The organism is Janibacter sp. CoH_79_TC_3 (genome assembly GCF_058197955.1).
This window is the reverse complement of sequence record NZ_JBXWIV010000002.1, coordinates 230,686-346,028: the sequence shown is the minus strand read 5'-3', so window position 1 is coordinate 346,028 and position 115,343 is coordinate 230,686. Positions and strand designations below refer to the sequence as shown.

At 42.6% G+C, this 115,343-nt stretch carries 98 protein-coding genes, 1 other RNA gene and 1 pseudogene (2 of these 100 only partly in view); 53 read left to right on the top strand and 47 right to left on the bottom strand.

Features of this window, described 5'->3' with window-relative positions; translation table 11 throughout:
• Positions 1–331, bottom strand: the beginning of a protein-coding gene (locus tag AC2FA3_RS03575; protein WP_490508346.1) for a 4'-phosphopantetheinyl transferase family protein. It extends 386 nt beyond the left edge of the window; the window shows 331 of its 717 coding nt (coding positions 1–331); its start codon is at positions 329–331; its stop codon lies beyond the left edge, outside the window.
• 212 nt (positions 332–543) lie between these two features.
• Complete coding sequence (gene pal / locus AC2FA3_RS03570; RefSeq protein WP_490508345.1) at positions 544–1,062, bottom strand: peptidoglycan-associated lipoprotein Pal; 519 nt, start codon at positions 1,060–1,062, stop codon at positions 544–546.
• A gap of 430 nt (positions 1,063–1,492) precedes the next feature.
• Between pal and pepN the strand changes: the two genes are divergently transcribed.
• Positions 1,493–4,135, top strand: a complete 2,643-nt coding sequence (gene pepN, locus AC2FA3_RS03565; RefSeq protein WP_490508343.1) for an aminopeptidase N — start codon at positions 1,493–1,495, stop codon at positions 4,133–4,135.
• Positions 4,136–4,285: 150 nt separating this feature from the next.
• On the opposite strand, the gene AC2FA3_RS03560 is transcribed toward pepN, so the two are convergent.
• Positions 4,286–5,368: a 3-deoxy-7-phosphoheptulonate synthase gene (locus AC2FA3_RS03560; protein ID WP_490508342.1), complete on the bottom strand. Its 1,083-nt coding sequence runs from the start codon at positions 5,366–5,368 to the stop codon at positions 4,286–4,288.
• Positions 5,369–5,813: 445 nt separating this feature from the next.
• Here AC2FA3_RS03560 and lpxB point away from each other — a divergent pair, with 445 nt between their 5' ends.
• Both lpxB and rnhB read left to right on the top strand, forming a co-directional pair.
• Complete coding sequence (gene lpxB, locus AC2FA3_RS03555) at positions 5,814–7,139, top strand: lipid-A-disaccharide synthase (RefSeq protein ID WP_490508341.1); 1,326 nt, start codon at positions 5,814–5,816, stop codon at positions 7,137–7,139.
• 117 nt (positions 7,140–7,256) lie between these two features.
• Entirely contained in the window at positions 7,257–8,129 is an 873-nt protein-coding gene (rnhB, locus tag AC2FA3_RS03550; protein WP_490508340.1) for a ribonuclease HII, read from the top strand.
• A gap of 136 nt (positions 8,130–8,265) precedes the next feature.
• Here rnhB and AC2FA3_RS03545 read toward each other — a convergent pair whose 3' ends face one another.
• On the bottom strand, positions 8,266–8,931 hold the full coding sequence (locus AC2FA3_RS03545; RefSeq protein WP_490508339.1) for a DUF924 family protein: 666 nt from the start codon (positions 8,929–8,931) through the stop codon (positions 8,266–8,268).
• 90 nt (positions 8,932–9,021) lie between these two features.
• Between AC2FA3_RS03545 and AC2FA3_RS03540 the strand changes: the two genes are divergently transcribed.
• The 3 genes from AC2FA3_RS03540 (at position 9,022) to AC2FA3_RS03530 (ending at position 13,015) form a co-directional block, all read left to right on the top strand.
• The gene (locus tag AC2FA3_RS03540) at positions 9,022–10,260 is read left to right on the top strand and encodes a carboxynorspermidine decarboxylase (protein ID WP_490508338.1); all 1,239 of its coding nucleotides are present in this window, start codon (positions 9,022–9,024) and stop codon (positions 10,258–10,260) included.
• 271 nt (positions 10,261–10,531) lie between these two features.
• Positions 10,532–11,806: a saccharopine dehydrogenase family protein gene (locus AC2FA3_RS03535; RefSeq protein WP_490508337.1), complete on the top strand. Its 1,275-nt coding sequence runs from the start codon at positions 10,532–10,534 to the stop codon at positions 11,804–11,806.
• 429 nt (positions 11,807–12,235) lie between these two features.
• Positions 12,236–13,015 carry a hypothetical protein gene (locus AC2FA3_RS03530; RefSeq protein WP_490508336.1) on the top strand — a complete coding sequence of 260 codons (780 nt, stop codon included), beginning with the start codon at positions 12,236–12,238 and terminating at the stop codon, positions 13,013–13,015.
• A 280-nt stretch (positions 13,016–13,295) separates the two neighbouring features.
• On the opposite strand, the gene htpX is transcribed toward AC2FA3_RS03530, so the two are convergent.
• Positions 13,296–14,210 (bottom strand): protease HtpX, encoded by a 915-nt coding sequence (htpX, locus tag AC2FA3_RS03525; protein ID WP_490508335.1) that lies wholly within the window; start codon positions 14,208–14,210, stop codon positions 13,296–13,298.
• A gap of 280 nt (positions 14,211–14,490) precedes the next feature.
• On the opposite strand from htpX, the gene AC2FA3_RS03520 reads away from it, so the two are divergent.
• Genes AC2FA3_RS03520 through AC2FA3_RS03510 form a run of 3 tightly spaced genes read left to right on the top strand, consistent with a single transcriptional unit; the run spans position 14,491 to position 16,157 of the window.
• Positions 14,491–14,952: a methyltransferase family protein gene (locus AC2FA3_RS03520; protein ID WP_201610563.1), complete on the top strand. Its 462-nt coding sequence runs from the start codon at positions 14,491–14,493 to the stop codon at positions 14,950–14,952.
• A 54-nt stretch (positions 14,953–15,006) separates the two neighbouring features.
• Positions 15,007–15,813 carry a PhzF family phenazine biosynthesis protein gene (locus AC2FA3_RS03515; RefSeq protein WP_490508334.1) on the top strand — a complete coding sequence of 269 codons (807 nt, stop codon included), beginning with the start codon at positions 15,007–15,009 and terminating at the stop codon, positions 15,811–15,813.
• A gap of 11 nt (positions 15,814–15,824) precedes the next feature.
• The gene (locus tag AC2FA3_RS03510; protein WP_490508333.1) at positions 15,825–16,157 is read left to right on the top strand and encodes a YnfA family protein; all 333 of its coding nucleotides are present in this window, start codon (positions 15,825–15,827) and stop codon (positions 16,155–16,157) included.
• A 173-nt stretch (positions 16,158–16,330) separates the two neighbouring features.
• Here AC2FA3_RS03510 and AC2FA3_RS03505 read toward each other — a convergent pair whose 3' ends face one another.
• Complete coding sequence (locus tag AC2FA3_RS03505) at positions 16,331–16,453, bottom strand: hypothetical protein (RefSeq protein WP_020443648.1); 123 nt, start codon at positions 16,451–16,453, stop codon at positions 16,331–16,333.
• 378 nt (positions 16,454–16,831) lie between these two features.
• On the opposite strand from AC2FA3_RS03505, the gene AC2FA3_RS03500 reads away from it, so the two are divergent.
• The 11 genes from AC2FA3_RS03500 (at position 16,832) to radA (ending at position 28,121) form a co-directional block, all read left to right on the top strand.
• Complete coding sequence (locus tag AC2FA3_RS03500; RefSeq protein ID WP_490508332.1) at positions 16,832–17,467, top strand: 6-pyruvoyl trahydropterin synthase family protein; 636 nt, start codon at positions 16,832–16,834, stop codon at positions 17,465–17,467.
• Positions 17,460–17,984 carry a tRNA (adenosine(37)-N6)-threonylcarbamoyltransferase complex ATPase subunit type 1 TsaE gene (gene tsaE, locus AC2FA3_RS03495; RefSeq protein WP_490508331.1) on the top strand — a complete coding sequence of 175 codons (525 nt, stop codon included), beginning with the start codon at positions 17,460–17,462 and terminating at the stop codon, positions 17,982–17,984. Before AC2FA3_RS03500 ends, tsaE begins: the two co-directional genes overlap by 8 nt.
• Before the next feature lie 51 nt (positions 17,985–18,035).
• A complete protein-coding gene (mutL, locus tag AC2FA3_RS03490) occupies positions 18,036–19,817 on the top strand; it encodes a DNA mismatch repair endonuclease MutL (protein ID WP_490508330.1) in 1,782 nt (593 codons plus the stop codon).
• A 113-nt stretch (positions 19,818–19,930) separates the two neighbouring features.
• Positions 19,931–21,121, top strand: coding sequence for a tRNA (adenosine(37)-N6)-dimethylallyltransferase MiaA (gene miaA, locus AC2FA3_RS03485; RefSeq protein ID WP_490508329.1), 1,191 nt, complete (start codon positions 19,931–19,933; stop codon positions 21,119–21,121).
• A gap of 468 nt (positions 21,122–21,589) precedes the next feature.
• Complete coding sequence (hfq, locus tag AC2FA3_RS03480; protein WP_490508328.1) at positions 21,590–22,129, top strand: RNA chaperone Hfq; 540 nt, start codon at positions 21,590–21,592, stop codon at positions 22,127–22,129.
• 330 nt (positions 22,130–22,459) lie between these two features.
• Positions 22,460–23,452 (top strand): KpsF/GutQ family sugar-phosphate isomerase, encoded by a 993-nt coding sequence (locus AC2FA3_RS03475; RefSeq protein ID WP_490508327.1) that lies wholly within the window; start codon positions 22,460–22,462, stop codon positions 23,450–23,452.
• A 97-nt stretch (positions 23,453–23,549) separates the two neighbouring features.
• Complete coding sequence (locus AC2FA3_RS03470; RefSeq protein WP_490508326.1) at positions 23,550–24,116, top strand: KdsC family phosphatase; 567 nt, start codon at positions 23,550–23,552, stop codon at positions 24,114–24,116.
• The gene (gene lptC, locus AC2FA3_RS03465) at positions 24,113–24,697 is read left to right on the top strand and encodes an LPS export ABC transporter periplasmic protein LptC (RefSeq protein WP_201544184.1); all 585 of its coding nucleotides are present in this window, start codon (positions 24,113–24,115) and stop codon (positions 24,695–24,697) included. The genes AC2FA3_RS03470 and lptC overlap by 4 nt, the downstream gene beginning before the upstream one ends.
• 167 nt (positions 24,698–24,864) lie before the next feature.
• A complete protein-coding gene (lptA, locus tag AC2FA3_RS03460; protein WP_490508325.1) occupies positions 24,865–25,434 on the top strand; it encodes a lipopolysaccharide transport periplasmic protein LptA in 570 nt (189 codons plus the stop codon).
• A gap of 162 nt (positions 25,435–25,596) precedes the next feature.
• Positions 25,597–26,403, top strand: a complete 807-nt coding sequence (lptB, locus tag AC2FA3_RS03455; protein WP_490508324.1) for an LPS export ABC transporter ATP-binding protein — start codon at positions 25,597–25,599, stop codon at positions 26,401–26,403.
• Between the two features lie 281 nt (positions 26,404–26,684).
• Entirely contained in the window at positions 26,685–28,121 is a 1,437-nt protein-coding gene (gene radA, locus AC2FA3_RS03450) for a DNA repair protein RadA (RefSeq protein ID WP_201544186.1), read from the top strand.
• Between the two features lie 138 nt (positions 28,122–28,259).
• Here the strand turns inward: radA and AC2FA3_RS03445 are convergent, their stop codons facing one another.
• Positions 28,260–28,424 carry a hypothetical protein gene (locus AC2FA3_RS03445; protein WP_490508323.1) on the bottom strand — a complete coding sequence of 55 codons (165 nt, stop codon included), beginning with the start codon at positions 28,422–28,424 and terminating at the stop codon, positions 28,260–28,262.
• Between the two features lie 107 nt (positions 28,425–28,531).
• Between AC2FA3_RS03445 and AC2FA3_RS03440 the strand changes: the two genes are divergently transcribed.
• The 3 genes and pseudogenes from AC2FA3_RS03440 (at position 28,532) to AC2FA3_RS03430 (ending at position 29,927) form a co-directional block, all read left to right on the top strand.
• The gene (locus AC2FA3_RS03440) at positions 28,532–28,885 is read left to right on the top strand and encodes an IS630 transposase-related protein (protein ID WP_490508322.1); all 354 of its coding nucleotides are present in this window, start codon (positions 28,532–28,534) and stop codon (positions 28,883–28,885) included.
• Positions 28,886–28,898: 13 nt separating this feature from the next.
• A pseudogene (locus tag AC2FA3_RS03435) lies at positions 28,899–29,378 on the top strand (IS630 family transposase).
• Between the two features lie 297 nt (positions 29,379–29,675).
• Entirely contained in the window at positions 29,676–29,927 is a 252-nt protein-coding gene (locus tag AC2FA3_RS03430; protein WP_490508321.1) for a hypothetical protein, read from the top strand.
• Between the two features lie 368 nt (positions 29,928–30,295).
• On the opposite strand, the gene AC2FA3_RS03425 is transcribed toward AC2FA3_RS03430, so the two are convergent.
• Both AC2FA3_RS03425 and rodA read right to left on the bottom strand, forming a co-directional pair.
• The gene (locus AC2FA3_RS03425) at positions 30,296–30,916 is read right to left on the bottom strand and encodes a septal ring lytic transglycosylase RlpA family protein (RefSeq protein ID WP_201544192.1); all 621 of its coding nucleotides are present in this window, start codon (positions 30,914–30,916) and stop codon (positions 30,296–30,298) included.
• Positions 30,917–31,882: 966 nt separating this feature from the next.
• Positions 31,883–33,025, bottom strand: a complete 1,143-nt coding sequence (gene rodA, locus AC2FA3_RS03420; protein WP_490508320.1) for a rod shape-determining protein RodA — start codon at positions 33,023–33,025, stop codon at positions 31,883–31,885.
• 296 nt (positions 33,026–33,321) lie between these two features.
• Here rodA and AC2FA3_RS03415 point away from each other — a divergent pair, with 296 nt between their 5' ends.
• Complete coding sequence (locus AC2FA3_RS03415; RefSeq protein ID WP_490508319.1) at positions 33,322–34,278, top strand: D-Ala-D-Ala carboxypeptidase family metallohydrolase; 957 nt, start codon at positions 33,322–33,324, stop codon at positions 34,276–34,278.
• 119 nt (positions 34,279–34,397) lie between these two features.
• Here AC2FA3_RS03415 and AC2FA3_RS03410 read toward each other — a convergent pair whose 3' ends face one another.
• The 3 genes from AC2FA3_RS03410 to AC2FA3_RS03400 all read right to left on the bottom strand — a co-directional run bounded on the left by AC2FA3_RS03410 (position 34,398) and on the right by AC2FA3_RS03400 (position 37,869).
• Positions 34,398–35,990 (bottom strand): M16 family metallopeptidase, encoded by a 1,593-nt coding sequence (locus tag AC2FA3_RS03410; protein WP_490508318.1) that lies wholly within the window; start codon positions 35,988–35,990, stop codon positions 34,398–34,400.
• Positions 35,991–36,002: 12 nt separating this feature from the next.
• Positions 36,003–37,604: a M16 family metallopeptidase gene (locus tag AC2FA3_RS03405; protein WP_490508317.1), complete on the bottom strand. Its 1,602-nt coding sequence runs from the start codon at positions 37,602–37,604 to the stop codon at positions 36,003–36,005.
• 112 nt (positions 37,605–37,716) lie between these two features.
• Positions 37,717–37,869, bottom strand: a complete 153-nt coding sequence (locus AC2FA3_RS03400; protein WP_490508316.1) for a hypothetical protein — start codon at positions 37,867–37,869, stop codon at positions 37,717–37,719.
• 456 nt (positions 37,870–38,325) lie between these two features.
• Between AC2FA3_RS03400 and ftsY the strand changes: the two genes are divergently transcribed.
• From ftsY to bilR, 3 genes are all read left to right on the top strand, one after another.
• Positions 38,326–39,717 (top strand): signal recognition particle-docking protein FtsY, encoded by a 1,392-nt coding sequence (gene ftsY / locus AC2FA3_RS03395; protein ID WP_490508315.1) that lies wholly within the window; start codon positions 38,326–38,328, stop codon positions 39,715–39,717.
• A gap of 67 nt (positions 39,718–39,784) precedes the next feature.
• A complete protein-coding gene (locus tag AC2FA3_RS03390; protein ID WP_490508314.1) occupies positions 39,785–40,351 on the top strand; it encodes a methylated-DNA--[protein]-cysteine S-methyltransferase in 567 nt (188 codons plus the stop codon).
• A 90-nt stretch (positions 40,352–40,441) separates the two neighbouring features.
• A complete protein-coding gene (gene bilR, locus AC2FA3_RS03385; protein ID WP_490508313.1) occupies positions 40,442–42,391 on the top strand; it encodes a bilirubin reductase, long form in 1,950 nt (649 codons plus the stop codon).
• A 264-nt stretch (positions 42,392–42,655) separates the two neighbouring features.
• Here the strand turns inward: bilR and feoB are convergent, their stop codons facing one another.
• The 3 genes from feoB to AC2FA3_RS03370 form a co-directional block, all read right to left on the bottom strand.
• Entirely contained in the window at positions 42,656–44,584 is a 1,929-nt protein-coding gene (feoB, locus tag AC2FA3_RS03380; protein ID WP_490508312.1) for a ferrous iron transport protein B, read from the bottom strand.
• Between the two features lie 140 nt (positions 44,585–44,724).
• Positions 44,725–45,090 (bottom strand): FeoA family protein, encoded by a 366-nt coding sequence (locus AC2FA3_RS03375; protein ID WP_490508311.1) that lies wholly within the window; start codon positions 45,088–45,090, stop codon positions 44,725–44,727.
• Positions 45,091–45,327: 237 nt separating this feature from the next.
• Positions 45,328–46,077, bottom strand: coding sequence for a YebC/PmpR family DNA-binding transcriptional regulator (locus AC2FA3_RS03370; RefSeq protein ID WP_490508310.1), 750 nt, complete (start codon positions 46,075–46,077; stop codon positions 45,328–45,330).
• A 358-nt stretch (positions 46,078–46,435) separates the two neighbouring features.
• Between AC2FA3_RS03370 and AC2FA3_RS03365 the strand changes: the two genes are divergently transcribed.
• A complete protein-coding gene (locus AC2FA3_RS03365; protein ID WP_149489343.1) occupies positions 46,436–47,266 on the top strand; it encodes an ion transporter in 831 nt (276 codons plus the stop codon).
• Positions 47,267–47,507: 241 nt separating this feature from the next.
• Here AC2FA3_RS03365 and AC2FA3_RS03360 read toward each other — a convergent pair whose 3' ends face one another.
• Together AC2FA3_RS03360 and aroQ are read right to left on the bottom strand one after the other, a co-directional pair.
• Positions 47,508–48,809, bottom strand: coding sequence for an ABC1 kinase family protein (locus tag AC2FA3_RS03360; protein ID WP_490508309.1), 1,302 nt, complete (start codon positions 48,807–48,809; stop codon positions 47,508–47,510).
• A gap of 165 nt (positions 48,810–48,974) precedes the next feature.
• The gene (gene aroQ / locus AC2FA3_RS03355) at positions 48,975–49,520 is read right to left on the bottom strand and encodes a type II 3-dehydroquinate dehydratase (protein WP_490508308.1); all 546 of its coding nucleotides are present in this window, start codon (positions 49,518–49,520) and stop codon (positions 48,975–48,977) included.
• Between the two features lie 499 nt (positions 49,521–50,019).
• Here aroQ and AC2FA3_RS03350 point away from each other — a divergent pair, with 499 nt between their 5' ends.
• Together AC2FA3_RS03350 and AC2FA3_RS03345 are read left to right on the top strand one after the other, a co-directional pair.
• A complete protein-coding gene (locus AC2FA3_RS03350) occupies positions 50,020–50,235 on the top strand; it encodes a cold-shock protein (protein WP_011513806.1) in 216 nt (71 codons plus the stop codon).
• Between the two features lie 292 nt (positions 50,236–50,527).
• Positions 50,528–51,682: a DEAD/DEAH box helicase gene (locus AC2FA3_RS03345; protein ID WP_490508307.1), complete on the top strand. Its 1,155-nt coding sequence runs from the start codon at positions 50,528–50,530 to the stop codon at positions 51,680–51,682.
• A 125-nt stretch (positions 51,683–51,807) separates the two neighbouring features.
• Here AC2FA3_RS03345 and AC2FA3_RS03340 read toward each other — a convergent pair whose 3' ends face one another.
• The 9 genes from AC2FA3_RS03340 to ilvA all read right to left on the bottom strand — a co-directional run bounded on the left by AC2FA3_RS03340 (position 51,808) and on the right by ilvA (position 58,884).
• On the bottom strand, positions 51,808–52,638 hold the full coding sequence (locus tag AC2FA3_RS03340; protein WP_490508305.1) for a sulfite exporter TauE/SafE family protein: 831 nt from the start codon (positions 52,636–52,638) through the stop codon (positions 51,808–51,810).
• Positions 52,639–52,802: 164 nt separating this feature from the next.
• Positions 52,803–53,033, bottom strand: a complete 231-nt coding sequence (gene ccoS, locus AC2FA3_RS03335) for a cbb3-type cytochrome oxidase assembly protein CcoS (RefSeq protein WP_490508304.1) — start codon at positions 53,031–53,033, stop codon at positions 52,803–52,805.
• Between the two features lie 158 nt (positions 53,034–53,191).
• Positions 53,192–53,965, bottom strand: coding sequence for a YdcF family protein (locus tag AC2FA3_RS03330; protein ID WP_490508303.1), 774 nt, complete (start codon positions 53,963–53,965; stop codon positions 53,192–53,194).
• The gene (gene murB, locus AC2FA3_RS03325) at positions 53,955–55,103 is read right to left on the bottom strand and encodes a UDP-N-acetylmuramate dehydrogenase (RefSeq protein WP_490508302.1); all 1,149 of its coding nucleotides are present in this window, start codon (positions 55,101–55,103) and stop codon (positions 53,955–53,957) included. The genes AC2FA3_RS03330 and murB overlap by 11 nt, the downstream gene beginning before the upstream one ends.
• Positions 55,104–55,251: 148 nt before the next feature.
• Positions 55,252–55,749 (bottom strand): low molecular weight protein-tyrosine-phosphatase, encoded by a 498-nt coding sequence (locus AC2FA3_RS03320; RefSeq protein WP_490508301.1) that lies wholly within the window; start codon positions 55,747–55,749, stop codon positions 55,252–55,254.
• Positions 55,750–56,011: 262 nt separating this feature from the next.
• Positions 56,012–56,452, bottom strand: a complete 441-nt coding sequence (locus AC2FA3_RS03315) for an RNA-binding S4 domain-containing protein (RefSeq protein ID WP_490508300.1) — start codon at positions 56,450–56,452, stop codon at positions 56,012–56,014.
• A gap of 119 nt (positions 56,453–56,571) precedes the next feature.
• Positions 56,572–56,748: a hypothetical protein gene (locus AC2FA3_RS03310; protein ID WP_490508299.1), complete on the bottom strand. Its 177-nt coding sequence runs from the start codon at positions 56,746–56,748 to the stop codon at positions 56,572–56,574.
• Positions 56,749–56,777: 29 nt separating this feature from the next.
• Complete coding sequence (locus tag AC2FA3_RS03305) at positions 56,778–57,122, bottom strand: excalibur calcium-binding domain-containing protein (protein ID WP_201544227.1); 345 nt, start codon at positions 57,120–57,122, stop codon at positions 56,778–56,780.
• Between the two features lie 208 nt (positions 57,123–57,330).
• Positions 57,331–58,884, bottom strand: coding sequence for a threonine ammonia-lyase, biosynthetic (gene ilvA / locus AC2FA3_RS03300; protein ID WP_490508298.1), 1,554 nt, complete (start codon positions 58,882–58,884; stop codon positions 57,331–57,333).
• 363 nt (positions 58,885–59,247) lie between these two features.
• Here ilvA and rpiA point away from each other — a divergent pair, with 363 nt between their 5' ends.
• A complete protein-coding gene (gene rpiA, locus AC2FA3_RS03295) occupies positions 59,248–59,907 on the top strand; it encodes a ribose-5-phosphate isomerase RpiA (RefSeq protein WP_490508297.1) in 660 nt (219 codons plus the stop codon).
• Between the two features lie 158 nt (positions 59,908–60,065).
• On the opposite strand, the gene argF is transcribed toward rpiA, so the two are convergent.
• The 3 genes from argF to dnaB all read right to left on the bottom strand — a co-directional run bounded on the left by argF (position 60,066) and on the right by dnaB (position 63,902).
• On the bottom strand, positions 60,066–60,989 hold the full coding sequence (argF, locus tag AC2FA3_RS03290; protein ID WP_201610428.1) for an ornithine carbamoyltransferase: 924 nt from the start codon (positions 60,987–60,989) through the stop codon (positions 60,066–60,068).
• Between the two features lie 204 nt (positions 60,990–61,193).
• On the bottom strand, positions 61,194–62,318 hold the full coding sequence (alr, locus tag AC2FA3_RS03285; protein WP_490508296.1) for an alanine racemase: 1,125 nt from the start codon (positions 62,316–62,318) through the stop codon (positions 61,194–61,196).
• Between the two features lie 180 nt (positions 62,319–62,498).
• Positions 62,499–63,902, bottom strand: coding sequence for a replicative DNA helicase (dnaB, locus tag AC2FA3_RS03280; protein ID WP_201544235.1), 1,404 nt, complete (start codon positions 63,900–63,902; stop codon positions 62,499–62,501).
• Between the two features lie 324 nt (positions 63,903–64,226).
• Between dnaB and pdxA the strand changes: the two genes are divergently transcribed.
• Entirely contained in the window at positions 64,227–65,324 is a 1,098-nt protein-coding gene (pdxA, locus tag AC2FA3_RS03275) for a 4-hydroxythreonine-4-phosphate dehydrogenase PdxA (RefSeq protein WP_490508295.1), read from the top strand.
• A 183-nt stretch (positions 65,325–65,507) separates the two neighbouring features.
• Here the strand turns inward: pdxA and AC2FA3_RS03270 are convergent, their stop codons facing one another.
• A complete protein-coding gene (locus AC2FA3_RS03270; protein WP_490508294.1) occupies positions 65,508–66,209 on the bottom strand; it encodes a hypothetical protein in 702 nt (233 codons plus the stop codon).
• A gap of 270 nt (positions 66,210–66,479) precedes the next feature.
• On the opposite strand from AC2FA3_RS03270, the gene AC2FA3_RS03265 reads away from it, so the two are divergent.
• The 3 genes from AC2FA3_RS03265 (at position 66,480) to AC2FA3_RS03255 (ending at position 68,937) form a co-directional block, all read left to right on the top strand.
• On the top strand, positions 66,480–66,857 hold the full coding sequence (locus AC2FA3_RS03265) for a hypothetical protein (RefSeq protein ID WP_020443285.1): 378 nt from the start codon (positions 66,480–66,482) through the stop codon (positions 66,855–66,857).
• Between the two features lie 323 nt (positions 66,858–67,180).
• Entirely contained in the window at positions 67,181–68,044 is an 864-nt protein-coding gene (gene rsmA, locus AC2FA3_RS03260) for a 16S rRNA (adenine(1518)-N(6)/adenine(1519)-N(6))-dimethyltransferase RsmA (RefSeq protein ID WP_490508293.1), read from the top strand.
• Positions 68,045–68,091: 47 nt separating this feature from the next.
• The gene (locus AC2FA3_RS03255; protein WP_490508292.1) at positions 68,092–68,937 is read left to right on the top strand and encodes a symmetrical bis(5'-nucleosyl)-tetraphosphatase; all 846 of its coding nucleotides are present in this window, start codon (positions 68,092–68,094) and stop codon (positions 68,935–68,937) included.
• A 109-nt stretch (positions 68,938–69,046) separates the two neighbouring features.
• Here the strand turns inward: AC2FA3_RS03255 and AC2FA3_RS03250 are convergent, their stop codons facing one another.
• From AC2FA3_RS03250 to AC2FA3_RS03215, 8 genes are all read right to left on the bottom strand, one after another.
• Positions 69,047–71,527, bottom strand: coding sequence for a site-specific recombinase (locus AC2FA3_RS03250; RefSeq protein WP_490508291.1), 2,481 nt, complete (start codon positions 71,525–71,527; stop codon positions 69,047–69,049).
• A gap of 435 nt (positions 71,528–71,962) precedes the next feature.
• Positions 71,963–73,747 (bottom strand): acyl-CoA dehydrogenase C-terminal domain-containing protein, encoded by a 1,785-nt coding sequence (locus tag AC2FA3_RS03245; protein ID WP_490508290.1) that lies wholly within the window; start codon positions 73,745–73,747, stop codon positions 71,963–71,965.
• A 297-nt stretch (positions 73,748–74,044) separates the two neighbouring features.
• Positions 74,045–75,838: an acyl-CoA dehydrogenase C-terminal domain-containing protein gene (locus AC2FA3_RS03240; RefSeq protein ID WP_490508289.1), complete on the bottom strand. Its 1,794-nt coding sequence runs from the start codon at positions 75,836–75,838 to the stop codon at positions 74,045–74,047.
• Positions 75,839–76,187: 349 nt separating this feature from the next.
• Positions 76,188–77,912, bottom strand: a complete 1,725-nt coding sequence (locus AC2FA3_RS03235) for a putative bifunctional diguanylate cyclase/phosphodiesterase (RefSeq protein WP_490508288.1) — start codon at positions 77,910–77,912, stop codon at positions 76,188–76,190.
• 61 nt (positions 77,913–77,973) lie between these two features.
• Positions 77,974–78,849, bottom strand: a complete 876-nt coding sequence (locus AC2FA3_RS03230) for a 16S rRNA (uracil(1498)-N(3))-methyltransferase (protein WP_490508287.1) — start codon at positions 78,847–78,849, stop codon at positions 77,974–77,976.
• A 171-nt stretch (positions 78,850–79,020) separates the two neighbouring features.
• Positions 79,021–79,869, bottom strand: a complete 849-nt coding sequence (locus AC2FA3_RS03225; RefSeq protein WP_490508286.1) for a methylenetetrahydrofolate reductase — start codon at positions 79,867–79,869, stop codon at positions 79,021–79,023.
• Positions 79,870–79,882: 13 nt separating this feature from the next.
• Complete coding sequence (gene ahcY / locus AC2FA3_RS03220; protein ID WP_490508285.1) at positions 79,883–81,307, bottom strand: adenosylhomocysteinase; 1,425 nt, start codon at positions 81,305–81,307, stop codon at positions 79,883–79,885.
• A gap of 328 nt (positions 81,308–81,635) precedes the next feature.
• Complete coding sequence (locus tag AC2FA3_RS03215; protein WP_490508283.1) at positions 81,636–83,570, bottom strand: TonB-dependent receptor; 1,935 nt, start codon at positions 83,568–83,570, stop codon at positions 81,636–81,638.
• A 388-nt stretch (positions 83,571–83,958) separates the two neighbouring features.
• Between AC2FA3_RS03215 and AC2FA3_RS03210 the strand changes: the two genes are divergently transcribed.
• Entirely contained in the window at positions 83,959–85,968 is a 2,010-nt protein-coding gene (locus tag AC2FA3_RS03210) for a mechanosensitive ion channel family protein (protein WP_490508282.1), read from the top strand.
• A 100-nt stretch (positions 85,969–86,068) separates the two neighbouring features.
• Here AC2FA3_RS03210 and AC2FA3_RS03205 read toward each other — a convergent pair whose 3' ends face one another.
• The 6 genes from AC2FA3_RS03205 to AC2FA3_RS03180 form a co-directional block, all read right to left on the bottom strand.
• Complete coding sequence (locus tag AC2FA3_RS03205) at positions 86,069–86,557, bottom strand: DNA-3-methyladenine glycosylase family protein (RefSeq protein WP_490508281.1); 489 nt, start codon at positions 86,555–86,557, stop codon at positions 86,069–86,071.
• Positions 86,557–86,700, bottom strand: coding sequence for a hypothetical protein (locus AC2FA3_RS03200; RefSeq protein ID WP_490508280.1), 144 nt, complete (start codon positions 86,698–86,700; stop codon positions 86,557–86,559). The genes AC2FA3_RS03205 and AC2FA3_RS03200 overlap by 1 nt, the downstream gene beginning before the upstream one ends.
• Before the next feature lie 231 nt (positions 86,701–86,931).
• A complete protein-coding gene (locus AC2FA3_RS03195) occupies positions 86,932–87,663 on the bottom strand; it encodes a Smr/MutS family protein (protein ID WP_490508279.1) in 732 nt (243 codons plus the stop codon).
• 100 nt (positions 87,664–87,763) lie between these two features.
• Positions 87,764–88,645, bottom strand: a complete 882-nt coding sequence (gene trpC / locus AC2FA3_RS03190) for an indole-3-glycerol phosphate synthase TrpC (RefSeq protein ID WP_490508278.1) — start codon at positions 88,643–88,645, stop codon at positions 87,764–87,766.
• Positions 88,646–88,765: 120 nt separating this feature from the next.
• On the bottom strand, positions 88,766–89,938 hold the full coding sequence (gene trpD, locus AC2FA3_RS03185) for an anthranilate phosphoribosyltransferase (RefSeq protein ID WP_490508277.1): 1,173 nt from the start codon (positions 89,936–89,938) through the stop codon (positions 88,766–88,768).
• A gap of 78 nt (positions 89,939–90,016) precedes the next feature.
• Positions 90,017–90,631, bottom strand: a complete 615-nt coding sequence (locus tag AC2FA3_RS03180) for an anthranilate synthase component II (protein WP_490508276.1) — start codon at positions 90,629–90,631, stop codon at positions 90,017–90,019.
• Between the two features lie 773 nt (positions 90,632–91,404).
• Here AC2FA3_RS03180 and glnA point away from each other — a divergent pair.
• Both glnA and AC2FA3_RS03170 read left to right on the top strand, forming a co-directional pair.
• Entirely contained in the window at positions 91,405–92,814 is a 1,410-nt protein-coding gene (gene glnA / locus AC2FA3_RS03175; protein ID WP_490508275.1) for a type I glutamate--ammonia ligase, read from the top strand.
• A gap of 194 nt (positions 92,815–93,008) precedes the next feature.
• Positions 93,009–93,818 carry a hypothetical protein gene (locus AC2FA3_RS03170; protein WP_490508274.1) on the top strand — a complete coding sequence of 270 codons (810 nt, stop codon included), beginning with the start codon at positions 93,009–93,011 and terminating at the stop codon, positions 93,816–93,818.
• A 159-nt stretch (positions 93,819–93,977) separates the two neighbouring features.
• Here the strand turns inward: AC2FA3_RS03170 and AC2FA3_RS03165 are convergent, their stop codons facing one another.
• Positions 93,978–94,694 carry an SIMPL domain-containing protein gene (locus AC2FA3_RS03165; protein ID WP_490508273.1) on the bottom strand — a complete coding sequence of 239 codons (717 nt, stop codon included), beginning with the start codon at positions 94,692–94,694 and terminating at the stop codon, positions 93,978–93,980.
• Between the two features lie 289 nt (positions 94,695–94,983).
• Between AC2FA3_RS03165 and ffs the strand changes: the two genes are divergently transcribed.
• From ffs to AC2FA3_RS03105, 12 genes are all read left to right on the top strand, one after another.
• Positions 94,984–95,080: signal recognition particle sRNA small type (gene ffs / locus AC2FA3_RS03160), an RNA gene on the top strand.
• 214 nt (positions 95,081–95,294) lie between these two features.
• Positions 95,295–95,891: a LemA family protein gene (locus AC2FA3_RS03155; RefSeq protein WP_490508272.1), complete on the top strand. Its 597-nt coding sequence runs from the start codon at positions 95,295–95,297 to the stop codon at positions 95,889–95,891.
• A gap of 39 nt (positions 95,892–95,930) precedes the next feature.
• Positions 95,931–98,963 (top strand): M48 family metalloprotease, encoded by a 3,033-nt coding sequence (locus AC2FA3_RS03150; RefSeq protein WP_490508271.1) that lies wholly within the window; start codon positions 95,931–95,933, stop codon positions 98,961–98,963.
• Positions 98,964–99,110: 147 nt separating this feature from the next.
• Positions 99,111–99,986 (top strand): hypothetical protein, encoded by an 876-nt coding sequence (locus tag AC2FA3_RS03145; protein ID WP_490508270.1) that lies wholly within the window; start codon positions 99,111–99,113, stop codon positions 99,984–99,986.
• A 107-nt stretch (positions 99,987–100,093) separates the two neighbouring features.
• Positions 100,094–101,203 (top strand): 3-phosphoserine/phosphohydroxythreonine transaminase, encoded by a 1,110-nt coding sequence (gene serC, locus AC2FA3_RS03140; RefSeq protein ID WP_490508269.1) that lies wholly within the window; start codon positions 100,094–100,096, stop codon positions 101,201–101,203.
• 229 nt (positions 101,204–101,432) lie between these two features.
• Positions 101,433–103,268, top strand: coding sequence for an extracellular solute-binding protein (locus AC2FA3_RS03135; protein WP_490508268.1), 1,836 nt, complete (start codon positions 101,433–101,435; stop codon positions 103,266–103,268).
• Positions 103,269–103,447: 179 nt separating this feature from the next.
• Positions 103,448–104,227 carry a hydroxyacylglutathione hydrolase gene (gloB, locus tag AC2FA3_RS03130; RefSeq protein ID WP_490508267.1) on the top strand — a complete coding sequence of 260 codons (780 nt, stop codon included), beginning with the start codon at positions 103,448–103,450 and terminating at the stop codon, positions 104,225–104,227.
• Between the two features lie 42 nt (positions 104,228–104,269).
• Positions 104,270–105,340: a microcin C ABC transporter permease YejB gene (yejB, locus tag AC2FA3_RS03125; RefSeq protein ID WP_490508266.1), complete on the top strand. Its 1,071-nt coding sequence runs from the start codon at positions 104,270–104,272 to the stop codon at positions 105,338–105,340.
• Positions 105,340–106,422: an ABC transporter permease gene (locus AC2FA3_RS03120; protein WP_490508265.1), complete on the top strand. Its 1,083-nt coding sequence runs from the start codon at positions 105,340–105,342 to the stop codon at positions 106,420–106,422. The genes yejB and AC2FA3_RS03120 overlap by 1 nt, the downstream gene beginning before the upstream one ends.
• Position 106,423: 1 nt before the next feature.
• A complete protein-coding gene (locus tag AC2FA3_RS03115) occupies positions 106,424–108,136 on the top strand; it encodes an ABC transporter ATP-binding protein (protein WP_490508264.1) in 1,713 nt (570 codons plus the stop codon).
• A gap of 56 nt (positions 108,137–108,192) precedes the next feature.
• A complete protein-coding gene (locus AC2FA3_RS03110; protein WP_490508263.1) occupies positions 108,193–109,395 on the top strand; it encodes a low temperature requirement protein A in 1,203 nt (400 codons plus the stop codon).
• A gap of 321 nt (positions 109,396–109,716) precedes the next feature.
• Positions 109,717–111,027: an iron-containing alcohol dehydrogenase gene (locus AC2FA3_RS03105; protein WP_490508262.1), complete on the top strand. Its 1,311-nt coding sequence runs from the start codon at positions 109,717–109,719 to the stop codon at positions 111,025–111,027.
• A 125-nt stretch (positions 111,028–111,152) separates the two neighbouring features.
• Here the strand turns inward: AC2FA3_RS03105 and folE are convergent, their stop codons facing one another.
• Positions 111,153–111,749, bottom strand: a complete 597-nt coding sequence (folE, locus tag AC2FA3_RS03100) for a GTP cyclohydrolase I FolE (RefSeq protein WP_227686311.1) — start codon at positions 111,747–111,749, stop codon at positions 111,153–111,155.
• A 364-nt stretch (positions 111,750–112,113) separates the two neighbouring features.
• On the opposite strand from folE, the gene AC2FA3_RS03095 reads away from it, so the two are divergent.
• On the top strand, positions 112,114–112,920 hold the full coding sequence (locus tag AC2FA3_RS03095) for an enoyl-ACP reductase FabI (protein WP_490508260.1): 807 nt from the start codon (positions 112,114–112,116) through the stop codon (positions 112,918–112,920).
• Between the two features lie 110 nt (positions 112,921–113,030).
• Positions 113,031–113,729 (top strand): YoaK family protein, encoded by a 699-nt coding sequence (locus AC2FA3_RS03090; RefSeq protein ID WP_490508259.1) that lies wholly within the window; start codon positions 113,031–113,033, stop codon positions 113,727–113,729.
• A 55-nt stretch (positions 113,730–113,784) separates the two neighbouring features.
• Here the strand turns inward: AC2FA3_RS03090 and AC2FA3_RS03085 are convergent, their stop codons facing one another.
• A complete protein-coding gene (locus AC2FA3_RS03085) occupies positions 113,785–113,946 on the bottom strand; it encodes a hypothetical protein (protein WP_490508258.1) in 162 nt (53 codons plus the stop codon).
• Between the two features lie 486 nt (positions 113,947–114,432).
• Here AC2FA3_RS03085 and AC2FA3_RS03080 point away from each other — a divergent pair, with 486 nt between their 5' ends.
• Positions 114,433–115,343: the 5' portion of an SLC13 family permease gene (locus tag AC2FA3_RS03080; protein ID WP_490508257.1), read on the top strand. 514 nt of this gene lie beyond the right edge of the window; only the first 911 of its 1,425 coding nucleotides appear in the window; it begins with the start codon at positions 114,433–114,435; its stop codon lies off the right edge, out of view.

Below are 115,343 nucleotides of genomic sequence, written 5' to 3'. Positions count from 1 at the left end.
TATGTTTATGAGTAGCGGCTTTATTACTTGCCCCAGTATGACTAAAACACACGTAATATTGACTGTCAACAAGTCGATAAGGGAAGCTTGTATCATCCAAACGGTCAATAATATTTAGCTTATTAAGTAGTGATTGTAATAAAAGGCGCACGCCAGCGCGTTGTTGCAGGCGCTGATGATAGGCGGTTTCGCGTGCAGATGGAACTGGCGAATTACTCAATAAATCCACGCGATTTTGAGAGAAAGGTGCAGTTACTTCAGCTGTCGCGCACCATGTGATGGGGTTAAGCTGAGTATATTGAATATTATGTAAGTTTAAGGTTTGCATCATTTATTTATAGTAAAGGCTAATAGCTTATGGTGGTTAAGAGATTTGGTTTTTGAGGGTTTTATGATTTGTTATGATTAAAAACTCTTAGAATCTCAAGTCTTTTGTAAACTCATCTTAGCGTAATAGAATAAAAAAACCCCAACAATATGATTGCTGGGCTTCTTAGTGCTAAAGAATGAATACTAATAAATTCTTATTGAATGACTATTATATTAGTAAGACAACTCAGCACGGCGGTTTTGTGCATAGGCATCTTCATTCGTACCGGCAGCAGCAGGACGCTCTTCACCGTAGCTAATAACACGGATATTGTTTGCCGCAACGCCTTGGGTAGCAAGATAATCACGTGCGGCTTGGGCACGGCGCTCACCTAGAGCGATATTATATTCACGGCTACCGCGCTCATCAGTGTGACCAGCGATAACAACACTGGCGTTTGGATTTGAGCTTAGTAGGCTTGCATGTTGATTTAATACGCCAGCGGCTTGTGAGGTGATTTCACTGCTATCAAAAGCAAAGTAAACCACTGCCTGTAGATTTTCGGCACCAGTAATAACAGCATTTGAGTTACCAACGATAACTGCGCCATTATAGCCCGCTTGACCACCTGGGATACCTAGTGGAGCAACCACAACTTCTGAAGTCGCGCGTTTGTTAGCACAACCTGATGCTAGTACTACAGCGCTTGATAATACTGCTAGGGCAGCGATTTTTGAAAAACTTGTTGACATAATGAGCTCCTAAAATTTTAATGATATTTGTTGTTGTAAACTGCTTTTAGTAAAACTTAGGCAATTGCTATCTATCATATACTAAATGTTACTTTATGTAAGTACTATTACTGTAAATAATTCGAGAACTTACATAGAGATATGTAGATTTTAATTAAAGTTTTGTCCTTAATCTTAGTGTTGATGTAATAATCAACATTACGATGAGCGAAGAGTAGAGCGTGAGTATTTAAATCGATTTTATTGATCATCGTACTTGAAATTTGGTGCTTTAGGTCAATGTAGCTAGGTGTCACTAAAAGTTTAACTATAATGTAATTTGCACTGATGACTCGCTTGAACGTAACTGACCATACATTTTTGTCGTATATTTTTTATCACAATCTTTTTTATCAAAAGCTTTTTACCATAAATAATAATAGGAATATCTATGTCCGCCACTGAAACCGCTGCTCAAATTATTAACCCTGACATGCCAGATGTGCCGCCACATGCCCCAAGTAAAATTCATTTAAAAGATTATAGAGCGCCAAGCTTTGATGTAGAAACCGTTGATTTGGATATTAAGCTATTTGATGACCATGCCATTGTAGATAGCACTTTGATGATGCAGCGTCAGGCCGATGGCGACTTGGTACTGTATGGAGAAGCGCTTGAGCTGATATCTATTAAGCTTAATGATGAGCCGCTTGCTAGTGATCGTTATACACAAGCGGATGGCACATTAACCATTACCGATGCACCAGAAAACACCAGATTACAGTTGCAAGTACGCATCCATCCGCATACCAATATGGCGCTTGAAGGCTTATATATTGCCGGCAGTGGTAACGATACGATGTTTGTCAGCCAGTGCGAGCCAGAGGGCTTTCGCAAGATTACCTTTTATCCAGACCGCCCTGATGTGCTAGCGATATTTACCACACGCTTGGAAGCTGATAAGCGTTTTCCAACGCTATTGAGTAATGGTAATTTGCTCGAAGCAGGTGAAGTTGTGGATGCGCCTGATCGTCATTATGCTATTTGGCAAGACCCAACCAATAAGCCAAGCTATTTGTTTGCTTGCGTCATCGCTGATTTAGATGTATTGACTGATAGCTATACGACGAGCGAAGGGCGTGAGGTGATGCTTGAGCTCTATGCGAAGTCTGAAGATATCGATAAATGTGCTGTCGGTATGCAGGCTTTGAAAGACTCGATGCAATGGGATGAGGTCAATTATGGTTGTGCTTATGATTTAGACCGTTATATGATTGTTGCAGTTAGTCAGTTTAATATGGGCGCGATGGAAAATAAGGGTTTAAATATCTTTAATACTGCTTGTGTACTGTCTAGTCCTGAGACAACCACAGATTCGCGCAGCTTTAGTGTTAAATCTATCATTGCTCATGAATACTTTCATAACTGGACTGGCAATCGAATCACTTGCCGTGATTGGTTTCAATTGTGTTTAAAAGAAGGCTTTACCGTTTATCGGGATCAATCGTTTTCAGCCGATCAGCAGTCAAGTGCCGTTCAGCGTATCGATGATGTGGCGACATTGCGCGCGCATCAATTTGCTGAAGACGCAGGACCACTGGCGCACCCTGTACGCCCTGAGAGCTTCGTGGAGATTAATAACTTTTATACTACCACTGTCTATGAAAAAGGCGCTGAAATCGTCCGTATGATTGCTAATACGCTAGGTCCAGATAATTTCCGTAAAGGTACGGATGAGTACTTCCGTCGTTACGATGGGCAAGCGGTCACGGTTGAAGATTTTTTATCGGCGCTCAGTATTACCGATAGCAAAATTGAAGACTTTATCGACTGGTATCGTCAGCCCGGTACGCCTGTGGTGTCTGGGCACCAAGATTATGACAGCGCTACGCAAACGTTAACGATTACTTTAAGTCAGCAAACCCGCCATGTCAGTGGCTTTGATGCGCCAAAATCACTACCGATTCCAGTAGCGACGGCGCTATTTGATAAAGATTCTGGTGCTATCGTCGCTGAGCGTATGTTGTTACTCGATCAATCAAGCCAAACCTTTACCTTCGAGAATGTAGTAAGCGAGCCAGTAGTATCCTTGCTACGTGATTTTAGTGCGCCAGTACAGCTCAATTATGATTATCAAGATGAAGATTTGGCGTTTTTGCTTAAATATGAGGACAATGGTTTTAATCGCTGGCAAGTGACGCAAATGCTGGTCAATCGTATTTTACTCCAAGGGCACGGCGCGAAAAGCTGTCCGGACGTGTATTTGCAAGCAGTAGCGCAAACCTTACCAGAATTGGCTGCTACTGATGCGATGTTGGCAGCACGTTTGCTTGATATTCCATCAGCGCCAGAGTTGGCATCTGCCATTCACAAAGACTATGATCCAGAGCTAGTAAAAGCACAGCGTGAAGGTTTATATCAACAGCTTGCCTTAGCGTTAAAAGACCAGTGGGCAGAGCTTTATACGCAGCTACCCATGCAGGCTTATGAAGACAGTGCTGAAGCTTGTGGTACGCGTGCCTTACGTAATGTGGTGCTTGATATGGCATTGACCGCTAACGTTGCCGATGCAGCTGAATGGGCGCAGCAGCAATATGATAATGCCAGCTGTATGACAGAGCGCTTTGGCGCGTTAAAGGTAATGGTCAATCATCAACTGGCAAACGCTGATGAGTATTTGACGGACTTTTATAATCGCTTCCAAAATGATGATTTGGTCATAGATTTATGGTTCAGTGTGCAAGCATCTGCTGATATGGTCACGCCTGATACTATTAAATACTTGCTTGCTCATAATGATTTTGATTGGAATACGCCCAACCGCGTACGCTCGGTCATCAGTGCCTTTACCTCGCAGCCAACGGTCTTATGGACAGCGGAAGGCTTAGATATTTATATTGCTGTGATTAAAAAGCTGGATGATGCCAATCCGGTGTTAGCATCGCGCTTATTACAAGTGCTGGCACGTTGGGATACCTTGGCTGAACCACGTCGTCAAATGGCGCATGAGCAGTTGATTGAACTGCAAAAGCAAGTGACCTCTAAGCACGTAATTGAAAGCTTAAACAGTGTTTTAGGATCAGCGAGTAAGTAGGGTAAATTAAATGACTCTATAACAATAAACTAAATTATTTTATAAGAAAAAGCCCGTTCGATAATAATATCGGACGGGCTTTTTGATGAAACGCTTAATAATGCTTTAAAAACTTAATGGCATTTGCTTATGGGCAATCGTTATCAAAGATTAACGATTCGGCAATACGTCTTTTACCATGTCACGTAGGTTGCGCATAGCAACGACTGTACTATCCCAATCTAAGCAACCATCGGTGATAGACTTGCCATACTCAAGCTGGCTCAAATCAGCGGTCAGCTTTTGATTGCCGCCTTTTAGATGGCTCTCTATCATCAGACCGATAATAGATTTATTACCGTTTTTAATCTGCTCGGCAACGTTTTGGATGACCATTGGTTGCAGATACGGATCTTTACCTGAGTTGGCATGGCTTGAGTCAATCATAATCTTACTATTGGTCTTGCCTTTAGCCAGCTCGTTTTCTACTTGCGCAACAGCTGTTTCATCATAGTTAGGCTTGCCATCACCACCGCGTAGTACCACGTGTGCATAAGGGTTGCCTTTTGATTTGATGATAGAAACTTTCCCATCTGCTGATAAGCCAAGGAAGCTATGACCTTCTTTCACTGCTTGCATAGCATTGACTGCGACTGTCATACCGCCATCTGTACCGTTTTTAAAGCCAACTGGGCACGATAGACCTGAGCTCATTTCACGATGCGTTTGGCTTTCAGTCGTACGAGCGCCAATCGCTGACCAGCTAATCAAATCCTGCATGTATTGCGGCGTATTCGGGTCTAACGCTTCAGTGGCGCACGGCAGACCTTTTTCATTTAAATCAAGTAGTAGCTTACGGGCAGTGCGCAGACCTTTTTCGATATCAAAGCTGTCGTTCATATCAGGGTCGTTGATCATGCCTTTCCAGCCAACCGTGGTACGCGGCTTTTCAAAATAGACACGCATCACAACGAAAATGCTGTCTTCAATCTCTTTGGCCAATACGGCTAAGCGATCGGCATATTCGTGGGCGGCTTTAATGTCATGAATAGAGCAAGGGCCGATAACTACAAATAAACGCTTGTCTTTACCATCTAGAATATCTTGGATGGTATTGCGACCGTTTAGAACCGTGTTATAGGCGTCATTTGACAAAGGTAGCTCAGACTTTAGCTCAGCGGGAGTGATTAAAGGAATGAATTTTTCAATATTCACGTCGTCAATATCTGCATTATGGGTAACTGGTGTTGTCATGGTTATATATCGTCTAGCTGATTTATAGGGAGTTTCATTATGCGGACAAAAGCGCCGGTTGACAAGGGCAGTCGCGCAGTTTATTGACTGCTAACTGGAATGCTGAGGCTAAAACTTCGTTATCATTGCCAAGTCTGAGCGATGTGCTAAGCCTAATATGCGTTAAAGTGAACGCTAATTTTGTCTGTGCTTATATTAGCTAATTCGGCTATTTTTAGCTATTTTTAGCGCTGTCACGTATGATGAACTTGTAAACAGCCAAATGTAAGACTTATATTTAAAGCTTATAAATTGAGCTTAAGCCTGATAAAGGCTACTAAGATAGCTTTTGATGGGCATCTTATAAGCGATTTCATATACTATATTTTATAATAATCATATTGTATTCTTTGTCCTATTTTAACTGTGCTACTTTAGCGGCACTAATTTATATTGAGAGCTTGTCATGACAGATTCTGCTACGCCTCACCAACCTTCTGCCATAACGTCAGCGCCTGACGCTTATGATATTGATGATAAATTGCCTGAGGTAATGGCTACTCCACTGGTCATCGGTATTGTCGCTGGTGAAGTGTCAGGGGATAGTTTGGGTGCAGACTTCATGCAGCAGATGAATAACTTACGCGATGATATCATTTGGGTCGGTGTTGGCGGCGCAAAGATGCAAGCGCAAGGGTTGCAAAGTATCTTCCCGTTATCACGTTTGGCAGTGATGGGTTTGGTAGAAGTGGTTGCGCAGTTACCGGACTTACTCAAAGCGCGTCGAGAACTGTTGGCAGCATTTAAAACCGCAAATATTGATTGGTTTATCGGTATCGATGCCCCAGATTTTAACCTCAGAGTGGCGAAGAAATTAAAGCCGCAAGGGGTATTTTGCGTGCAGTATGTCAGCCCCTCTATCTGGGCTTGGCGCGAGTCGCGTATTCATAATATCAAAGCGGCGACCAACTTAGTGCTTTGCCTATTCCCATTTGAGCTAGCCGTTTATGAACGTCATAATCATCCGGCGATATGTGTTGGTCATCCGCTACTACGAACCATTGATCAGACACTGCTTGAGACACCAGTCAATCAGCGCCGTAGCGAATTGGTCTGGCATAATGACGGTTTACAGCAGTTTTTTATCGATCGCTTTGATGAGGTCAGTCAGCTTATTTGTGTCATGCCAGGCTCTAGAAGGGGTGAAATTACCGCTATTTTGCCGCTGATGCTCGATGGTATCCAAAAGCTGATTTTATTAGACCCCAAGCTGTGCTTTATCATTCCAACCGTCGATCAAAACCATCAATATATCGTGCAAGATATCATCGATAAACGCTCAGAGCAGCTGCGCGCGGCGATTGTGGTGGTCTATGATGAAAGCCAGCCTGCGTTTAGTCAGCAGGCGATGGCGGCGTCAGATATGGTGATGCTGGCATCGGGTACTGCAACCTTGGAAGCCATGTTACTTGAGCGTCCAATGGTGGTGATTTATCAATTAAACCAACTGACCTATCAGATTGCTAAACGTTTGGTCAAAGTCCCTTATGTTGGTTTGCCCAATATTTTGGCAGATAGCGCGATTGTGCCCGAGCTTATCCAAGAGCAGGCAAGTGGTGATAATATCTGTCGTACCGTTATGCGTCTGCTGCAGCCTCGCGCCTATGCCGAGCAATTAAAGGCGCTGATTGATACCAAGCATTTATTACAACAGCAGAGTAACCATGACCCTGCCAATAGCGTGATTGAACAGTGGTTTTTACATGATAATCATCAATCCCAAACTAACTAAGACTAAGCTCAATAAATATAAACCTACTAAACCTAAGTTCTCTAAGTATAAGTAAACTAGCTTCAATATTATCTACATCACACTTAAATCTTTTAATAAATAAGACAGTATAATTTTATGAGTAACACACCTTGCAGCGCAAATCCTTTCACGCCAATTAGCATCTGTATTGAGCAAGTAGATATTAACGGTCAGTATATTCAACTGGCAGCACCGATACAGCTATCAGGTCAGTTAAATATTGTTGAGCTGTTGGCGCAATATCCGATAAATGAAGAGAGCGAACAAGCACCCATACAAATTGGTATCGATGAGGCAGGGCGCGGACCTCTGTTAGGCAGCGTCAATGTTGCTGCTGCGATATTACCTGCTACTTGGTCAGGACTAATCGAGGACGCGCCACTCAAAGGTACGCCGTTATCTATATTAACGGATTCTAAGCAGCTGAGTGAAAAAAAACGCGACATTCTTTATCCGTTGGTTCAGCGATATGCCGTCGGGCACATCGTCGCTGATATACCGGCTGCTGTCATCGACCAAATCAATATTTTGCAAGCAACAATGATTGGTATGCGCTTATGTACTGAGGTTTTGTTAGAAATAGTTGCCAAGCACCTTAATACCAGTGCGGAAAGGCAGTTTGAGGTGTTGATTGATGGCAATCGTTTTCCAGATTTGGATTATGCAAGCCTTGATAAACTTGGTATAAAAGAGTCAGTAATTGACTGTCAAGCCTGGGTAAAAGGCGATGCGCGTCATACCAGTATTGCAGCGGCAAGTATCTTAGCAAAAGTAAGCCGTGACAAAACCATGTATGCACTTGATGCTGAGCATCGTGAATTTGGCATTGCCAAGCATAAAGGCTATCCGACGCGCGCTCACATGGAGGCTATCGTAAAATATGGCGTATTAACCGCGCATAGACGTAGTTTTGCACCGGTAAGAAAGGCGCTCGAAAACGTAGCACATACCGAAAATGACAAGAAGTAGGTTTTTAAAATATTTAGTAAAATAGCCTAAGTAGAAATTTGCTATTATTTAAATATAAAAACCACCTATTTATTTTAAATAGGTGGTTTTTATTTCATCGTTCAATAGTAAGAATGTCTTAAAGCTGAAAAAATACTTAAAAAGACGAGTTCGGCTGCTCCAAGAAAGCTTCTTCTTCGTCAGTGGATTCACGATCTAAAATGTCATTACGATGTGGGTAACGGCCAAATTTTTCAATAATGTCCTTATGGCGCTGCTCGAATTCTAACGTGTTGGCATCATCTAACTGCTCAAACAGAGGTAGGTAGCGTTTATGAATCATCGCTGATTCAGAATGCATAAAAGGCATGATAATAAATTTACGCCACTGCGTTGGTAGTTTATCAAAATGCGGCTGCCCAATAGCTTCTTGTGCCAATGCTACGGCCATGCTGTCTTGCGCAAAAGCATCCGCTTGATCACGACATAAATTACGCGAAAACTGATCCAAAACGATAATTTCTGCCAAACGTCCCGCCAAAGCGGTGATTGAGCTATTGCTATCCGTCGGCGCTTCTGCGATACGCCACGTCACACATTCGCCTCGTTTAGCCGCTTGCCAAATATCAGCAAACTTGTCTTTTATTTGCTTATCAAAACCATCATTTTGCGCAAACCAATACTGCTTATTGTCTTTATCGAACCAAAAGTCCAACACCGCACGCGCGCCAGCAGGAAGATGCTCTAAACTGATGTTTTGCGGATCGAGATGCGATAGGTTGGTTGGGTTTTTAGCAGTGGAATAATCGGTCGAGAGAGCCATAAGATATTCTAATTATGATAAATTTAGTCTACTATAGCGCAATTATTTAGGTCTGTCATGATACCGACCTCAGCTATTAGGTAACCTCTTATGAATACAAAAACCCCGTTACAAACCAGTCACTCATCTTTGCCAGCAACGCCATATTATCTGCTTGATGAAGCGGCAATCGTTGCTAATATGAAAATTATCGCGCGTCTGTGCGAGCTATCAGGTGCTAAAGCCTTACTAGCGTTGAAATGCTTTGCCACTTGGGGTGTGTTTGATGTTATGCAGCCTTATCTGCATGGTACGACGTCATCTTCGCTCAATGAAGTCAGACTTGGCTACGAGACTTTTGGTAAAGGTAAAGACAGTGATAATAAAAAAGAAACCCACGCCTACAGCGTTGCTTATAGCGCGGATGAAATCGACGAAGTATTAAGCTATGCGGATAAGATTATTTTTAACTCTATCTCACAGTTGCATGCGTTTAAAGATAAGGCTGCTGCTCAGAATATTCCAGTTGGGCTGCGCTTAAATCCAAAGACCAGCAACTCGTCCTTTATTATCGCTGATCCTGCGCGTCCTTTTAGCCGTTTGGGGGAGCATGATAAAGATAAGATTACTGCCGTACTTGCTGATATCACTGGGGTTATGATTCATAACAACTGTGAAAATGATAGCTTTGAGGCGTTTAGCGCAAGCTTAGCGGATATCGAGAACAGATTCGGTGATATTTTAGCGCAACTTGAGTGGGTAAGTTTGGGCGGTGGCATTCACTTTATTGCGCCTGATTATCCGCTAGAGAAACTTGCTGAGAGATTAAAAGGCTTTAGCGAAAAATATGGCGTACAAGTCTATCTTGAGCCGGGTGAGGCGAGCATTCATGGCGCTGGGTCATTGGTGACGACGGTATTAGATACCATGCACAATGAAAAAAACCTGGCTGTAGTAGATTCATCAATTGAAGCACATATGCTTGATTTACTAATTTACCGTGAGTCAGCGCCTATAGTAGCTGTTAATAGTGATTTAATTAATATTGCCTCTCTTGATATCGACCCTACCAATATCGCACCCATCAGCGAGAACGCTAAATCAGCTGATAATACGATTATCTATGGTCGTTCTTGTTTGGCAGGCGATATCTTTGGTGAGTATGTCTTGCCAAATAACCTAAAAATAGGTGACACCGTGACCTTTGGCAATGCTGCAGGCTATACCATGGTAAAGAAAAACTGGTTTAACGGCGTTAATATGCCAGCGATTGTTATCCGTCGTTTAGATGGCAGTATCGATATCCAGCGCGAGTTCGATTATCAAGATTACAAAGCAAGCTTGTCATAACAATATTATGCTTGGGATTATTAAATGACACTGCCAAACAACTATCTAGAAATGATGATTGTTCTCGAATTTTCTAAGTTATGTTGTAATTTTTGCCGAAAAGTAAGTAAAAATTGTTATAATTGCCATTGGCAAACGCAGTAGGATTTGTCTAACGGGTGCGTGGGTTTTCCTCGGTCTTCCTTTTTAATTCACGCATATCATTCACTCGTTTCTGTTTTGCATAGCCAATATCAATGGTATCGACAGGGACACAAAGGAGGATTGTTCTTTGAACACAAACCAACAAGCTAAACCAAGTAAAAAAGATGTACTTATCATTGGTGCAGGCGGTGTCGCCCAAGTGGTCGCGCATAAATGTGCGATGCATAACGACGTACTTGGCGAGATTCATATTGCCTCCCGTACTCAAGATAAATGCGATGCCATTGCCCAAAGCGTCATAGAAAAAAATAGCTTTAAGCAGCCTGCGGTATTACATACGCATCAAGTTGATGCGTTGGATACCCAAGCGCTGATACAGCTGATCCAAGACACGGGTATTCAAATCGTGATTAATGTCGGTTCGGCATTTGTGAATATGACCGTGTTAGAAGCCTGTATTGAGACAGGCGTTGCCTACATTGATACCGCCATTCATGAAGATCCTCGCAAGATTTGTGAAACGCCGCCATGGTATGACAATTATGAATGGAAGCGTAAACAGCGCTGTGCGGACAATAATGTCACGGCAATTTTGGGTGCAGGATTTGATCCTGGTATGGTCAACGCCTATGCGCGTCTTGGCTATGACATGATGGATGCAGGCTCGGTGACTGATATCGATATTATTGATATCAATGCTGGCAGCCATGGTAAATATTTCGCCACCAACTTCGATCCTGAGATTAACTTCCGTGAATTCACCGGTACGGTCTACTCTTGGCAGGACAGCAAGTGGCAATCGAACAAGATGTTTGAAGTGAAGCGTACTGACGATCTACCTGTTGTTGGCGTGCAAAATAGCTATTTAAGTGGTCATGACGAGATTCATTCCTTATCAGCCAATTTAGATGTGCCAAACATTCGTTTTTGGATGGGCTTTGGTGAGCATTATATTAATGTCTTCACTGTGCTACAAAACCTAGGTCTATTGTCCGAGCAGCCAGTGATGACTGCTGAAGGACAAGAAGTGATTCCGCTAAAAGTGGTGAAAGCAGTTCTACCAGATCCAAGCTCGCTTGCGGCAAATTATACGGGTAAGACCTGTATCGGTGACAAAGTTAAAGGCAAAATTAACGGCGTTGATACCGAGGTATTTATCTACAATATCTCAGATCATAAAGATGCTTATAACGAAGTTGGTAGCCAAGGTATCTCTTATACCGCAGGCGTACCACCCGTCGCTGCTGCCATGCTGGTCGCAACTGGTGAGTGGGATGCTGGCAAGATGGTTAACGTTGAAGAGCTTGATGCCAAACCATTTATCAACTTGCTAAATGAGATTGGTTTGCCAACACGTATCAAAGATAGCAACGGCGATAGAGCGCTTGAGTTTGATATTTAAATTCTTGCGTTAGCTTTTATTGTCTGTTAAATAAAAAGCATCCTATTGAGCCATGGCTTGATAGGATGCTTTTTTGTGTGGCTACTTCTATCATAAAAATAATGGCTATGAATGGTATAAGGAAAATTGTCGCGCTAGACAGTAATTTTCTTAAAAATCATAATTTTAAAGAGTTTTTAGCTGATTAACCTGATAACTTTAGCAAGCGCCATCTAATATCATTATCGTATCTTGCGACGATACGGCGATTGGGTTTGTGAACGCTTTTAAAAAATTTATCAAAAGTCTTCGATGGTTTTAGCGGGTTGGCTGCATCTCACTGAGCAAGATTGGGCTGAGAAAATAACGGTCATTTATTTGCCCAAACACATCGCGCCCAAGCTATTACCTTAGCTCTGATTGTACTCTATGTAAAGGAAGACCGTATCCATGAATATTGATGAGCAAAAACCTGTAGAAACGCCAAAGATTACTGTCGATGCTGTTAGAGAGTGGCTGATTCAAACCACACAGCTTTTTGCTAAGTTTGCCATCATACTTGTTATTCTTAGTAGTGCCTTAGTATTAAGTTTTGCGCTACATTTGCCGTTTTATGTGTCTTATGGTCTTACCCTGTCAATCGCTGCTGTTTTATTTATCATGCTCATTATGATATCGATTAAAAATATCGTTTATCTCTACCTAAAGTCTAGCATCTGGGGTCAGGTTGTCCTTTATTTACTGGTCGCCTTAATCAGTGCGCGTGCTTATCTTTGGGCAATTGGGGAAGTGAATCGCATATTTTTAGTTGACCCCAGTAACTTAGCGCTTACTACTAGTGTATTGACGGCTATTATTTTCTTTAAATACGCCATCATGGCATTACTCAGCAGTTACCTGATAGCTATTGGCTTATATTTTTATTTCAAAAAAACAGATAAACCAGCAACAACTAACCGTCAGCCTTTGGGTAAAAAACTGCTTACAGGCATCGCTTTTGTATTTATCATGGGTATGAGTCTCGTCGCTGTTGGCAATATCTCAAAATATAGCGATGTACTGATTCAAGCCTTTGCGTTGAAAATAGATTTCTATAGCCATTACACTTGTACAGGCGATGATTTTGAAGATATTAAAGGTGTTTTGTTTTTATCAGGTAGTGATATTTTAGTTGCCAAAAAGGTCGGCTCAATGGAGTGGGAGTTTAAAAAAGTACAGTGTGAAAGTTAGGGCCTGTCCTCAATTCAATCGATGGACATCTAAATGGGCTAAAAATGGCTAAATTTTGCCAAACTTCGTCAAACAGCTGGGTAATATCGTGATATTAACGACGCTACTTTCCTAGTTTGGCTGCAATTTATCTCATTTTTATCACTATTTTTAAAATTAGGACACACCTTAGGTTCAAAAGAGCCAATATCCCAGCACCCACTACTCTTTATATAAAATATTTACCATTAAGTTTTAACACTGAAATCGATAACAAGTAGCAGACTCGACGTTAAACCAATCACGCTTCACTAGGATTATACTTCCTCAACGCCGCAATACGATCATCAAGCGTTGGATGTGAGCGGAAGATGTTTGCAATACTAAAGCCAGTAGATTGTCCTGACGAGATAGCAAACGCTTTCATGCTCTCAGGCATCTGGTCTGGACGCTGCTCAGAAGGACGCAAGGCATCAAGCGCACTTATCATTTTGTCACGGCTGGCAAGCTTTGCACCCATCTCATCAGCACGGAATTCACGTAGCCGTGAGAACCACATGACGATGGCAGACGCCAAAAACCCAAGCAAAATATCCATCACGACACTGGTGACAAAGTAACCAATACCAGGGCCATCGCTGGTATTTTTAAACACAGTGCGGTCGACGAAGCTACCGATAATACGCGCAAAGAACATCACAAAGGCATTCACCACCCCTTGAATGAGCGCCAGTGTGACCATATCGCCATTGGCCACATGACCAATCTCATGCGCGAGCACCGCTTCTATTTCATCAGGCGTCATACTTTGTAGTAGTCCAGATGAGACCGCAACCAATGCTTTATTTTTGTTCCAGCCCGTTGCAAACGCGTTCGGCTGTGAGTTATTAAAAATCCCCACTTCTGGCATTCCAATATTCACCGCTCGCGCCTGTTTGGCGACGGTATCAACCAACCATTTTTCCGTAGCGGTGCTTGGCGTTTCGATGACCACCGTTCCCGTTGATCTTTTCGCCATCCATTTTGAGATAAATAGTGAGACCATCGAACCAACCATACCGTATATACCGCACATAATGGCAAGACTGGTGTAATTTAGCCCGCCCGCGCCATGTACGCCACCAATCCCAAAAAATCTGGATAAAATACCAAATACGATGCTAAAGACCACAATCACCGCTAAGTTGGTTAATAAAAACAATCCGATACGAATCATGACGCTAATTTCCTCATTCAAATTAAACTACAGTCTTAGAAATAACACCTTTACTAGAGCAAAGGGTGAAAATTAAACAAATGATAATTATAACCCTCTAGGGACAATAAAAGCGCTCATTCTAATATGAATAGTCACTTAAAACTTGTAAAGTAAGGACAATAGCGGCGTAAAGTGTTTAACGGATAAAAATTAAAAGACAGAAAGTTAAAAAAATAATCAGTACTATGATAAGTAATTAACCGTTCATATATCATTTAATCCTATATAAGGTTTCATTATGAATTCTCTAGAGCTGAAAGTACCGCCAGTAGCACAAGTTATCGTTACGGCAGCTGCTATGGTTGGCATCTCTAAAATTGCTCCCGCTTTGAAGTTCTCGCTTGGTGGCTCAACTGCATTGGCAGTGGGTTTGGGTGTCATAGGACTAGGTAGCGGTATTCTAGGAGTCACTCAATTTAGAAAAGCGCAGACCACGCCCAACCCTCAAGCGCTTGAAGAGGTTTCAAGTTTGGTGACCAGCGGCGTGTATCAATATAGCCGCAATCCCATGTATGTGGGCTTGGTGCTTATATTATTCAGCTGGGCATTATATCTGTCACACTTTCTTGCCTTTGTGTTGTTGCCCCTTTTTATACTTTATATGACCCGTTTTCAAATCCAACCAGAAGAGCGGATGTTGGCACAGAAATTTGGCAAGGCTTATCAGACTTATAAGGCAAAGGTCAGACGTTGGGTGTAAACGTTGGACATAAAGAGTAGCCAAAACTGATTTTAATAAAAATAAGAGAATGCTATGCAACTAGAGATGAATGTCATTGACGCTTTTACGGACACCGTTTTTAAAGGCAATTCAGCGGCGGTTATCATTACAGATGATTGGTTAAATGATGATTTAATGCAGTCTATTGCTTTTGAGAATAATTTATCGGAGACAGGTTTTATTGTTCTTGAAGATGACAGCATTTATCATATCCGCTGGTTTTCTCCCTTTACTGAGATTGCATTTTGCGGTCATGCAACCTTGGCGTCAGCCTTTGTGTTATTTAACAAAAATCCTGGTATGGAAACCATTAAATTTTCAGCCAAAGCCGTTGGCGTTTTAACCATCGTGCAAACAGACGATGACAAAATACAAATGGATTTCCCTAATACTAAGCCTGAAAAGGTCAAAGATATTCCCGAGAGTTTGCTGGCAGGATTGTCTATTGCACCAGTCGAAGTTTATAAAAACACCCAAGCATATTTTGTGATTTATAATGCTGAAGCAGATGTCCTAAACGTAGAGCGCGATAACGAGCGACTAAAACAGCTTGCGCCATTAGATGTAGTGGTCACCTGTCAGGCTAAGTCTGCTGACTACAAAGATTACGATTTTATCTCACGTTATTTTTGGCCTGCTAATGGTGGCGATGAAGACCCAGTGACAGGTTCAGCTCATACTGCTTTAGCACCATTATGGGCGGAGCGCTTGGGGAAAAATAACTTGGTCGCTTATCAAGCATCACGTCGCAGCGGGGTTTTAGACTGCGTCGTTGCAGGTGATAGGGTGCTGATTTCTGGTAATGCCGTGCAGTATATGACAGGATTTATCACTGTTTAGGAGTGGTTGGTTTGACTGAATTAAAAACCGTTGGACTGTTTGCGCTGACCGCATTAGCAGAAATTGCAGGTTGTTATTTGCCTTATTTATGGTTGCGAGAGGGTAAGTCGATTTGGCTGCTTGTTCCTGGTGCACTAAGCTTGGTCGCTTTCGTCTGGCTATTGTCTTTACATCCAACCGCAGCTGGTCGAGTTTATGCTGCTTACGGCGGTGTTTATATTTCGATGGCGATTTTATGGCTATGGACGGTGAATGGTATTAGACCAACCACGTGGGATATATTTGGTTCTATCGTCGCGCTATTAGGCATGGCAATTATTATGTTTGCACCGCGTAGTACTTAGCATCATATCAGTAGCTAGGATGAAAGCAGTTCCTAGCATAAAAGCAGTCGCTACTATAAAAAAAGTGCTTTGCATAAAAAATGCCTATCAAACCATTAGGTTCGATAGGCATAGCTTTGTATAGTATATTTTAGACTGATATAGCTTCAATTAGCCTAGTGATGTACTAAATATTAATGTTTACCTAAGATACTGCCGTTGTCATCTTTTTTAGATTGTTTAGCGGCTTTTTTCTCTTTTGCCGTTAATAGCGGTTTCTTCTTCACATTCTTCTTACTATCTTGACCTTTACTCATGGTGTTTTCCTCTTGAGATAAGCCGTAATACCTTTAAAGCCAAAATAAACAAGCTTAAAGGTTAGGGTAATACCGATGACGCAAATTGTGCGTACTACAATCAGTATAGACTTAAGGCGTCGTAATAGATAGCGTGAGCACAATTCACCTACGATTGTATTTAACGGAACCTTTTTTTGATACTGCTTTTTAAAATGGTTTTTAATAAATGCATGATAGACGTAATAGATTCATTTAGTCAATATGGCTATTAGTAAGTGCTTACTTACGGAGTCATGATGATTTGCTATAATGAGCCGCAAGCCGATGCGTCGTCGCGGCAAACCTTTATAATATTCATGTTTAGTACAATGAAGCTTACTGTTCTGGTTAATTACTATGCGTATTCGTAAACTGTTCAAATTTGAAAATGCGCATATCGTGCGTAATTGTAGCTCTGAGCGCTGCAAACATTCTATCCACGGTCATAGCTATCAGATTGAATTGATTCTTGAGGCTAAGCGCTTAGACCATGGGCAAATGGTTTATGATTTCGGTCTATTAAAATCGTCTATTAAGGACATTATCGACAGCTTTGATCATGCGATTTGTTTTTGGAATAAAGACGATTCAGAGTATATCGCTGCCTGTAAAAAATTCAGTGCGCGCTGGATAAGTTTGCCGGTATCGCCGTCAGCAGAGCAGTTCTCACGCGTTATCTTCTTTTGGGCGCAAGAAATTCTAAAACAAACCCAAATGCAAAATGGTGAATCTGATGTCAGCGTTTATTCGGTGATTGCTCATGAGACTGCAACCGGTTACGCACAGTGCTTTGCGGAAGATGTAGCCAATGAACAAATGGGTAAGCTTCATCTAGAAGAGTTTGAGTTTAGCGAGCAAGTGAAGGCAGAATGGCATGACCCTGAGCTATATGCCAAACTGATTGCTGGTGAAAGCTTTATCAATCCATCCGTGACTATGCAAGTACAAACGCAAGTACAGATGCAAGTAAAGGAGGGTAAGCCTGATGCCTAATAGTATAAAAGAAGACAAAAATGTGAAAACCTTGACGCTGCATTCTGAAGAAGATACTCAGCGCTTGGCGGTGCAATTGGCGGCGTTACCCTTGTCGGGTAGCGTTTGGTTAGCAGGTGATTTAGGCGCTGGTAAAACGACACTGACGCGCTATTGGTTGCAGGCGCTCGGACATACAGGTGCGGTCAAAAGCCCGACTTATACCTTGGTCGAGCCTTATAGCATTCAGCAAGTCAACGGGTCAATTAAGCCAGTTTATCATGCTGATTTATATCGTCTGCAAGACCCAGAAGAGCTGTCTTTTATCGGTTTCGATGAATATTTTGATGAGCCAAATGCCTTGGTTATTATTGAATGGGCCAGTCGTGCGGACAGCTATTTACCACCGCCGACTTTGTTTATTGATATGACGCAAGCTGATCGCGATGATAATGATAAAGAAGCGCGTCAGGTTGAGCTGCGACTATCGAAGGCTGGTCAAGCGCAGGGCTTAGATTTATCTTCTCTTGAAGTTTAGGTTAAACCGCACTACTGCCTCTGAGGTTTTATAAAAGTATGTCACTCATTAATGCCAGATAATCCCTCCAATAGCCGCATCAAAAAACTATCGCCGCTGCTCATCAATCAATTGGCAGCAGGCGAGGTGGTGACACGCCCAGCCGCTGTGGTTAAAGAGCTGCTTGAAAACGCGATAGACGCTGGTGCGACCAATATTGAGATACGTATTACCCAAGGTGGCATGGGTATGATTGAAGTAGTGGATAACGGCACGGGTATTCATCCTGATGATATGGTCATGGCAATTACTCGCCATGCGACCAGTAAAGTCGCTGATGTGGCTAACCTACATGGTATTACGACATTGGGCTTTCGCGGTGAAGCGTTGGCAGCGACGGCGGCGGTTTCTCGTTTGACCTTAAGCAGTAGTCATGATGACAGTGGTGTTGGTCGTCAATTGCAAGTCGCCGGTGTATTGGACGATGTGCCAAAACTGCTGCCAGTCGTGCATCACCGTGGCACGACCATTATCGTCAAGGATTTATACTTTAATGTGCCAGCACGCCGCGGCAACTTAAAATCTATTGCGACCGAGTTCGGTCATATCGAAACGATTGTCCGCGAAGTGGCTTTGGCGCGCGCAGATGTAGCACTGACGCTGTTTCATGATAATAAGAAGCGATTGTCACTGTCTTCGAGTGCAAGCTCTTCAACAGCAATGTCTGCAAATGATAACGGTAACACCAATAACAGCAACAATAATGCTCATCGTCTGCCTTTATCACGTCTTGAGCAAGCGACTGGGTTACCATTAACGGACAACGCCTTAGAAATATCCATCGACCTTACCAGTTTGATGCAATTGCATAAAGACTATGTGAATAATAACTTTGGTGGTCAGGCGAGCATTAACGGTTGGTTATGGCTTAGCAATGATTCTCAAAGTGCTTTTCCAAAGTTGATTTATGTGAATGGACGACTGGTAAAAGAAGCATTGATTGGCAATCAGCTACGCCAACTTGCCCAAAATGCTCAACTAACTGGTATTGGCTACGCGCTTTATTTTGATCTGCCAACTGAGTGGCTCAATATCAATGTCCATCCGTCTAAACAACGCATTAAAATCAGTCCGCTAAATAACATCATGGCGCATCTCAGTCATGCGATTCAATTAAAGCTTAAAGCGGTCGCTACTAAATATAAACAGACCATTAATTCCGCTCATGATGATACTAGATTATTAGATAATAGCCTATCTATCAATAACGCCTTCGCTGTTGGAAGGCAACAGACGTCATCGGCTATTTATTCAACGAAAAGCCAGCAAGTGCAAGCGCCCAAACAGCCATATCAGTTTTCAGAAAATACCCATACTTCTCAAACCGTAAATACATCGGTTAGTTCTGAAAATATCAGTCAAAATACTAATAACATCTCTAACGATGTAGCAATAAATTCGACATCTCTGCCTTACTGTCTATATGTGATTAACAATTTAAATAAGGTGTTAATCGAATCTGCTAGCACGACATATATCGAAGATAAAGCGCTGCCGTGGTTATTATTTTATTACCATAGCCAATATGTGCTGATTAGTACTGAAGTTTGGCAGTCAAAGATGGGTTTATTGTTTGAGTCACGTGTATTTGGCGATGTAGTATTTAAAAAAGATAAGATATTGCACAGTGCGGCTGCTATTAATCAGCAACTTGCTAGCGTCAGCATGCAAATGTCACCGCAAGACTTAATGATTTTTATAGCAGATATCGAAGCCTTACTTGTTAAACACGCGATCAAGTCTATCGATAGTCATCGATTGGTTACATTAATGCTGTCATCTGCTCCTGAGTGAATCTCTTGATGACTATATTAAGAGAGTATTTAAGAAATATAATAAGCAAGCTTTATCAGTGACATGGCGCAAATTTACTTAGTGCTAATCATATAATACATAAAGGCAATCCTATGCAACTTTCGTCTGATAGCTCATCTTATCGCCTAAATTCCAAGCTAACGGATAATAGCGTGGTGTGTTTGATGGCACCGACTGCGAGTGGCAAGACGGCACTAGCGTATGAGCTATACGATACTGGAAGTTATGAGCTAATTTCGGTCGATTCAGCATTGATATATCGTGATATGAATATCGGTACGGCGAAACCAACAGCTGCAGAGTTGGCGCGCTATCCGCACCATTTGGTTGATATCATTGACCCGATGCAAAGCTATAGCGTCGCTGAATTTGTGCAAGATGTTGCTCGTTTAATTGATAGCTGTCATGAGAAAGGCAAAATACCCTTGCTTGTTGGCGGCACTATGATGTATTACATGGCGCTACTTGATGGGCTATCTCCCGTACCGGATAGTGATGATAGCGTTCGCGCGCGCGTGGAGCGGTGGCGGCAAGAGGAAGGTATTGGTGCGCTCTATGACTATCTCGGTAAGATAGATTCGATTAGCCATGAGCGACTGAACGGCACTGATACTCAGCGTATCACTCGGGCAGTTGAAGTGTATCTGCAAACCAATATACCCATCAGTGACTGGCAGAAAAAGCCCAAGCAAGCCTTGGCTCATAATCCCAATCAGCAATGGCATGCGCTGGCGGTAATGCCTGATCGCCCGTGGTTGCATAAGCGTATCGAGCAACGTTTGGATATTATGTGGCATGACGGGTTGGTGGCGGAAGTGATTGAATTGCTTGAGCAGTACCCACTGACGCCCAATTTACCATCCATGCGCTGCGTCGGTTATCGACAAGTATTAGAATACCTGGTCCATATCAAACATCCGATATTTGAACAAGCGCATCTGGATAAAGCGCAATTTTATGATGCTTTTGGTGAAATAGATGCTTCGATAAGTGGGCAGATAAACCCCGAGCGTGCTGCTCAGCTAACCATTCAATTAACTGAGCACACTAACCAAACGGAGGCGCTTGCTTGTCAGCAAATGCAAAATAAGGCATTATATGCGACAAGGCAGTTAGCAAAGCGTCAATACACGTGGCTGCGCAAAGTGGTGCAGCTCTCAGATTCTGTCACAGTTGCATCAAGCATAACGTCCTCATCTATTTATATGAATCATTCTGCCCCTGATAATATGGTATTACGCTCATTTAGCACGATGGAGCAGGCACGAGATTATTTATATTAACCTTCTCTAAATAGCTCGTGATATAAAAGACTTATAAGTTGTTGCTATAAACGGCTGAAAATTCTTATTTTACAAAATATTAGCAATATAACTTGATTATAAAGCTGTATAGTGGATAAGAAAATATTCACAATTAATTTCAATATACGTAACAGATAACTGTTATAATTTAAACCATAGTAAATTAGTGTGAATTATATTTATACAACTGTTTTTTTTAATGCTTAATAATTAACTTTTGTTGATGAATTAGCTTGCAAAATAAATTGAAAAACAAGTAGTTACTTAATTATTTACAATAATAACGTATTCACGATAAAGTGGAATTACTTAACAAGAATTAGTGCTTATTCAGATACGTTTTATAAATAAAACTTATTATTGTATCTGCCCATAGCCATTATAATTAAAGCGACACCAAGAATAAATGGCACTAAAAATAATTATATAATATTTAGGAGAGATTTCATGTCAAAAGGACAAACTTTACAAGATCCGTTCTTGAATTCGCTGCGCAAAGATCGCATCCCTGTTTCTATTTTTCTAGTCAATGGTATTAAGCTACAAGGTCAAATCGAGTCATTTGACCAGTATGTGGTGTTGCTAAAAAATACCGTTAGCCAAATGGTTTATAAACATGCCATCTCAACAGTAGTGCCAGCGCGCAATCCTAGAAGTAGCACAGCAACTGGTACCAGTACAGCGACGCCAAGTGCTGCACCCGTTGGTTATCAAGGTGGTGGTATGAGTAGTGGCTTTGAGCGCGGTAGTAATCTTGCGAGTACCGGTGGTTTTGAAGAGCGCGGTTTTGCCAATCGTAGTGGTTTTAATCGTGGCGGTTTTAGTCAAGGTCAAGAGCGTGGTTTCGAGCGCGGCAGCTTTACTCAAGGTCAGGAGCGCAGTTTTGAGCGTGGTGGTTTTGGTCAGGATCGTGGTTTTGAGAATCAGTCAGATAATTCGGGTTTTGAGAATAAGCCAAACGATGACTCTGATGATAGCAATCAATAAATAGCTATATATGATCGATTAGAAGTATGTTATTAAAATGTTTTATATCTGATTAAGACCTACTATATTATAGTGGGTTTTTTTTGTATAAATAGACGTATAATTGCCTCTAGCAATGATAAAGTGAGTGCTAAAATTTTGCCACTTCATGATGGTTTATAATTATACTATTAACATAAAGCATCACTGATATAGAGCGTTATCAATATCGTAAATAGTATAGTAAAATATTCCATTGATTCATTGCCCGTTTAGGCTGATGGATTTAGAGTTTCAAGTTGATAAATTTAAAGTTGTTGAATGTAAAGTCACTGAATATCGAGCTGCTGTATGAATAACCCACAACGCAATGTCACTCATGAAAAATTTATTAGTACTGCTATCGAAGCGATTCATACTGAGATGGCGGCACTAGAATTGTTAACTGAGCAAATCGATGATAGGTTTGCTCAAGCCTGCGATATTATCTTAGCCTGTAAAGGACGTGTCGTGGTGACGGGAATGGGGAAGTCAGGACTCATTGGGCGCAAAATAGCGGCAACCTTTGCTTCTACGGGAACGCCAGCATTTTTTATGCATCCCGGTGAAGCAGGGCATGGTGACTTAGGAATGTTGGTACAGGGCGACGTGTTACTTGCCATTTCAAACTCCGGTGAGTCAGATGAGATTAGAATGCTGCTGCCCGTAGTCAAACGCTTGAATATTCCGCTGATTAGTATCAGCCGAGACAAACGCGGTATGCTACCACGAGCGGCGGACATCGTTTTGACGCTTGGTAAATCACAAGAGGCTTGCCCACTTAATCTTGCTCCGACTTCTAGTACCACGGCGACTTTAGCATTAGGCGATGCGTTGGCAGTAGCCTTGGTTCATGCTCGCAACTTCACATCAGAAGACTTTGCGTTATCACATCCTGCTGGCGCGCTAGGAAGACAATTGCTGACGCGTGTTGAAGATTTGATGCATACCAATTCAGAAAACCTACCCCTTATTAATCAACAAGCGCCGCTACAAGACGCGTTATTTACTATGTCAGCTGGGCGTCTAGGTATGACAGTGGTTACTGATGACCAGCAAAAAGTGGTCGGTGTATTTACCGACGGTGATTTGCGCCGCGGCTTAGAAAAAGGCATTGATTTGCAAACACCTATGCGCGAGCTGATGGTGAGCAATCCACGTCGCGTCAGTAAAAGTATGCGCGCTTCCGATGCCCTGAGTGTGATGAATGAAAATGGGATTAGCCAGCTGCTAATCATCGATGAGTCGGAGCGCTTGGAAGCCGTCATCACGGTGCATGATTTATTACAAGCCGGTGTAAAGTAAGTAGTGCATTAACAATTATTGAATGAATAATTATTGTATTAATAAGTACTATATTAATAACTACCATATTAAAAAAGCCTTTAATAAGAGAGCACTGATGCAAGACTTAATTAAAAAAGCCGGACAGGTAAAGTTATTGGTCATGGATGTTGATGGTATTTTATCAAATGGTCAGATTATTTATGATGCCAATGGTATTGAGACCAAGGCCTTTTCAGTACAAGATGGCGTGGGCGTTAAATCGTTGGCACGTTATGGTATTTTGACCGCTATTATTACCGGTCGTAGCAGCCCTATGGTAGACAAGCGTGCTGCTGAGATGGGTGTCAATCATATTGTCCAAGGTCGTGATGACAAGCTAATTGCTCTAAATGAGCTATTAGCTACGCTTGATCCTAATCTCAATATTACCGCTGCCGATTGTGCGTATATGGGCGATGATTTACCCGATATCAAAGCCATGCAAACCGTTGGTTTTGCCGCAACTGTTCCAAACGCACATGCAGAAGTTATAAAGCGCAGCCATATGGTGACCACGCGCGCAGGTGGTACGGGCGCTGTACGTGAAGTATGTGATCTTATTTTAAAGGGTCATGGACACTATCAAGATTTTATTGCCTCTTATACGCTTGATGAAGCCAGAACTCAGGATGATTTGTCGTGAATACTCGTGTTTTAATCGTTCTTGCGTTGATCCTCGCTGTGATTGCTGGCTGGTTTTTTAAGCAGCAAGGAGAGATTACGCCACCGGTCAGTATTGGAGCGAGTGATGTTGATTATGAAGCAACCGACATTAAAGCGGTGCAGACCAACGATGAGGGAAAAACAGAGTACGAACTTAGTGCTGAATCCTTGACTCATAATCCTGTGACCAATAAGGATGAGATGAAAGGCATTACGATGAATTGGGAGCCTTCAGATGAGCAGCGCTATCGCATTGAAGCGGGTAGTGCCGCGATCAGTCAGCAGACGGGCGACATGAGCTTATCAGGTGGTTTTTCCTTAGTCAGTGAAGGTAAGGCAGGTACGTCTGATGTTGAACCTATCAAAGTGACCGGTGCCACACTAAAAGGTAATACCAAGTCAGGTCAAGTTTATAGTGATGAGCCAGTAAAAGTTGAGCAAGGGATGAATCGCTTTGAGGCATCAAGCATGAAAGCCAATCTTGAAACTGGTGACTATGAATTTGGCAAGGTTGCCGTTGCTTTTACGCCTGCGAAACGCCAAGACAAAGCCCTATTTTAAAATCTTTAGTAATAACTTAAGTTTCAAATTAATGTCAGATGTAGCTTTAATATTGTCCACATTGCCCAATTATTTTAGACCTTACATTGATATTACATGCTTATTAACAGCAGCACCTAGCAGGAAGTTTGCAAACTCTACTACCTATAATGATACGAGTAACTTTTATGAAATCCACTTTTTTGCCTACTTTACGCTTGCTATCGACGCGCTCTATCCAAGTATCAAAGGGATTGCGCACGCTGCCGATGGTGATGCTGTTAGCCTTGCCGTTATACAGCCATGCTTTGCCATCAGATGCCAATCAAGAAATCAAATTATTAGCCGATAAAGCCACTTATAGCGAACGCACAGGAGTTACCAGTTATTCGGGTACGGTAGTGATTACCCAAGGAACGTTCAAGATGACCGCTGATAATATTACGGTCAATCTATCACAGGGTCGCAGTATCAATTCGGCCGTCGCAACGGGTCGTCCAGCCACCATGCAGCAAGTCGTTACGCAAGAAAAAGGCTTGGCAAAAGGTCAGGCGAATAAAATCGACTATAATGCGGTCACAGGTATTGTTACGCTTACAGGCAATGCAAAACTGGTACAAAATGGCGCCAGTTTTGCCGGTAATGTCATTCGTTATAGCTTAAAAGCAGGCGATGTAGAAGCAACCGCAGGTGGCAATCAACGTGTTGAGTTGGTTTTCCCGCCTAATAACAGTACCAATCAAAGCAGTATACGTTAAACGATTGTACTGATTAATGTATTAAATGATAATTGATTGGATGGTTAATAAAGCTGAATGCATTAAAATCGTTAAACCTTTAAACCCCTAAGCCGTCCGTATTTACGCTATCCATATTAGCGCTTGAGTGTTGCAACTTTACAAGTAAGTGATGAGTAAGTTATGAGTGATATTAAAAATAATGTTGTTAGTAGCAATGAGCTTAATAATGACTCTATAGCGTCAGCGAATAGCTCTGAACCTGTCGCCTGTTTAACGATGCAAAACTTAGGCAAGCGTTATGGTAAACGCTGGGTAGTAAAAGATGTGTCATTCTCTGTTGAACAAGGACAAGTCGTCGGACTACTAGGTCCAAACGGTGCGGGCAAAACCACCAGTTTTTATATGGTGGTAGGATTGGTCAACATGGATAAAGGCCGTGTCACCTTAGGAAAAATGGACTTATCAAAATATGCCATGCATGAGCGTGCGCGCGCCGGCATTGGCTATTTGCCGCAAGAAGCGTCTATTTTTCGTAAATTATCCATTGAAGACAATATCTTAGCTATTCTGCAAACTCGTAAAGAATTGAGCGCCTCTGAGCAGAGGCAAGAGCTTGAAAAATTGATCGGTGAGTTCCATTTAGAACATGTACGCAAATCACTGGGCATGAGTGTCTCAGGCGGTGAACGTCGCCGCTGTGAGATTGCTCGCGCTTTGGCTGCTGACCCTAAATTTATCTTATTGGATGAGCCTTTTGCTGGTGTTGATCCTATCTCTGTAAGTGATATTAAAGACGTTATTTTAACGTTAAAAAATCGTGGTATTGGAGTGTTAATCACTGACCATAACGTGCGAGATACTTTAGCGATTTGTGAAAAAGCCTATATCGTTTCAGAAGGCGCTATCATCGCTGAAGGGACATCGTGCGAAGTATTAGAAAATGAATTGGTAAAATCTGTTTACCTTGGTAAAGATTTTCAGGTATAAAAAATCCCATGTCTTAACTAATATAATTTTCTAAAACCTTATATATATTTTTAGTCAAATATTTCGTTAGCAGGGAGGTTGTAACTTAATATTTGGCGATGGCTTTTTTATAATAGCAGTCTTTGCAAGCACAGTCCTCTATAAATTACCGCCTGATTCTACAGGCTGTTATATCATCTCTATCACTCTTGTATTGAAGCTCTTACAGAGCTTCATAAAATTCTATTTATTCCTCTCTATTTATTACTTTCGATTGACCAGCTGAATAAGGTTCATACGTTATGGCAAAAAATAAAAGCAGTTATGTTTGTCAGCATTGCGGTGCGCATTTCGGTAAGTGGGCAGGACAGTGTACAGATTGCGGCGAATGGAATAGCTTGGTTGAAGCACCAAACGTCAGTATGCCGCATCATAACAAAAACATGGCCAAACCCAATCCTAGCCGCGCCGTTTCTCGTAGCGACGGTGCGCCCGTTGGAAACTACTCTGGCACACATAGTGCGGTCATGCCACTCAATGCCGTAAGCGTCGGTTTAGATACGCGCTTACCGACCGGTATCAGTGAGTTTGATCGGGTGTTGGGTGGCGGATTGGTTGCCGGTTCCGTCGTTTTGATAGGCGGTGACCCAGGCATCGGTAAGTCGACGATTTTGCTGCAAACCGCGACCAATATGGCAAAGGCTGATTCATTGGCAGGTAGCGCTCTGTATGTGACAGGTGAGGAATCATTGGCACAGGTGGCTATGCGTGCCAAACGCTTAGATTTGCCGGCTGATAGGTTGCGTGTACTTGCTGAAACCAATGTTGAAACGATCTGTGCGGCGTTGACGCAAGAACAACCAGCGATTGCCATTATTGATTCTATTCAGACGATTTATACCGATGCAATAAATTCAGCGCCGGGCGGCGTCAGTCAGATTCGCGAGTCGGCGGCCATTTTAACCCGCTATGCTAAGCAAACTGGTACGGCATTATTCTTAGTGGGACATGTGACCAAAGAAGGTACGCTTGCTGGTCCGCGTGTGCTTGAGCATATGGTTGATACGGTTTTATATTTTGAAGGTCAATCTGATTCACGTTTTCGTATGATACGCGCGGTCAAAAACCGTTTTGGCGCGGTCAATGAGTTAGGGATTTTTGGCATGACTGATATGGGGCTGAAAGAAGTTGCCAATCCGTCAGCGATATTTCTAAGCCGTTATGACAAGCCGGTGGCTGGCTCTGTGGTGATGGTGAGCCGTGAAGGTACCAGACCGCTATTGGTCGAAGTACAAGCATTGGTTGATGATTCGCAAGGCTCACCGAGACGCATGGCGTTGGGATTGGACTTTCAGCGACTATCGATGTTGCTGGCTGTCATGCATCGTCATGGCGGTATCCATACTAGCGGACAAGATGTTTATGTCAACGTTGTTGGTGGCGTGAAAGTGATCGAAACTGGGTCTGATTTGGCGGTGCTGTTGGCATGTGCCTCTAGTATCAAAGAGAAACCGTTGCCGTCATCACTGGCGGTATTTGGTGAAGTCGGTTTGTCTGGTGAGATTCGCCCAGTACCCAATGGTCAAGAACGCTTAAAAGAAGCGATGAAACATGGTTTTAAACACGCGATTATCCCTAAAGCCAATGCGCCTGCCAAAGATGCGCCGCAGTTTAAAGGCATCAATGTGATTGCAGTAGAACGCTTAGACGATGCTATTGAAAGGGCATTTGAGCTATAAGTGTCATTGAGTAATTATCTATCATATTATTGTGTGATACTAAATCCTTTGCTATCTTATATTAAAGAGATGGCGATCGGCTGATTGTGTCTTGCTTAATAAGACTTATAAATATATTAAATAGCCACTATTTCCTATTCAATCCTTATGCCACTTTTCCATATAATTAATAGCCATCGTATTTATAGCCTGCCAGTCAGCTAAATGTTTTTTTGAAAACTGAACTCTTACATAGTTATTATATTCAGGATTCATATACTCCATTTGGCATATTCTATCTTGATCCTCATTAACTGTAGGCATACAGCGAATCATAATAGGTGATTTTAGATCGATATTTCCTATGTATAGTCAGTCTTTTATAAATAAGATACAATCGTTTTAAAACAAGCGAAATGGTATAAGAATATATGACCTATTCAGCAGACTTCCGAGCGCAAGTGATCAAAAGTGTTAAAAATAAAGACATGAGTATTCGTGAAGCGTGTACTTTCTATAATATTAGTAAAACCGCATTACAGCGCTGGCTGAAAAACTCAAGTATCAAACAAACTCGGAATAAGCCACCCAGTAAAATACCAAACGACACGCTATTAAAAGATGTTGAGCAGCATCCAGACGATTATATGTACGAGCGAGCACAGCGTTTAAGTTGTAGCAAGTCAGGTATAGAAGCTGCCTTAAAACGCCTTGGTATCAGCCAAAAAAAAGACCTTAGAGCATCCAAAAGCGTGTCCGATAAAAAGAGCGATATATCAGAGTAAGCTTAATCGTTTTATGCAGCAAGGCTATCCCATTGTTTTTATGGATGAAAGTGGCTTTGAAGCTGAAACCATTCGTCCTTATGGCTATGCGCCCATCGGAACGCCTTGTATTGATAGCTACAACTGGCAGGCAAAAAAGCGTACTAATGTCATCGGTGCTTTGTATGAAAAAATGCTGTTTGCGCTTGATTACTTTGAGCAGAATATTAATGGTGACATATTCTAACACTGGTGCAAGTTCACGCTGATCCCAAGCCTTAAAACCAAATGTGTGATTGTGATGGATAATGCTCGATTTCACAAAAACAAACGCATTCAAAAATTACTGAACAGACATGGCCATCGTATTCTATGGCTACCACCCCACAGTCCTGATCTTAATCCCATCGAGAAAAAATGGGCACAGGCTAAGTTTCTACGCCAAGGATGGATGGAGAATAATCTGCCTAAACTGTTTCGTAATATGGGATGTATCTCTTTTATTATGGACTGACTATATCAAATAAACATTCATTAATATTGTGGCAGCTGTTGCTAAGAAAGACTATAAGGTTTGGCGGCAGCAAGATATTAATAAAGTAGATTATGAGTGGCTTAAGATTACCGTCCGTATTCTTAATACAAGCTATCGCTATTTAGGTATCCTAAAATGCTCGAGCTACATGATAGGCTTAATGTGTAAAACCCTAAAAGACTTAGCTAATTCAGTAGACAGTTTCCAAGAATATAGTTACTCAACCGTTAGTATAATCATCTCTCATATAATTAAGTCATTTCAAGGGAAATAGGAATGAAACAGAAACATATTAAAGAGAATGAAAGTAATTTAGACTTTTCAGAAAATGTGAAAGTGAGCCAGGAAGAGATCGCCAAGCGGCGCATTCTTCACAAGCACGTTCTCGGTAGTATTGGAGTTGGCGATAGCCCGATTAATCCAAAAACTCGTCATATATTTAATGACTTTGTTGAAGGAAGGACTGCCACTATTGCAGAAGCAAAAGAAAAACTAATCAAGTATTACTCACAAATTGTAAATGAGTAAATGAGTGAGAATTGAGCTATGCTGAAGAAAGCCTAGAAAAGTATTTGGTAAATCAAATACTTATATCACCTAAAATAAAAGCCATCAATAATATTTGAACATCAATATGATAGCTAATTACTAAACATTGGGCTCAATAGGTTAGATTAACTAAACCAGTATGATAGGTAATTACTCAGTAATAATAAGATTTTGAGCACAAAGCTTCTAATACTAATAGTTAAGCGTTAAACAATAAAAAGCGCCTAACTGATTAAAAGTTAGGCGCTTTTTTATTTACCTATAAAATACGGCTTTAAAGACTTGTTGTCTTTATAAGACGAAACCGTTAAAGGCTTAAAACGCTATTGTTCTAAGACGTTAATGGTTTATGAAGATGGGCCTGAAACACGCTCAATAGCGACGTTACCCACACCTTTAGCCGTAATACCAAGTTGCTTGGCAGCACCATATGATAAATCCATGACACGGTTACCATGGAATGGACCACGATCATTAACTTTAACCACAACACTTTTGCCATTGGTTTTATTGGTGACTTTAACGTAGCAGTTCAGTGGCAGTGAACGGTGAGCGGCAGTTAGGCCGTTCATATCGAAGGTTTCACCACTAGCGGTTTTGCGACCATGAAACTGACGACCATACCAAGAGGCTAGGCCCGTTTGCTTGAATTTGCTCACAGAGTTAGATGCAACCGCTGTTAGGCGTTCTAGAACATCTTCATCATTAGATACTTGTGCTGTGTCACTGGCTAACAGTGAGCTGCTCAGCGCCAATGAAGTAGGTTGGCGGGCAGACTTAACTAAGCTTGATGCGCCGTTATGTTGGCGACTAAGTTCACCGAGTACACGGTCGATATGGGAGGCGTTATCTTGCGAGACCATTGCAAGGGAGGTTTTTGATTCTACAGCATTTGCATTAGAAGCGATTGCAGAGCCAGCAAATAAAACTGCCGACATTGTAAGTAAACCAGATAAACGCTTATTCATAAATACCTCTATAGCTTATACCTTAAAACTTAACTCTAAAATCTCTTAGAGGGAGCGAGACAGCGTTAGACCAATCTAACCGTGTCGCAAACTCGAAAGCCTCTATATTATCTGACGTTCTCATAATGATGATAATAAATGCGGGCTTTTATAAGCTTTAACGTATGGTAATTTTCATTTCATCATCATAAGTGATGAGGCGTTTATCGTTTATATACGACTGACCAAACATACTTATGACACGCTCAAATGATAGTTAACAATCGTTATTAAAAACGAATCAACCACTAAAATGGGTACTGCTATCCGATAAACGAACCTTCTTACATTGCTAAGTCATATTGCTAAATTAATAAAGGGTTTAAAGAGTATTGCGTATTTCTTTGTTATTAAACCGTTAATTAAGTAGTGACTTTGAAAGTCCGAAATCTACAAGCTGCTAACTATACGGATGAGCTACAACTGCAATATAATTGAATGATAACTTTCTTAGTAGCTATGTACGGGTTATGTATCATAGTGACAGTAAAACGAGGTTAACGCAATTAATTGTAAAAAACAAGGAATAAAACCTGTCGGTATTAGTTGATTACTGACAGGTTTTTTTAGTAAAAAATGAAGGGTTTATTGATGTTATTGCATTTAAAAACAAAGACTTATCTATTTGGATAAATAGTATAAGTTAGGATTTTTATGATAATTTATGTAGAATTGTTTACAAATAAAACCTGATTAAAACAGCATGAATTGACTTAACTTCAACTATTTCGTTATTACATTGGATTACTTAGCACTGCGAATTTTGCTTAGATTCGCTTACCAATTTGTTAATGTATCATTTTGTCGGTGTCTATATTAGAAGTTTATTTAGTGGTTTTAAACTGAGTTTAAGGCTGACTACTAAGCTTGAAAACTGAGCTTTAAAATTGTGCTAAATAACCTTGTTTAAGAATGATGCAAAAAAAATTAGCTAGATTTATGGGTATGAATCGACATCAATAATCCAAATCCCGCCATTAGGGTAACAATAGCAGTACCACCGTAACTGATAAAAGGTAATGGCACGCCAACAACAGGTAAGATGCCGCCGACCATACCGACATTGACGAAAACATAAACGAAAAACGACATGGCAATCGCACCTGCTAGTAGTCGGCTATAAGTATCAGGGTGACTAAAAGCGATATACAAAGCACGCGTGAGCACGCAGGCATAAATAAACATCAGCAGTATCATACCGAGTAAGCCAAACTCTTCAGAGAATGCCGCAACAATAAAGTCAGTATGACCTTCTGGTAAAAAGTGCAGATGAGATTGCGTGCCTTCTAGATAGCCTTTACCGGTCAGACCGCCAGCACCGATAGCGGTCTTAGACTGAATGATATTCCAACCAGCCCCTTGGACGTCAGCTTCAGGATTAAATAGAGTTAAGACGCGTGTACGTTGGTAATCGTGTAATAAAAAGTTCCAAGCGAAAGCGATAAGTGGTACTGCCAAAGCCGCTGCACTAGCAATTAAACGCCATGATAATCCAGCCAAAAACAACACAAAGATACCACTGGCAGCAACCAGTAATGAAGTACCAAGGTCAGGCTCTTTAGCAATTAACAATACTGGCACCACGATTAAGGCTAAAGTGATGGCGATACTGGATAATGAGGGTGGTAAATCACGTTTGGATAAAAACCATGCACACATCATTGGCATGCCAAGTTTCATAAACTCTGAAGGCTGGACACTACCAAATCCCGGTAAGTTAATCCAGCGCTGTGCACCCATACGTACCTCGCCAATGATGTCGACCAAGACCAATAATATCAGCCCTAATACGTAAAATATGGGCGTAAAGGTACGATAAATAGTAGGCGGTATCTGTGCCATGATAAACATCACTGTAAACGCTACGCCATAACTGACCATTTGGCGTATGACCATATCGCTATCTTGGCTTGCCGCACTGTATAAAATAGTCAAACCGATACAGCAAACCGTTAATAACAATAAGGTTAACCATGGGTCGATATGAATGCGTTGCCACAAAGTCGGCGCATGAGCTTGACCAAAATGATGGCTCTGACGGGAAAAACGGTATTGCGGGTTAGAAGACATAGGCAAAATGTGACTGGCAATTGGCGTGAAAGAAAAGTCTGGTTTGACAGCTGTCAAGTCAGCAAGCGACGATTATAAGGCGTTCATTCAACGAGATAATAGCGAATAAAGTAACTTACGAGTAATAAAGTAACGTCAATATAAAAATTATGAGGATAAGTGTTAATAACGAATAGGTGACCGCTGATTCGCTGCGATAGTTTAGCCTGCTTGCTTAAAATTTGATAGTATCGATAAAACGTTTTTAGCGGTAGTTTCTTGTAATGATAAAGACAAAAAAATCTGTTTATAGGCAAATGCATAAATCTGTTATCGCTCTGTGCATTTGTGCCAGTAGCATCTCTGCTTCTGCCGCTATCATAAGTGATAATAGTGAGCGCCGTATCCAAATCCGTCACGGCAGTAGTGCTACTGATAGCACCTCTAATGCTTATATCACGCCTGCTAGAAATTATGGTAGCCAAAGCAATAGTTATAGTGGCGGCGCCACTATACTCAGCGATGGCAGAAGTGGGTCAAATGGCCTAGGCGGCGATAGTATGCAAGGCCTCATTCAACAAAAACAGCGTGAATTTAATTTTGATAGTGGCTTATCGATAGAAGAGAGCAAGCGCGTCATTACCAATAAAGTGACGCCACGTTATAACACCACTTATAACACTGGTAATAATAACTTCGGAAACAGTAATTATAACGATTTTACCAGTATGGACTTTAATACTTGGCTAAATAGTAATAGCTACCGCGCCGGACAAGTGGCCAATTATCAACGCTATTTAAGCTCACGAGTCGGAGCACAAAACGTACCGCCTTTATCACAGCTGCTAACCACCGCCCGTAGTTGGGATAAATGTGGCTATGAGCCTTATCAGCTACCGCCGCAGGAGCTATGGGCGAATATTGTGCCGACCTTGCAGCTTTATAGTCAGCTCAAAAATCAAGGTATCTTGCCTCCTAATACTGAGATACGTTCAGTATATCGCAGCCCAGGACTAAATGACTGCGCAGGCGGCGCAAACGCCAGTAAGCACATGACCGCAGGCGCTATGGATATCTGGGTGCCTGAATATGAAGGCAATCAATGGCAGCTTAGTAGCATGCAAGACCGTTTATGCGAGTTTTGGCAATATCAGGGTCAATCGAATAGCTTTGGGTTAGGGCTATATTCTACCGGTGCTATTCATCTTGATACCGATGGTTATCGCAAATGGGGCTTTAATCATGCCAGTAGTAGCTCCGCTTGCCGTTATTAAATAATATGTCGCTAAAGACTGTGTCTTCAATTAAAAAAAGCTCAACCAATAAATATTACTGGTTGAGCTTTTTTATCGACCTATTTTTTTTAACATCTGTAAAAAATATGCCATCAAGTTTATTTCTTCTTCTTAGATTTCTTTTCATCCCAAGGATCAACCTCACCGACGGTAACGATTAAAAAATCATCAGGCTTTAGGGTGTCGCGCAGAGTTTGGTTGACCTCTGATAGTTTGACCTGTTCGATACGCTTGACATAATTGGTCAGGTAGCTATTAGGCAGCTGATAAAAATTCATCATGCCAAGTAAACTGTTGATTCCCGCGTTACTGGCAAAACCCATCGGAAAGCTGTTTTTTAAACTGTCTGTGGTCAATCTCATCTCATCGCTGGTGATACCTTTGTCTAAGGTCTCGTTAATCACATCTAGGCTGGCATCAATCGCCGCGCGCGCTTTATCATTACGGGTTGAAAAACCAATCTGATAAGGTCCGCGCGCCAGCATCGGGTTCATCGAGCCTGAGATACCATAAGTATAACCAAGGTTTTGCCTGACTTCCGTCATCAAGCGCGCATTAAAATCGCCCCCTGCTAGCACTTCATTGCCGACAGCAAAGTTGGTTTGCTTTTGCTGCGCTTGGGGATCAGTGGCGCGCTTGTCGCCCAATTGACCCATTAATACCGTGGTTTGAGTACTAGGAAACGGTATATGGATATGCTGAGATTGGGTTAATGGCTTTGGCTCGGGTAGGGTAGCCGCTGCTTGACCAGCTGGCAGGTCTGCCGTTATTTCTTCCGCCAAATTTTTCGCTTGTGCTAACGTCAAATTACCAGTCATGGCAAGCGACGCATTGGCAGCGACTAAATAGCGGTTTTTGAAATCTATTAGCTGTTGTCTTTTAATATTAGGAACCGTTTCAAGCGTGCCAACCGATGGATGGGCATAAGGATGGTCGCCATAAAGTGCTTTGCTAAAGGCAATGCTAGCAAGACTACCCGGGTCTTGTTTTTGCTGTTGTAACCCGACCAGTAAGCGTGCTTTATTACGGGCTAAGATTTGTTCATCAAAGCTCGGTTCAGTAAGCATTTGCGTCATTAAGTGAACGGCAGGCAGTAGATGTTTATCATCAGATAAGCTGCGCAACGAGACAGTAAACATGTCTTTATAAGCACTGCTACTTAGATTAATGCCCAAGGTTTCGACCGCCCGCGTGAACGCGTTTTCATCTAAGCGTTTGGACCCTTGTTCAAGCATCGTTGCGGTCATATTGGCAATACCAAAACCTGATTTACTGATACTGCCATCACGTGCGCTACCGGCATTAAAGCGCAAGTCAATATCAACGATGGGCAAGGTGGTGGTCGGCAAAAAAAGCACAGGAATACCGGCTTTGGTGTTAAATGTCTGAATCTTTGGGACAGTGACTGTTAAAGGTTTGGCATTATCAAGGCTACTAAGCTTAGCTAGAGCGGCAATAGGCGCGCTAGTATCGACTGCGGCAGCCGGCGTGCGAGCATCTTCGCCACCCGCCATATCGGCCTGCGCTATGGTGGTCAATGTCATCATCCCAAAGAATATACCGGCACTCAGATAAGGGAGCTGCTTAACATTAGATGATAATTTGGTTTTTTTGAGAAAAGGTATTTGAGTCATGTCTTTCTTCTTATTAATAAGGTCATAAGTATTGGTTTTTTGCCAAGATAATTGCATAGCCTATTGATGTTATTTAGCTTTGCTTACCGTTTCTTTAGTAGCGATATTAGTAGCGGTATTTTTACTAACGGTCTCTTTGCTCATCTTATCTTGGCTAACTTTATCTTTATTGGCCGTCTCTTTAGGCGGGATGATATGCATCACCGTTAAATTATCTTTGACCAAATACTTTTTACTTGCCGCTTGTATATCTGCAATCGTCACACTATCGAGCTTGGTTGGCAATTTAGCCATTAATCTATCATCTAGACCGATAGATTGTAGTGAACCAATCATACGCGCCTGACCTTCCATACTGTCCTGTGCGTACACCAAACCGGTGACAGTATTGGTTTTGGCACGCTCGATTTCATCGGCGGCAATCGGATCAGTTTTAAGTTTTTCTATTTCAGAGAGGATAGCTTGCTGTGCTTGGGCTAAGCTGACGCCTTCACGGGGAGTCGCTTGTATCAGAAATAATCCATCGCCGCGATCAAGCAAATCATAAGATGTACCTACTGTGGTAAGTAGTCCTTGCTCGCGTACCAGTCTGCTCTCGAGACGTGCTGATAGACCACCATCTAGCACATCTTGCGCAAGCGAGAGGGCATAAGCTTGCTTCTCATTATTAGCACCAGCGCTTACCAGACTGGGCACGTTATAACCCATTAATAAAACAGGTACTTGTACCGCTTGCTCGGATTCTACTTGCTGATAACCGCGGAAACCCTTTTGAGTGACCGCAGGCCGCTTAGGCAGTGCGCTTGGTTTTAGCTCACCAAAGTAGCGTTTAACTTGCGCCAACACTTCGGTTGGTTCGACATCGCCAACGATAACCAAAGTCGCATTATTAGGTGCGTACCATGTTTTATACCATTCTTTTAAATCGTTAAGGGTAATGGATTCAAGCTCGTCCATCGGTCCGATGACCGATTCACCTTTGGGGCTGTTCGGCATGGCAAGCAAGCGAAATGACTCATAAGCTTTGGAAATCGGATTGTCATCAGTACGCTGACGACGCTCTTCCATCACCACTTGATGCTCTTTGGCAAACGCTTTGTCATCAAAGACCAAATTGGTCATGCGATCCGCTTCTAGCTCTAATGCTAATGGCAAGCGATTAGCGGGGAATAGCTCGTAATAACCGGTATAGTCGTAACTGGTAAAGGCATTATTAACGCCGCCAAACTTAGCAATCAAACGCTCATAATCGTCGCTTGACACATCAGTTGTACCTTTAAACATCATATGCTCAAGCACATGTGAGATGCCGCCTTTATCAAGTGGCTCATCTGCTGACCCGACGCGATACCAAATCTGAGTCATGACCACAGGCGCGCGGTGGTCTTCTTTAACCACTATCTTTAGACCGTTTTCGAGCTTGTATTCATGGCGACCGGACATATCCATGGTCAATGCTGAAGATTGCTCAGGATCTTTAAGCATTTGGTTTTTATTCACTACCTGTGTCGTTGCGGCATGTTTAGTCGTAGCAACTTCATTCGTCGAAGAGAGTGCGCTGGTTTGGCAAGCTGCAAGGGTAGTGGCCATAGCTAGAGCGCAGGCAAGGCGTAGAGAGTGAGCAGGTGATGGTAAAGACAGTGATGAAGGCAGTGATAAAGACAATGACATGATGTGTTCTACTTATATAAAAAGGCAGCGGGTAAGTGACTGATTTATAAAATGAGCAGTGTGAATATTAAGGCGTAAATTAGTATGAGCTTTTTTGATGACCAAAAAGCCATTATAAAGACTTATGCGCCCCAACCATAACGGTAGCAGTCGGCTTAAATTCTTGTGTGGTGCTACAGCCTGTCGATGACAATGCGATGGTGACGAGAACCAAAGCGGCGGCCGTCTGGATCATTTTTTTATAATTGTTCGATAGTGATAGCATAGGTCATTCCCAATATAAATGGTTGAATAAAGTAAACAAAATAGGGTGGCATAATGCAGGCTAAGAGTAGGCGAAGTTTGGCGTAACTAAGGTCGGATTTTTGTGTCCAAACCTTAAGTGAAACTTGCTTAGATCAGCTGACAGTTTACTATAAATTTATTAGCATGATTTTTTGTATTATGTACAGTCATCTATTTGGCATTATTTTAGGAATTGGTGTTTGTTGTTGATTCATAGGTTTTTATCATTTGACAGCGCTCTACAATGCTAAAGGCTAAGCACCACTTGAATTATGCTAAACTAGGCTAAAAATAATCACCCGTTAAATAATAATAAGCGGGCGGCATAGTCATTTTAAAAAGAGTCACTTTAAAAACGATTACTTTAAAGACAGTCACTTTAAAAATAATCACTTTAAAATAAATTACTGATAATGATAACTTTTAGGGCAAGCTTATGAATAATCCCAATAATAGCAATCGTGTGGTCATCAACCTTGACGGCGGTCTTGATGACTTAGATGACGATGATATTACCTTACCCAGTCTGCCAGCGCAAACGGTGCCCATCATCGATGAGCCTGAGGATACATCACATACCGATACAGCGGCAGACCTACCATTAGCGACGCCTATTGTTGAGATAGAAAAACAAAGTCCAGCCGAAAGTATTGTAGAAAGTAGCGCAGCAAGCAATTCAAATAATGATCAAACAATTGCTGCTCCGTCGCAGTCTACAACCGTAATTCCTACGATGCCTTTACAAGCTCATTTAGGCGATAGTGCAAGCGTTACCTCTACAAATAGCGATACCAGTGCTGTCAATAAAGCGCAAACAGAAAGTAAATCGAAAACCGAGTTACCGCAGCCAACAACAGCGTCAGAGGATTCACAAGAGACTGAGCAAAATAAGAAAAAAGGCAGCTGGTTTAATCGTATGAAAACGGGACTAAGTAAGTCACGTAAAAATCTTGCCGAAGGTATGGTCAGTATCCTTATCGGTGGCAAAGAGATTGATGATGAGCTATTAGAAGAGGTTGAAGACCAGCTGTTGGTCGCTGATATCGGTGTCAATGCAACCAATCGTATTATTAAAAGCCTTACTGAGCAAACCGCTCGTGGTGATTTGATTTATGCCCATTCATTATATAAAGCCTTACAAACTGAGCTGGTTGATATCTTAACGCCAAAAGTTGCGCCATTGGTCATTGATACGAGTAAGAAGCCTTTTGTTATCTTGGTGGTGGGCGTTAATGGTGTGGGTAAAACGACGACTATTGGTAAACTTGCCAAGCGTTTACAAGGCGAAGGCAAAACCGTCATGTTGGCGGCTGGCGATACGTTCCGTGCCGCTGCTACTGAACAGCTGCAAATTTGGGGTGAGCGCAATAACATTCCAGTCGTTGCCCAAGGTCATGGCTCTGATAGTGCCTCTGTTATCTTTGATGCCATGCAGTCTGCCAAAGCAAAAAATATCGATGTATTAATCGCTGATACTGCAGGACGCTTGCAAAATAAAACCCACTTAATGGCAGAGCTTGAAAAAGTCGTACGCGTGATGCGTAAAGCCGATCCAAGTGCACCGCATGAAGGCATGATTGTGCTTGATGCTGGCACAGGTCAAAATGCCATCAACCAAGTGGAGTTGTTTAACAAAGTCGTACCATTAACCGGTATTACTATTACCAAACTAGACGGTACTGCGAAAGGTGGTGTGGTCTTTAATATCGCTGAAACCACGGATGTGCCGATTCGCTATATCGGTGTTGGTGAGTCGATTGATGATTTGCGTGCCTTTAGTCCGAAGCAGTTCGTCGCCGCCTTATTTGAGACCGATGATAAAGAGTAGTGGTTGATAGGTTTTTTTTCGATGAATAAATAAGTGTTAAAAATATGAGTGTTTAGAGGGAGGAGTAATGATAGTCACCATAGCAGCTGTTGAGTCACATCAGTTAGCACTGATTGCTAGTAGCCATAGCAGTCCTAAGCTGGTCGAAGTCAATTGGCTGCAGGTGGGCGATTCTTGGCACAGCTCAAAATCTATTCCCAAGCTTAAAAAGCATTATGGACTTGTCGATCAAGATTTTACCTTTATTCCTCAGAATAGCCTAAGCAAAATCGAGCCTGATGAGGCGCTACTTATAGAAGCGCTTGAGCAATTAACAGCGTACTTTAAAGGTGAGCGTCAAGCGTTTGATTTGCCATTAGATATAAGCTTAGGCACTGATTTTCAGCAACGTGTCTGGCAACAGCTGCAAAAGATACCGCATGGCGAAACGATTAGTTATGCCACACTTGCGCAGCGAGTCGGTAATACTAAAGGTTATCGCGCCGTTGCCAATGCCAATGGCAGAAACCCGTTTAGTATCATTATTCCTTGTCACCGTGTTATTGCTAGCGATGGCAAACTAGGTGGTTATACCGGCGGCTTAGACAAAAAAGAGTACTTGCTAGCGCTCGAAGGTGTCGAGGTTAAGCGTTAGTTCTTTTGATTGTACAAGTCCGATATCGTTTTTCCGATACAAATAGTATCAATAGCATTCGTGCAAAGGATAGGCTAAAAGTAGAATGTTATGAATAATACGACCACTAAAATATCGGCTATGAAAATATTACAACCTATCACCATTGGTGGTGTCATCTTTAAAAACCGTACGATGTTTCCACCATTGACGACTGGCTATGAAGACAAAGACGGCAATATTAGCTCACAGAGCCGTGCCTTTTATACTCGTCTTGCCAAGGGTGGCACAGGCTATATCGTGTTAGGTGACGTCGCACCTGTCCGTAGTTTTGCGCCGACGCCTAAATTATTTGATGATAGCCAAATAGACAGTTTCCGGCTACTTGCTGATAATGTGCATGCTTACGGTGCCAAGCTTGGCGTGCAGATTTTTTATCCTGAGTATGACGTTAATGTCCTTAACGCCTTGTTTGCTGCTGGCGAGATGCACAAGGTACGCACCCAGCTCAATCATGACATGCAACATTTCGTCAATGAGGTGTCAGAAGACGCTTTGATGGATATTATCGACAAGATGTGTGCCTGTGCAGTGCGTGCACAAAAAGCGGGGATAGATGTCATTCAGGTGCATGGCGACAGACTGGTCGGCGCGCTATGCAGCACACAAATGAACACGCGCACAGATAAGTTTGGCGGCTCTCTTAAGAATCGTACACGCTTTGCTTTGATGTTAGTACGAGCATTAAAAAAAGTCGTACCAGATATGATTATCGATTATAAATTATCGGTTGTCACACCTGAGCGCGGTAAAGGTGGTGTTGATGAAATCGACGCGCCAGAGTTTGCACAGTGGCTTGAAGCAGCAGGCGTGGATATGTTGCATGTTGGGCAAGCAAACCATACAGGTAATATGGCAGATACGATCCCGCCGATGGGCGTGCAGCCTTACTGCTTCTTTGCTGATATCACAGGTGCCGTTAAGCAAGCAGTTTCCATCCCAGTTAGCACCTCAGGGCGTATCATTGATCCTGAGATGGGTGAGGGTATACTGCAAAATGGCAAGGCTGATATGATTGGGATTGGTCGTGCGCTCTTAGCTGATCCTGATTGGGCGAACAAGGCGGGCTCAGATAAAGCCACTGATATCGTTCGCTGTATATGCTGCAACGAAGGCTGCGTTGATAATGTCCTAAATCGCTCGTTTATTGCTTGCGTGGTCAACCCTGAAAATGGCTTTGAAGAAACGCGTTTTATTACGCCTGCTCAAATGAAGAAGAATGTTGTGGTCATCGGTGGCGGTCCTGCAGGGTTGGAAGCTGCCCGTGTGGCTGCAAAAAAAGGTCATAGTGTAACCCTGTTTGAAACCGCTACTGAGCTGGGTGGGCAGTTGCACATCGCTGCTGTCCCGCCGCGCAAAAATGAAATACGCCGAGCTATAGAAGATTTAGTGCATGCCGTACATACTCAGGGTGTAACGCTAAAATTGGGTCAAACAGCGAATATTCAAAGCATACTAGCGCTAGAGCCTGATGCTGTTATCGTCGCAGTCGGTGCGTCAAGTTTTATACCGCCAATTCCAGGTATAGATGGCAAAAACGTCTATGATGCGTGGCAGGTGCTGGCAGGTAAGTATAAAGTATCTGGGCGCGTGGCAGTAATCGGTGGTGGTGTGGTCGGCTGTGAAACCGCTGAATATCTTGCTACACAAGGCTGCAAGGTATCGATAATAGAGATGCGTGATCAGATTGGTGGTGATATCAGCGTGACTGTTTTACCTAGCATGCTCGAAAATTATAAGGCATACGGTGTAGAACAGTATACTGGATATATGGTAACAAGCATTAACAGCGGTGAAGTGAATTGCAAAGATAAAAATGGCAGTATTGCCCAAATTCCATACGACTATGTCGTTATCGCTAGTGGTGCGCGCCCCGTAGTCTTCGACACGGAGGCTTTGAGCGTTAAAGGTATTGAAGTTGTGCAGGTAGGTGATTGTTGTGAGGTTGCTGATATATCATATGCAACCAAGACAGCATACGATGCCGCGAATGCGCTTTAGTCATTCAATTATTATTGTGTAGATTTCCACAGATAATAAAGGTCAAACACTAAAAACGTTTGGCCTTTTCGTGTTTAGAACAGGCCTTTACCAATAAGCAGACATTAGAGTTTCTAAATAACATTTGGCTATTTAGAACATTTACCACAGCCGTTACAATCCTTCGACTTTTTAAATATCACCTTTGTCCATACATAGTAAATGGATAAAACAACCATTATAAACACCAATAAATACTCTACCAATGTACTCATTATTACCTCTCTAAAATCTGAAAATTTGACCTGTCACCCGATAGGTTACCCACGCCATTAAATAAGCCAAGATAAACAAATAACCAGCAATGGCTGCAGTTTGTTTCAAAGAATTGGTTTCGCGGCGAATAACCGCCAGTGTGGCCAAACACATCGGTGCATACACATAAAATGCCAAAAATGAAAACGCAGTAGCCAATCCCCACTGCGTATGAATGATAGGGATAAGCGTTTGGTTGATGGCCTCGTCGCCAACACTACCGACCGCATATACTGTGCCAAGTGCCGCAATGACTACCTCACGCGCGGCTAGACCCGGGATTAAAGCAATACACATCTGCCACGTAAAACCAATGGGCGCAAAAATCGGCTCGATAACATGCCCAAGCATGCCAGCAAAGCTATAATCAATCGCTGGGTTTGTCGCTCCAATCGGGGGCGCGGGAAAAGTAACCAATACCCATAATACAACCGTCAGCGCAAAAATTACTGTACCGGCTCTCATTAAAAAGGCGCTCACCTTGTCCCAAAGCTCACTGGCAATATGTTTGATATTTGGCAGACGATAAGTAGGTAGCTCCATCAATAATGGAAACGCTGCCGCTTTTGACGTCGTATTATGAAAGCGTTTAAATAACCACGATACAAACGCCGCCGAACAAATACCCGCGATATACAATATAAATAAAGTCACACCCTGCAAGTTGAAAATACCTAGGACAGTTTGATTGGGAATCACCGCTGCAATAATCAGCGCATAAATCGGCAAACGCGCCGAACAGGTCAGCATAGGCAAGACAGCAATCGCCACAAAGCGTTCTTTATGATTGGGAATAGTGCGGGTCGACATAACCGCTGGCACCGTACAAGCGAAACCTGACAGCAAGGGGATAAATGAGCGCCCGGATAAGCCTACTTTAGACAATAGATTGTCCAGTAAAAAAGCGGCGCGCGGTAAATAGCCTGAATCTTCAAGGATTAATAAGAATAAAAATAGCAAGGTAATTTGCGGTACAAATACCACGACGCTACCGACCCCAGCCACGACGCCATTGACGAGAAGGCTTTGTAATATGCCATCCGGTAGCCATTCGACTAAAAGCGCGCCAAGACTTGCTACTAACCATTCAATGCCTAGCATAAGTGGCTCTGCCCACGCATAGACGGCTTGAAAGATAATAAAAAGAATCGCTAATAGGATAATGACCCCGATGACCGGATGCAATGCCAAATAATCTATGCGCTCATGCCACTTTGGCAAATGTTGTGAGCTTATCACCGCTCGGCTCAGAATATCATCAGCACTCTTATACATAGCTTGTGTATCAGTATTAAGGCTATTGATACCGATATTAATGCTATTACCATTAGTATCGGCATTAAAAAAACGCACAGGCTGAGCTTTATTATTGAGATAGTCAATAAATTCATCCGCTAAAATCAGCAACTGCTCGCAGCCTTGGCGTTTGATGGCGACCGTCTTAACAACAGGAACGCCCAGCTCTTCTGATAATACGGTCTCATCAACCACTAAACCGCGGCTCTCGGCCACGTCGCTCAGATTGAGGGCGACTATGATTGGCAAACCTAAGCTTTTGAGCTCTAATAACATACGTAGTGACATGCGCAAGTTGGTCGCATCAGCTACGAAGATAATACCATCAGGTATCGGCTCACCTGGCATCTGACCAAAGAGCACTTTACGAGTGACCTCTTCATCAAGGCTGGTGGTTCTTAAGCTATAAGTACCCGGCAAATCTACAATATTGACAGTAGAATGGCCAAGCATCGTGGCAGTGCGTTTATCGACGGTGACGCCGGAATAGTTTGCTACTTTCGCTTTAGACCCTGTCAGTACATTAAAAGTGGCTGTTTTACCACAGTTAGGTGCGCCCACGAGGGCAAGATTGATAGGCTTAGTCGCTGCTTTTATTTGCATGCTTGGCATTTAATAGGGCATCACTTATGGATCGGTTTACGAGTTATGAAGGTGATAAAACAGCTTTAATGAAATAGGTGGGTGATGAGTGGTTTATCAGTAAGGATGTTATAGATAAGCCATTGCAGTGAACCTAAGGATTATCTTGAGTCTATAGTGATAGCGAGGCATCTGATTTTTATTAACTCATCGGCACGTAAGCTAAACTGTGCGCCTGTACTAAGTTGTACCGCATAAGGCGGTTTTCCAAATAGACCTTTGGCAACAATTTGAATGATAGTGTTAGGCAAAAAGCCTAAGTCTTTGAGTCGTTGACTGATAACGTCATCGATATCACCAAAGCGTTCATTAGCGACAATGTCATCAATAATAGCAGGTTGGTGTTTAGTCAAATCGAGTAAGGAGCACAGATTTTCAGCATTGGTATTATTTTCAGCATTGGAATTAAGAGTGTTGATATTAGCAGCAGTAGGGGTAGGATAGGAGGGTGAAAGAGTTGTGCTCATAAAGAGTCCTTATCCGTTCTTATATGTTAATGATAATTGTTACTATTGAATCCGATTATATTCCTCGATTAGAAAAAATACAATACCGCAGGTGGGTGATTGAAATGAAAAAACCAGACAGTTTTATACTGTCTGGTTCTCATGTTTTGATGCGGGTTCTGATACCGATAAGTCAGCTATTTATTAAAATGAATATTTTTTGACACTCACTTTGCAGCTAAGCCAGCTTATACTTAACTACTGTTCAAGCTGCGCCATGACTTCATCTGTAAAATTGACGTTGCTATAGACTTCTTGCACATCGTCAATATCTTCTAGCATATCAATCATTTTCATTACTTTGAGGGCGTCGTCGACATTATCAATCTCGGCGCTGGTGGCAGGTGCCATAGTGACCTCGGCATTATCAGAAACAAGACCTGCTGCATTGAGCGCATCTTTTACTTTGCCGAAATTTTCCCATTCGGTGATGACCAGTAGTGACTCGCCATCGTTTTCGATATCAAGTGCCCCAGCGTCCAAGGCCGCGAGCATGACATCTTCCTCTAAGCTGATGTCGTTAAAGATGATTTCACCGCGCTTGGTAAATAGATAAGCCACTGAGCCTGAGGTGCCAAGATTGCCTTCATTTTTGGTAAAAGCATGACGCACTTCACTGACCGTACGGTTAAGGTTATCAGTCAAGGTTTCTACCAATACTGCGACGCCACCGATGCCATAGCCTTCATAGCTGACTTCATCCATATTATCATTGTCATCGCCGCCTGTACCACGAGCAACTGCTCGATTGATGGTATCTCGGGTCATATTGACTGACAGCGCTTTTTCAATAACAGCACGCAAGCGTGGGTTTTTATTAGGGTCGGGGTCACCTTGCTTGGCAGCAGAAACAATTTCACGAATAATCTTGGTAAATACTTTACCTTTTACCGCATCCTGACGGGCTTTACGGTGTTTGATATTTGCCCATTTTGAATGGCCTGCCATATAACATCCTTACGTTTTACGTGTTATTGATAGTGCGGGTAAAAAAGTCGTTAGGGTATGCCCCAATAACAACCTTTTATACCTGATGAGGTGTTTTTATTATATGATTGCGCTGTTAATACAGTGTAATAGACCTGTCGGCAAGTTAACGATTTGTATGTCGTTTGGCGCGCTTTTTTGCTACACTGCTATTTTCTATCTTTTGACCTACTATTGATTATCATAATAACGGCCGACAGCAATAATATTTGCAATATTATAAACCACTTTAGCGCATTTTGACCAACCTAAGCTTGTCCATGCCAGCCTAAAACGTTCGGTTTTATATAACCATTGATTTTGTGACTTTATTGACTCTATGAAGCAACCAACCGCCGAAGCCATTACTCATTTGCGTAACCGCATTCATATCATTATTGAAGGCACGGATACCCGTTTGGGTAAGCTGTTTGATATTGTATTGTTAATTGCAATTTTGGCCAGTGTCGCTGTGGTGATGCTTGATAGTGTGCTGTACATGCGTTTGCAATATGGCACGCTATTTCGTTATGCAGAATGGTTTTTTACCATTTTGTTTACCATCGAATATAGCCTAAGGCTATTTTCAGCGCCCAATCGCTTTCGTTATGTTTTCAGCTTTTTTGGCGTCGTAGATTTATTATCAGTTTTACCAAGTTATTTAAGCTTAATATTTGGTGGCGTCCAGTATCTGCTGGTGATTCGCATACTGCGTATCTTGCGTATATTTCGGGTGCTCAAGCTCAATACTTACATGCAGCAGGCAGGTTTTCTCGCCTCAGCGCTTAAGACCAGTCAGCAAAAAATCACGGTATTTTTCTTATCTTTAGTCTTGCTCGTTACTATTTTTGGCGCGGTAGTCTATGTGGTAGAAGGGCCTGAAAATGGCTTTACCAGTATTCCCATCTCTATTTATTGGGCGGTGGTAACGGTCACCACCACTGGCTATGGCGATATGTCACCAAAAACGCCAATCGGGCAAGCGATTGCATCTATGGTGATGATTACCGGTTATGCGATTATTGCCGTGCCAACAGGGATATTTACCGCTGAGCTGGCACGTAATATGCGTCCACAGCTCAATCCTATCGCATGCCCAAACTGCGGAAAATTCGGTCACGCTGTAGGTGCGGATTTCTGCGATCGCTGCGGTCATGCGCTGCATGTTTAGTGTTTATTAACGCTATTTATATGGCTTTTCAAAATTATTAGGGCGTGTCCTCATTTTAAAAATGGCGATAAAAATGAGATAAATTGCCGCCAAACAAGGAAAATAGCGCAGTTAATATCGGGATATTACCTAGCTATTTAACGAGGTTTGACAAAATTTAGCTATTTTTAGCCCATTTAGATGTCCATCGATTGAATTAAGGACACGCCCTAGGCTTGTAAGTTTTAATAGTCTATATATTTTAATAGTCTATATATTCAGCAACCAGTGGCGATAAATCTATTACTACGCCTAGATTGACCAAATTCCAATACTGACCCGAAATCGTACGATCGAGCATCATCGTGGTCGCTGATGGCTGAAACTGACCAAAATACTTCAAGGATGAGCGCATTTGGGCGATGGCTTCATGATGGGTTTGGCTGCTACCAAAATCAAATGCTCCATCTTGATAGGGTTTGATTGATAAAGGTTTAAGACCAATCTCTAGCCATGTCTCATAAAACTCACCCGGCACATTCTTATCGTCATCACGGCGAATATCAAGGGCAATTAAATCTTGCTCAAGCGCGGTCACATCACCTTTTAAGGCATGCTTAGCAAAACGGCGAAATAGTTGCACTTCGCTATCACTATAACTGCGAATACCACCAAAATCATAAGCGACGACGCTACCATCGGTGCGAAAAGCAAAATTGCCAGGGTGGGGGTCACAGTGCATGCGATATAAACCAAATAGTTGCCCTGCACTAAAATGGAACAGGCGCTCAGCAATTTTTTGCTTAATGGCATTATCCCAAGTCGCTGCGACTGTTAAGGTTTCACCCATCTCTTCGGTCAAGGTCAAAATCCGTCTGGATGAATGGCTTCCAATCACTTTAGGAATAATAAGACCATCGTCGTCCGCATGAAACGCACCAAATACTTGTAGATTGTGCGCCTCCTTAATATAGTCGAGTTCATCATGCAAACTTTGGCGAATCTCATTAAATAACTGCTCTTGTAATTGCTTACTCATATTGAGTACGCCGGCTATTTTTAGCGCCATGCGTACTTGCTTCAGGTCGCTATCGCAGTTCTCATCAACATCAGGATATTGCACCTTTACCACCACCCTTTGTCCAGATGGCAAAACCGCTCTATGCACTTGCCCGATTGATGCGGCGGCAAATGGCGTTTCTTCAAACTCAGTGAATAACTCAGCAACCGGCGCTTTTAACTCACGCTCAACTTGTGCGCGTATCTGTGCATAAGGCATCGGTGGCGCATCTTTTTGCAATTTCTCTAAAGCGGTCGCAACTTCAGGTGGAAATACGTCCTTATATTGTGAAGCAATTTGCCCCACTTTCATCACTGCGCCTTTCATCTCACCAAGCGTTTCTGCTATTTGAATACCGACATCTTGCATCAGTTCTGAGCGCGCTTGTAGACGTTTTTCTTCGTCACTTGAGAGATGCTTTAATGAGTTTTTTGCAGCTTTGCCGGCAATACTGGCAGTCATGCCAGCGAGTTTCATAAAGCGTTTTCCGGACGATTTTGCCATTCATGTCACCATATAGTGGGTTTATTTACTAAGCCCTAATGTTATTATTTTAAGCAAACGAATGCTGTTTGACTAGTGTGCCAAAAAATATCCCAAAAGCAACATAATCGCTACTTCGATTGCATTTGCAGTATGACGGTTTTTTATTGGCTAATAAATAAATCATTAGCTGTCTACTGTTAAATGATAAGTATGAGTCAGCCAATAATCTAATGCCATCTGATAGCCCAAATGCCCTAAGCCGCAAATAACGCCGACAGCTATATCACTAAAATAAGAATGCTGCCGGAACGATTCACGGGCGTGTACGTTGGATAAATGTACTTCTATAAAAGGTTTTTGTGTTGCCAATAGCGCATCACGTATCGCAACTGAGGTATGCGTAAAGGCAGCAGGATTGATAATAATTGCATCTACTTGCGCTGCTGCCTCGGCTAACAGGCCATAATGTTGAATCTCATCGACAAGATTACCTTCATAATTTGATTGGGTGCAAATCAGCTCAACACCATATTTGGCTGCACGCTCGATCAATTTTTTTTCAATATCAGCAAGTGTCTTATGACCATAAATCTCAGGCTCACGTTTACCCAATAAGTTTAAGTTAACGCCATTAAGGAGCAACAACTTATGCGTTTTACCATTTACATTTATACCAGCTTGTTGTTGAGAAGGCTTGTCGGTTACTGCTGACTGAGAAGGAGTGGTCATAATGCTCTCTATCGTTATTAAGTGAGATTAGTTTTTATAATTATAATAAAGGATCGTATAAGATAAACTTACTATACGCTCTCAATAAATGAAATGAATAAAATATACGACCCCTTAACCCTTTATGATAACAGTTTGTCAGCAATGTTATAAAAAATAACATAAAAAGTTATCCTAAGGACTAAAAATCGTGTTAAAAGTCTTTATGTTGCTAAAAACCCGTGCTATGATATTTTTTACGCAACATATATTACCTATTTGTTGCTGATGCCAATTGGGCTATCTATTAAATTGATTAAAATTATTTTAGCATTTGCTTATATTGGCCATAGTAAATTTACTGTACGCTGCATCATAAAGAGGGTGATAACACGCTTTATGTTCAGATGATGGTATGTAGAGTAGTACTCTTACATTTTGATTTCATAATCTTAAACCCCGTTTATATGCAATCTTGCAAAGGAATTTGGGGTTAAGTGACTTTTTAGGAAGTAATATTATGTCAGCTCGTGAGCAAGGTATCGTTAAGTGGTTTAATGACTCAAAAGGCTTTGGTTTCATTCAACGTGATAGCGGCGAAGATATTTTTGTCCATTTCCGCGCGATCCAAGGTGATGGTTATCGCTCTCTAAAAGATGGCGAGAAGGTTGAGTTCAGTGTTGTAGAAGGCGATAAAGGCCTGCAAGCTGAAGAAGTCAGAAAAGTAGAAGAGTAATCGATACAGTCATTAGCGCCGTTCAGCTATAATGTCTGTATAAACTACTGATATACTACTGAGTCAAGCCCGTCTTGTCTTACCTATGTTGAGTTGAACGCAGCATACTGGGTAAGTTTAGGCGTTGGGCTTGGCTTTTTTATGCTTATGGGTTTTATAATTTGCCTGACTAGCGATTACGGACTTCAGTTATTTAATCACCATAGATAGTCGCTCTATACAACAACCAACGCTTATCATAAGCCATTACTTATCAATGATAGATAATCGATTCACACACAAGGATATTTTTTTGAGTACTTTTAAGACGTTTACGGATTTGCCGTTATCAAGCCCCACCTTACGTGCCGTCAGTGATTTAGGTTTTACTGAATTGACGCCCATTCAAGCACAGATATTACCGCATACACTGGCAAATCAAGACGCCATCGGGCAGGCGCAAACGGGTACTGGCAAGACGGCAACGTTTTTAGTGACCATTATGGAGGCGTTACTCAAACGTCCTTTTACCGCTGATGAAGAACGTTATTTAGGTGAGCCACGTGCCGTCGTTATGGCGCCAACGCGTGAGCTTGCCCAGCAAATATTTGATGATTGCCTTGCTTTGACCAAATATACTTCGCTGCATAGCGTTTGTATCATGGGTGGTACCAATTATGAGACCCAGCAGCATGAGCTTGAGCGCCAATATGTGGATATTTTAATTGCCACTCCAGGACGTTTGATTGACTTAATGCACAAAGGCATGGTCTATCTGGATCGCGTTGAAGTATTGGTATTAGATGAAGCCGACCGTATGCTCGATATGGGTTTTATCCCAGATATCAAGCGTTTGGTCGGTCGCATGCCGCCGAATACTGATCGTCAAAGTTTACTTTTTTCTGCCACCTTTAACCAAGATGTGATGAATCTCGCTTACCGCTGGCTGCACGAGCCAGAGTTTGTGGAGATTGAGCCTGAGCATAAGACCAGTGAGTTGGTCGATCAGCATTTTTACTTATTAACTGAAGATCAAAAGCTCGCAGCGGTCGAGCGTATCATCACAGATAGTACAGTAGAGAAGGTGATTATTTTTGCCAATCGTAAAGACCAAGTTAAACGCTTGTATCATAAGCTGCGTCAGGGACATAAAATCGTCATGTTATCAGGTGATGTGATTCAACAAAAGCGTGAAAAATATCTGCAACGCTTTAAAGATGGTCATGCTTCTGTATTGGTCGCAACCGATGTAGCAGGACGCGGCATTCATGTTGATGATGTCAGCCATGTGATTAATTATACCTTGCCAGATCAACCAGATGATTACGTACACCGTATTGGTCGTACAGGACGCGCCGGACAAACCGGTATCAGTATTAGCTTTGTCAGTGAAGATGATGCCTTTAATATACCAGCATTAGAGAAGCATTTAGATACCAAGTTTAGCCTTGAGCAGTGGCAGCCTTAATAAAATTTTTTAATTAAGTTCTAAAGCATTTAAACAGCAAAAAGCCCTTAATGAATGATTAAGGGCTTTTTTATACGTCTGTTTTTAGATGCCATTAATTTAAAGGAATATTAAACAGCAATTAGTTAGTTGTGATGTTCCATGCTTTCTGAGTCATCATTCATATTGTGCATACTATGGTCCATCTGGCTCATATCATGGTTGGTGGTATTACCTGTGTCATTCATCATGGTATGCTCACCATGCTCCATGTTCATGCTATGACCACCGCCATGGTCGCCATGCATACTGGACATGGCGATAGGCACGAAAACGACGGCTAAACCAGATAATACCATCACAGCACCATTGAGCTGTCTTAAACGAAAACGTCCGATTTTATCCCGTAACCAGCCGACGGTTTCGTGAGTCGCGACCAGCATTGGTACGGTTCCTAAGCCAAAGGCAAACATCAAAGCAGCACCACTGAGTGGGTTGTGCGCGACCACAGCGATTAACAGAGCGCCATAGACTAAGCCGCAAGGTAAGAATCCCCATAGAAGACCGGCAGATAAAGCGCGCGGAAAGGTATTGAGTGGGAATACTTTTTGGCGAATAGGGCTTAGGTACTGCCAAAAGCGCATCCCAAAACGTTCGAGCTTGTTTAAAAATGGTGCACCGAGCATGGTTACGCCGACAAATACCAATACCAAACCAAGTAAAATACGCGGTGTGCTATTGCCTTGCATCAATGGCTGTAATACGGCTGTGCCTATCAATCCTGCGACCAAACCCAAAAATGCATAGCTGGTCAGGCGACCGAAATGATAGGTCGCTACCAACGCACGGCGCTTGGCAGGGCTGACATCTTTCATTGACAGACCAAAGGCAGTCACTAAGCCGCCACACATGCCTAAGCAATGCGGTGAACCAAAAAAACCCATTAGCAATGCCGCAACAAGTAGAGCTGTGGTCATGGGGAGTCTCTCCTAAAAATAGTAAAGCGTGAACCTACTGTCATCATGTTATAAGACGAAAAAGTGATGAGGCAGTCACGTATAAATGAGATGGGGAAGGTTATATTTTTGAATGTTATTTATATCTAGTGGTTTGACCGATAAGATATCTGCACGATCACTATTTAATCACCAGTTTTGTCAGACGACTGCGTATCATTAGCTTGCGGTATATTGTCATCAGGCTCATGAGCTTGAATGGTTTGCCGACGTTCTTGACGATCATCCAAGATAATACGCTGCGATGCATTATCTAAGTCCTCAAACTGGTCTGATTTGACCGCATAGCGTATTGCCCAGATGGCGACCACGAACAGCATTAAACTTAAAGGAATTAATAAAAATATACTGAGCATGGCAAACCTCTTCAATAGCAGTTTCTTATATTATACACTTATTGCAAGTGTTATAAATGTTCTATAAAGATCAAAAGTGAGACATTGGATAATGCGGCAATAATACCAATCTAATGAACTGATCTAATAATACTAGGGCAGTAAATGCCAGCTAAGCGTTATTCAATAGGTGTTTTGGTAGCATTACCTCTCGGCGTTAAGAGTTGCTGCGAGGTCACATCATTTGCTTGGCGACAGTTTGCTTGCGGACGAATGACATCACGTAAGTAGGCGGCAACTTCATAGACCGCCCGCCGCGAATGACTCAAGTTCTGTGCCGGTTCCATCCAATCACGTCTCACCGGTAAAGGGGCATTAATCGGGGTGCTATTAATACCGTTTAAGGCGAACTGTCTTCTTGCCCGCGCCATATGATAGCTATCAGTAATGAGGTATACATGATATAGAGGAATGCGCTTGGCAGTAAAACGCGCGTTTTCACAGGTATTCATACTGGCGTTTTCGCTGATAAGCCCGTCAATCCCATGGTCAATAAGCCACTGACCAAGCCAAGGCGCTTCGGCACCACTGAGCACGATAGGTAGCGGTAAGTCGTGATAGGCGGTTGCCGCTGTACGGGCGCGATTAAGGCTATAGCTATTGAGAATAATTTGATTATTATTGTCATTGGTCAGACCGCCGCCCAACACCACATAAGCAGTCGGCGGAGAACTCATGGCGGCAGGCGGCATCTTTGGTAAGGGTAAGTGCGCTAAGACATAAACAACCGCTTGCGAAAATAGCGGAGTAAATAAACTGATAAGAACAAGAATAACCGCCGTTGAACCAAGCAAAAAAGTGGCGTTAATAATACGAAACAGCTTTATCATACGCTCAGCTGAACGTAAGTAAGAGCGCCATAAGCGCTTCGACCATGAGCGTTTAGACCACATGCTCGTGGTATCCAATAGAGCCGTCAGCATTTACCCAAACCGGCTCGCGCGCCAATTCAATGCCATATTTCTCATAGACAATATCAGCAATATGGCATTGGGCTTTTGCCACATCTGCTTGGGTCGCTTGATAAGGGCTGTGATTGGTCAACACTAAGGCTTGCTGTTGATGGGTCATAATCGGAGCGAGACCGCTACCTTTTAGCCCAGACTGCTCAATCAACCAACCAGCGGCAACCTTAACCATGGCATCAGGCATTGGATAGCCAACGATGGTAGGATGAGCTGCTTGTAGCGCTATAAATTGCGTTCGAGGAATGATAGGATTTTGAAAAAAGCTGCCGCAATTAGGGAGCTGCTTAGGGTCAGGTAGCTTTTGCTGGCGAATATCTATAATCGCTTGCATGACATCTGCAGGTACAGGCTGGCTGCGCCCTTGCTGCTCTGCATAGCGCTGCGCGACCATCTGCACATCACCATAGCTGGCAAGGATTCTGCTGGCATCGGTATGCAAACGAAAACCTACGCGAGTAATCAGCCAAGTATTGGGCGCACGCTTAAAAAGGCTGTCGCGGTAGCCAAACTCACAGTCTGCTGCTGTTAGCTGATGCCAAGTTTGAGTTGGCAGATGATAAGCACGCACGTACTCTAAGCAATCTTCTAATTGCACACCGTAAGCGCCAATATTTTGTACAGGAGCCGCTCCAGTCAGACCCGGTATCAATGCCAGATTTTCAAGTCCATACCAACCTTGAGCCACCGTATGCACGACCAATTCGTGCCAGTTTTCACCAGCCATCACTTCGATATCGACATAACGGTCGGTTTGCGCCGTCACAGTCATACCGCGCATCTGTGAACGTAAGACAATAGCGTTTAGCCGTGTTGGCAATAGAACATTGCTACCGCCAGAAAGCACAAATAACGGCTTATCATGCGCTGTATCTTCTACGTAATTTGCCATAAAGGCATCAAGCTGCGCCTCATCGGTCAGCGTCACGACAACATCCGCCACACATGCTAATGCCATGGTATTGCTATGCGACAAATCGACTGAATTAGCCTGTGGTAAATTTACTGCAAGATTGGTCGATGTCATAGGTCGAGCGCTGGAATCATGGCGTAAAGCTGAGGTCATAACATAGCCTATAGGGCAAATAAAAAAATCATGCGGTGTTTATTATAAAGGATGGGCGGTATAAAAGTAGCAGAAATATGGCGCTTTATTGCTAAGCACTATTAAGCGTTACTAATTACTACTAAACCTTAAATGCCGTTAAGCATCACTAAGCGGTTTTCCAACTTTCAATCCAAGCTTGGGCACTTGATTCGATACGTTCAATGACTTCTTCAAAAGCATCACAATCACCTTGATAAGGGTCTGGGACATCGTCGCCGCCGTAGGTTGGATCTTCTTCACTAAAAAGCGCCAGTTTGGCAAGCTTGCCATCTGTATCGCTGATGCCGTCTTTGATAACTTGTAGGTCGGCTAAGTTTTGCGCATCCATCGCTAAAATTAAATCAAACTTACGAAAGTCATCAGTGCTTACTTGGCGTGCGACCAGCTTATTGATATTGTAACCATGGGCTTTGGCGTGGCGCTGTGCCCGCTCATCCGGCGCATGACCAATATGCCAGTCCCCCGTACCAGCCGAATCTACTTTCATCGCCAGCCCTGCAATGGCTGTTTGCTGACGGAAAATCTCTTCGGCAGTCGGTGAACGGCAAATATTTCCCAAACAAACCAATAGAACGGATGAGGGAGTAGACGCTTTGATTGGCATATAAGGACCTTTTATCACAACAAAAAAACATGCTATCAAGACCAGCATAGGTAATGCGGTTTATTAGCATGTTATCGAGTAAATTAATTAGCTGTCAGCGTAACGGTTAATGTGTTGAATGGCAAGAGTAGAGGTAAGACAATGTGGTCACACTAGGTAATAATAAAAATCTGCCGACCCTAATAGTCTGTATTAATCCTTTTAATGAATGCTATTCATAGTTAGGGCTAGGGATGTTGCCGTATAAAAGTGACTAATAACTTTAGTCTTGATTGTGTTTGAAGCGCTGTAAATCACGACGCTCTTTCTTATTGGGTTTATTATCAGGGCGGGCAAGATTGGCAAGTTTGCGCTGTTCAGCGTAATAAGCGCGGCGCTCTTCGCTATCCTCAGTTTCAGAATATAATGCTTGGGCGGCAATCGCATTACCACGTTGTGCGCTTAGCGCTTCAACCAAGATTGTTTTCTCAGTCATGGCAGTAGCTGATCCTTGGCGAATACTGAGCTCATCTCCAACGGCAATCTCTTTGCTGGTTTTGACGCGGCTCCCTGCATAATGGACACGTCCGCTTTCGATGGCTTCTTTGGCAAGGGTACGGGTGCGATAAAAGCGAGCTGCCCATAACCATTTATCAAGACGCATCCGCACCGCATCTGGTTGGCTATGGCTCGGCTGATTGTGGTTTTTATTATGTTTACTCATCAAAACCTCATAAATATCAATAAACTAAGATAATAATGGTGTTTTTTTTGTCAATTAAAAGAGTGGTGAGCGATTAAAGTATTTCAAAGCAGTTTTTTACCGTGAATAAGTAAAACAAATTAGCTATTGTTCTGATTGGCGATTTTGGCAGCCATTGCTACAGCATCGTTTGTTTTTAACTTTTTTAAACCCTTTATTACCCCTTCGATATTTTCTACCATTTTATTTTGGCTTAATTTAAATTGTGCTTGTACGGAATCGATAGATAATCTAAAGCCGATAATACCGCGACACATGACGTTCCCAGTTTATATTTGATATAAAATTACTTACACCACTGTTTTTCACAAGGAATGCCATCATGGTTACCATCCATTTTTGTATTGGGACAGTGCTGTATAAAGTAAGTCGCTTCTGCGCATGAAGTCATCTGAGAACAATGTTGCCTGCCATCACAGGCAAAGCTTGGTGTTGACGCTGATTGCGTTATTAATACTGGCTGTGACGTTACAGCTGGATTTACTACCGAGCTGGATGTTGAAGTTGTATCTAAATCGACGTACGTTTGCGGTATGTCATCCAGTTCAGTCGAGGTAAAAGCAGCGGCAGATGAAATATCAGCCGCAACATCAGTGCTAGTGTTGCTAGTTGTGGTTTTAGGTTGCAGCATCTTATAACCTACTAGTACTAAAACCAGCAATAATATAAACATCAGTATCTTTTGAATCACGGCTCACTACCTGTTAATAACTACTGAAGTTAATAGTCGCTGCAAATGAATAAATGCTATAAGTGAACAATCATTATTAATTTATCAGAGAAAGTTTTCTAATTGCTAAAAACCCGCCCTGATAAATGAAAGATTACTGCTAATTTGCTCACTTTAAAAATAACTGATAGCCGATGTTGTCATTAATCATAGTGCAGTCGTAGCCGATATCAAGAAGCGCATCTTGTAGTTGGCGAGAGTTGCCTTCAGAAGCTTGCAAGCCTACTAAGACACGGCCTTCAGCGGCACCATGATTGCGATAGTGGAACAAGGTGATATTAAAGTCATCGCCCAATTTTTCTAAAAAGGTCAATAATGCGCCCGGACGTTCAGGGAACACCACTTTTAATAATTGCTCATTTTCGACATGCGCATGACCACCAATCAAATGACGGATATGGGATTTGGCAATATCATCATTGGTTAAGTCGTGTGCTTCATAGCCATCAGCTGCCAATTGATTGCTAATCGTTTGACGCTCTTTATCGCCTTCTTTTAGGGCGATGCCGACGAAGATTGCTGCGGGTTCCATCGAATCTGGTGATTTTTTGCTATCGGCACGGTAGTTAAACTCGGTGATATTACGGCCATGTAAGCTGCGGCAGAAATTTAAGAAAGCGCCGGTTTGTTCAGGGATAGTCACGCCAAAGATAGCTTCTTTTTTCTCACCAATCTCAGTACGCTCGGCGATATAACGCAAGCGGTCAAAGTTCATATTGGCACCGCAGATGATACCGACGCAGTTTTTACCTTGTAGGTTATGGGCTTCGATATATTTTTTCATGCCCGCAACAGACAACGCACCAGCAGGTTCAACGATACTGCGGTTTTCTTCAAAGATATCTTTCACCGCCGCGCAGACTTCATCGTTGGTACAGGTGACCACTTCAGGCTCGACGACAGGCCCTGATTTATCACTTTTTTGCATACGAACAATATCAAAAGGGAGTTCGCCAATTTGGGCAACTGCGACACCATCGACGAACAGTCCTACTTGCTCAAGTTTTACGCGTTCGCCAGCCTCTAGCGCCGCTTTTAAGCAGGCTGATTGATCTGCTTCTACAGCGATGACTTTGACGTGCGGCGCCACTTCACCCAAGAATGCTGCCACACCAGAAATCAAACCGCCACCACCCACGGCAACGAATACATAATCCATATTGCGCCATTGCTGGGTTAGTTCCAGACCAATAGTACCTTGTCCTGCAATCACCAACTCATCATCATAAGGTGGAATAAAGGTTAAACCCTCAGTCTCAGCGCGATTGATGGCATAACGATTGGCTTCATCAAAGCTGTCGCCATACAAGTCGACATTGCCGCCCAGTTCTCGTACAGCATCTACTTTGATATCAGGGGTGGTGGTTGGCATCACGATGATGTTATTTAGGGAAAGCTTACGCGCTGAATAAGCAACGCCTTGGGCATGGTTGCCCGCTGAGGCACAAATGACGCCGCGCGCTTTTTGCTCGTCGCTCAATTGGCTAATACGGTTATAAGCACCGCGTAATTTAAAAGATTTAACCGGTTGCAGGTCTTCGCGCTTAAATCGAATATCATTAGCAAAACGTTGGGTCAGCTTTGGTGCAGCTTCAAGTGGTGTTTGAATGGCGACGTCATAGACGGTGGCTTGCAAGATGGCTCGTACCCAATGTGACAGCATAATGATTCCTAAACAGAGTGAAAATAAATAAAAGAGGTGCAAATAGTTATAAAGTTGGTGTTTGATAAATAAATAGCTATAAGCCAGTATAGATCAGCACAAAAACGAAATAGATTAGCCTATGCTGATTTTCACTATCTTGCAAGACACAATTGCAAATTTTGTAGAGAGTTTTTTAGATGTTAAAGGCCAAATCATGAATACATACAATTAAGTATTAGCAATGAGTCTAGGCAATGCATATTTAGAATAGGTTTTACGCTAACATCCCATAAAGCCATCGGTTATAATAAGCGCGCATTTTACTTCTTTTATCATTTTACCTCTTTTAAAGTAATACGTTTATTTTTCCAAGGATTTATAATGAGTGATCAGCAAGCACAAAAGCAAGCCGCAGCCAAAGCTGCCCTGCGCTATATCGAAGATGACATGATACTTGGAGTAGGGACGGGGAGTACGGTTAACTGTTTGATTGAGTTATTGCCGACGTTAAGGCTTGCTGGCGCGGTTGCCAGCTCACAGGTCACCGAAGATAAGCTACGCGCCTTGGGTATCGAAATCATAGATTTAAACTTTGCCGGTCAGCTTGATGTCTATATTGATGGCGCTGATGAAGTAAATGAGCATTTGCAATTGATTAAAGGTGGCGGTGGCGCACTGACACGTGAAAAAATTGTCGCTGCAGCCTCCAATAAGTTTGTCTGCATGGTTGATGAAAGCAAAAGCGTGGAGTGGTTAGGGCGTGAATTTCCAGTGCCGATAGAGGTGTTACCACAAGCGCGCTCGTATGTGGCTAGGCAGTTAGCCCGTTTGGGCGCTGAGCCAGTGTATCGTGAAGATTTCGTCACTGATTATGGCAATGTGATTTTAGATACCTATGACTTAGATGTCAGTAATCCATTAGCGCTAGAGCAGCAATTAAATAATATCGTTGGGGTGGTCTGTAATGGCATTTTTGCTGCCAATCAAGCGGATGTGTTATTAAAAGCGGGCAGTAATGGGGTGACGACTTTAATGCGTTAATTTATAGATGTATTAAGCTTGCACTAAATAAAGCCGTAAATAATAAAAAGGCAGAGCATTATCAATATGCTCTGCCTTTTTTTGTGCCTTCTGTTTTTATAGCTGCTGATTTATCAATTTTATCAATATTTCAGGTTATGCTTTTTAGCAGCCTGTTTTTAGGCAGATAGCTTGATTTTGTCTTTTAATAAAAACTCCATCAAGGCTTTTTGCGCATGTAAGCGGTTTTCAGCTTCATGCCACACTACAGAGCGTGGGTCATCGAGCATATCATGCGAGATTTCTTCGCCGCGGTGCGCAGGTAAGCAGTGCATAAAGACCACTTCAGGATCGGCTTTATCGAGCAGCGACGGCGTGACTTGATAAGAAGCAAAACGGCGCGCACGGGTGTTTTGTTCAGACTCTTGTCCCATGCTTGCCCACACATCAGTGACAATTAAGTTTGAATCTTTCGCCGCTTCTTGCACATTTTCAACAATACTCACGCAATGTGAAAAGCGTTTCATCAGCTCAGGGTCAGGCTCAAAACCATACGGGGCTGCTACACGTAGCTCAAAGCCAAACTGATTGGCCGCTTGCATGTAGGAGGCGCACATATTGTTGCCATCACCGACCCAAGTGACGATTTTATTTTCGATACTACCGCGATGCTCATAATAAGTCTGCATATCAGCAAGTAGCTGGCATGGATGGAATTCGTCAGTGAGCGCGTTGATAATCGGAACGCTTGAGTATTCTGCAAAGGTCTCAACTTTTTCGTGCCCAAAGGTACGAATCATGATGATATCAACCATGCTTGAGATGACGCGAGCGGAATCTTCTAGCGGCTCACCGCGCCCAAGCTGAGTATCATTTGGCGATAAAAATATAGCATTACCGCCAAACTGACCCATGCCAGTCTCGAAGGAGATACGCGTACGGGTGGATGATTTCTCAAATATCATACCAAGCGTCCGACCAACAAAGGGCTGATATATCTCTCCGGCGTGTTGCATCTTACGCAGTTCGCTCGCGCGTTTGATTAGGTTTTCTAGTTCTTGTTTGGTTAAATCAGATAGGGTCAAAAAATGGCGCAAACTCATAGTAATCCTAGCAGTCGATCGCAGTCGATGAAAAATGATACGTTGTCATTTTTAATAGCATCGCGTCAGTGCGTATACTGGTGTGACAACAAACTTTTAGTATAGCGCAATTGCGCTTAATGTAAATGTCCAATTTGCCATGATTCAGCAATGCTTCAGTGCTCCATTCGTCTCTTAAACCATAATGATATTAATCTATATCAACTATGACTTTGCTATTGCCCGATTTGGGCGAGCGCTTAGGCGGCATAGCAACTCATAGCTAATGGTCTCAGCATGGACGGCGACTTCATCAACGTGCGGCGCATCACCCCAAAGTATGACTTTACTATTTAAAGCCACGCTTTCTGGTACGGCACTGACATCAATGACAATCATATCCATGGCTACTCGTCCGACTACTGCGCATGGATAGCTCTGATGGTTTATGGCATCAATAACAGAGACATAGGCATCAGCACTCACCACCCGTGGATAGCCATCGCCATAACCAATACTGACCAAAGCCGTTTTGGTATCTTGCATCGCAGTCCAGCGGCTGCCATAACCAATGCCATCACCGGCACTGACCGTTTGTAAGGCGATAATTTGTGCGCTAAATTCCATCGCTGGCTGCAAGTCTAAATCATGCGCACTTTTATCAATAACAGGCGTACTACCGTAAAGCATGATGCCCGGCCGTACCCAATCGTGATGATGCTCTGGAAAATTGACGATACCCGCTGAGTTGCACAATGAGCCTTTTATATCGCTACTGATAGTTTCTCTTAAAGTCTGCAGCATGTCGTTAAAACGCTGAATTTGAATAGCGTTTAGAGGATGAGTGCGGTCATCGGCATTGGCAAAGTGGGTGGTCAAAATTAGCTGATAACCGGCTTCATGCAAACGTTTGGCTGCTGGAATAAGGGTTTGATCATTAAACCCTAAGCGGTTCATGCCAGTATTGTATTTAAGCCAAACCACGCTAGTAGCGCTGGTAGTAGGTGGGGTGTTTTCTAATGCCCACGTTAACTGCGGCTCATGATGAATCACGCAGCTAATATTATGCTCAATCGCTAGCTGCCACTCATCTTTAGTGAAAGCACCTTCGATTAGACCGATGATTTTATTCCAGCCTAATTGACGAGCTTCTAGCGCTTCTATCAAAGTTGCGACGCCGATACCATCTGCCTGTGGTTCGGCTTGTTGTAATGCTGGCAGAACAGTGGCCACGCCATGACCATAGGCATTGGCTTTGACCATAGCAAGGACTTTAGACGTCGGTGCCCGTTTTTTAACTTCAGCCAAATTATGGGTGATGGCTACTGGTTTAATTGTAATAGTTCGCATAATGGCCTTCTCTATTAGCAAGCTTATATTATTGTCAAAATTGGCTTATTAGCAAAGTTATTTTATGAGTAAAGTGATAAAGCCAATGCGTCATCAATTGGGCTGATGACGCACTGGCTATTTTATGGATAGTCGCTGATTAAGCGTACCGTTCGTTCTGTTTATCACTTATTAAGCTTATTACTCGTCATTTTCAAAGCTAACATTTTGATAGTATTCTGGCGTCAGGTTGATAAAGCGGGTAAATTGACCTTCAAAGCCCAAGCGTATGGTGCCGATAGGGCCGTTACGCTGTTTGCCAATGATGATTTCAGCCACGCCTTTGTGGTCTGAGTTTTCATTATAAACCTCATCGCGATAAATAAACATAATCAAATCGGCATCCTGCTCAATCGCACCCGATTCACGCAAATCCGACATAATAGGACGCTTATTAGGACGGTTCTCTAGACTGCGGTTAAGCTGTGATAAGGCGATGACAGGGCATTCAAGCTCACGGGCCAAGGCTTTTAAGCTACGAGAGATCTCGGAGATTTCTCCTACGCGGTTACCATCTAGACCTGGCACTTTCATTAATTGTAGATAATCGACGATGATAGCGCCAAGCTTACCATCATGGTTTTTGGCGATACGGCGGCAGCGCGAACGCAGCTCAGAGGGCGGCAGGGCAGTACTGTCATCAATATATAAATGCTTAGATTGCAAATGCTGAATGGCATTCATCATTTTTGCCCATTCATCTTCATTCATTTGTCCAGAGCGCAGGTGCGTCTGATTAATCGCGCCCCATGAAGACAGCAAACGCATGACGATAGACTCTGCTGGCATCTCCATCGAAAACACCACCACGGGTAAGTCTTCATTAAATAAAATACCTTCTGCTAAGTTCATGGCAAAGGTGGTTTTACCCATAGAAGGACGGGCAGCCACAATAACTAAATCGCCAGCTTGTAAACCTTGGGTCTTATTATTTAGCTCGACGAATGGGGTTTGCAAACCTATCATGCCATCGGGATTGGATTTTAGCTCTTGAATTTTATCAATGACATTGGTCAATACTGAGGTAATACCAACGGGACCACGCTGTTCTGCGCGTTTATTATGTTGCTCATTAATACTAAATATTTTTGCTTCGACATTATCTAGAATATCGCTGACCGTTTGGTCTTTGGGATTATAGGCAAGGGTCAGCATGTCATTGCCAGTGGTAATCAGCTGACGCAAAGTCGAGAGTTCGCGTACGCGTTGGGCATAAGCGGTGAGGTTAAACAAGGTGGCGGGACTTTGGCTTAAAATATCAGCTAAGTAGCTGTCACCACCTGCTCCTTTGAGCAGTTTTTGTGCTTCCAACCAGTCATGCACCATGACCGTATCATAAGGCTCATTGACCGCTGCCAAATGCGCAATAGCGTCAAAAATATACTGATGTCGCCCCGCATAAAAATCGTCTTTGGTGACGATATCTGCAATTTTATCGTACGCCTCTTCTATACTCATCAAAGAGGCCAGCAAGGCCTTTTCAATATCGATATTGTGCGGCGGTGTCTGATTGAGTAAGTCGTCGGTTTTTTCGTTGTCTGCCATGGGTGCCTAATGTGTCAAAAGTCAGTATAAATGGATATTTGGTGTAAGTATTTATTTTAGGAGTGATACCGCCAATCAAGCACGACCTATCTCTACGAGAGAAGTACCAAAACGTGGTCTCAGCGCTTGTTGGTAAATGCTACAATGAAAGGCGAAAGTTTAACACATTATGCCGTTTTTTCGGCTGCTATAAGTAACTATCTATAAAAATGCCATCTGCTATGAGATAAAATGTATGACATTTCAGAGCATCTTAACTACTCCTCTTTATAATAAAAAATAAAATAAAATCATATACTTAATATCATAATAGGATGTTTTACTATGCAAAAAAAATTACCATTATTAATCACAACTGGTGAGCCTGCTGGCATTGGTATGGATGTCGTGCTGTTATTAGCAGCTGAGGGTAAACTACAAGGTTTTCAACGCCCAATTTGGGTCACTGCCGATAGTGCTGCGATGCAAAAGCGCGCTGATATGTTGGTGACAGCAGGCGTGCTCCAAAGCCGTCCACTTTGGCAAACCGTTGATTTAGACATTGCAGCTGATGATTTTTTAGAGCAAATATCGAAACAAACTATTGATGACAATAATAATGACAATCATGCTTTTATTCTGCTGGATATCCCTTGTGCTGAGCCAGTCGTTTGCGGACAAATTAATACTCGCAATTCGGCAATGGTTGCCAAACAGTTGGACATCGCCCATAAATTAGCAACCAACAAAACAGTCGCCGCTATCGTCACAGGGCCATTGCAAAAGTCTGCACTGATAGATGCCGATATTAAATTACTTGATGGCACCATGTTTAGCGGTCATACCGAGTTTTTTATGCAGCAAAGTGGCTGTGAGAAAGTCGTGATGATGCTTGCCAATCAAGCGATGAAAGTAGCGCTTGTTACCACGCATTTAGCATTAAAAGACATACCTGCGGCTATCACCGCTGATAACGTTCGCCAAACGGTACAAATTGTCATTGACGATATGCGAGAGAAGTTTGGCTTAATGCAGCCACGTATTTTAGTCTGCGGTCTTAATCCGCATGCAGGCGAGGGCGGGCATTTGGGCGTTGAAGAAATTGAGATTATCAATCCCGTATTGCGTGAGTTTATTGATGCGGGCGTTGATATATCAGAGGCAATGCCAGCAGATACGTTATTTACCCCAATGCATTTATCGAATTGCGATGCGGTGATTGCGATGTATCATGACCAAGGTTTGCCAGTGCTCAAATCGCACGGTTTTGGTGATACAGTCAATCTTACCTTGGGGTTGCCGTATATTCGAACATCCGTCGATCATGGCACCGCGCTTGATTTGGCAGGATGTGGCGGTGCAAGTGCTACCAGCTTATACCAAGCACTACTGATGGCTAATGAGATGGCGGATAAATCGCTTATTAATAGACCTCTTGCATAAGTCGGTTCCTTAGCGAGATTTGTAATGCAGTATTGGGTAACTTTAGTGTGAGTAATGGCTATTTATGAATCATCAAACACAGTCTGTTTTAAATGGTTCCATTATAGCAGTCTGCTTTAAGTAGTCTGTTAATAGGTTTAGAGGGTGAAATAGCTGGTTCCGTTGAGGTATACCTCAAGGGAACTATAGTTCACAGTCAAAATTTTTCGTATGGTCTATAATATAGTGCCTATAATCTCTGCGTTTAGAGTTAGGATTGTTTGTCTGCTCTGCCCATATAGCTCGTTGATTTCTATTAAAGTCACTTAATAAATAGGCCGCTGATGAATCAATAATGAATCGGTTGTTGGGTTTGTCAAAACGTGCTAAATAAGTATAAGTAGTATTAATACCTGATGATCCTTTTTCGGCAACATCATTATCTATGTTATAAACTATACAATTCGTTAATGACTCTTCTACAGGCATTTCAAGCAGATAATAGATAGTATTATTATACTCAACAGCGTTAGTTGCTAAATTAAATTCTGGAATTTTATCTGTCTTTTTTAACCCTTCTTTAGTCAGCACATACATATTTTTATGGGGATACATCTTCTCGTTGGTACTAGCATTCAACATATAATATTCATAACTCAGCAAATCTCGAGGGGCACTTTCGATTATGGAATAATACTCTTGATAGACAGTATGAGTAATAAGATAGTATTTATCTCCCTCTATATTTATAGCCCAACCCTCCTCATTGCCACTTATGTCCTCAACCTTTTCTTTATAAATTTTTAGAAAATAGTTACTACTGGTTTCACATTTAGGTAGCAAAGTTGCTAAGAATATTAGGATAATTATTATAGACAGCACTTTTAAGTGCTTTACACTTTTCACTATTTAGATACTCCGCCTTGTCTTGATTTTGACAACATTAGCTGCTCAGAAAGTACACCGTGAAGTACACTACAATTATCTAAACAACTCAAACTATTGATATCAGTAGCTTACATCTAAAGGTTCAAGTCCTCACTAGGGGACCGAACTGATTCAATCAGTTCGGCAGTTATGAAATCATTAAGTTAGTTGAGTGCGCTATACAGACAGCGAACTGTAAGCTATATTCTCAATAATTATGGCAGGTTCTGTAAAAAAATGGACATTGAAATGAAGGCTAACATACGAACGTATCTTTGGGGTCACGAATCCTTTACTAATACATTAAAGAATGATTTTGTTTGGGACGTTGATAAATATTGGGATCTGGAAATCTTTTTACTAGATATTATTAAAGACATTGAAAATAAGGAAACTGTAGACAAGACGGTGATGGCAGATGTTTATTATTTAGGAAGATCAATTGAAACAGCATTTTCTTCAACTCTAAACCCATATGATGGTTGGAGTGTAGAAAATATAGATATAGAAGAATTAACAGAATATTACGATAGGTTTACTCATATTATGAGAATTTTCTGGGGAAAAATCCCTTTACGTGATAATGACTATTTACTGAAAGAAAACCCCTTGTTTAAAGGGCTTTAAATATATTTAACTGTAATGCTTTATTAAAAACCTTCACACTGTAAATATTTCAGTGAGTCAAAGCGCCGATGACATTAGCACACAGCTGAACATTCAAATCCTCACTAGATAGCAGCCATTATTCCCATAACGGTGATTATGGTAAATGGTTTGAGGGCAAGAAAAAACGCTGTGTCGCTTGCGTTAAGGTATGAATAGTTTATTAATAAAATGTCTCAAGAATACAGTGTAATTATGAGCTGTGCTATAATTTGTCATTATAAAGCCAATATATGACTGGCATCGACTTATCGACCCTTTTTTTTACCTATTAAGACTTTTTTATGTCCAAGACTACGTTTGATGCTCAAACTATTTCCAACAGCTTAAAAGCTGCCAAACACCAACCGCGTAAACGCTTTGGTCAAAACTTCTTACATGACCGTAGTGTTATCCGCGAGATTGTTGAGAGCATTCGCCTAGAGCGTGATGACAATTTAATCGAGATTGGACCGGGCATGGGTGCACTGACTGAGCCACTATTGGCAGAAGTCGATGCGATGACTGTGGTAGAGCTGGATCGTGACTTAGCAGATAGTTTACGCATTCGTATCGGTGCCAATAGTCATCCGAACTTTACGATTATCAAAGATAATGCCATGCATGTCGATTATCGTGAGTTGTATAGACCTGAGCGTGGCAAGCTACGCGTAGTAGGTAATCTACCGTATAATATTTCTACGCCGATACTCTTTCATTTGCTTAGTTATGCCGATGTGATTCAAGACATGCACTTTATGCTGCAAAAGGAAGTGGTCGAACGTATCACCGCAGATGTCGGTAGCAAAACCTACGGTCGCCTGTCGGTCATTATGCAGTATCATTGCCATACCGATTATCTACTAACCGTACCGCGTGGTGCCTTTAATCCGCCACCAAAAGTTACCAGTGCCGTCTTTCGTCTGACACCGCATATCACCAAGCCAATTGTCGCAGAAGATGAAGCGTATTTTGCGCTTGTAGTACGCGAAACCTTTAACCATCGCCGTAAGACCCTACGCGCTATTTTTAAGAAATCTACGTTACTGCCAACGCTAAGCGAAGACGACTTTGCGGCTTGCGCTATCGACCCGCAAGCGCGTCCTGAAGTTTTAAGTGTGAAAGACTTTGTCAATTTGAGCAATCAGGCACGCAAAATAGAGGTTTAGTTTTTTGATACAAGCATCATTTATCATCTAAAAAGTATAGAGGTGTTATGAGTTTTCGCCATCAGTATGTCATCGGTGACTTGCAAGGTTGCTATGCGGCATACCTGCAGTTACTGGAAACCTTGGATTTTGACCCAGCGCAAGACAAGCTATGGTTCGCAGGCGACTTGGTGGCACGTGGCGAAGACTCATTAAGTACCTTACGTCATGTCAAAGCACTATGTGAACAAGGGGCTGCGGCGACGGTGCTTGGCAATCACGATATCAATTTAATTGCTGTATGGCGCGGGGCGACGCCGCTGAAGAAAAAAGATAAAACAGCGCCTATCTTCGCGGCCGATGACTGTGATGAATTGCTAGAATGGTTACGTCATCAACCGCTACTGACTTATCCTGATGAGCAGACGGTATTGGTACATGCTGGTATTCCACCGCACTGGACGATCGAGGCAGCCGCAAACTATGCGCAGCAATTAGAAACGCAGCTACAAGGTAATTTAAAACAGCTTGATCGTTTATTGCCGAATCTATATAGCAAAACTGCTGATGAGTGGCATACAGATATTAATGGCTTTACCAAAATGCGGGCGATTGCCAATTATTTCACGCGTATGCGCTTATGCAAACAAGATGGGTTGCTAGAATTTAGTTTTGCCGCAGGGTTGGATGAGCCGATGCCAAAAGATTTTTTGCCTTGGTTTGAATGGCAAGTACCGCGTACGCGCAAGATTCTATTTGGTCATTGGGCCGCGCTTAAAGCTGAGGTCGACTTGCCTTACGCGCGGGCACTTGATGGTGGCTGTGTTTGGGGTAATTATCTATTGGCTTATCGTTTGGGCGATGGCAAAGCCATCACCTCAAGCGCTCACTGCATACCACCAACAGAAGAATAGTCATGCTGCTTTATAGACCATTGTCTTAGATAAAAACCGTAAAAAAACAACTTAACGCTTAATTTGCACTTAAACCGTTTGCTAAGCCTAAGCCACCAAAACCGCCCCATTAACTGGGTAGGTTTGGTGGTTTTTTTGGTTTAGGTAGTGGCGTTTTGGCATCGCCAGCAGCTTTATTTTCAGGATTGCTATCATCATGTTCATAATTGCCAGTCGCTTCATTATTCTCGTTAAAGGCTTTATGTGCTTTATCGTATTGAATATCACTGCTGTAAGGAACGCTATTTAGCTCCTCATCTATCAGTCCATCATCGAGGTCAATGACTTTTTTAGCGCTCATTTGCTTGCTGGTATTCTGTGTTTCTCGACTTTTTAGCGCAGCGTCATTGTCACTACTTGAGATATTATTATCATAATCTATGTCTGTAATAGCCTGCTCATTTTGCATACTTTTTTGCTTAGATTTAGGCAATATTTTTACATCAGACAAACGGCGCACGACATAATTATTGGGTATGGTTTGTCCACCTTTATGAGTACTCGTATCATCAAAAATCATGTGCCCTTGACTGTCAATGCGAGCGTACTTCATGGGTTTATCACGGGGCCAGATAAAGTCAGAAGGATGGGTAAGCAGGTGACTAAAAAGCTGCTTGGTTAAACGGCTCCAATCCATGAATTTGACTTCTTTAGAGCGTAGTGCCACAAATAATGCCAGCGAAAAGCTTACCATTAAGTTGACCATACCGATAAGAGCAACGCCCAAGATGGAGATAAATACAATCTGCCAATCCCATTGGTTGGCAGAAATATTAAACAGTCCATGCGCCAGATTTGCTGAGGCAAAGGCAATATGGCGAATATCAATCGGCAAGCCAAATAAGAAACCGATAGTAGCGGTACTGCCTAAGAATACCCCGAATAAAAAGTTACCCATAATGGCGCCGAGGTTTGCTTCTATAAAGCCGCCTAAACGCTGTAACCATGCTTTGGGTAATAAGTATTGTAGAAGGCGGTGACGCTGAATACGGGCGCCGATTTGATTGTAAACCGCCAGATTATCATAGTAACCAGCGATCAGACCGGATAAAAATAAATACACGCCAGCGATAGCCGCATGGGGAAGCGCCAAGGAGTGAAATGGGTCAAGATCATGCAATAAGTGCGCAGCCTTGTCGGTATTGATCATCGGTGCGCCGGTATATTGTAACCACGCAAACGAGATAATCAGGGCAACTGGTATTGCTACCATGACGTTACCCATAATCGCGACAAATTGAGTACGTAAAATGTCGACCACCAATTCTGATAACTTATTTAACTGGTGCGATTTTTTGCCTGAACCGTCAGATATGGTAGAGGCGATTGCCGCTGCCGTCATAGCCGGCTGTTTGGTGGCGACCGTACCGTGGACGATATGAATAAAAACGAAACCCAAACCATAAATCATGCTGTTAATAAAGGCGCGTCCCATCGGTGCAAGCGCCAGATGGTAGGCCAATATCTTAGTGGTCGCCATAAAAGCAATGATAAAGCCACCGATAGAGGCTTTTTTAAACATCTTCTGATAACCGGTTTTATCGGTACTAATATAATGCTCACCGACGCGGCTGGCGTTTTCGGTAACTTTGCGTGACAGCAGCTTGGTATTATTATCAATCAAATAACCAATACTATAGCGGCGACTGGCGGTGGTAATCAGCGCTTGAATGAGCTCAATAATGGCTTGATCGCGCTTATCATAATTGTCTGCTACCAGCTCGGTTAAGATACGCATCCGCTGCAGACTTTGATCCAAACGCAGCATCATGTTGGTTAAGCGAATAGAGATACCGGTTTTATAAATACGCTTACGGATAGTGGCAACGATATCTTCGCATTGCTCAATCATAACCAACAACGGCGCAGGGTCTACCGCTTTTTCAGGGATGATGTCGGTTAAAGTATCAAGCTCATGCGCTTCTCGGTACTGATTGACATATAAGACCGCTTCTTGATTTTGTGCCACAAATGACGCTGAATAATTGAGCATTTGCGGATAAAATTCCATCAAATCTGGATGCAAGCCAATGCCGCTAATACGATACGATAAAATGATAATGGCGTTCAAAATACTGTTTTTTGCCGTCGCCACCAAGTTTAAATGCTGCTCATTAACCTTGAGGAGGCCAACTAATTCATCCCATTCGTCTTTTTCAATAAGGGCGAGCCAACGCTCATCAGAACGTTTATCAAATAGATAACCGACCAATTCTACGACCGAATCTTCTTGTGGCAACAGTGGTAAAAAACGATGACCGATAAGGCGGCGCAGACTATTAAAAAAGCCCTGATCCGACATGATGCCAGTATCGGTATATAAAGCGATTTGGCGATATTCAATAATAAGTTTTAAGACAAAGCTGGATAGTCCGTCGGCATATTCTGGATGTTGACGTAAAATATCAATCAGCTCTTGAATGTTTTGATTGGCTAATGTGGGCTCTCTATCACTGACGCGTAGCTCATCGATTAAGCGCTTGAGTACCGCAGGATCTGGCACATCACTTAAGGCAGTAATCTGTTGTAAAATGTGTTTTATTTCTGACACATCGCATCCCTTATGGTGGTTATTTCAATCATTGTTATTATTCAATATGGGCAAGGATATATTTTTTTTAGTGGCTATTAACTATTGTCGTTATCAATGTGGCAATGAATGAAAGTGTTGATTGCTAATTTTCAGCTCATTAATTTGGGAACTGTTAATGTAACAATTAAAAATATTTTTATTAATTTTAATGCGCATCACTATGCGTTATTTTAATCGTAACGATGCATGGGCGGTTAACTATTTTGTTAGCAGTTATTGTGCTGCTGTGCTGATTGTGCCGCTCATTCTGTTGATTGTTATTTTAATTCTAGTTTTGATCACTTCAGTTGCTTTAATTAATGCGACAATATTTTTGGCAAAAAAAGGGACAGTAACGTTACTGTCCCTTTTATCGTAGTGCGGTACGGCTTACTTTATTATAAAAGTAAACAATTAGCTAGCAGGTACATCAAAGTAACTAAGATCAAAGTTCATCATTGGATCGCTACCGGCCTTAACCATCTGCGCATGAGCATCGATACGTGGCAAGATACGACCAACGAAATAATCGGCAAGCTTGGCTTTGTTGGTATAGAATTCACCTTCTTTACCGTTAGCGGCTTCGACCATTAGTGCAAACATGTACGAGTAGGCAAGGTAACCAAAGGCATGCATGTAATCAACGGCGCAGCCATTAATCTCACTCTTACGTGAGCTAATATTGGCAAGCACAGCAGTGGTTAGATCTTCAATCGTATCGGCCGCCTCTAGCGTTGCTTGCTTGATACCATGATCTGCTTGCATATTATTGACAAAATCACGAATCTCACCTAAGAAATGGGTGACATATTTGCCGTTATTTTTCGCCACTTTACGACCTAGTAGGTCAAGCGCTTGAATACCATTGGTGCCTTCATAAATCTGTGCAATACGGGTATCACGGACGATTTGCTCCATACCCCATTCGCGGATATAGCCGTGACCGCCAAATACTTGCTGGCAATCAATAGTTGCTTCTAGCGCTTTGTCTGTTAAGAAAGCTTTAGCAACTGGCGTCAATAGGGCAACGCGCGCAGCGGCTGCTTGAGCGGCCTCTGGATCAGTACTAAATTTCTCCTGATCAAGATTTTTGGCCACGTACATCGCAAAACAACGTGACGCTTCGGTGTTGGCTTTTGCATTTAACAGCATGCGGCGTACGTCGGCATGATGAATGATCGCATCGGCAGGTTTTTCTGGGCTTTGAATTTGGGTATCGCTACGACCTTGACCACGGTCATTGGCATATAGCGCTGCGTTTTGATAAGCAAGCTCAGAACCACCAAGGCCTTGCAGACCCATGGTCACACGCTCATAGTTCATCATAATGAACATTGAAGACAGACCGGTGTTTTCTGCGCCAACCATCCAGCCTTTGGCGTTGTCAAAGTTCATCACACAAGTGGCTGAGGCTTTGATGCCCATTTTGTGCTCGATAGAGCCAGCCGCCAAGGTGTTGCGCTCGCCTAAGCTACCATCTTCATTGACCAAGAATTTTGGTACCACAAACAGTGAAATACCTTTTGAGCCTTCTGGTGCATTCGGCGTTTTTGCTAATACTAAATGGATGATATTTTCAGTTAGGTCATGCTCACCGCCAGTGATAAAGATTTTGGTACCAGAGATATTGTAGCTATCATCATCGTTAGGCACGGCTTTGGTTTTGATAATACCCAAGTCAGTACCGGCATGTGGCTCTGTCAAGCACATGGTACCTGCCCATTCACCGTTGTACATTTTTTCTAGGTAGGTTTGCTTTTGCTCTTCAGAAGCCGCTGCATTTATGCAAAGTGTCGCGCCAACGGTTAGATTTGGATATAAAGCAAAAGATTGGTTGGCTGTGAATACCATCTCTTCAGTCAGCATGGTAACCATTTTTGGAAAACCTTGACCGCCGTATTCGGAGTTACCGCTTAAACCAACCCAGCCTGATTCTGCGTACTGCTTATAAGCGTCTTTGAAGCCAGTAGGGGTGGTTACAACGCCATTACCTTCAAAGGTTGCGCCTTCTTCATCACCGCTACGGTTGATAGGTAATAACACGTTTTTTGACAGTTTTGCCATTTCTTCCAAAATCATATCGACGGTTTCCATGTCAACATGAGCAAGGTTTTCGTTGTTTTGCCAAAATTCATGGGCTTTAAAGACGTCAGTTAAAATAAAGCGCATGTCGTTAAGAGGGGCATTATAAACAGCCATAAACATTCCTTTGGTTTAAATGAATAAAAGTAAGTAGGGCGAAAGCATTCAGTTGTGCTTTTGAGCGTAGCTTAACCATAGATAGCTAAAGTTTAGCAAATTAGCGTATCGAGAGGTGTATTTGTTCGTGAATTATGCGTACACCAAAAATAGTGATTATTTAGCAAAGCTGTTGTCTTGGCAGCGTCATTCCCTAAATTTGTATTAAGAAAATCGGCAACACACCTAAGTATGTTGCCGATAAGAACTGCGCGTTAAAATCCATACTACATTATAAACATTTCAAATTTTTATAAATTAAAATGCAAACTGATCAACGTCCATCGTCATATACGGCTCAACACCAGTAGCGATACGCTGTACATGAGTAGTGGTGCGTGGCAGTAACTTAGCAAAGTAGAACTGAGCGGTTTTTACTTTGGCATCATAGAAGGCTTGTTCGCTAGTGCCATTAGCAAGTTCAGTTTGTGCTACTAATGCCATACGTGCCCATAAGTAGGCTAGCGTCACATAACCGCTGAAATACATATAATCAACAGCAGCGCCGCCAACTGCATCTGGGTTTTCAGTGGCTTGCATGCCGATGCGTGCAGTCAAATCACTCCATTCTTTAAGGTGTTTGGCAAGTGGGCGAATAAACTGACCCATTGCATCATTGTCTTGGTTTTCTTCGCAGAATGTTTGGATGATTTTTACAAAGTTTGCAAGCAGCTTGCCTTGTGAGCCTAAGACTTTACGACCTAATAAATCAAGTGCTTGAATTTCAGTGGTACCTTCGTATAAGCAAGCAATGCGCGTATCACGCACATTTTGCTCCATACCCCATTCGCTGATAAAGCCATGACCACCATAAACCTGTACGCCATGATTGGCCGCTTCTAGACCAGTTTCAGTCAAGAACGCTTTAGCAATCGGTGTCAATAGTGACAGCATTTGATCAGCAAATTTAAGCGCATCGCCTTCGCCTTTTGCAACGGTATCGGCAAAATGTGAGAGGTAATAAACTAAGGCGCGACCACCTTCAGCAAAGGCTTTTTCGGTCAATAGCATGTTACGAACGGCTGGATGAACGATGATAGGGTCAGCAACTTTCTCTGGCGCTTTAACACCAGATAATGAACGCATTGCTAGGCGGTCTTTGGCATAAGTTAATGAGCCTTGGAACGCATATTCTGCTGCGGTTAAACCTTGAACTGCGGTACCAATACGCGCCACGTTCATAAAGGTAAACATGCACTGTAAACCACGGTTTTCAGGGCCAATCAGATAACCCGTTGCGCCATCAAAGTTCATCACACAAGTTGCTGATGCTTTGATACCCATTTTGTGTTCGATAGAGCCACAAACGACGTTATTGTTTTCACCTAGGCTACCATCTTCGTTGACCGTTACTTTGGGAACGATAAACAGTGAGATGCCTTTGGTGCCAGCAGGCGCGCCTGGTAGACGAGCCAAGACGATATGAATGATATTGTCAGTTAGGTCGTGCTCACCGGCTGAAATAAAGATTTTTTGACCGGTAATGCTATAGCTGCCATCTTCCTTTGGCTCAGCTTTAGTACGAATAATACCCAAGTCAGAACCGGCATGGGCTTCAGTTAAGCACATAGTTCCTGACCATTCACCGCTGACCATTTTTTCTAGGTAAGTTTGCTTCTGCTCGTCTGTACCATGGTGTTCGATGGTTTGGATAGCGCCATGCGATAGGCCAGGGTACATAGAAAATGACCAGTTAGCCGTACCAACCATCTCATTAATGACCGTTGATAGTGAAAACGGCATGTTTTGACCACCGAATGCTTCTTCAGCAGACAATGCTGGGAAGCCAAGCTCACAATACGCTTTATACGCTTCTTTAAAGCCCTTTGGCGTGGTCACTTGACCATTATCAAATTTACAGCCCTCAGTATCACCGCTTTGGTTTAATGGTGACAGCTCATTTTCAGCAAAGCTTGCCGCCATCTCAAACAGGCTATCCATCAACTCGCGATCGGCTTCTTGGAATGCCGGCAGGGTTTTGTAGTGGCTTTCGCTGTCAAGTAACTCATGCATCACGAATTGGATATCACGTAGGGGTGCTTTATATTGCATAACTTCCTGTCCTTTTTTAGGGTGCGACCGGCAGTAATACGGCGACTATCATTGATTTTCATCATTGAAATCTGAGTCGCTCGAGTGTTACTAGTATGAGGATTGTCTGTTTCAATAGCAGACAACAACACCGGTTATATGAAATAGAGTGAGAAGAGTAAAAAGAATTATGACCGTATTCGTAAATTCTTGGTAAAAGATAGGCGTTCACTGGTAAATATACAAGTTTGGTGACAATACTGATAAGTCACCAACCTGTCTTGCATCCTATATATCATCGACCCTACAGAGTAAAAAACTTAACAATAATTGTAGGAATACTCAATCAATATGCTTTTATAGCAGTGTATTAAGAAAGCTTGTTTTTAGACAAATGTTGCTGCGTTAGCATCTTAGTTGCCTCATCAGCCGTCATTGGCTTACCAAACCAATAGCCTTGACCGTACTGACAACCCATGCTGAGCAGTAAATCGCGTTGTTGCTCGTTTTCGATGCCTTCAGCGATAACCTGCATATCAAGCGCCTCCGCTAAATCCAAAATCGCTTTAACAATCGCGCGCTGTGTACAGTCGTCTGTAATTTTGGAGATAAAACTTTTGTCAATTTTAATAAAGTCAAACGGATATTCTTGTAAGTAGCTTAACGAAGCATAACCGGTACCAAAGTCATCAAGGGCAAGACATATTCCGAGCTCTTTAAGTAAGTCCAGTTGCTTTTTGACATCGGCATGGCGCTGTATCAGTGAGGATTCGGTCACTTCAATGTGCAGCTGGTGAGCGGCAAGTTTATGGCTTACTAATAAGTCGCTGACCAAATCAAAAAAATCAGGATGGCTAAATTCAGCCGCATCGGCATTGATACAGATGTGCTGATGCAAGTCCAAAGCTTGCCAAGCGGCTAATTGCTTGGCGATTTGAGAACCCATTTGTGAAAATAGCTCAAACGACAGTTTATGAGAAATGACCGCATCCATAAACTCCGCGGGTCTTAGTAAACCGCGGGTAGGGTGTTGCCAGCGCACCAAAGCCTCAAAACCGCTGATCACGCCCGTATCTAAGGCGAATTTGGGTTGGTAATAGGGTACAAATTGCCCTTCATTAGTGGCAGCTCTCAGCTCTGATTCCAACTGTATATTGTGCGCATTCATCTCATTAATGGCTTTATGATACCAACACACATCATCGCCGCCCTGCTGTTTGACATAATTCAACGCTTTTTCTGCTTTGGTGAGCAAGCCGATAAACTCATTACCGTTTTCAGGAAAATAGCTGACCCCAACAGAGATATGGCAATAGACTTGTGTTTCTGTCTTGGTACTGTCATTTAAGAAAAAAGGGCGCTCGCACATTTGCATGAGACTGTCTAACTGATGGCGCACCATGTTGGCATCATTGCATTCAAACAATAGAGCGAAGTCATCACCACCAAAATGAGAAAAACAGCGTAAATCATCCAGCTCTAACTCGGCAATACGTAAGACAAAATTCTCTACCAAGGTATTGATAGAATCCGGTCCCAATAAGCTGGCAAGGTTGCGATAACGGTCAATGTTAAAACGTACAACCACCACTTCTTGATAGCTCTCTAATAACAATTCACTGGTTTGACTTAAAAATACTTTACGGTTCGGCAGTCCCGTAAGTTGGTCATAATTCAGTAGGTGCACGACCTTTCTTCTGTTTTTAACCAGCGTCGCCATATTACGAATGGTACCGACGTAATAAGGGGTTTTTTCTAAATAGATTTTGCGATAGGTGATATGGCAGTCGAGGATTTGTCCATAACGGTTTGCCATCGAAAAATCCATTTCACAAAATCCTGTACTGTCTAAACTGTTAATGAGGTTTCTCAGCACCGCTTGTTCGTCTTCTGACAAAAATTCAGCAGCATATATGCCAAGCGGACGTCCAAGCAAAAATTTTCCCGTATAGCCAAGCATCAGCTCATAATTCGCATTGACGGACAGATAGCGCAATTTTTCGTCCAATATGAATATGGCGTCTTCAAATTGCTCGCATAGTTTGACCAATAATTGCTGTTTATCTGATATTGGCATAGGGATAAAATCGGTCATAATGGGACTCATAACATCAAATTGAATAATAAACGGTGCTGTGACAGTGGCAATTTGATGCCTAAAGACTTAAAGCATGCAGGGTTGCCAATGTCGCTAAGGCAACGACAGGCGCGGTTTCGGTACGTAAAATCCTTGAGCCAATTTGCCAAGGTTCAAAACCGATGTCAGCGGCTTTGGCGCATTCATCAGCGCTTAGCCCGCCCTCAGGTCCGATTAATAATTCGATGTAAGGCGCATGTTGTTTTAAAATGATGGGTAGCGCCTCAGGCATCAGGGGTTGTCCTGCTGCTGGCACGCTAAGTTGCAGACGTAAATCTGCTGGTTGCTGTAATACTTGGTAATAAGCATCTTTACTTAGCTCAGTTACTATAGAGCTAACTACCATTGCTTTTTCGATAGTTGCTATATTTAATAGCCAGTCATCAATCGATAATGGCGCGAGAATAAGCGGCGGGCGATTAAGTCCGCATTGCTCACAGGCAGCGATGGCAACTTGCTGCCAATGTGCCAGTTTTTTCTCTACTTGCGCAGGTTTTAGGTTGACCTCGCCATGATGGCTACTAAGCAACTGAATAGCGGTAACGCCAAGCTCAGTAGATTTTTGAATGGCATAATCCATACGTTCACCGCGACTCATCACTAGCCCAATTTTCGTCAATATAGCGGCATTGCGGTCAGTTTTTACGTGCGCCAATAACGTTGCAGAGGCGTATTTTTTGCTGATGGTATTTAGCTGTACCTGATATTCACCGCCAAAACCGTCAAATAAAATGCCTTTATCGCCGATATTAGCGCGCAATACACGGCACCAATGATTGACGATGTTTTCGGTCAACTCGACGTTAGCACCGATAGTTAAGGTACTAAGTTGCGGGTAGGTTGGGGTGTTTTTATCACTGCTGTTACTACTGGTGGCATAAAAGAAACGTCGCAAAGTTACTTATTCCTATAATTTAATCATATTGTTTTGAAATATATTAGCAGAATATCATTTGAGTGGGTAAAGGGATTATCTTTAGTAGAATTTGCATAAGTGCAATTCCCATAGCAAAAAGACTGGCGCTCCTAAGAACGCCAGTCATTAAGCAATACATTCAATAAATATTTAAGCAATCAAACCTAACGCTTCGACTAAGCGCTTGTTTGGCTCAACCTTATTCATGCTATAAAAATGCATGGCAGGGACGCCCTCGGCAATCAATCGCTCACATAAACGATAAACGACATCAAAGCCGAACTCGCGAATAGCAGTACGGTCATCGCCAAAGTCAGCCAAGCGCTTACGCACATAACGTGGAATATCAGCGCCACAGCTATCGGCAAAGCGTACTAAATTGCTTGAGTTGGTAATCGGCATAATGCCAGCGACCAATGGCTGTGCAACCGTATCAATGCCGCGTTTTTCTAAGCTATCACGCAGATATAAATAGCTATCAGCATTATAGAAAAACTGGGTAATTGATGCGTTGGCACCAGCTTTGTATTTATTGACCAAATTCTCAACATCAAGCTCAAAGCTACGCGCTTGTGGATGCATTTCAGGATAGGCTGCGACCTCAATACGGAAGTGATCACCTGAATATTCGCGAATAAACTTAACCAAGTCTAACGCAAACGGCAGTTCCCCCATGCCCACTTGCCCCGATGGCAAGTCACCACGTAGCGCGACCAAGCGCTTGATGCCCAAACTCTTATAAAGATCGAGCAATTCAGCAATTTCACTTTTATCATCGCCGATACAAGACATATGCGGCGCAATATCCGTGTTACCGCGCGCGCACAGGGCTTGAACGATATCTAAAGTGCGACTACGGGTTGAACCCCCAGCACCATAGGTCACTGAAAAGTACGCAGGTGACAGCTTGTTCAGCTCATCATAGGTGCTGAGTAGCTTTTCGTGTCCTTGTTCGGTTTTGGCGGGGAAAAACTCAAAGGAGATAGCAGGCTTAGTCACAGTCTGGCTCCTTTTAGTATTTATAAGCGTCAGGCTTGAACGGACCTTCGACAGGCACACCCAAATACTCAGCTTGTTTTTCAGTCAGCTTCGTCAAGGTACCGTTAAAGCCTGCAACCATCGCAGCAGCGACTTCTTCGTCTAGTTTCTTTGGTAATACTTTAACGTATAAGTTATCAGCACGCGTATCAGCTGGCAAGTCAGCGAATTTTTCTTCAAACAGATACATTTGCGCCAATACTTGGTTGGCAAATGAGCCGTCCATCACGCGTGATGGGTGACCAGTGGCGTTACCTAAGTTTACTAAGCGACCTTCAGCAAGCAAAATCAGATAATCGTTTTCATCATCTGAGCGGAAAATTTGATGCACTTGTGGCTTAATCTCAACCCAGCGCCAGTTGTCACGCATAAACTGCGTATCAATTTCAGTGTCAAAGTGACCGATGTTACAGACGACCGCGCCAGGTTTTAGCGCAGCTAGCATATGTTTATCACAAACATGATAGTTGCCGGTAGTCGTGACAATCATGTCTGTATCTTCAAGCAGACGGGTATTGATGTTTTCTGCGCCGCCAGTGTTATCGCCATTGATGTAAGGTGATAATACTTCAAAGCCGTCCATACAGGCCTGCATAGCACAGATAGGATCAACTTCTGAGACACGGACAATCATGCCTTCTTGACGTAAGCTTTGCGTAGAGCCTTTACCTACATCGCCATAACCGATTACTAAAGCGCGACGACCAGCAAGGAACATGTCAGTTGCACGTTTAATAGCGTCGTTTAAGCTATGACGGCAGCCGTATTTATTGTCGTTTTTAGACTTAGTAACAGCATCGTTAACGTTGATAGCCGGTACTTTTAGCGTGCCTTTATTGAGCATTTCAACCAGACGATGGACGCCTGTAGTAGTCTCTTCTGAAATACCATGGATGTTATCAAGTAGCTCTGCATAATCATTATGAATCAAAGCGGTCAAATCGCCGCCGTCATCCAAGATTAAGTTGGCATCCCAAAGCTGACCTGACTCTTCGCCGCCAACGTGGATTTGTTGACGCAAGCACCACTCGTACTCTTCTTCGGTTTCGCCTTTCCAAGCATATACAGAGATGCCAGCAGCAGCAATCGCAGCAGCAGCATGGTCTTGAGTTGAGAAGATATTACATGAGGTCCAGCGTACTTCAGCACCTAGCGCGACGAGTGTCTCGATAAGTACAGCAGTCTGGATGGTCATGTGGATACAGCCAGCGATTTTTGCGCCTTTAAGCGGTTGATCCGCTTCGTAGCGACGACGCAAACCCATGAGGGCAGGCATTTCAGCTTCAGCAAGGGTGATTTCACGGCGACCATAGTCAGCTAGGCTGATGTCGGCGACTTTATAGTCAGTGAAAGAGGGGTCGATCGTATGGGCAGATGGGGTGTTAGACACTGCGTCCATAATATGCTCCTATCAGTGGTTAAGGTATGATAAAAAGAATAATAGCGCAGGTGCCGTTGTTATGCTGTCAAAGACTAGAGTGACCAGTATCAGACAGTTTACCGAGCCTAACATGAGGAATTAATCAGCTTATTTTGTTTATAGAGCACAAACGTAAGTATCAATTCATATGGTGCAACACCTCTCGGAGGGTGATTATTGTAATAGATAGCGGTTAATTTGTCACCTATTGGCTAATATAAATGGTAAGTGCTTGAGTCATAAAAAAAGGCCATCGATAGATAGCCTTGATTATTTATATATAAGTTCTGACTTTTACCCAATAAGCTTAAAACCAGTTATAGGTAAGTGAGGTGAAATAACTGGTACCTTCAGTGGCATAGACGTTACCAAATTGGCTTGAAAGCGTATAGTCTTCATCAGTGATATTATCTACCCGCAAGTTGGCGCGAAGATTAGGATTAATATAAACAGCGCCACTCAAATTAAGCAACGTGTAACTATCAAGTTTATTGTTTTCGGCTGTGACTCTATCATCCGTATGTTTGGCTTCGAGGCGAACATCGAACATAGGCTGCTGATAACCGATATAAATCAAACCGCTATTTTTAGGACGGTAGGCAAGTTGTTGATCATAGTTGGCACTGTTTGCGGTTTTGTTTTTCGCATCTAGATAGTCATAACCCAAACCAAAGATAAAGGCATTCATATTCCAATCTGAGGTCAAACTCAACCCTTTGATTTTTGCTTCATTGATGTTGCTACCGTTTGCAATCAAGTCTTCTGCATCTGTGTAATAGCCTGTCAATCTTGAGGTCTGAGCGTCATTAGCATATTCAACGAATACTTCAGTATTTTTCGTTCTTTCAGGTTTTAGGTTCGGATTTTCATACCCTGGGAAGTATAAGTCATTAAAGGTCGGTGCACGAAATCCGGTCGCATAGTTGGCACCGATTCGCATGCCGGCTAACGGACGTATAGCCGCTCCTAAGTTGTAGGTGCTTTCATTACCATATTGCGAGTTGTCATCTACACGGTAGTTGGCTTGCAGGTCGTAATAAGTGTCTGCCAACTGATAACCAACGAAGGCACTTTTGACCGTTCTGTCGTCAGGGTCATAAGGGGTTTGCACAGCAGGATTAGGATAACCTGAAAAATCTAAAACATCTGATGCGTCTAATTTTTGTGACAACCATTCTGCCCCGATGATAACGGTACCAGGTTGCGCGTTAATGCTGGTCTCTAAGCGTGCCTGCTCTTGTGTGGTATCGAACTGACTGCCTTCTTGATAATTGATAGAGTTGGCGTCATGAGAAGTCGATTTATCGATACTTTGACCGTAACTAAGTTTACTGAGCGTCAAAGGCGTTTTATATTGAAGATAAGCATTTGCACTGCCATTTTTTTGATCTGAATAGGCATTCGGAAAAGCGTTTCCTGCCGAGTCAATATCAGTGGTAGAGTCAGTATACAATGCACTCAGACCCGCGCTTAGCGAATCTGAAAGCTTATGCTGCAATGCCAAACTGGCGTTGGTAGATTTAAAGCCATCATCGTCCGCGTTATAATCATAAGACTCGGGGTTGGCTATCACGTTAAAGCCGTCTGTTTCGTTGCGACTGACACCTAAGCTCAATGATGAAGTGTCATTTTTAAGCTGACCTGTTACGCCTACTTGGTAGTGATTGTTACTACCATAACCAACGCTAGTAGAAACATTGGATTTATCAACGCTATTGCCCTTAGTAAAGATTTGAATGACACCGCCCATGGCGTCAGAACCATAAATACTAGAACCTGAAGCGCCGTATAAAATTTCGATGCGATCAAGTTGATCTGCTGATAATAAATTTAGAGAGGGGCTACCTAAAGAGATAGAACCATAGCGTATCCCATCGATAATTACCAAGACTTGCTTGCTATCAAAGCCACGCATATAAAAATTACTGGCTGTACCCATACCGCCACTTTGCGTAATATTAATACCAGGCTGGTTTTTTAATACATCAGTAACTGTCTGACCTTGATAACGTTGTAGCTCTTCACTATCAATAACCCGCGTTTGGGCAATCACATTACTGGTTTTAGTCGGCGTACGCGTCGCTGTCACGACGATTTTATCAAGCTCAACTTGTGGCAGCTCGCTATCATTGATAACGCTAATATCAACAGTCGCTGCTGTGGCACTCATAGCAAATACGCCTAAAGCACTTAAGATACATAATCGCAGATAGGTGGTCGAAGATGAACGTGGTAAAGCCATATTTAATTCCAAAGTTTAATGACAAATCGAACGAAGTAAAAAGTTACAGAAGCGAGAGTCTAAAAGTAAAAAGTTACAAAAAGTAATACGAATATTACATAAGCTTATTATCTATAAAATTAGCAAACTTATAAACCACTTTGTCCTAATATTTATTCAGCATACGCTGAGTGGCGCTCATGATGAATGAGGGTTTCTTTGAGTTGCTTAGCCATTCCTAGTATTTTTTAGTCTTTCATATGGTCATCAACTGCATTAAAAGCAGGCACTACGGTAAGCAGCAATAAAAACATGCAATCAAACGCATTGCTGTGATTAATAATTGCTATTATAGTGGCAAATTTCATTTATTTTCTGTGCTGCCATTCATAAAGCTAAGAGGTTTGTTTTGTCTATTCAGCGTCATCTGAGTGCTCGTACTGCGCCACCTTCATTATTTTCATCTATAAAAACAAAAACACCACTTATGATAATGGTGTTTTTGTTCGCGATGATATTGAGCGTATTAAGCGTGGTTTTTTCACATAGTGCAGTTGCTGCCGAAGCTAGCATACTAGGTGTAGGTGGTCAAACTGAAGAGGCGGTAAATGCATCGACACCAGATTCTTTCGGACGTGACACGCCGCGCCATACAGTGCAAGGCTTCATTAAAGCATTGGGTGATAATGACTATTTGCTAGCAAGTAATTATTTAAATTTATCCAAGTCTGATAATCCAACCACTATTGTGCGCCAGTTTAAGCAAGCACTAGATGCTGGCGGACGTTTTCAGCCTGATTTGCAAATTAATAATACGCCTGAGGGTAATTTAAGCGATCAGCTACCGCCAAGCCAAGAAAACGTAGGCGTGATTAATATCGGTGATAAAAGCGTGCCGCTGCTGCTCGAAAGAGTTGTATCTAAACAAGGCGAGCAGTATTGGCAGTTCTCAAACGATACACTCAGCTCAATACCAGAAGTGATAGAAAATTACCAGCCGACGCTGGTTTCGCGCTACACCATTGACTCATTAGATGGTAAAAAGCTATTTGGCTATCAAATTTCCGATATATTTGCGGCATTAGCCATTATTGTCAGTAGTTTTATCCTCACTTACATTCTGGTTTGGCTGCTATATCATCTATTAAAACTGCTTTATCCTCGCGTTCGAAGTGAGACGTTACCTCTACCTGATAATGTCATATTGCCAATGACCGTCGTCATCATGGCACTGATATTGTCCGAGGTGATGGTTTATGCTGGCATATCAGTGACATTGCGTGAGCCGATTAAACGCTTTAGCGATATTGCCTCTTGGGTGGCGACGACGTGGCTATTATTGCGCGTCATCGACTCGATATTCACGCGTGCGGTCAATTTAAGTTATAAGAAAAACTATACTGAGCGTGTCTCTATCTTGGGTCTAATGCGTAAGGTAGTTAAAGCGCTGTTATTGATATTTGCCGTTATTGTCATCTTCGGTAATTTAGGCTTTGATTTGACCACAGGTATTGCCGCACTTGGGGTCGGTGGTTTAGCCTTGGCACTGGGTGCACAAAAGACGATTGAAAACTTGGTCGGTAGTGTGGTGGTGGTGGCAGATTCGCCGGTACGCATCGGTGACTACTGTAGTTTCGGCTCTCAATCGGGTACGGTTATTGATATCGGTATTCGCTCATCACGGGTGCGTACGCTGAACCGTACGATTGTCACTGTGCCTAATAGTGACTTCTCATCGATGCAAATCGAGAATTATACTTCACGTGATATGTTTCATTTTTTACATAACTTATATATCAAGCGCAATGCTGATATTGATGTTGTCTTTAACATGGTCAAGAAATTAGATCAATTTTTGGACGATCACGAACTGACCAATCAAGAGTGGAATCAGGCCAATATTTTGGAGTTGCGTCAAGACTGCTACGTTATCCAACTACGCGCTTATATTAATGCTGTCGATTCGATAGAGTTTTATGGCAAACAAGATAGCTTGTTGGTTGATGTTCTAACCCTTGTCAAAAAATACGATGTTGAGCATGCGCTACCGACGCAGCAACTGATTGTCAATCAAGCTGAGCTTGAGCCTCAAATGCAAAATGACATTGATGACATTGATGATGCTAATAATAATGGTACTGAGCCAGCAGAAGGTAATTTAAGCACTGATAGCAACAATGATAATATCAATCCTAATAGTGATGAGCAGAATGGGATTGATTTAAGCAAAGAGGCGGACAAAACCAAGTACGATAAAGCTGCTGCAATTCAGGAAAATGGCAAAGCCGAGAATGAAAAAGTTGCAGATGAGAAATTTAGTATCGATAGAGAGCGAATCCGTAAGAGAAAAGCATTGGTAAAAAATAAGTTTAAACGTGCCAAAAGAAAATTTGGTTTTTCTATTTGGAATCAGCCTTAGTATTTTATGGGGCAGTTTTGCTTGAAATTTATTAGATATTTTATGAATTAGGTGGTTATCAAAGTATGGTTTATAAAAATACGGCTTATAAAAGCATTACTTATAAAGGCATAGCGGTTTTTTGACGTAAGAAACCATAGTATTGCCATAGCAATAAGCTGGCAGCGCTACGATGCGGTGACCAATCTTGGGTTAGGTTTTTTAATTGTTTTGGCGTTGGGCGTTCCGCTAACCCTAATAAATCCATCGCTGCGACTTTAATCGCTAAATCATCGACTGCCAGCACATCGGCGCGTTTTAATGAAAACAGCAGATACATCTCAGCCGTCCAGCGCCCAATACCGATAACGGCAGTCAAGGTTTTGATAACTTCCTCATCGGTTAGGGTTTCTAACGCGGCAAAATCTATATCGTGCTCGACCAAAGAGCGCGTATAACGAATTTTCTGCTTAGAGAGTCCTTGCGCTCGCAAGTCCTCGTCTGTCGCGGCATGAATCGCTGCCGGCGTCGTCAAACCTCTATCTACCAAACGTTGCCAAATACTGGCTGCCGCCGCTACAGACAACTGTTGCCCAACTATCGCTCTCATTATCTGTGTGAATCCGCCAGCATTATGAGCAAGTCAGGCAGGCCGACTTGCTCATAAACAGGCGAAAATCTTGGTTCGATAATAATCAAAGCAGTGATATGCGCTGATAATTCTTTAACGTTTTCAATGGTTTGTATGGTCATAATAGAATCACTTAAACGATGAGAAAGTATTGTTATAAAAGTAATAGAGATGTTTGTTTAGAGCAGGCTATTAGCACTTATCATTAAAATTGGCTCTTAAAGCCTATTATTAAAAAAGGATGTTAAAGTTTTTCATTAAAGATTTTATCAAAGAAAGCTACGATTGATGGATATAGAAAAGGACTGCCACTTGCAGTCCTTTTTATTTCGATACTAAGCTAAAACTAAAAACTACTCGCCATCATTTTTAGGCTTCTTAAGTAAGACTAATACTGCGCCATTACCACCATCTTTAGGCGGGGCAGAGCAAAATGCCAATACTTCTGGTAGTTGACGCAACCAACCATTGACGCAAGTTTTTAAAATAGCTTCACTGCCTTTACCATGGACGATTTTTACCATGGTCTCATTGTTTTGTTTCGCTTGGCTTAGTAGTTGGGTCATCGCCACGCGTGCTTCTTCAATGGTGCAGCCATGAATATCTACCGCGTCATACCAACGTAGCTTGCCTTTTTTGAGTTGATCAAAGATTTTATTTTGCAAGGTTGGCTGCTTATAAGACAAATAGGCTTCAGCAGCGACCGGATTGAGTAATGCTTGCATATCTGACAGGCCTGCGCCCAAGTCACTTGCTTCACTACCTTGAGCTGCGGCACGTTTTGATAACGTTGCGGCGTCAAGTTTGCCAGCTTTTGAGGCATTGGCAGGCGAGCGTACATTTTTATCTTCTAATTGATTGACGCCATGCATCGCTTGCATAAATAGCACTTTATCGTCATCGATATGTTCGCTATCTAATTGCTTGACCGTTTTTTTAACTTGTTTTTGCGTCAACAGTGAGACAGGTTCGGTTGGCTTTTCATTGTCGCCATCTGCTGAGTTGGTATCATGACCTTTACTCAGTTGCCCTTTAAGCTCTTTTAGTTGGTCTTGCATTTCTTTTGAAAACAGAGAGTTTGACATAATAGTTAACGTATCGTTGGTGAGTGAATGAGGTATTTATTAGATATCTTAAAGCTATCTAATCTTAAATTAAGATTTTTCAGTTACTTTTTTAATTACTTTACGCCTGTGCTGCGACGCTCGCAAGTAAGGATTGTAATGCTTGCCCGGGATGTTCAGTTTTCATAAATTGCTCACCGATTAAAAAGTGCTGAATATCGTTATTGAGCATCAAACGAATATCATCACTGCTATGGATACCACTTTCGGTGACGATAAGCGGCGACGTCTTTGGTAACAGCGTGCTGCTATCAACATCAGCTGCTAAGGCATCGATTAATATATTTTTTAGCTCAAGCGTGGTTTGCAAATCGACGTTAAAGGTATTTAAGTCGCGATTATTGATGCCATAGATGTTGTGTGCTGAGCGGGGCAGTTGTAATGCGCGCTCAAGCTCAGACTTGGTATGAACTTCAATCAACACATCCATACCAAGCTCGATGCTCAGTGCATGCAGTGCTTGCACTTGGTCGTCATCAAGACAGGCCATAATTAGTAAGATGCAATCGGCACCCATCAAGTAAGATTGGTAAATCTGATATACATCGACCATAAAATCTTTGCGTAATATCGGCAAGCTGCAGGATTCGCGTGCTTGGATTAAGTAGCTGTCATCACCTTGGAAATAATCACGGTCGGTGAGCACCGACAGACAACTGGCACCGGCTTGCTCATATTGCTTAGCAAACAGCGCTGGCGCAAAGTTATGATTGATAACACCTTTAGAAGGTGAAGCTTTTTTAATCTCAGCAATGATACCAATATCAGCGCTGCGCAAAGCATTAGCAAAACCGCGACGGGACTGTGTATCAGCGGCAACTTGCGCTTTTAATACCTCAAGTGATACTGCCGCACAAGCAGCGACCACTTCCTCATGTTTAGTAGCGACAATACGCTGCAACACTGAAGGAATAGAAGTATCTGATTTTAGATTGGCGGTCATGGCTATCTTCCGTTATTTGGTAAAAAAATTAGGGAAACAATTAAGCAAATAAATTAAAGCTGCATAAATAGTTGCGATTAACAGGATTATGCGTAAAGTATTTTTTTAAATCTAATTTTATCAAGCTTCAGTGGCTAATTGCTGTGTATATTTGGCCAAGTCATCAAGCTTAATTAAAGCGTCTCCATTTTGAATGACTTTTTGTGCGCGGCTCACGCCATTTGGATAGTTGCTCGCAAGACCCGCAGTATATATTGCCGCACCAGCATTTAACGCAATCATATCACGGGCTTTTAGGACAGCGCGGTCATTAGTGTCCGTGCCTGATAAAGCGGCACGAATAAGAGCCAAGCTTTGTTCTGGAGAATCTACATCAAGCCCGATAAGAGTTTGTGATTCAACGCCAGCATCTTCTGGCATCATCTCATAAACAGAGATTTCACCATCTTTTAACTCAGCTACCGTGGTCGAGGTCGCAAGACTGATTTCATCCAAACCATCTTTTGCACCGACCACCATCACATGGCGCGCGCCCAGATTTTTCATCACTTTTGCCAAAGGTTCACATAACTGCGCGGTAAAGACGCCGATGACAAGATTTGGCGTACCAGCAGGGTTGGTCAGTGGACCTAAAATATTAAAAATCGTCCGTGCTTTTAGCTCACGGCGTACCGGGTTGGCGTAGCGCATCGCACTATGATGGTTGGGTGCAAATAAGAAACCAATACCTTGATTTTCAATACACTGCTGCGCTTGTTCGGGTGTTAAGGATAGGCTAATACCTGCTTGCTCAAGTAAATCCGAGCTACCAGATTTGGTCGAAACGCCGCGGTTACCATGCTTAGCAACTTGGGCACCCGCTGCGGCTGCTACCAATGCTGCTGCTGTAGACACATTAAATAAATTGGCACCATCGCCGCCAGTACCGACGATATCAACCATATAACGACAGTCTTTTGGGTTGATATTAGCGGCTAAAGCACGCATGGCACTCGCTGAGGCCGTAATCTCATCGATTGATTCGCCTTTCATACGCAGACCGGTCAAAATCGCTCCCATCATGGCATCGCTACATCTGCCTTGCATAATGATGAGCATCACTTGATACATCTCATCAAAAGTTAAATCAATATGCTGAAAAATTCTGCCTAAAGCGGTGGTCAGGAGCTTATGAATATTTTCATCTGACAGCTGATTGATATCCTCAACAGCTTGCTGGGTTTGGCTAATTTGCTTACTCTTATTAATTTGTTCCATCATTGATTTTTCATCCTGCATAGAGGCAGAGGTCATAATATTCTCACTTATTATTATCTTTTATAATTATCGTATAAATTGATTAGGTTAAATAAAGCGCGTTGTTTAAAACAGCTATCCTACTTGTGGGAGCTCATCTGGACCTATTACTGATAAATGATGCGCTTGCAAAAAGTTATTCAGCAGTTGATAACCTGCTTCGCTTAAAATCGATTCAGGATGAAACTGAACGCCTTCAATCGCAAACTCACGGTGACGAATGCCCATGATGGCTTCGATGCTGCCATCCGCATTTTGTGTCCAAGCACTGATTTCAAAGCATTCTGGTAAGGTTGCTTGATCAATCACCAGCGAGTGATAACGGGTAAACTGGGCTGGATTGAGCAAATTGACAAACGCGCCTTGTCCATGATGATAAATAGCGGATAAACGCCCGTGCATCACCTCGCTTGCTTTCACAACTTTGCCGCCAAACGCTTGGCCGATTGCCTGATGGCCCAAGCAAATACCTAATATCGGGATAATACCTTTAAAAGTATCAATCACTTCTAATGAGATACCGGCACTGTCAGGGTCGCAAGGTCCTGGGCCGATAACAATCATAGCAGGGGCAAGTGCTTTAATCTCATCAATGCTGATCTCATCATTACGCCAAACCCTGATGTCCTGCTGCAATTCGCCGAAGTACTGTACAATATTGTAGGTAAAGCTGTCGTAATTATCGATCATCAAAATCATTATATGTTCAACTTAATATGTTCCACTTAGTGTCTTCAACTCTTTGATTTGCGGATACTTTACCGCTTTTCGCTTAGTTATGGTGATCTATTTATTGCCATTTATGATGCTAAACCACCTTTATGGTGCTAAATCTTATGGTGCTAAATCTTATGGTGCTTAGATATTCTTCGCGATGTTATTTTGAGCGTCGTTATCTTAACACTATTTTGCTATCTATCAAATGGAGCGACGCCGCACGCTGATGGGTGGTAAATGCACTATAAAAGTGCGTTTTCTAGGTGGTGCTTTCTAATTATTGCGCTTTTATAGGGCGTTATCTGTGATAATGAATGACTGCAGTGGATAGCTAGATATAATAATTGCTATACAAATTACTTGTTAATATAGAAATGTATGATTGCTAAGTAATTGTATTTACTGTAAAAATAATAATGTATGGCTTTGTATTATATTGGAGGTTTTATAGCTGTACTAAGCATTGGCATAGCAGTTGCACCCATAATCAGTATAAGTAACTAACGTTAGAGACAATGCCCTACGAAGTAATGTAGCGTTATTTATTAATATGCATTTGAAGAGTTCAGCATTATGAGTCAGATGTTGCTAAAATAGCTTCTGCTTGTATTCGGTTAAGAAAATTACCGTTAAGAGTAAAGAGCCATACTGAGTAAATAACGCTGATAACACCGATTTTCTAGAATCTAATATTTTAATCCTGAGTTTTAATTTCAGTACCATGATAACCATAAAGGAAACTATCCATGTCGAATAAACTACTTGAACTTATTGAATCATCCAATGCCAAATGGGTTGATTTTCGTTTCACCGATACCCGCGGTAAAGAGCATCACATGACTTTTCCGGCGCACAGCGTTGATGAAGAAGTCATGGAAGATGGTAAAATGTTTGACGGTTCATCGATTGCTGGCTGGAAAGGTATCGAAGCCTCCGATATGATTTTGCGCCCTGATCCAGAAACCGCCTTTATCGACCCGTTTTTTGACGCAGTTACCGTGGTTGTGACCTGTGACATTATCGAGCCATCAACGCTACAAGGCTATGATCGTGACCCACGCTCTATCGCTCGCCGTGCTGAAGAGTATTTAAAATCGACTGGCATTGGCGACACGGCTTTTTTTGGTCCTGAGCCTGAGTTTTTTGTATTTGATGAAGTGAAATGGTCGGTCAACATGTCTGGCGTCAGCCATGAAATCGTCGCTGAAGAAGCCGCTTGGTCGACCAATAAAGACTATGAGTGGGGCAACATGGGCCATCGCCCGCGCGTTAAGGGTGGCTATGTACCAGTACCGCCGGTTGATAGCTCACAAGATATGCGTGCGGTGATGTGCGATCGTATCGAAGATATGATTGGCGAAGGTTGCATTGAGGTGCATCATCATGAAGTCACTCCTTGCCAGCTAGAGATTGGCGTTGCTTTTAATACGTTAGTTCGTAAGGCGGATGAAGTACAAAAGCTAAAATATGCTGTCCATAATGTTGCTCATCAGTTTGGTAAAACCGCAACCTTTATGCCAAAACCTATCGTTGGTGATAATGGTTCTGGCATGCACGTGCATATTTCTATCTCAAAAGACGGCGTCAATACTTTCTCAGGTGATGAATATGCTGGTCTTTCAGAAACCGCGCTATACTTTATCGGCGGTGTTATCAAACATGCGCGTGCATTAAATGCGATTACCAACCCATCGACCAACAGCTATAAGCGCCTAGTGCCACATTATGAAGCGCCTATCAAGCTTGCGTATTCAGCGTCTAATCGTTCAGCCTCTATCCGTATTCCGCACGTTAGTAGCCCAAAAGCGGTACGTGTTGAAGCACGTTTCCCTGATCCAGCAGCCAACCCATACCTAGCGTTTGCGGCGTTGCTCATGGCAGGTCTTGACGGTATTCAAAACAAGATGCATCCAGGCGAAGCCGCTGATAAAAACTTGTATGACTTGCCACCAGAAGAAGAAGCACTCATTCCAACGGTTGCTGAAAACTTAGAAGTGGCGCTACAGGCGTTAAAAGATGATCATGAGTTCTTATTAAAAGGTGACGTATTCACTAAAGAGATGTTAGAAGCTTACATTGCGCTGAAGCAAGAAGAAGTGCAGCGTGTCAACATTACTGTACATCCTGTTGAGTTTGACTTGTACTATAGCTGCTAATCTATAGTTCACACGCTAAATTCTCGATAAACAAAAAACCAGTTAAGTAATTCTTAGCTGGTTTTTTTTGTTCAATCAAAGTGCGAGTTTAATTGGTCAACTTAGTATGAAGTCATTGCTGATTTAATGTTAAAAATATCGCATAATGGTTTCATCTATATATTAATAATAAATATCTACTAGGCTAACTGACTATGATTGCATCATTAAAAAGAACTATTTTCAATAAAAGGTTACCGCTAAGTTTGCTGACAGGGCTAGTCATTTGCACAGCCAGTGTCTACGCACCGATGGCAAATGCCGCCGCTATTTACAAGGTTGTCGATGAGAAGACTGGTCAAGTGACCTTTACCGACCGACCGCAGAACTATGAGCAGCAAGCAGGCAAGCAAATTAGCCAGACCAGTGTGATGACTGCTAATGATAGTGTGGCTGCAAATAGTTCTAGTCAAACAAGTAATACGAATAATCAGCCTGTCAGTACCATCCAAGCGCCTGCTGCGGCTAGCACCACTCCTAACAGTGATTCAACCGCTAATAAAGCGCCCATTAATTATCAGCTGACGATGACAGAGCCTAGCGAAGAGCGGGCGTATCGTCGTCCCGTACAAAGTATTGAGGTAAAGGTGCTAGTAAAACCGGCACTACAAGCAGGCGATAGTGTCAGCATTTACTTAGATGGTAACGAGGTGGCGCAAGGTTTAAGCGCTTCGATTGCAACCGTTGATATTTTGCCGGGTACGCATAGCGTAAAAGCTGTGCTAAAAAATAAAAAGGGTCAGGTAGCAAAACAGGTAGAGCGTACCGTCTATGTCATCCAAAATACGCAAACCTTGCAAAATAAGAAAAAAATAGCAGAGCAATTATTGGCTTATCAGCGCCTGCCTTGGAATCAAAAAGTACTATTAAAAATGCGTCAAGATGGCAAACAACCGAATATGTTGTCATTTACTAAGCCAGTAGTTGATAAACCCATGACACTTGAAGAACCGGTAAAAAAATAACTTTGGGTCACTTTGTTAAATATTAATAATAAAAGGTTAGCGGTAATACATTAATAATAATTCATAGACATAAAATAAGGGCAATCACTGAAAGCAGTGATTGCCCTTATCTATAGAAGTTAGCAATAATATCTATTGCTTAATCCATTAAATATCCATTTATTTTGTTAATTCAATCGTGCCATTAGCAGTCACTGAAATGGTGCTATTGCCAGACTCAAAGCTTTGGCTTGGTACTGAATCACTTACAGATTCAGCTTTCATGTTCATCGCGCTATACATAGGGCGCGGATAGTTGCTGCCGGTATTTAGATTGACAGTGACGACACGATAGCTGCGTGCATCCCATGCACGAGTCAGGTTTTTGGCCTGCTGTTGAAAGGCGCGTGAAGCATCGGTCATAAGCTTTTGCTCTAGCGCATCTTTTTTAGCATCTGAAACCCCAAAGTTTAGATTTTCCATGACTAAGGTTTGTTGTAAGTCTGCAATCAGCTGGCTGGTCGCCGCAAAGTCGGTGCTCTTTAAGTCGATGCTGGCTTGTCCAGTCCAACCAATGATTTTGTCATTTTTATCGTAGCGCGGGTAGGTGCGCTGCTGACCGGTACTGACTGTCACGCTAGGATAGCGTTTGGCGATTTTCATGGCGTTATTGATAGAGGTATTAAGCGTGGTCGCTAGCGTTTTAGCATCTGATGCCTGCGCTTTTTTATACATACTGGCGCGAACTTCGTCATTCTGAATTTCTTCTTTGACTTCTGTCTGAAAAGTCAGCTGATCGTAGCCTGTGGGTTCTGCATGGGCGCTACCCATCATCGCTGTTAATAAGGCAGCGGTGCCTGTAGCAAGTACTGCTTTGTTCATCCAAGTATTTCTCATAGCTATCTCCTAATAAGTGGTAATCATATTTGTGCGAGGTGTATGGTTATAAAACTCACTTTTATATGAGGGTTTTTTGTATTGGTTTTTATTCAATATACCCTGACTAAAATAGCAAAAAATAAACCAATTGCTGTGAGAATTTTGTCATTTAAGTTGCTGCTTAGATTTGGTTACATCGTTACTTGTGCGCAGTAAGTGGAGAGATTGTTTATCGCCTAAAGCAAACAGTTTGACGATGGGGGTTGTAATAATAAAAAATTCTTGTATAATCTGCAACTGGTGGCTCCATTGGTAGCCTCGCAACATTGTTCTATGAACCCCGCCAGGACCGGAAGGTAGCAACGGTAATAGTTATGATGTGTGCCGAGGATGTGCTTTTGGAGTCGCTTTTTTTTGCCTAAAATTTGCTGATACTCCTGCTATATCGTCTCAAAGAGTCAAACCTGATAATAAGTCCTTCATCGTAAAGGGCTTTTTTTTCGCCTCCAATTCGCCCGATTTTAAACTTTGAGCCATAAATATGGGTTAAAATACAATGTAGTAACCTTTATTAACAATAATATCAATTATTAATACGAAACGTTTTGGGATCTGTTTATGAAAATGTTTGTTTGGCTGTTCATTGCAGTGGCTGTATTGGTCGTGGTCTTTGGGGTATCCGTTTTTAATAAGCTGGTGCGTGCCCGCAACCAAGCAAAAAATGGCTTTGCACAGATAGATGTACAACTAAAACGTCGTCATGATTTAATTCCAAATTTGGTTGAGACAGCCAAGCGTTATTTAGCGCACGAAGAAGAAACGCTAACACGCGTGATTAGTGCGCGTAATCATGCTCAAAGTCTGCAGGATTCTAGCAAGCATCAGCCAGATTCGCTTGAACACATGGCGCTGTTTGCCAAGGCAGAAGGGATGTTATCTAAAGCATTAGGTCAATTCTCAGCGGTGGTGGAAGCGTATCCTGAGCTAAAAGCGGATAGTATGATTAAAGAGTTGATGGATGAGTTGACCAATACTGAAAACCGGATTGGCTTTGCACGTCAGCATTATAATGACAGCGTGATGTTTTATAACAATGACCGCGAGGTGTTTCCAAATAATCTTGTCAGCAGTACCTTTGGCTTTCGACCACTCAGCCCATTGGTATTTGAAGACAGAAAGGTAATTGCGCAAGCACCTGTCGTTAATATGGGTTGATTTTATATGCATTTAGCTATCGCTAGGTCAGATAAGTAGATGGATTTCTTTGGTGCACAGCGTAGCCATACTCGGCGCAGCTTATTGCTCTATGGGCTATTTTTTCTCATTATATTTGCCCATATTGCGGTGGCGCTCGCTATTATGTCGCTGCTGCTGAAGATGTTTACCGGTGGCATTTATTACTGGGTGTTAATACTGGTGGTTGTATGGACGATCGGTAGCTTCGTCATTGGTAGTTTTTTAGAATATAGACGCTTAGTAGCAGGTGGTCGTGCGATTGCTCAGCGCGTAGGCGCCGTTCGGTTATTCATTGACCATAGCCAAGATGCTTGGCAGCATAGTCAAGGGGTTGCTCATCAACATCAGCCTGTACAGAAAGTTCGTTTTAGTGCTCTTCATATCGCGGTACGCGATGAGCGTGATTTCCCGCCTGTTTATCGCCGTTATTATGAGATTGCCCAACAGCTCGCCATTGCCTCGGGTTTGAGTATGCCTATTTTGTATGTTCTGCCTGATGAGCAAGGGATTAACGGCTTCGTTGCCGGCCGTCATAGTCAAGATATGGTATTGGTTGTCACTCAAGGCGCGCTTGATAAGCTGTCCGATGAGGGGTTGTATGGCTTGATAGGGCACGAATACGGTCATATCTTGCATGGCGATGCCACCTTCAATTTACAGCTAATGGTCGTGCTAGCAGGCTTGCAATTACTTTATGACTGGAGTGATTCCGTCAATAACTTTGGCGCTAGCAGTCATAATAAGCAGCAAAATTATTTTGACAATGCGGTCAATCAAAATAACCCTTTACCCCAAAGAGCCATTGATAGTCATGCCCGTAGCACTGAAGCGCAGACAGCAAGCTTTACGACTCATAATGAGTGGGTCACCTACTGGCAAAATCAATCCAAAAATCAGCAGTCATCTGCTAAGCCTCAGTCGATGTGGCTACAAAGCACAGCTGCCACTGATCGGCAAGCGCCGCGAAGTATCTGGACATTACTAATACATGGATTGAGCTTCTCAAGCATGGCCAGTGCTCAACTCATTAAACACAGCTTTAATCGTGAACGTGAGTTACTCGCTGATGCGACGAGCGTACAGCTAACACGCTCGCCTGCGATCATGGAAACCTTAAAAGCCATCTATCAAGATTCGCTTGGTTCGCGCTTAACCGGTATCGCCGATATCAATGGGCTTAGTCATTTCTTTTTTGCCAGTAGCGGGGCGGATTTGGGTGACTTCTCGTGGTTTGCTACGCATCCAAGCTTGACTGAGCGTATGAGCGCTATTAACGACAATGCTTATCATGATTTCGCGGTGCAGGTTGCTAAAGAAAAACGCATCAATCAACAAAAGATTAAAGAGATATATGAACAGCGGCGATTGGGTGATTGGGGCGTGGTAACAGCAAATAGCCTAAGCAAGATTAAACAAGAGACAAATACGCAATGCTCGTCAATATTTAACAATCCATCAGCCTCTATTAATAACAGCATCATCGATTGCTCTAATGACGTTATCAATAAAGAAGTCGCTGCCTTTTCTACAGTTGAAATGAACAACCAATCGGAAGCCGATGCGGGGCTTGAGTTTGTTGTAGAACAGGATGTGGTCATTGATGGTCGTTTGCAGGTACAAGCAGAGCAGATAGGCACTCATCAGTTGCTAAAGCCATGGCAAGCAAAACCTGACAGTGACTTAGCATCAGATACATTAATTGGTATCGAGGATATAGAAAAAGTATCGTTACCACAGTATGTGATCAATCACAGTTATCATCCGTTAGGGGCGCAAGCATTGATTGAAGCAGTGCTGCTGTGTCATCAAGGTCACGTGCTGTCAACAACGGCGACTTATGATTTAACCGATATTTGGCTTGGACTGCATGAGGATGTTACGTCTGCTACTGAAATCAGCAACAATTATAGCGCTGGTATTAGCAGCAACACGCCATTTTTACCACATAGGTTAGATCACAAATTATTGGAGACGGTGGCAAGTCTTGATCGGCGTTTAGACAGTGCGTTGCTAGCATTGGCGCTAAAGCAACTGAGACAATATAATCTGTCAGAAAGCGCTACTAATGAATTACGCTTAAAGTATAAAGCTAATCATAGTAATCAATATCATCAACATTATATGCAGCAAAAAAAATGTCGTACGATGCTGATACGCTATCAGCAAGGTATTATTGAAGTCTTTAAAACCTATCTAACGGCAGATTTAAGCCAAAACTTTGCTGATAAATTATCTAATGATGATGGTTGTATTGATGAATATAAACCAGTGTTCACTCTTTCAGGAAATACCGATTTTCGGTTGCCATCAATCTTAGCATTATGGCAAGCGCTACAGCTGCAGCAATTATTACCGATATTGTCTGCCATATTAAATGATGAACAATCGCAGTCGCATATACCTGCGCAGACATTATGGCAGCAAGTATTACACGCTAGTACGGATGATATTTATGCTCAGCTTGATCCTTCAGGAGAAGTATTTGATGGTCTTGATGTTGCCGCGAGAACAATGGTTACTTTATTGGCTTATCGCTTATCAAAAGATGCCAAAGGGCAGATAATATCCGCACTAGATAGCTCAGTACATAGTGCAGTGCTCTTTAATAGTGCTAGCAGTGCTCATTATCTTGTGGATTTACGACGTCATGCACGTTTGATTGATATTGATTTAGCAGTCGTTAGTGATGCAAACTTGCAATGGTTATTATTGACCGCGCAAAATCTAAATAGTGTCCAATTATTGGCGTTGATAGAAGCGGTGCCTATTTTTATAGCGCCTGTCTGTAAGTCGGCTGCATCAGAAGCCAAACGTGAGGATAATTCTCAAGAGAGGCAACAGGGCAGCGGTCAAATAGATTATAATGCTTATATACAGGAAGGTAATGCGGGTAATGCCACTGGTCATCATTCATATGATTATAATACTTACCGGCAATGGCTGAGTACGTTGCATACAGTGATGTTACACGATACGATAGTCAGTCAAGATGAATATGACTGTTTGACCATGCTAGCTAATCATTGGTTAGGGGTTCGAGAGCTTTTCTAATCAATGTAATTGACTACATTTAAGTAAGTGTTTTGCTGGCAAGAAGCAATATGTTTTAAATGTTTTTTGATATTATTTTTCTTCGTTGTTTTTTTTGACAGTAACAGCCTGTAAATCCATTTTAGATAAGTAGGATAGTAAATAAGCATGAGTGATATCCAAGACCCGCTAGTTGTCATGCAGCATCGTATGCAGCAGCGCCAGATTTTAGCGATGATGGGTATCAATCAGTGGGTGCAGCCGAGCTCTGAAACCATGAATATCGCAGATATTTCTGCGCCTGCTCTGCTCGAGCAGACTACAGCTAACCCAACTTTAGCTAATGCTAGCACTTCTTCTGCGACCACCACTGAACAGCCAAGCGTTGAATCTTCGAATATTAAATCCTCAAATATTGATGCTATATCAGGTATGGTAGATGATGAGTCTATTAACCATTATTACGATGATGCGAATGAGACAGGTTTGATTCAGCCTGAACCTCAAAGCCCAGTTACCTATAGTTTTGACTCGACTGCCCCTGATGTATCTAAGCCTGCCGCGACTTCCTTTGTAAATACTGTCGTTCGGCAAGCTGCTATTAGTAATATAAATCATGCTGTGAGCTTTGAAGAGGAAAGTTTTAAAGAAGAAGGCTTTCAAGAGGAAAGCTTTAAAAAGATTGCACCATTTGATTTACAAGGTGGCCGCTACGGCGATTGGGTGGTTTTGGTTGATATCCAAGCACTCAACAATGACAGCCAAAAGCTTTGGCAAAATATCACCCAAGCGCTATCCATCACCTGTGAGACGACCTCATTTCCTATTTGTGAAGGTATGGATGCAGCAGAGCTTGCCAATGCCAGCCTTGCAGGATATGTGTTTAAGATTGGTCGTAGCGAAGAGATAAAAGTTGCCGCATTGACGGCGTTGCCTGACGGCCTTGAGCATCCGAACTTTACCACTGTGCCGACACTTGATGACATGCTTACTGATAGTAGCCTTAAACGTCAGCTTTGGGAGCAGTTATCAAAGCTGAATTAAAGGCTTGCCACTTACTATGACAGAGATTAAAAAATAACGATAAAATTCACCTTCAACATTTAACCTTTAATAACTACGATGATTTCATCATATTTAGGATATTGATTATGACCACTAAAGCCGCTTCTAACCGTGTAGCCAATTTTTCAGCAGGACCTGCCACCATACCGACCGCCGTCTTATCACGCGCTCAAGAAGAATTGCTTGATTGGCAGGGACGCGGTATGTCGGTCATGGAAGTGAGTCACCGTAGTAAAGAATACCTCGCGATTACCGAAAAAGCTGAAGCCAAATTGCGCTCGCTAATGGACATTCCAGATAACTATAAAGTGCTGTTTTTACAAGGCGGTGCCAGCTTACAGTTTTCAGCGATTCCATTAAACTTATTAAATGGTGGCCGCGCAGATTATCTAACGACAGGTACCTGGTCTGGTAAAGCGGTTAAAGAAGCACAGCGCTATGCCAAACTGGGTTTGGGCGAGGTTAATGTGGTCGCAACGGGTAAAGACAGTAAATTTACCGACGTGCCAGCCCAAAGCGATTGGAACCTGAGTAAAGATGCAGCGTATTTCCACTACTGCGCCAACGAAACCATTCATGGTTTGCAGATATTTGAGCCGCCACAAGTCGATGCGCCGATTATCGCCGATATGTCTTCTTGCATTTTGTCACAGCCCATTGATGTCTCTAAATTTGGCATGATTTACGCGGGTGCGCAAAAAAATATCGGGCCAGCAGGTCTGATTATCGTGATTATCCGTGAAAACTTATTGGGCAAAGCGAGTGAGTGGTGCCCGCTGCTGATGAATTATGAGCATCAGGCGGAAAAAGAATCAATGTCAAACACGCCAGCGACGTATTCTTGGTATTTAGCAGGGCTGGTATTTGATTGGTTAGAGGAGCAGGGCGGCGTTGCTGCTATCGGCAAAATTAACCAACAAAAAGCCGATTTGCTTTACAAGGTGATTGATGACAGCAGTTTTTATAGCAACCCAGTTGACCCTAAATATCGCTCTATCATGAATGTGCCGTTTACGTTAGCCGACAGCAGCCTTGATAAAGTGTTTTTAGAAGAGTCGGAAGCGGCAGGCTTGATGAATCTAAAAGGTCACCGCGATGTTGGCGGCATGCGCGCCAGCATTTATAATGCAGTGTCATTAGATTGGGTACAGCAGTTGGTTGACTTTATGATCGCCTTTGAAAAAAAGCACGCTTAAGTCAGTACAAGTTTTAAAACAAAAGACGCAACTTTATGAGCTGCGTCTTTTTTATGTCTATTAGCGTTTTTTAAGGGGCATAATGCGTTATGTAGCAACCTTAACACCGCAAAGCATTAGGTTAAAAAACCTAAGTTTGTTATGATAAAATTTCGTCAATCGTATATTTTGCAGTCAGTCGCGCATTTTTTATCCACATTGATTTAGAGTAGAGGGTCGTTATACAGTCATGATGCTAAAAAATACCATGCTAAAAGCCGTCTTGCTTGCCATTACTATCAGCTGGATACCTGCTAGTATCGCGGCGCCAATCACCACGACTGCGCTTGGGCATAATAGTACCACTGAGTATATTGACGTACCGTACATGCCCTATGCCAATCCAAAGGCGCCCAAAGGTGGTACGCTTTCACTGGATGCACGCGGCACCTTTAATGCGGCCAATAAATGGATGACCACAGGTGTGGCGATGGTTGGTACGGACTATCTGTATGATACCTTGATGACTGGCTCACTCAATGAAGCCTTTACCATGTATCCGCAGCTGGCAAATAAAGTCACGTATGATCCCGATGATACCAGTTGGATTATTTACCATATTAATCCTGCCGCGCGCTTTTGGGACGGGACACCGGTTACCAGTAGTGATGTCAAAGCCACTTATGAGGCGATATTGAATAAAGGGCCGATGTATATCCGCAGTTATTTGGGTGATATCAAAGACATTGAGATTATCGATAAGCAGCGAGTAAAGTTTGTCTTTAAATCTGATGACAATAAAGAGATTTTATTAACGGTTGGGCAGTTTCCTATTTTTGCTAAGTCATCGATTGATACAGATTTTGAGAAAATAACCTTGACGCCGCTCATGGGCAGCGGTCCTTATAAACTTGGGCGCATTGATGCAGGGCGTGCGGTCAGCTATGTGCGTGATCCCAATTATTGGGGTCGTGATTTGATGGTCAATCGCGGTCGTTATAACTTTGATATGATTAAGTTTGTCTATTATCAAAGTGATGAGATTGCTTTTGAGGGTTTTAAATCTGGGCAATATCGTTTCCGCCCGGAGAATAAAGCCTCTAATTGGGCAACAGGTTACAATTTCCCCGCCGTCAAAGCAGGTCTGATTAATAAAGAAACCATAAACAGCGAAAATCCAGTACCGATGCAAGGTTTGGTGATGAATATGCGCCGGCCAATTTTTCAAGACATTCGTGTCCGCCAAGCCTTGACGGCGGCTTACGATTTTGAATGGATGAATAAAACCTTATTCCATGACCAGTATGAGCGTTTGCAAAGCTTCTTTCATGGTTCCGAGCTTGCTGCTACTGGTACACCATCTGCGGCTGAGATGCAGGTGTTAAGTCCATTGCTAACCAAGCTTGAACCGATTCAGCGCCAAGCAGTATTGACGGAATGGCAATTACCAACCAGTGACGGTAGCGGCTTTAATCGTGACAGGTTGTTAAAGGCGCGTCAGCTATTGCTAGATGCGGGTTTTTATTATCAAGATATGAAGTTGTATCAGCCAAACGGCAAGCTTGCTCAAATTGAGATTTTGATGACAGGCGAGACCATGGGGCGTGTATTGTTGCCTTATATTCGTAATCTAAAGCGTTTGGGCTTTGATGCGACCTTACGTCAAGTCGATGGGCCACAATATTACGAGCGCATGCGCCGTTTTGACTATGATATGGTCGTCGATGTCTTCGCCCAAAGTCTATCGCCTGGCGCTGAGCAAGTGGGTTTTTGGGGTAGCACCGCCGCTGATGAAGCGGGCAACGCTAATACCATCGGTATTAAAAACCCTGCGATTGACAGTGTTATTAAAAAATTGGGCGACGCTAAAAGTCGCGATGAGATTGTCTTATATACTCACGTACTTGATCGCCTGCTACGGGCAGGTCATTATTTAGTACCTTTATACGGCAAATCTAGCACCAATGTTGCCTACTGGAATCAATATCGGCATACTGCAAAACTGCCGACCAATGCTATCGGTATCGATTATTGGTGGACAGATAAAGCAGCGGAAGCCCGTGTTAATCAATATTTGAAGCAATAGTTTAAGATAATGGCTCCAAACGATCGTTAGAAGCAATAGTTTTAAAAAACAGCTCGAAACAATAATTTATAAAAATGGCTTAAGCCAATAAATGCAATGACTCTGCATAATTTTTTAGTTGGTTTAAAAATTACATACAAGACATTCGCAATAAAGACAATCACTGCTAAGGACTTTACATGAGTATTCGTATTCACCCCATTAAAGCATTTAATGACAATTATATTTGGACATTAATTAATGATAGCAATAAACAGGCGATTGTCATTGATCCGGGTCAAGCCGAGCCAGTTATCGCTTATTTAGCAGAAAGCGGCTTAGAGCTGACGTCTATCTGGACCACGCATCATCACCATGATCATATCGGTGGCGTCGCTGAGCTGCAAGAATCTTATCCGATGACGCATCTGGTTGCGCATACAGAGCATAATGTCGATGAAGACCAGACTATCAAAGACGGTAGTACGGTCAGTGCTTGGGGCTGCGCCGCACAAGTATGGGATGTCTCAGGCCATACCGCAAGCCACGTGGCTTATATTTTAGATATCGATGGACAGAAGCATTGTTTCTGCGGTGATACCTTATTTAGTGCCGGTTGCGGACGTGTGTTTACCGGCACGATTGAGCAATTGCATGAGAGCTTTAAGCGTTTAAATGGCTTGCCAGCTGAGACGCTGCTGTACCCTGCCCATGAATATACTGCCAGCAACCTACGCTTTGGTTTATCTATTGAACCTGCGAGTGAAGCGATGCAGCAAGCGCTTGCGCAAGCAGAAGAAAAAACCGCCCAAGGCATTCCGACATTGCCTGTGACATTAGAGCATGAGCGCGCAATCAATGTGTTTTTGCGTACGCAAGAGCCGAGTGTGATAGCAGGGGTGAAGTCTAAAGTCACTATTGATGATGATAAGTCTTTGACAGTATTTGCCGCGTTACGTGAGCTAAAAAACAATTTCTAAATGTTAAGTTATCATATTTCTTTATTTTAGGAAGCCGCCGTTATGGGTCGTTATATCTTAAAAAGGTTACTACTGATATTACCGACGCTATTTTTGATATTACTGGCGAACTTTGTCATTGTCCAAGCTGCGCCGGGCGGCCCTGTTGAGCAGCAACTGGCACTTATTGAGCAAAGCGCAAAAGACAGTGCGCTCAGTGGTAATATCGGTGCGGGTAGTGCCGGTGGCAACAATAGCACTTACCAAGGGACACGTGGTTTATCAGAGGAGATGGTGGCGGCGATAAATGCGCAATATGGCTTTGATAAGTCAGCACCTGAGCGCTTTTGGCTGATGCTAAAGAACTATGCCAAACTGGATTTTGGTGAGTCGTTTTTTAAAGGGCAGTCGGTAACCGATTTGATTATAGAAAAACTGCCAGTATCCATCTCGCTTGGGCTCTGGAGCACCTTGCTGATTTATATGATAGCCATTCCACTGGGCGTCTATAAAGCCATGCATCATGGCTCAGGTATAGATAAAGTTACTGCCATGCTACTGGCTATCGGTCATGCGATTCCCGTCTTTGTATTTGCCGTCATACTCTTGGTGTTCTTTGCCGGTGGCAGCTATTGGAATATTTTTCCACTGCAAGGATTAACTTCCGAGAATTTTGATCAATTAAGCGCACTTGGTAAAATTAAAGATTATTTTTGGCATTTAGCGCTGCCTCTGCTAGCAAGTACGGTAGGTGGTTTTGCTGGCTTGACCTATTTGACCAAGTTTAGTTTTTTGGAAGAGCTGGGTAAGCAATATGTGCTTACTGCGCGAGCAAAAGGGTTGGGTGAACGTCAAGTTCTGTACGGTCATGTGTTTCGTAATGCGATGTTGATTATTATTGCGGGTATCCCAGCGGCCATCGTTGGGATTTTCTTTGCCGGTAATTTTCTCATTGAAATTATCTTTAAGCTTGATGGTTTGGGATTGTTGGGTTTTGAAGCCATTCAGCAGCGTGATTATCCAGTGATATTCGGCACGCTGTTTATCTTTACCTTAGTGGGGCTGTTATTACAGTTAATCAGTGATTTAAGTTATCACTTAATTGATCCCCGTATCGACTTTGAGGGGCGCTAATGTCAAGTCATCCATTATCTTCAGTGCCCTCAAGCGGCTCTTCGATTCCTATAGAAAAAAAACGTCGCCTAAATCCTATTTGGCAAGCACGCCTAAACCGTTTTCGCCATAATCGTCTTGGTGTCATATCGCTGTTTATTTTTGCGCTGATATTTGTCATCTGTATGGCAGCCAATGTGATTGCCAATGACAAGCCGCTATTGGTGCAGTATCAGGGTGACTATTACTTCCCAGTCCTAAAAGCCTATCCTGAGACGACTTTTGGTGGGGTGTTTGAGACTGAAACCAATTATAAAGACCCTGCGGTACAAACGCTGATTGATGAGCAGGGTTTTTATATCATGCCGCTCATATCCTTTGCCGACCAGACACCTAACGTTGAGCTAGGTATTCCATATCCAGCCGCGCCCAACAGCCAAAATTGGCTTGGGACAGATGATTTAGGTCGTGATGTGCTGGCGCGGATACTTTATGGGTTGCGGGTATCGTTGTTGTTCGGTTTGGCACTGACACTCGCGGGTGCATTAATTGGCATCATCGTCGGTGCGATACAAGGTTATTATGGTGGTTGGGTAGATTTAGCAGGGCAGCGCTTTATGGAAGTATGGGGCGGGATGCCGCAGCTGTTTATGATCATTATCTTGGTCAGCTTGTTTAGCCCCAGTATCTTTATGCTGTTTGCCATGATGCTGTTATTTGGTTGGATGGGACTAGTCGGTTTGGTACGGGCAGAGTTTTTGCGAGCGCGTAATTTTGATTATGTTCGTGCCGCGCGTAATCTTGGGGTATCGGATAGCCAAATCATGCTAAGACATATTTTGCCCAATGCATTGGCATCAAGCTTGTCACAGCTGCCGTTTATTTTAACGGCTAATATTATTGCTTTGACCGCGCTGGACTTTTTAGGATATGGTCTGCCACCTGGGTCACCGTCACTTGGTGAGCTAATGGTCCAAGGGAAAAATAATCTCGATGCCCCTTGGTTGGCGTTATCGGGATTTTTTAGCTTAACCTTTATTTTGTCATTGCTTATCTTCGTTGGCGAAGCGCTGCGTGATGCCTTTGATCCGAGGCGCTCCTGATATGACAACTGATAAGATTATAAACGCTAATATGACGACTACTACTGAGCGAAGTGCTACTGAGAAAAATGCCTATTTAAATGATAATCATAGCAATAGCCAAAATAAGTTAATGCTGACCGTAGATAAACTTAGCATCATAACTCATGCAGGTGTTGCTCTGGTAGATAAGTTATCGTATGAGCTGAGGCAAGGGCAGACGTTAGCTATAGTAGGTGAGTCAGGCTCTGGTAAGTCGATTGCCAGTCTTGCACTATTGGGTTTGCTACCAGATAATTTGACCGTGACCGGTGAGGTGCAATTAGCAGATGTAACAGGAATGGTGACACTACCGATAGCGAATAATAAGATACGTAATGCAGCGCTGCGCTCTATTCGCGGGCAGCGTATCGGTATGGTGTTTCAAGAACCAATGACCGCGCTCAACCCATTGCATACAGTCGGCAAACAAATTGCTGAATCATTGCATCTCAGCGGCGTAGCCAAAAAACAATGGCGCGAAAAAAGTATTGCCTTGCTAGACGATGTCAATATCACTAAGCCTGTTGATAAACTGAATCGCTATCCGCATGAGCTATCAGGTGGTCAGCGTCAGCGGGTGATGATTGCGATGGCATTGGCGCAGCAGCCTGATATCTTAATCGCTGATGAACCAACCACCGCGCTTGATGTGACTTTACAACATGAAATCCTTGAGCTGCTGGATGATCTTAAGCGTCAGCACAATATGGCAATGATACTCATCAGCCATGATCTCAATCTAGTCAGACGCTACAGCGATGACGTCATCGTTATGCGCCAAGGGCAGACGATTGAGCAAGGGCAAACCGCAATGGTATTTAGTCAGCCTAAAGCTGAATATACCCGCTCGCTTATCAAGCAAGATTTTGGACAAGCGCTAAGTTTATTAAATGATGAAAGTCAGTTATTAACCGTATTGCAAGTCAGCAACTTACAAGTACAATTTCCGCTTGAAAAAAGCGTGTTTAGCGTAACCAAACGTTGGTTTGATGCCGTAAAAGACGTTGATATGAGCCTGCAAAAAGGGCAGGCGTTAGGTATCGTTGGTGAATCAGGCTCTGGTAAAACCACCATTGCGCTGGCGTTAAGTCAATTACTTAGTAATCAAGCCCATGTTAGTAGACAAATAATGGTCAATGGACAAGATATTACGGCATTGTCCAAACGTGAGCTACGTCAGTTTCGCTCACAGATTCAAATGGTGTTTCAAGACCCTTTTGCCAGTATTAATCCACGCATGACGGTCATGCAAATCGTCGAAGAAGGATTGCTGGTTCAAGGTGTCAACAAAGCAGAACGCCAGCAGGCGGTGATGGATAGTTTGGCTACTGTGTATCTGCCAGCTGAGTTTGCGCAGCGTTATCCGCATGAGCTATCAGGTGGTCAACGCCAGCGCGTAGCCCTTGCCCGTGCACTCATTATGCAGCCAAGTTTATTAATATTGGACGAGCCAACGTCTGCACTTGATAGCACCACGCAGGTCACTGTGGTCAACTTGCTACGTGAGATTCAGGAAAAATTGCAAATCAGCTACGTGTTTATCAGTCATGACTTAAAAGTAGTGCGTGCCTTATGTCAGCATATTATGGTATTAAAGGAAGGTAGATGTATTGAGTCTGGTCGTAGTGAAGATGTGTTTAATAATCCGCAGCATCCGTATGCGCAGCAGTTGTTGCAGGCAAGTGTGCTATAGACTAAGCAGCTAAGACCAAATAACTATATGAATTTAGAGACATCGGAACTCACTACATGATAAGTAGGCTTAAGATAGAACCCATCCAAGCGCGAGATACTAGCGAGCCAAATCGTCCCTCAACCACGCTTGAGCTGTTGTTTGACTTGGTTTATGTCATTGCTGTCGCCGCCGCTGCCAATGGTTTTTATAATCGCTTGAGTGAGCATGATCTTTCAGGGTTTTTAACCTTTATCTTGGCATTCTTTATCCTATGGAATGCTTGGACCAGCTTTACGTGGTTTGCGTCAGGATATGACCCTGACGATTGGTTTTATCGCTTATCGGTGATGTTTCAGATGTTTGGCTCACTGATGATAGCGGCTAATATTCATCAGTTTTATGAGCAAGGACTGACATGGATTGGTGTCACTGGTTATGCCATTATGCGGCTGGCGAGTTGTAGTCAGTGGTGGCGCGTCTATCGACAAGTACCGGGTCACCAAAAAGTTGCTGGACGCAGTATGGTCGGTTTGTTAACCTTGCAAGCCTTGTGGATAAGCTGGCTGTTTTTACCCGCATCGCTACAAACGCCCGCTTTGTTCTTGTTTATCGCAGCAGAGCTCCTCATGCCTGTGTGGGCGCGCTCAGAGCAGTTTAATAATTGGCATCCAGCGCATATTGCGGAGCGTTACGGGCTATTAACCATCATTGTATTGGGTGAGGGTGTGGTCGGCGTCAGTAACAGTATTCAGTATTTTCTGGTCAATTCTGCTTCAGCCGCCAGCTCCATTATTTTCTTAGGTTCAAGTTTGGTTGCTTTGGTTTTTTCTTTATGGTGGTTATATTTTATCGTGCCATTCGATACCATTTTGAATAAAGAGCGCCGACGGCATGACTTGTTTTTATTTGGCTATGGTCATTTTTTTATCTTTGCTTCAATCGCCGGTCTAGGCAGTATGCTAAATTTGGTCACAGAATCTGCTGCCGCTGATACCAGCGCTCCGGGCTATCAAATTATCTCCCAGCCTTATGCAATGGGCATGTTGATGGCTATGCTGAGTGTGTTTTTATTAACGCTCACCATACTGCGCGAATTAATGTGCCGTAAATCGAGTCATAATGTCATCGCCATGCTCATTGCTTTGATAATCATTGGACTGAGTTATATGGCGGTCGTACAAGGATTGCCGATTACTTACGGTATTTGGCTCAGTATCTTGGCACCTGTGGTGATGATTTGGTATTTTAACCAAGATAATAAGCAGTGGCTGGTCTAAGAAGCGGATTAAGGTGTTACAACCAAGTTTATAGTGACTATCGATTGACTGCTTAATAAGTAAAAATATAAGCAGCACATAAGCAAGAATGAGGCGCTAAATAATCAGAACATAGCAGTTCATAATAATCACGACATCCTAAAAATGGCGGTGGTACAATAAGTTTAGACAGTAGTTTACTGTAGGTAGACGCTGACACAGTACTTTCATTAAAAGTACCATTATTTTGACAGCATTTTTATTTTGACAGCGGTGATGAATCACTGCTTTAAGTTGTCGTTATTGCTAGTATTAGCATCATTAAAAAGGATTTTTGTACCCATGAAAAAACAAAATACTATTTCTAAACTGGTCAATAGCACGGGCTTACAGCATGCTGGCTATTTGGCGGTTGCCAAGACGCGTGCCAAAGTATTAAAAGCTTTCGCTTACGTTGTGCCTATCAGAAGACCGATGTTATTCGTCGGTGAGACCTCGTGTGAAGATTTGTGCGACATGGTCATCAATGAAGGCAATACCAATGTTTTTATCGTTACTGACGCGGTATTAAACAAACTTGGTATCCCTGCCAAAGTCACGGATTATCTAGATAGCAAAAATATCAGCTATAAAGTATACGATGGCATTACTCCAGACCCTACTTTTAAGGTTGTCGAAGAAGGACTACGTAAGTCTGTCGACGCTAAATGCGACTCAATTATTGCCATCGGTGGCGGCTCAGTTATTGATGCAGCTAAGATGATTGCCATGTCACAAGGCAATAACTGCAAGCCAAAACAGCTTATCGGTATCTTGAAAGCTAGAAAGCCTTCGGTTCCGCTTTATTGTATTCCTACCACAGCGGGCACGGGCTCAGAAGCGACCCTTGGTGCGGTGGTGTCAGATGATAAAACCCATCAAAAAGCCCTGTCTATCGACCCAAGAATGGTGCCATTAGCAGCGGCTATTGACCCTGTTATCATGAAAGGTATGCCTGCGCATATCACAGCCGATACGGGTATCGATGTGTTGACACATGCCTTAGAGGCTTGGATGAGTGCCAATGCCAGCGTTGAGACGGATTACTATGCCGCTTCTGCGGTCAAATCTGTGATGCAAAACCTACCGCTGGTTTATAAAGATGGTGGCAACCTTAAAGCCCGTGAAGAGATGGGTATTGCCGCTCATTACGGCGGTATCGCTTTTAATAAAGCCGGTCTAGGTTACGTCCATGCTATCGCTCACCAGTTGGGGGCGCATTATAGTATCCCTCATGGTCGCGCCAATGCCATCGTGTTGCCGTATGTGCTTGACGTCAATCGTAAAGGCAGCAAGAAAAGATTGGCAGAGCTGGCTCGCAAGACCGGTATGGTCAAATCGGGTCAAGCTGGCAAGAGCGATGCTGAGATTGCCGACCATCTCATCGCGCAAGTGCGCGAACTGATTGCAACGTTAAATATCGATCCAACTGTTAAGGATATGCAGAGTAGTGATTTTAGTAACATCGCCAAAGCTGCTGCAAAAGAAGTCAGCGATACTTATGCGGTACCGACTTATCTATCCGCTTCTGAAATCAAGGCTATTTTAACTAAGATTAAGCAAGCCAGTGATGAGCATGCCAGTCAAGATTCAAAAACTGATAAAGTTGCTTAATAGCTCTAATTTAATAGTCTCTAAATAACACCCTCTAAAAATAAAAAAGAGCACATTGCTGATATCGCAATGTGCTCTTTTTCTTTACTTTTTATATCTATCGCTGGTTTTATCTTAATAGATACTTAGAACGCAGGTTTACGCTTAGGCACCGCATCTAAAAATTCATTACGTGCTTGATTGTCGTGTACATACTCGCCAAGCATCGCTGTGCTGCGCGTGGTCGAATGCTGTTTGTTGACACCGCGCATCATCATGCACATGTGCGCGGCGTCCATGACTACTGCTACACCGCGGCAACCTGTCACATCCATAATCGTTTGTGCCACTTGTTCGCTCAAATTCTCTTGAATTTGCAGGCGACGAGCAAACATATCAACGATACGAGCAAATTTTGACAATCCTAATACTTGACCGTTTGGTAAATAGCCGATGTGCGCGACGCCATGAAATGGCAACATATGATGCTCACACAATGAATAAAATTCAATGTTTTGCACTAAGACCAATTCACGATTGGTCGATGGAAATACTGCGCCATTGACCACTTCATCCAAGCTTTGATGATAACCCTTAGTTAAATGCGCAAACGCTTTTGCAGCGCGTATTGGGGTATCTTGTAAGCCAGGACGCTCTAAGTCTTCGCCAGTTGAAGTTATTAGCTGACGATAGGATTCAACACTTTCTTGAAAATCTGTTGCTATTGTTGGGGTATTGCTCATAAGTTTGGCAGCCATCCAAAATGTGGGTGTAGCTTAACGCTAAATCCCTAATTAACAACAGTTACAAACAACGGTTGTAAAGGATTTTTATAAAAATTGTGCAAGCTGGGAAGGGTTGTGATTATACTTGAAATCCCCTCAACTTCATACTGCTGTGGTCAGTGGATAATTGTTTAATCAGTATTAGATGTTACTATTACAAGAGATTAGGCGTTCATACCGTGTAAGTAAATATAGTATACGAGTGTTTACTTAAATCAATTCGTGTATAATGAGTCATCTTTTAATTTGTACTTTTACTCGCTATTTGTGAGCGAGTTATTAAAAATAATCTATCATTTAAATCGATTTACAGGGAAATATTATGCTACTACAAGGACAACGCTTTGTCGTCACCGGCATCGCAAGCAAACTTTCTATCGCTTGGGCAATCGCTGAAGCGCTGCACCGTGAAGGCGCGTCGTTAATTCTTACTTATCCAAATGATAAAATTAAAAAACGTGTCGATATGGCAGCAGAAGCCTTTGAAGCTGATTTGGTACTTGAGTGTGACGTGGCATCGGATGAGTCGATTGCCGCATGCTTTGAGCAAGTGACAGCGCATTGGGGCGATGGTATTGATGGCGTGGTACACGCGATTGGCTTTGCACCGATGGATCAGTTGGATGGTGATTTTGTCAATGCTACGACTCGTGAAGGCAGCCAAATTGCCCATGATATCTCAAGCTATAGCTTTGTAGCATTAGCAAAAGCAGCACGTGAGCTGTTAGCCATGCGTCATGGCTCTATGCTGACCTTGACTTATGAAGGTAGTATTTCGGTATTGCCAAATTACAACGTCATGGGCATGGCAAAGGCCAGTTTAGAGGCCAGCGTGCGCTACCTTGCCACTTCGATGGGCGGTGAAGGTATTCGTGTCAATGCCATTTCTGCAGGTCCTATCCGTACGCTTGCGGCAAGCGGCATCAAATCGTTTCGTAAAATGCTCGATATCAGTGAAAAAATCGCCCCGCTTCAGCGTAATATTACCCAAGCTGAAGTCGGTAATGCGGCGCTATTTTTATTATCACCTTGGGCATCTGGTATCACCGGCGAGATTATGTTTGTGGATGCAGGTTTTAATACCGTCGCCATTAGTGAGCAGTTAATGATGCTTGATGAGACAAAATAGTTATTAGTAATGAGCGGTTATATCATTTAAGTAGTAGGGAAGACGGCCAATTGGCTGTCTTTTTTGGTTATAATATGAGCTTTTTGGTGTTAAGCCATTAGGCAACGAATATGATAACCAGATTACCAAAATGGATATTGTGGGGCGGCGCTGTACTGGCATTTAGTGCAGGCTGCGTCAATACCGCAGCATTAATGGGTTTTACCAATTTATCTGTTTCGCATGTGACAGGTAACGTCAGCTTATTCTCAGCAGCAATTGCCCATTTAGACGGTCGCAGTATTTTATATATCGGTGCGTTGTTGCTATCATTTTTGGCTGGGGCAATATTAAGCGGTTTTGTGATTGGGCAAAGGTCATTGAAGCTTGGTCGGCGTTATGGCAGTGCCCTTTATATCGAAGCGGCGTTATTATTGCTAAGTTACTGGTTATATCAGCAGCATGATTACTTAGGACAATTGGCGGCGGCGATGGCGTGCGGTTTACAAAATGCGATGGTCGCCACTTATAGTGGAGCCGTTATTCGAACCACGCATTTGACAGGATTAACCTCAGACATGGGTGCCGCAATCGGCAATTGGCTGGCTGGTCGGCGTATCAGTAAGCCCACACTAGGCTTTCAAGCGATTATTTGGTACTGCTTTTGCGGTGGTAGTGCTGTAGGGGCTTTTTTATATGCCAGAGTCGGCTATGGTGCTTTGTTCTTACCCATTGCTATTGTATTGACTGCCGCCTTTGTCTATAACTATGCATCAGACAATCTGCCAGAAAAGAGACAGCCAAGAGCAAAAAAGCGCCCATCGGTTTGATGAGCGCTTTTTATTTTAATGTCATGAATTCATTATTCATGCTTAGCTGAATAAACTATTTATCGTCTTCTTCGTGATCTTCATGCTCATGTAGCCCTTGCATCATATCTAATGCGGAGTCATCGGTACGCTGCTGATCTTTTTTATCCAAGCCATCTTGATTGATGTCTTTTGGTGCCATTTTAGTGGTCGAATCCGTTTTATTTGAATCTGTCATAAAATACTCCTATTTGTTTTTATCAATGTCCAATAATTTTTTTTAAAAATATAGTAGGTAAGTTTATTGGCTTTTAGTTTTAATTCACTCATTTAGTATGAGATAGCACTGTACGCTTGTACATACACGGTGTACGCTTGTTTAGTGACGATGTGTAACGATACATCACGAGGATTGCTGTTTCATAAAAAATGATTGTTTAGATACAAATGATTCAAAAGCGTATGGCAAGTTAGTAAAATTTATATCGCTAAAGGATTGTTTAATATGGTTTTATGAGAATGTATTGAAGCCAGTTTTTCACTTTGCTATGACCATGTTTATTGCAAATTTAATAACAGCATCGTTAAATCAGTTTTTTGATATATATCTGCTATGATGACGGCGTATTTTTTGCGGTTACCGGCTGATTAATGGTAAATCGCTAAAATATGCTTTTATTTTAGAGTCTTTTTATACTGTCTTTGGGGAAAATAAGGACATTTTATGTCAGAGCAAAAATTAGATAGCCATCTTCCTGATGATGGCAATGAGTATTTATTTACCGACACCTTCCCAAAGGGTACCGGTAAAGGATTGATAGTTGTCGCCATTGCGGCGGTTATCAGTATGATTATTTATAATGTGTTACCGTACGATATTAGTGCCAATAAAGGCCTCGCGATGTTGTTCTTTATTGGCGTGTTATGGTTGACGGAAGCAGTGCATGTGACCATTACGGCGATATTGGTCGTGGTCATAGGGGCACTTATTGGTTTGCCTGACTTCGATGCTGCAATCGGCTTACAAAGCTTTGCCAACCCAATCATTTATTTGTTCTTTGGTGGTTTTGCGTTAGCGGCAGCGTTACATGTACAGCAGTTAGATAGAAAAATTGCGCTCAAGATTCTGTCCATGTCAGGCGGCAATCTGAGAAACGCGGTATTCTTAATATTTGGGGTCACGGCGTTTTTATCGATGTGGATATCGAATACGGCTACTGCAGCGATGATGCTGCCATTGGCACTTGGTATTCTAACGCAGGTTGATCGTGAAAAAGACCGTGGCACCTTTGTATTCGTTCTACTAGGTATCGCTTATTCTGCCAGCCTTGGTGGTTTGGGTACGATTGTTGGTTCACCGCCTAACGCGATTGCCGCCAAAGCGCTTGATATCGCTTTTGTCGATTGGATGAAGTTTGGTATTCCAATGATGTTAGTGCTGTTGCCATTATTACTTGGTGCGATGTATTTATTTCTAAAGCCTAATCTGAATCGTCAGGTCACGCTTAACGAAGATGATGAGGCTATTGCATGGAATAAGCCACGTGTGCTGACCATTATCGTCTTTATCGTGACGGCACTCAGCTGGATACTTTCTAAGCAAATCGGTGCAGCACTGAATGTCGATGATATTGA

Excerpts from the sequence above, each read along its gene's own strand:
- pal (WP_490508345.1), bottom strand. The coding sequence starts at position 1,062 with ATGTCAACAAGTTTTTCAAAAATCGCTGCCCTAGCAGTATTATCAAGC.
- pepN (WP_490508343.1), top strand. The coding sequence starts at position 1,493 with ATGTCCGCCACTGAAACCGCTGCTCAAATTATTAACCCTGACATGCCA.
- AC2FA3_RS03560 (WP_490508342.1), bottom strand. The coding sequence starts at position 5,368 with ATGACAACACCAGTTACCCATAATGCAGATATTGACGACGTGAATATT.
- lpxB (WP_490508341.1), top strand. The coding sequence starts at position 5,814 with ATGACAGATTCTGCTACGCCTCACCAACCTTCTGCCATAACGTCAGCG.
- rnhB (WP_490508340.1), top strand. The coding sequence starts at position 7,257 with ATGAGTAACACACCTTGCAGCGCAAATCCTTTCACGCCAATTAGCATC.
- AC2FA3_RS03545 (WP_490508339.1), bottom strand. The coding sequence starts at position 8,931 with ATGGCTCTCTCGACCGATTATTCCACTGCTAAAAACCCAACCAACCTA.
- AC2FA3_RS03540 (WP_490508338.1), top strand. The coding sequence starts at position 9,022 with ATGAATACAAAAACCCCGTTACAAACCAGTCACTCATCTTTGCCAGCA.
- AC2FA3_RS03530 (WP_490508336.1), top strand. The coding sequence starts at position 12,236 with ATGAATATTGATGAGCAAAAACCTGTAGAAACGCCAAAGATTACTGTC.
- htpX (WP_490508335.1), bottom strand. The coding sequence starts at position 14,210 with ATGATTCGTATCGGATTGTTTTTATTAACCAACTTAGCGGTGATTGTG.
- AC2FA3_RS03520 (WP_201610563.1), top strand. The coding sequence starts at position 14,491 with ATGAATTCTCTAGAGCTGAAAGTACCGCCAGTAGCACAAGTTATCGTT.
- AC2FA3_RS03515 (WP_490508334.1), top strand. The coding sequence starts at position 15,007 with ATGCAACTAGAGATGAATGTCATTGACGCTTTTACGGACACCGTTTTT.
- AC2FA3_RS03505 (WP_020443648.1), bottom strand. The coding sequence starts at position 16,453 with ATGAGTAAAGGTCAAGATAGTAAGAAGAATGTGAAGAAGAAACCGCTA.
- AC2FA3_RS03500 (WP_490508332.1), top strand. The coding sequence starts at position 16,832 with ATGCGTATTCGTAAACTGTTCAAATTTGAAAATGCGCATATCGTGCGT.
- tsaE (WP_490508331.1), top strand. The coding sequence starts at position 17,460 with ATGCCTAATAGTATAAAAGAAGACAAAAATGTGAAAACCTTGACGCTG.
- mutL (WP_490508330.1), top strand. The coding sequence starts at position 18,036 with ATGCCAGATAATCCCTCCAATAGCCGCATCAAAAAACTATCGCCGCTG.
- miaA (WP_490508329.1), top strand. The coding sequence starts at position 19,931 with ATGCAACTTTCGTCTGATAGCTCATCTTATCGCCTAAATTCCAAGCTA.
- hfq (WP_490508328.1), top strand. The coding sequence starts at position 21,590 with ATGTCAAAAGGACAAACTTTACAAGATCCGTTCTTGAATTCGCTGCGC.
- AC2FA3_RS03475 (WP_490508327.1), top strand. The coding sequence starts at position 22,460 with ATGAATAACCCACAACGCAATGTCACTCATGAAAAATTTATTAGTACT.
- AC2FA3_RS03470 (WP_490508326.1), top strand. The coding sequence starts at position 23,550 with ATGCAAGACTTAATTAAAAAAGCCGGACAGGTAAAGTTATTGGTCATG.
- lptA (WP_490508325.1), top strand. The coding sequence starts at position 24,865 with ATGAAATCCACTTTTTTGCCTACTTTACGCTTGCTATCGACGCGCTCT.
- lptB (WP_490508324.1), top strand. The coding sequence starts at position 25,597 with ATGAGTGATATTAAAAATAATGTTGTTAGTAGCAATGAGCTTAATAAT.
- radA (WP_201544186.1), top strand. The coding sequence starts at position 26,685 with ATGGCAAAAAATAAAAGCAGTTATGTTTGTCAGCATTGCGGTGCGCAT.
- AC2FA3_RS03445 (WP_490508323.1), bottom strand. The coding sequence starts at position 28,424 with ATGCCTACAGTTAATGAGGATCAAGATAGAATATGCCAAATGGAGTAT.
- AC2FA3_RS03440 (WP_490508322.1), top strand. The coding sequence starts at position 28,532 with ATGACCTATTCAGCAGACTTCCGAGCGCAAGTGATCAAAAGTGTTAAA.
- AC2FA3_RS03430 (WP_490508321.1), top strand. The coding sequence starts at position 29,676 with ATGAAACAGAAACATATTAAAGAGAATGAAAGTAATTTAGACTTTTCA.
- AC2FA3_RS03425 (WP_201544192.1), bottom strand. The coding sequence starts at position 30,916 with ATGAATAAGCGTTTATCTGGTTTACTTACAATGTCGGCAGTTTTATTT.
- rodA (WP_490508320.1), bottom strand. The coding sequence starts at position 33,025 with ATGTCTTCTAACCCGCAATACCGTTTTTCCCGTCAGAGCCATCATTTT.
- AC2FA3_RS03415 (WP_490508319.1), top strand. The coding sequence starts at position 33,322 with ATGCATAAATCTGTTATCGCTCTGTGCATTTGTGCCAGTAGCATCTCT.
- AC2FA3_RS03410 (WP_490508318.1), bottom strand. The coding sequence starts at position 35,990 with ATGCAATTATCTTGGCAAAAAACCAATACTTATGACCTTATTAATAAG.
- AC2FA3_RS03405 (WP_490508317.1), bottom strand. The coding sequence starts at position 37,604 with ATGTCATTGTCTTTATCACTGCCTTCATCACTGTCTTTACCATCACCT.
- AC2FA3_RS03400 (WP_490508316.1), bottom strand. The coding sequence starts at position 37,869 with ATGCTATCACTATCGAACAATTATAAAAAAATGATCCAGACGGCCGCC.
- ftsY (WP_490508315.1), top strand. The coding sequence starts at position 38,326 with ATGAATAATCCCAATAATAGCAATCGTGTGGTCATCAACCTTGACGGC.
- AC2FA3_RS03390 (WP_490508314.1), top strand. The coding sequence starts at position 39,785 with ATGATAGTCACCATAGCAGCTGTTGAGTCACATCAGTTAGCACTGATT.
- bilR (WP_490508313.1), top strand. The coding sequence starts at position 40,442 with ATGAATAATACGACCACTAAAATATCGGCTATGAAAATATTACAACCT.
- feoB (WP_490508312.1), bottom strand. The coding sequence starts at position 44,584 with ATGCAAATAAAAGCAGCGACTAAGCCTATCAATCTTGCCCTCGTGGGC.
- AC2FA3_RS03375 (WP_490508311.1), bottom strand. The coding sequence starts at position 45,090 with ATGAGCACAACTCTTTCACCCTCCTATCCTACCCCTACTGCTGCTAAT.
- AC2FA3_RS03370 (WP_490508310.1), bottom strand. The coding sequence starts at position 46,077 with ATGGCAGGCCATTCAAAATGGGCAAATATCAAACACCGTAAAGCCCGT.
- AC2FA3_RS03365 (WP_149489343.1), top strand. The coding sequence starts at position 46,436 with ATGAAGCAACCAACCGCCGAAGCCATTACTCATTTGCGTAACCGCATT.
- AC2FA3_RS03360 (WP_490508309.1), bottom strand. The coding sequence starts at position 48,809 with ATGGCAAAATCGTCCGGAAAACGCTTTATGAAACTCGCTGGCATGACT.
- aroQ (WP_490508308.1), bottom strand. The coding sequence starts at position 49,520 with ATGACCACTCCTTCTCAGTCAGCAGTAACCGACAAGCCTTCTCAACAA.
- AC2FA3_RS03350 (WP_011513806.1), top strand. The coding sequence starts at position 50,020 with ATGTCAGCTCGTGAGCAAGGTATCGTTAAGTGGTTTAATGACTCAAAA.
- AC2FA3_RS03340 (WP_490508305.1), bottom strand. The coding sequence starts at position 52,638 with ATGACCACAGCTCTACTTGTTGCGGCATTGCTAATGGGTTTTTTTGGT.
- ccoS (WP_490508304.1), bottom strand. The coding sequence starts at position 53,033 with ATGCTCAGTATATTTTTATTAATTCCTTTAAGTTTAATGCTGTTCGTG.
- AC2FA3_RS03330 (WP_490508303.1), bottom strand. The coding sequence starts at position 53,965 with ATGTGGTCTAAACGCTCATGGTCGAAGCGCTTATGGCGCTCTTACTTA.
- murB (WP_490508302.1), bottom strand. The coding sequence starts at position 55,103 with ATGACCTCAGCTTTACGCCATGATTCCAGCGCTCGACCTATGACATCG.
- AC2FA3_RS03320 (WP_490508301.1), bottom strand. The coding sequence starts at position 55,749 with ATGCCAATCAAAGCGTCTACTCCCTCATCCGTTCTATTGGTTTGTTTG.
- AC2FA3_RS03315 (WP_490508300.1), bottom strand. The coding sequence starts at position 56,452 with ATGAGTAAACATAATAAAAACCACAATCAGCCGAGCCATAGCCAACCA.
- AC2FA3_RS03310 (WP_490508299.1), bottom strand. The coding sequence starts at position 56,748 with ATGTGTCGCGGTATTATCGGCTTTAGATTATCTATCGATTCCGTACAA.
- AC2FA3_RS03305 (WP_201544227.1), bottom strand. The coding sequence starts at position 57,122 with ATGCTGCAACCTAAAACCACAACTAGCAACACTAGCACTGATGTTGCG.
- ilvA (WP_490508298.1), bottom strand. The coding sequence starts at position 58,884 with ATGCTGTCACATTGGGTACGAGCCATCTTGCAAGCCACCGTCTATGAC.
- rpiA (WP_490508297.1), top strand. The coding sequence starts at position 59,248 with ATGAGTGATCAGCAAGCACAAAAGCAAGCCGCAGCCAAAGCTGCCCTG.
- argF (WP_201610428.1), bottom strand. The coding sequence starts at position 60,989 with ATGAGTTTGCGCCATTTTTTGACCCTATCTGATTTAACCAAACAAGAA.
- alr (WP_490508296.1), bottom strand. The coding sequence starts at position 62,318 with ATGCGAACTATTACAATTAAACCAGTAGCCATCACCCATAATTTGGCT.
- dnaB (WP_201544235.1), bottom strand. The coding sequence starts at position 63,902 with ATGGCAGACAACGAAAAAACCGACGACTTACTCAATCAGACACCGCCG.
- pdxA (WP_490508295.1), top strand. The coding sequence starts at position 64,227 with ATGCAAAAAAAATTACCATTATTAATCACAACTGGTGAGCCTGCTGGC.
- AC2FA3_RS03265 (WP_020443285.1), top strand. The coding sequence starts at position 66,480 with ATGAAGGCTAACATACGAACGTATCTTTGGGGTCACGAATCCTTTACT.
- rsmA (WP_490508293.1), top strand. The coding sequence starts at position 67,181 with ATGTCCAAGACTACGTTTGATGCTCAAACTATTTCCAACAGCTTAAAA.
- AC2FA3_RS03255 (WP_490508292.1), top strand. The coding sequence starts at position 68,092 with ATGAGTTTTCGCCATCAGTATGTCATCGGTGACTTGCAAGGTTGCTAT.
- AC2FA3_RS03245 (WP_490508290.1), bottom strand. The coding sequence starts at position 73,747 with ATGGCTGTTTATAATGCCCCTCTTAACGACATGCGCTTTATTTTAACT.
- AC2FA3_RS03240 (WP_490508289.1), bottom strand. The coding sequence starts at position 75,838 with ATGCAATATAAAGCACCCCTACGTGATATCCAATTCGTGATGCATGAG.
- AC2FA3_RS03235 (WP_490508288.1), bottom strand. The coding sequence starts at position 77,912 with ATGACCGATTTTATCCCTATGCCAATATCAGATAAACAGCAATTATTG.
- ahcY (WP_490508285.1), bottom strand. The coding sequence starts at position 81,307 with ATGGACGCAGTGTCTAACACCCCATCTGCCCATACGATCGACCCCTCT.
- AC2FA3_RS03215 (WP_490508283.1), bottom strand. The coding sequence starts at position 83,570 with ATGGCTTTACCACGTTCATCTTCGACCACCTATCTGCGATTATGTATC.
- AC2FA3_RS03205 (WP_490508281.1), bottom strand. The coding sequence starts at position 86,557 with ATGAGAGCGATAGTTGGGCAACAGTTGTCTGTAGCGGCGGCAGCCAGT.
- AC2FA3_RS03200 (WP_490508280.1), bottom strand. The coding sequence starts at position 86,700 with ATGACCATACAAACCATTGAAAACGTTAAAGAATTATCAGCGCATATC.
- AC2FA3_RS03195 (WP_490508279.1), bottom strand. The coding sequence starts at position 87,663 with ATGTCAAACTCTCTGTTTTCAAAAGAAATGCAAGACCAACTAAAAGAG.
- trpC (WP_490508278.1), bottom strand. The coding sequence starts at position 88,645 with ATGACCGCCAATCTAAAATCAGATACTTCTATTCCTTCAGTGTTGCAG.
- trpD (WP_490508277.1), bottom strand. The coding sequence starts at position 89,938 with ATGACCTCTGCCTCTATGCAGGATGAAAAATCAATGATGGAACAAATT.
- AC2FA3_RS03180 (WP_490508276.1), bottom strand. The coding sequence starts at position 90,631 with ATGATCGATAATTACGACAGCTTTACCTACAATATTGTACAGTACTTC.
- glnA (WP_490508275.1), top strand. The coding sequence starts at position 91,405 with ATGTCGAATAAACTACTTGAACTTATTGAATCATCCAATGCCAAATGG.
- AC2FA3_RS03170 (WP_490508274.1), top strand. The coding sequence starts at position 93,009 with ATGATTGCATCATTAAAAAGAACTATTTTCAATAAAAGGTTACCGCTA.
- AC2FA3_RS03165 (WP_490508273.1), bottom strand. The coding sequence starts at position 94,694 with ATGAGAAATACTTGGATGAACAAAGCAGTACTTGCTACAGGCACCGCT.
- AC2FA3_RS03155 (WP_490508272.1), top strand. The coding sequence starts at position 95,295 with ATGAAAATGTTTGTTTGGCTGTTCATTGCAGTGGCTGTATTGGTCGTG.
- AC2FA3_RS03150 (WP_490508271.1), top strand. The coding sequence starts at position 95,931 with ATGGATTTCTTTGGTGCACAGCGTAGCCATACTCGGCGCAGCTTATTG.
- AC2FA3_RS03145 (WP_490508270.1), top strand. The coding sequence starts at position 99,111 with ATGAGTGATATCCAAGACCCGCTAGTTGTCATGCAGCATCGTATGCAG.
- serC (WP_490508269.1), top strand. The coding sequence starts at position 100,094 with ATGACCACTAAAGCCGCTTCTAACCGTGTAGCCAATTTTTCAGCAGGA.
- AC2FA3_RS03135 (WP_490508268.1), top strand. The coding sequence starts at position 101,433 with ATGATGCTAAAAAATACCATGCTAAAAGCCGTCTTGCTTGCCATTACT.
- gloB (WP_490508267.1), top strand. The coding sequence starts at position 103,448 with ATGAGTATTCGTATTCACCCCATTAAAGCATTTAATGACAATTATATT.
- yejB (WP_490508266.1), top strand. The coding sequence starts at position 104,270 with ATGGGTCGTTATATCTTAAAAAGGTTACTACTGATATTACCGACGCTA.
- AC2FA3_RS03120 (WP_490508265.1), top strand. The coding sequence starts at position 105,340 with ATGTCAAGTCATCCATTATCTTCAGTGCCCTCAAGCGGCTCTTCGATT.
- AC2FA3_RS03115 (WP_490508264.1), top strand. The coding sequence starts at position 106,424 with ATGACAACTGATAAGATTATAAACGCTAATATGACGACTACTACTGAG.
- AC2FA3_RS03110 (WP_490508263.1), top strand. The coding sequence starts at position 108,193 with ATGATAAGTAGGCTTAAGATAGAACCCATCCAAGCGCGAGATACTAGC.
- AC2FA3_RS03105 (WP_490508262.1), top strand. The coding sequence starts at position 109,717 with ATGAAAAAACAAAATACTATTTCTAAACTGGTCAATAGCACGGGCTTA.
- folE (WP_227686311.1), bottom strand. The coding sequence starts at position 111,749 with ATGAGCAATACCCCAACAATAGCAACAGATTTTCAAGAAAGTGTTGAA.
- AC2FA3_RS03095 (WP_490508260.1), top strand. The coding sequence starts at position 112,114 with ATGCTACTACAAGGACAACGCTTTGTCGTCACCGGCATCGCAAGCAAA.
- AC2FA3_RS03090 (WP_490508259.1), top strand. The coding sequence starts at position 113,031 with ATGATAACCAGATTACCAAAATGGATATTGTGGGGCGGCGCTGTACTG.
- AC2FA3_RS03085 (WP_490508258.1), bottom strand. The coding sequence starts at position 113,946 with ATGACAGATTCAAATAAAACGGATTCGACCACTAAAATGGCACCAAAA.